Origin of the sequence: Nocardia jiangsuensis (assembly GCF_042650385.1) — a bacterium.
Taxonomy (GTDB): domain Bacteria; phylum Actinomycetota; class Actinomycetes; order Mycobacteriales; family Mycobacteriaceae; genus Nocardia; species Nocardia jiangsuensis.
This window is the reverse complement of record NZ_JBHSAX010000002.1, coordinates 112,034-225,739: the sequence shown is the minus strand read 5'-3', so window position 1 is coordinate 225,739 and position 113,706 is coordinate 112,034. Positions and strand designations below refer to the sequence as shown.

The following is a 113,706-nucleotide window of genomic DNA, read 5'->3' as shown; positions in this document are numbered from 1 at the left end:
AGGACCGGGACGGCGGTGGCGCCGGGGCGTCTGCCGTCGCCGGACGGTTTCGGGGTGTCGGGGTGCATCTGTCCGCTCCTCGCTCGAGTGGCTCGTACCCCGTTGTAGGCACGCCGGACTCGCCGCCCCCCGCACCCCCGTACGAGCCCCTAGGATCGGAGGGCATGAGGAAGCTCACCATCGCCCGCGCAGCCACCGTCCTGGCCGGGGCGGCCGTGGCGACGACGCTCGGGGCCGGGGCGCAGGCCGCCGCGGCCACCGTCGAATTCCCGCAGGTGCCGACGCTGGCGCGCGGCGGGCTGTGCTGGACCAGCGTGCGCACCTGGGCCGATACCGGCCCGCAGTATCCGGGCCGGGCGATCCTGAACATGCGGGCCGAGCCGGTCGCCGGCGTCGGGCCAGGCATCTACCCGTTCGCCCCGCTCTGCGAGGTCCGCACCACGATCGCGTGGCGCAACCTGAACACCGGCGCGACGGGGGTCTACGAGAACCTGGTGGTCACCGGGATCTACGGCAGCATCCAGTACGCGCTGTTCCAGGACACCGGGCCGGGGCGGATCGAGGTCACCGTGACCACCGACAACGCGAGCGTCCCCGCCCGCGGCACCTTCGACGTCGCGGGCTGACCGTCCCACGGAACGGCATCGGCGCCGCCGCTCGGGCCGCCCGGTTTGTAGAATGCGCAAACGTGGGTGTTCCTCGCATGGGTTGGCGTGCCGCCGCCGCGGCGGGAGCGGGCGCGGTGCTCGCCGGTTCCGGCGCGGGCACGGCCTGGTGGTTCGGGTACCGCAAGCTCATGGAGCAGGCGGGCGCGGCGCGCGGCGTGATCGGCAGGGACAGCTCCAAGCCGCCCGAGGCCGACGGCATCTACGCCCCCGGCGGCGAGCCGCCGCAGCGCTGGCGCGCCGGCCGCGAGTTCGACCTGCACCTGATGATCTTCGGCGACTCCACCGCGGCCGGGCTCGGCGCGCTGAGCGCCGAGGAGGTGCCCGGCGTCCGGCTGGCCCGCGGCCTGGCCGAGGCCACCGGCAACCGCATCCGGCTGAGCACGAAGGCCATCTCCGGCGCCACCTCCAAGGGGCTGGCCGGCCAGGTGGACGCCATGTTCGTGGCCGGCCCCCCGCCGGACGCCGCCGTCATCCTGGTCGGCGCGAACGACGTCACCAAGAAGCACTCGATCCGCCTGTCGGCCGCCCGGCTCGGCACCGCGGTGACCCGGCTGCGCGCCGCGGACAGCGTCGTCGTGGTCGGCACCTGCCCGGACCTCGGCATCGTCACCGCCATCGCGCAGCCGCTGCGCGCGGTGGTGGAGAACTGGAGCGTCCGCCTGGCCAGGGCGCAGACCGCGGCCACCCGCGCCGCGGGCGGCCACCCGGTCCCGATGGGCAACCTGCTGGCGCCGCGGTTCCGCGAGGCCCCCGAGCTGCTCTTCGCCGCCGACGGCTTCCACCCGTCCGCCGCCGGCTACGCGCTGGCCGCCGAGCACCTGCTGCCCGCGCTGCTGGCGGCGCTCGGCGTCGAGGCCGGGCTGCTGCACCAGGCCGAGGCACCGGACGCGCCGGCGCCCGGCGCGCGACGCCTTTCGGACCGAGCCCGCGCCACGTAGATTTCTACTGGCGAGTAACCGAATTCGCACCACGACAAAGGAGTCCTCATGCCAGAGGCCGTCATCGTTTCGACCGCGCGCTCCCCGATCGGCCGGGCCCGCAAGGGCTCGCTGGCGGAGCTGCGGCCGGACGACCTCACGACCCAGGTCGTGCGCGCCGCGCTCGACAAGGTGCCCGCCCTCGACCCGGCCACGATCGACGACCTGATCGTCGGCTGCGGCTCCCCCGGCGGCGAGCAGGGCTTCAACATCGGCCGCGTGGTCGCGGTCCAGCTGGGCTACGACACCCTGCCCGGCACCACCGTGCACCGCTACTGCGCCTCCTCGCTGCAGTCCACCCGGATGGCGTTCCACGCCATCAAGGCCGGCGAGGGCGACGTGTTCATCTCCGCCGGGGTGGAGACCGTCTCCCGGTATGTGAACGGCTCGGCCGATTCCTGGCCGAACACCCAGAACGGGGTCTTCGCCGAGGCTCAGGCCCGCACGGCAAAGACCGCCGAGGGCGGCTCCGGCATCTGGCACGACCCGCGCGAGGACGGGCTGATCCCCGACGTCTACATCGCCATGGGCCAGACCGCGGAGAACGTCGCCACCTCCACCGGGATCACCCGCGAGGAGCAGGACCGCTGGGGCGTGCGCTCGCAGAACCGCGCCGAGGCCGCCATCGCGTCGGGGTTCTTCGAGCGCGAGATCACCCCGGTCACCCTGCCCGACGGCACCGTCGTCACCAAGGACGACGGCCCGCGCGCCGGGGTCACCTACGAAGCGGTCTCCGGGCTCAAGCCGGTCTTCCGCCCCGACGGCACCGTCACCGCGGGCAACTGCTGCCCGCTCAACGACGGCGCCGCGGCCCTGGTGATCATGAGCGACACCAAGGCCAAGGAGCTCGGGCTGACCCCGCTGGCCCGGATCGTCTCCACCGGCGTCTCCGGGCTCTCCCCGGAGATCATGGGGCTGGGCCCGATCGAGGCGGTCAAGCGCGCGCTGGCACTGGCGGGCAAGACCATCGACGACATCGACCTGGTCGAGATCAACGAGGCCTTCGCCGTCCAGGTCCTCGGCTCCGCCCGCGAGCTGAAGATCGACGAGGACCGGCTGAACGTCTCCGGCGGCGCCATCGCGCTCGGCCACCCCTTCGGCTCGACCGGCGCCCGGATCACCACCACGCTGATCAACAACCTGCAGACCCACGACAAGCAGTTCGGTCTGGAGACCATGTGCGTCGGCGGCGGCCAGGGCATGGCACTCATCATCGAGCGGCTCAGCTGAGCTAGCACGCGAAGCGGGGCGGTCACCGATCGGTGACCGCCCCGCTTCGCGTCGGTGACTAGTCGTTCTGGAAGTAGCTCAGCAGCCGCAGGATCTCGACGTAGAGCCAGACCAGGGTGATGGTCAGGCCGAAGGCCACGCCCCAGGCCGCCTTCTCCGGCGCCTGCGCGCGGATCAGCTGATCCGCGGCGTCGAAGTCGAGCAGGAAGCTGAACGCGGCGATCGCGATGCAGACCAGGCTGAAGATGATGGCGATCGGGCCGCCGTCCCGCAGGCCGAGGCCGCCGTCGATGAAGAAGCTCGCGACCAGGTTGCCCAGCGCCAGCACCACGACGCCGATCAGGGCGCCGACGATCATGCGGGTGAAGCGCGGCGTGACGCGGATGGCGCCGGTCTTGTAGACCACCAGCATGCCGGCGAAGACGCCGAAGGTGCCGAGTACCGCCTGCCCGATCAGCGCACTGCCGCCCGCGCCGCCGAACTCGATATTGGTGAACATGAAGGACAGCGCGCCGAGGAAGAAGCCCTCCGCCACGGCGTAGGACAGCACGATGGCCGGGTTGTCCATCTTGTTGCCGAAGGTCGCCACCAGCACCAGGACCAGCCCGATGAGACCGCCACCGATCACGAAGGCGGGCGCCAGCGAGGTGTTGGCGTTGGTCAGCGCGTAGGAGATGACGGCGGAGACGGCGAGCACCGCGAGGGTGATGCCGGTCTTGGTCACCACGTCGTCGATCGTCATCGACCTGGTGGCCGGCGGCGCCTGGTACTGCGGCGCCTCACCGTACTGCTGCGGCGGGTACTGGCCGTGCGGCTGCTGCTGGCCGAACTGGCCGGCACCGGCTACGCCGGAACCGAAGTTCGCGTAACCGCCCACTCCCTCCTGCCGAGGCAGGCGCCGGAAGACTGGATTGGAGGAGGTACGCAAGGGATCCCTTTCTCGAGTCCGGATCGCGTCTACTGCTGGTCCGTACAACGCCCGCCCCCCGGAAACAGTTCCCGGTCAGCGGACAATTCGGACTCTACCGTTCTACGTCCCGTAAACCACGTACCGATCTTGTCACCGTGAATTTCTGGTTGCGGGCGATGACCTCGGTGTGGCCGACCAGCCGCGCCGTCACGCCGCGGTGGTTCAGGTGGCTGTTGTAGACGGTCCACAGCTCACCGCCGGGCCGGAGCACCCGGCCCGCCGCGGTGAACATCTTGATCGCGGAGCCGGTGTGCACGGCCGCGCCGATGTGGAAGGGCGGGTTGCAGAGCACCAGATCGGCGCTCTGCGGCGGCAGCGAGGCCATGGCGTCGTCACGGACGACGCGCACCCGCTCGGCCACCCCGTTCGCCGCCGCCGTCGCCACGGCCGAGGCCACCGCGGCGGCGGACTGGTCGGTGCCGGTGACGGTGATCCGCGGCCGCGAGCGGGCCAGCGCGACCGCCAGGATGCCGGTGCCGCAGCCCAGGTCGATCGCGTTGCGGGCGTCCGGCTTCATCCGGTCCAGGTGCCGCAGCAGGAAGCGGGTGCCGATATCGAGCTTGGGGCCGGAGAAGGCGGCGCCGTGCGCGACCACGTCCAGCCCGAGTTCGGCCAGGTGCTCGCGCACCGGGAAGCGCGGCTCGCCCACCGGCCTCGGCCCCGACACCAGCAGCGCGCGGGATTTCTGCCGCCCCCGGCTGGCGCGCACCTCGGTGAAGCTCTCGCCGAGCACCTCGTTCATGGCGGGGGTGAGGTACTTGTCCCGGCCCGCGGCGAAGACGAGGACACCGGGGTCGGCGTACCTGGCGACGGCGTCGGCGATCTCGGCGAGCCCGGCCAGCCCGCGCGGCAGCCGGAGCAGCACGACGGTGGCGCCGGTGAGCAGCGAGGCGCCGAGCGGGTGGCCCCGGTAGCGCCCGGAGAGCTCGAGCGCGCGGGCGTTGGCGGCGAGCGCGAGCTCCCCGGTGAGCACGTCCTGGTGCACCCGGATGCCGTGCAGGTCGTGCGAGACGGCGGCGCCGAGGGTGAGCGCGCCGTAGCCGTCGTCGATCACCGCGACCCGGCCCGCGCCCGCCCCGGCGAGCGCATCCGCCGCCACGTCGAGCAGCAGGCGGTCGGCGGCGTCGACGGCATAGAGGTTCGCCGCCTCCACATCCGGATACCGGCGCAACCGGCCCAGCACGTCGTCCACATCGCCCACGGCTCTCAAGTGTGCTGGATCGTTGCCCCCGCGTCGCACCGACCCCGCCCCCGCGAACCGCGGCGCGCGCCCACATCCCGGAAATGGCCCGCTCGCGGGCCTATCATCGGCCGATGCGGACCCCGATGCTGCTGACGGTTCTCGCCGTGGCCGCCGTGCTCACCGGTTGTGACGACAGCGGCTCGGCGGAGCTCGCCCCCTCGCCCGGTTCGGTCAGCACCGCGCTCGACGCCCCCGCGCCCACCGCGGCCCCCGAGCCGGTCCCCGCCGACGCGCAGCCGAAGCGGGGCGACAAGAGCCGCGGCGCGATGCTCACCGTCACCGGTGTCCGGATCGGCCACCACCCCGGGTTCGAGCGGGTGGTCTACGACCTCGGCGGCACCGGAACGCCCGGCTGGGTGGTGGAGTACACCGACCGGGCGGTGCAGGACGGCAGCGGAACGGTCCTCGACCTGGACGCGGATTCGGTCCTCGAGGTGCGAATCCTGGGCTCCGCCTACCCCTTCGACACCGGCGTGATTCCGTTCGACAACTCCGAGCCGGTGCGCGACCCGCAGGCACCGGGGGTGACCGGGGTGTACCGGACCATCGTGTTCGAGGGTGAGACCCAGTCCTTCATCGGGGTGCGCGGTGACCGGCCGCCCTTCGAGGTGCGCACGGCGAACAATCCGACGCGGCTGATCGTGGATATCGCGACCCCCTGACCGGCATTGATCTTCACCGCCGGAGCCGCGCCGATCCGTTCCCCCCTGCCGGGGGAGGCAGCACAGTACCCCGGGTGAAGATCATCGTCCGCCTGCTCTCGGCCGCGCTCGTCGCGGCGGCCGCGCTGCTCGCCACCGGCTGCGGTGGCGGCGACTCCGGCCCTCCCCCCGCCCCGACCACCGTGCGGAACGGCCTGGAGCGCGGGGATGTCGAGTTCCTGCACGGCATGGCCGCGCAGCAGGAGCAGTCGGCGGAGATCGCCGGGCTGGCCGCGGAGCGGGCGACGGATCAGCGGGTTCGCGAACTCGCCGTCGCCCTGCGCGCGGACCGCGGTCCGGAGACGGATCGGATCACCGCGCTGCTCGACCGGTTCGGCGAGCGGGCGGATACGACGGTCGCGGGGTCGGGGCAGCTCGCGCTGCTCGGTCCGGGACGGATCGCCGGGGTGGCCTCGGCGGCAGGTCCGGAATTCGACGGACAGTGGCTGGATCTGGTGATCGAGCACCACGGCCGCGCGGTCGCCCTCGCGCAATCCGAGCTGGCCGCGGGGATCGACGCGGAGACCCAGGCGCTGGCGAGGGACATCGTCGCCGCGCGGCAGGCCGGGATCACCGCCGCGCAGGCGCTGCGGGGCTGAGGATCAGACCCGCGGCGGCACCGTCTGCCGCCACACCTCACCGTTGAGCTCCCGGCTCCGCTCGCGCTGCTGCTGCTTCCTGCGCTGCTCGAAAACCAGGGCGGCGCCGGTCAGCACCGCGACCACCGCGATCACGACGAGGAACAGCGCGCCCTCCGACCAGCCGCCGAGCGAGGTGATCGCGGCGATCACGGCGGCGAGGCCGCCGATGCCGAGCAGCCCGAAGCCCGCCCAGTTCCTGGAGTCCGCGAGCGTCGAACCGGCGCCGCGGCCACGGCTGCGGGCGATGTCGGCGGCGCCGTCGAGCGGCGGGATCTCCCATTGCGCTTCGCGCATTACACACACCTTCGTTCGTCGAGCCGTATTCGGCGGATGCCCGCGCCCGGCACCGCGAAACAGCGGCCCACCCTTCGACGAATGCGCCCGAACAGTGCCCGGCGCATCCATTCGGAAGGGCTCGATTGTCGCCGCGAATTCATGGCTACATACCGAATGGCTATGAAATGCGTTCTTGCCTCGGCAAACTATCGGCACCGCGGAAATCTTCGCACCGGGAAGCGCGCGGTAGCGGGCTCGAGTCGACGGCCGTAGTATTCGGCCCGTTTAGGCCTCGCTCGACAGGACGTTCATCGTGACCAGCAGTACCCGGCACACGCCACCGTCCTCGCGCCGCGCCCGCAACAGGCGGGCGCCCGCCGCTCGCGCGGCCACGCTCGCCGCCCTGCTCGCCGCTGCCGCCGAGCGCAATCCGGACGGTACCGCGGTGGTCTGCGGGGACGATTCGCTCACCTACCGCGCCCTCGACGACCGCTCCACCCGGCTGGGCCGGGTGCTGCTGGCCGAGGGCGCGGCCCCGGAGGCCGCCGTCGCGGTGGCACTGCCGCGCTCGATCGATGCCGTCGTCACGCTCTGGGCGGTGGCGAAGACCGGCGCCGCCTACGTCCCGATCGACCCGGCGCTGCCCGCCGCGCGCCTCGACTACCAGGTGCGGGACTGCGGCGCGCTGCTCGGCGTCACCGACCGGGCACACGCGGGGGCCCTGCCGGATCGGCTCCCCTGGCTCACCGTCGACACCGCGGAGACGGCGGCCCTGATCGCCGCCGCGCCCGCCGACCCGATCTCCTACCTGGACCGCCCGACCGTGCTCCGGGCCTCCGATACCGCCTATGTGATCTACACCTCCGGATCCACCGGGCAGCCCAAGGGCGTCGCCGTCACGCACGCCGGGCTCGCCGGGCTCTGTGTGGAACAGGTCACTCGTTTCGGCCTCACCCCGGAGGCCCGCACGCTGCACTTCGCCTCGCCGAGCTTCGACGCCTCGATCCTGGAGCTGCTGCTCGCCGTCGGCGCCGCCGCGACCATGGTGATCGCGCCGCCCACCGTGCTCGGCGGCGGCGACCTGGCCGCCCTGCTGGCCGGGCACGAGGTCACGCACGCCTTCCTCACCCCGTCCACGCTGGCCACCCTCGACCCCGCGGGCGTGCCCGCGCTGCGGGTGCTCGTGGTCGGCGGCGAGCCGTGCCCGCCGGTGCTCGCCGACCGCTGGGCGGCGCACACCGCCCTGTTCAATGCCTACGGCCCGACCGAGGCCACCGTCGCCGCGACGCTCGCAGGCCCGATGACGCCGGGCTCCCCGGTGACCATCGGCGCCGCGCTGCCCGGCGTGCACTGCCGGGTGCTCGACACCAAGCTGCGCCCGGTCGGCGTCGGCGTGGCGGGCGAGCTCTACCTCGGCGGCCCCGGGTTGGCCCGCGGCTACCGCGGGCGGCCCGCGCTCACCGCGCAGCGCTTCGTCGCCGACTCGAACGGCGCGCTGCTCTACCGGACCGGAGATCTGGTGCGGCGCAACGGGACCGGGGATTTCGAGTACCTGGGGCGGCTGGACCGGCAGGTCCAGGTGCGCGGGTTCCGGATCGAGCTCGGCGAGATCGAGTCCGCGCTCGGCGCGCAGCCCGGCGTGCGCGCGGCGGTCGTCGTCGACCGGCGCTCGCCCGGCGGCGACACCGCGCTGGTCGCGTACCTCGAGCCGGAGCCGGGCAGCGCCCCCGACCCGGCGGCGCTGGCCGACGCGGTGGCAAGGGTGCTGCCGCGCTACATGGTGCCGAACGCGATCACGCTGCTCGACCGCATCCCGCTGACCACCTCCGGCAAGGCGGACCGCACCGCGCTGCGCGCCCGCCCGGTGGACGAATCGCCCTACCGCCCGCCATCAGGGGCAGGCGAGGAGCTGGTCGCGCAGGCCTTCCGCACGGTGCTCGACCGGCCGCGGGTCGGCGCCGACGACGACTTCTTCGTGGTCGGCGGCAATTCGCTGCTCGCCACCCAGGTCGCGGCCCGGCTCGGCGACGCGCTGAACGCGCAGGTGCCGCCGCGGCTGGTCTTCGACCACCCGACCGTCTCCGGGCTCGCGGTCGCGGTGCGCACCGAACTCTTCGACCCGGCCCGCCCGCCGCTGCTGGCACGGGCGCGGCCGGACCGGATCCCGCTCTCCCCCGCGCAGCTGCGGTTCTGGCTGCGCAACCAGTTCGACACCGCCTCCGCGGTGGACAACCTCGGCTTCGCGCTCACCCTGACCGGCGCGCTCGACGTCCCCGCGCTGCACGCCGCCTTCGCCGACGCGGTGATCCGGCACGAATCGCTGCGCACCAGGTACCCGGCCGACGCCGACGGCCCGCACCAGGTGGTGCTCGACCCCGACGCGGCGCTCTCCGCGCTCCGGGTGCACGAGGCCACCGCCGAGCCGGACTCCCCCGCCGTTGCCGCCTGGGTCGACGAAATCCTCTGGCGTGGTTTCGATGTCGCGCGCGAGGTGCCGCTGCGGGTCGGGTTGCTCCGCACCGGCGACCGGCACGTGCTGGTCTGTGCCATGCACCACATCTGCGCCGACGGGTCGTCGCTGGCGCCGCTCGCCCGCGACATCGCGGCGGCCTACGCGGCGCGCAGCGCGGGCACCCCGCCGGCCTGGAAGCCGCCCGCCGTGCAGTACGCCGACTACGCGCTGTGGCAGCGCGACGTGCTCGGCTCCCGCGACGACCCGGAGTCCCCGCTCGCCCGCCAGCTCGCCTACTGGAAGCGGGAGCTCGCAGGCATCCCGGACGATCTCGAGCTGCCCGCCGACCGCCCGCGTCCCCCCGTGGCCTCACTGCGCGGCGCCGCGGTGCAGCGCGAGGCATCGGCCGCGCTGCACGGCGCGCTGCGCACGGTGGCGCGGCACCACGGCGCGACCGTCTTCATGGTCATGCGCACGGCGCTCGCGGTGCTGATGGCCCGGCTCTCCGGCGTCACCGACGTGACCATCGGGGTGCCGATGACCAATCGGGCCGAGGCGGCGCTCGACGACGTGGTGGGCATGTTCGTCAACACCACCGTCTCGCGCACCAGGGTCGATCCCGGCGAGAGCTTCGGCGCGCTGCTCGGCCGCACCAGGGCGCGCGACCTGGTCAACTTCGCGCACTCCGAGGTGCCGTTCGAGCACGTGGTCGATGCCGTCGACCCGCTCCGCTCACCCGGCAGGCACCCGCTCTATCAGGTCGGCTTCGCCTTCCAGAACTTCTCCGAGGCGCGCATGGCGATGGCGGGGGTGACGTTCTCCGGGTTCGACCTGGAGACCAAGACCGCCAAGACCGACCTGCACATCGCCGTGGTCGAATCGCGCACCGACGACGGCTCGCCGGGGCCGATCGTGGTCCGCTTCACCTACGCCACCGATCTCTTCGACGCCGCCACGGTCGAGCGTTTCCTCGGCGGCTACCTGCGGCTGCTGGAGCAGATCGCCGCCGAGCCGGGCCGGGTGGTCGGCGAGCTCGACGTCATCGAGCCGGGCGAGCTGCGGCTGCTGCGCGCCTGGTCGACCGGGCCGGTGCGGCCGGTGCCCGCGGAGTCGCTGCTCGCGCCGCTGCACCGGTTCGCCGCGAGCAGCCCGGCCGCCGTCGCGGTGACGGGTGCCGGCGGGTCGCTCACCTACGCGGAGCTCTCCGGCGCGGTGAGCAGGCTGGCGCGCTGGCTGATCGGGCGCGGGGTCGGGCCGGAGACGGTGGTGGCGGTGGCCATGCGGCGCTCGCTCGCCCAGTACATCGCGCTCTGCGCGGTGGTCGAGGCCGGTGCGGCGTGGGTGCCGATCGACCCCGGCCATCCGGCCGAGCGGATCGGCTACGTGCTGGACTCCGCGCAGCCGGTCTGCATCCTCTCCACCGGCTCCGACGCCTTCACCGCGGCGCCGGCCGAGCTGATCGACACCCTCGATCTCGCCGGCTTCGCCGGAAGCCCGGTCACCGACGCCGAGCGCACCGCCCCGCTGCACCCGGACAACCCCGCCTACCTCATCTACACCTCGGGCTCGACCGGCAAGCCCAAGGGCGTGGTGATCACGCACCGCGCCATCGTCAACCAGATCGAGTGGATGCGGCACGAGTACCGGGTAACCGCCGCCGACGTGTACCTGCAGAAGACGCCGGGCACCTTCGACGTCTCGCTCTGGGGGCACTTCCTGCCGCTGCGCTCCGGCGCGACGCTGGTGCTCGCCGGGCCGGACGAGCATCGCGACCCCGGCGCGCTCTCCCGCCTGATCGCCGAATACCGCTGCACGCTCACCGATTTCGTCCCGTCCATGCTGGCCGCCTTCGCCGCGCACTGCGAGCCGGCCGAGCTGAGCACGCTGCGCGACATCTTCGTCATCGGCGAGGCGCTGCCCCCGGAGACCGCCCGCGCCTTCGCGCAGCGCTGCGCCGCCCGGATCCACAATGTCTACGGCCCGACCGAGGCCGCGGTGAGCATCACCGAGCACCGGGTCGGCCCGGCCGACGATGCCGCGCCGCGGGTGCCGATCGGCGTCCCGGAGTGGAATTCCCGGGTGCTCGTGCTCGATTCGCGGCTCTGCCCGGTGCCGGTCGGTGCCGTCGGCGAGCTGTATCTGGCAGGCGTGCAGCTGGCCCGCGGCTACCACGGCAGGGCGGCGCTCAGCGCGGACCGCTTCGTCGCGAACCCGTACGACCACGCCGGGACCAGGATGTACCGCACCGGCGACCTGGTGCGCTGGAGCCCGCAGGGCACGCTCGACTACCTCGGCCGCACCGACTTCCAGGTCAAGCTGCGCGGGCACCGCATCGAGCTGGGCGAGATCGAGGCCGCGCTGCTCGCGCAGGCCGGGGTCGGCCAGGCCGCGGTGGTGGTGAAGACCGGCGACACCGGCGACCACCTGGTCGGCTACGTCGTCCCGGCGCCGGGCGCCGCGCTCGACCCGGACGCGCTGCGCAGCGCCGTCGGCGCCGCGCTGCCCTCGTACATGGTGCCTGCGGCGGTGGTCGTGCTGGCCGAGCTGCCGGTGAACACCAGCGGCAAGCTGGACCGCGCGGCGCTGCCGAGCCCGGTCTTCGCCTCCCGCGCCCTCGTCGCCCCGCGCACCCCGCTGGAGGCCACCGTCGCCGCCGCCTTCGCCGACGTGCTCGGGCTGCCCGAGGTCGGGGTGACCGACGACTTCTACGACCTCGGCGGCTCCTCGCTGCTCGCCTTCTCCCTGCACCAACGGCTGACCAGGGATCTCGGGCGGCGGGTGCCGATGGCGGCGCTGCTCGGCGACCCGACCGCGGCGGGCGTGGCCGGCTACATCACCGGCGCCGAGACCGCGGCCGCCGCGAACCCCGCCGACGACGCCGTGCTCGACGACGACATCTCACCGTTCACCATGACCCCGCGCGCGGTGCTGCTCACCGGCGCCACCGGCTTCCTCGGCGCGCACCTGCTGCGCGCGCTGCTCGACCGCACCCCCGCCACGGTGTACTGCCTGGTCCGAGCCGGTTCCGAGGCGCAGGCCGTGGAGCGGGTGCTGGCCGCGCTGCGTCGGTACCGGCTGCGCGAGGACGGCTTCGAGCGGGTCCGGCCGGTGCCGGGCGACCTCGCCGCGCCGCGGCTCGGCCTCGCCCCCGCCGACTACGAGCGGCTCGCCGCCGAGATCGACGTGGTGCACCACAACGGCGCTCGGGTGAACCACATCGAGCCGTACGCGCGGCTGCGCGCGGCGAACGTCGACGGCACCCGCGAGGTGCTGCGCTTCGCCCGGACCGGCCGGATCAAGCCGCTGCACTTCGTCTCCACCATCAACACCGCCGTCCGCGCCGCCGACCGGCCGATCACCGAGGACACCAGGCTCACCGCCGACGAGCTGCCCGCGAGCGGATACATCGCGTCCAAGTGGACCGCGGAGGAGCTGGTCCGCAAGGCCGCCGAGCGCGGGCTGCCCGCCCGTATCTACCGGCCGGGCACCATCAGCGGCACCGCATCGGCCGGGGTCAACAGCACCTCCGACGCGCTGTGGAACCTGTTGCGCGCCACCGCCGTCCTCGGCATGGCTCCCGACCTCGGGGACGCCGCCGTCTCGCTGGTGCCGGTGGACTACGTCGCCGACGCCGTCGTCACCATGGCGGGCCGAGCGGGCACCGAGACCGTCTACCACTTGGTGAACCCGGAACCCGTTGCGGTGTCGGCGATCTACGACATTCTGCGGGAGCAGGGAGTCCCGGTCGAGATCGTCTCCCTGGAGCGCGTGCGGGACGCCCTGGAGCGGGAATCGCGGCTCCGCGAGGCCGCGGGTGACGACACCCTCACCCGCGCCGCCCTGCTCACCACCGATTTCGCCGGGCTGCCGGTGCATCTCGACTGGCGCGACGAGCACACACGGGCGATGCTGTCAGGCACCGGCGTGCGCCGCCGACCGGTCGACCGGGAAGTTCTGGCCGCGTATGTCCGGGAATTCCTGGCGTCGGGGTTCATTCCGGCCCCGGCAGGGATACCCTCGTAGTCCGTACCGACCAGGTTTCTTACCTGACCGCGACGGATATTCCGTCGGTGTCACCGACCGCGAACCGCCGAATTGAAACGGAGTCCCACTCGATGTCCACCGGCAGGAACGCGCCCCGCGGGGTGACCAAGCGCGCTATCGCGGCCTTGATGTTCTGGAAGAAGGATTCTTCGGCGGATGGTGTCGCCGATTCCGCTGATATCGCATCCGCTACGTCGGCGAGCTCGGGGCAGGCCGAGGCCGCCGCGGTGACCGCCGCGCCCGCTGATACCGCGGCTGCCGCCGACGCACCGGTGACCGAACCGACGAGTTCCGCGGCCGAGAGCGCTCCCGCGGACGAGCCGACCGCGCTCGCGGACAAGCCGACCACTTCCGCGGACGAGCCAGTCGCTCCAGTGGCCGAGCAGGCCAGTCCCGCCGCCGCCGAAGCGCCCGAGACCACGGCCGAGCACGCTGATGCTGCGGCTGCCGCTCCGTCCTCGGCGCCGATTGCCGCCACTGGCGCCGAAGCGACTCACGCCGCGCCTGCCGACGGCGCGCGGACCGAGGTCGCGCCGACGAATTCCGACGAGAACGCCACGGCGGACGGGGTCGCGTCGACCAACGGCTCTGTCGGGGTTGCCGAGCGCACGGGTGAGGCCCCCGACGCGGATGCGCCGAGCACTCCGGCGGCTACGGCGACCGAAGCCGGCACCGCGCCTTCGGACACAACCGCCCCGGCCACTGCCGCGACACCTCCGGCAGAGCAGGTCGACCCGACCCAGCCCTCCGCGGTCGAATCCGCCGCGCCCGCTCCGGCCAAGAAGACCGCTCCGCGCAAGAAGGCGGCGGCGAAGACGGTTGACCCGAGCACCCCGGCCAAGAAAACCGCAGCCAGGAAGACCACGGCAGCGAAGGCGGCGGCGGTGCAGGACGTGGTGACCGCACCCGAGGCGACCGATCCGGCTGCGGCGCCGAGCGAACCCGTCCCGGCGAAGTCGGCGAGCAAGGCACCGGCGAAGAAGACCGCGGCAGCGAAGTCGACCACCCCGCGTAAGACAGCGCGCAAGGCCGCCGCCCCCCAGGTCGAGGAGCGCCCCCTCACCCCCCGCCGCCTGGCGGACAGCACCTACCGCGACGAACAGTTCGCCGCCCGCTACGAAGGCTCCATCGCCCCCTTCAACCACCTCGTCGACCGTCTCACCGAGGAGAGTGGCGAACCCCTCCCCTACCTCGCCCCGGTCTACGGCGGCACCGAAGCCCGCGTCCTCTCCCTCTTCCGCGACCCCGGCCCGAGAACCCGCTCCGGCCAGCAGAGCAGCGGACTCCTCTCCCTGGAGAACGACGACCAGGCCGCCGAGCGCTACCTGGAGTTCTTCCAGACCTCCGGCCTCCGCATCGGCGACCTGATCACCTGGAACGCCTACCCCTGGTACACCACCCGCAAGCCCTCCACCGCCGACATCGACCGCGGCATCGCCCCCCTCGAACAGGTCATCGCCCTGCTCCCGAAGCTGAAGGTCGTCCTGGCCCACGGCCTCGACGCCCAAGCCGCCTGGCGCCGCTTCGAGCGCCAGCACCCCGAGGTCGCGAGCAAACTCATCGTCATCCCGACCTACCACACCAGCAAGCAGGCGCTCTTCACCCAGGACGAAGCGGTCCGCGCCCAGCGCGAGGACAAACTGCGCAGCGACTTCGCCAAAGCCGCGGAGCACCTCGTCGAGTGACTCTCTCCCCTGGCAACAACTCTCGATCCATGTACCTGGCTCCACGAATGAGAGTGTGCAGTGGACAACGACAGCTTTGACTGGAGTAAGGAAGAGGGCACGCAGTCGAAAGAACTCGCCCTCGTCGATCGCGCTCTGATGAAGGCCAACGACGTTCTGCGAACGCGAGTGCAGCGGTTGCGCGAGCGGCATCCGGACGCCACCCCTGAGCAGCTCGTGAAGAAGCTGGAGACCATGCTGCTTTCTTCCGTTGCTGCAACGGGCGCTGCGACAGGAGGAGCCGCTGCGGTCCCTGGAGCAGGTACAGCCGCTGCTGTAGCTATGACAGCTGGCGATGCGTCCTGGTTTCTCAGCGCCTCCGCTGCCCACGTGCTGGCCGTGCTCCATGTGCATGGGGTTCGGATTGATGATCTGGAGCACCAGAAGGCCGTGGTTCTCACCGTGCTCGCCGGTGGAAGCGGTTCATCCTTGACCGGCAAGGCCGCCGCACGAACCGGCTCTCACCTGGGCAAACTCCTGGCCGAATCGGTGCCGATGACCACCATCCGCTCGGTTAACAAAGTGCTGGGTCGCAACTTTGTGACCAAGTACGGCACGAAGCAGGGAATTCTGGTGATCGGGAAGGCTGCCCCCTTCGGAATCGGTGCTGCAATCGGGGCGGGCGGAAACGTTCTCTTCGCGCGAAGCGTGATCACGGCGACTCGCAAAGCCGTCGAAACCGCCAAGTCGGTGGAATGAGCAGGCCAGTCGATACCCAGGACTGGGCTGACGAATTGATCGGTACCTGGAGTTCCGACTACGGGTACCACTCCTCGTTGCAGGACGAAGAGCTCGTGTTCCGCCCGGACGGTGAGGGTTCGGTAGCGTACGCGAGGCCCGGCTCTTCCGACTGCGTCCTGTTCCGCTGGACACCGAGCGGCCCGGATTCCGTGCTGCTCACCCCGCACCGCTCGTACCGCGACGAGAACGGCGAGATCACCGAGCACGACGTCCCCGCCGCGGCAGCGTTCCACTACCGCCTGGAGCAGGGCATCCGCCCGCTCCTCGACCATCCCCTCCCGGTCCTGGTCGTGATGGAGCACACCGGCTTCCTGGTCGCCGACTCCTACGCGCAGGTCACCGGCGGCCGCTGATCACCGGTGCCTGCGCGGCCGGTCGCAGACGTGCCGCGCAGGCTCCGCCGCGGCCCCCGCGTAGGCCCGCAGTGCCTCCCCGATCCGACCGGCCGCGCGCTCGAGCTGCTCGGGCGAGAGCTGCTTGCCGAAGGCTGCCGCGTCGAGCAACTGCCGCTGCGTCTGCCGCAGGGTCTCGGTGGCCCGATCGAGTGGGGATAGCTCAGGCATGGCACGACGCTACACCCTGGCGAACATATGTTCGAGTCGATCAGTCGATCAGTTCGGCGAGCCGCGCCATCGAGCCGGTGATCATCGCGCACAGCCTCGGCGCCCGCACCGCCCTCCGCGCTCGCCGGGGCACGCGCCACCCGATTACTCCTGACCGCGGGCTTGCTCGACCCGCTCCCTGCGTTCCCGAATCTCGACACCTACAATCGAAACGCGGCGATCGGCATGGTTGCCCGCTGAAGACGACCAGCGGAATCAGTCCGCCGCGATACAGCTCCGCAGCATGGCTCGCGACGCTCGCATCGTGGCTACCGAGCCCGGTCCCCCCAATCGGTCACTCGCCGCTCGTGCCGCAGCCGGTTGTACTCCCACAGCGTCTCGACCGCCCGTCCGATCGACGCCGGCATCATGCCGGCCGATGAAGCGATTCCGGAAATCTCCGCACGCGTCACAATTTACGGATCACTCCGACCAGCGACCAATTGATGACCACCTGCTGACCGGTGAGCAGATCCGTCTTGACAGATACTTCTTTCAACAACGCATTGGCGACGTAATACGGGCTGACTTCAGCCTCGGTCATCTCGACTCGGTACGTTCTCCCTGCGATATCGAACTCGACCGGCACCTGCACGTCGGTCCGGCCCTTGTTACCCCACGCCACCGCTTTACCCCTCTCGTTTCGAAAGAAAGTAGCACGGCACCCCCTGGCGCTCTGTCGATCGTTCGAATGAACTTCGAACTCCGGGCCGGAGGGGCGAGCCGGCCGCTACTCGATGTCGTATATTCTGCGGCATCATTCTCGAAGGGGGGGTAGAAATATGACCGAAAGCAGCACCGACGAACACCGCCGGCAGTCGATCGACGACGACCTCGAGTCGCGCTCGACCGACACCGACACCGACACCGACACGCACGATCCCTGCAGATTCGCCGGGCCGGCACGGCTGCTCCACGGCTTCTTGTTCAAAATCATCCGCAGCGACTACGTGCGCTTGAGAAAACCCGATAGAGAGAACGAGAAGCTACTACTGGCGATGCTGAACGAGGTGGAGCCGGAGGCGATCTCCAGGGCGATCGCGCGAAACTACGGCCGCGGCAGCATAAAGCAGTGCCGGCGCTGGACACTTTCTTCGCTGTACTTCTTCGCCATAATTTTGCCGATAACATTCTTCATCGCTTTCGCCCATGCAGGCGCCCCCCTTGCGATATTGATATTGTCCGGAACATATCCGAGCGGTAGCGCGGCGATCAACACGTGGTGGGCCGCGCTCGTCGCCGTCGGTCTGTGCATCGCACATCCACTGACCTACACGCTGAGCTTCTTCGCGAGTTCCCGCCGACCGGCTCTCATCAGATCCAGGTCCGCCAAATTTCTCGCTCTGGCCACCGTGATCATATTTCTGATCCTGCCGATACGCTCGTTCGATTACTCCGTCTCGAAGACCGCCAAAGCTTCTCTCCGCGGCATCGAGGGACTCACCGAAAACACAAGACACATTCCACTCGTCTTCATGACTGCCATCGGAACAGCGGCATTGGCGGGTATCTTTACAGCAATGTTCGTGTCGCTCGGCCGCTGGCTGCTGCTGGACCGGGTCGCCACCGATGAGGCTCTCTACTCCGTAAATCGGCATCTGCTGCACGCCTACTCACTCCTCCGAAAAGAGGGCGCACTCGCAACAGACGCTATCAAATTGGAGGCCATCGGGACCCTGCGCCAAGCCGCCGAAAGCCTCTACCGCAGCACTCCGCGCCAGTATCGCCGCCTCGCCACGTTCGACCGATCGGTGATCTCCGGAAGGTGCTATCAGGCCGCGGAGGTCTTCAAATCCTACACGCTGTGGGTGGCACTCCCCGGGCGAAGCACACAGGAGGATCTGTGTCAGCTTCTGCAGGAGTCGATTGTCGCCATTGCTCTAGGCCACTATCATGATCTCCCCACAGTAGATAAGGTCAAGAGACCGTCGCTCTCACTGAAGTTCCGAGCCGCATTTGCACTGATACGCAGCCTGCTCGGCGGACTCATACCGATTTCCCTCATAATCTGCGTCAAATTTCTCGGCATCGATGTCGGCGGCAGCACTATTGCGAACGGAATGGTAGTTTTCGCTTTGGCCTGGATTTCCATTGTCCTGATCTCCGCCCTGGACAGCAATTTACCAACCCGGCTCATCCTGGTGCGAGACTTCATAGCGGCCATCAAGGAGGGAGCATCGAAGTAGCCTGCGCGCAGCGCGACCCGACAGCGCGACAGCCTGGTCGGGAGGTGGTGCCCCCAGTCGGACTCGAACCGACACTTGGCGGATTTTAAGTCCGCTGCCTCTGCCAATTGGGCTATGGGGGCGCCCCGGAGAAGAGTACCGGACCCGTACGCCTGTACCGGAATTCGACCGCTGGGTCCGATACCGAACTCACACCGCCGGGTCGGCGCGGATGAAGAAGCAGGAGTCGACGATGACGGAGGCGGCGGGGAGTCCGTGCACGTCGGCGATCTCGCGGAGGTCGGGGCCGAGCCGCGGGTCGGTGGTCAGAGCGCACAGAGCGATCTGGAGTGCTTCGCCGAGGCCGGTGAGGTGCTCGGCGATGGTCACCGCGTCGGCGGGGCCGAGTTCGTCCCAGCCGAGCGGGGTGCGGGTCTGCACGCGGTGCCTGCGCAGGGTGTCCTCGCCGAGCACCTTCATGAACTCGATGGCGCCGGTGAGGCAGCGCTGGTGCACCGCGCGGTACTCGGGGCACGGCTTGCCGCGCTCGACCATGACGGCGGCGACGGTGGCGGCGGTGAAGAGCGCGTCGCAGGCGCGGGCGGCCGCGGCCTCCGGCTCCCGGCGGTGGTCGCAGAGGCCGGTGGCGACGGCGTCGATCCAGTCGTTGACCTGCGTGACCCCGGGGAGGCGGCGCGGAACGGGCTGCGGTTCGCGAGAGCGCCGTCTCCACAGGTTTCGCATGATGCCTCTATTCCGAAGCGGGACTCGATGTCGCCGTGCGATTGAGCAGGGAATGCCGTCGTCCGTAGGCAAAATACACCAGCAGGCCGATCACCATCCAGAGCAGGAAGCGCACCCAGGTCTCCACCGAGAGGTTGACCATCAGCCACAGGCAGGCGAGCACGCCGAGGATCGGGACGAACGGCACCAGCGGCACCCGGAAACCGCGCTCCAGCTCCGGCCGGGTGCGGCGCAGCACCAGCACCCCGATGGCGACCAGCACGAACGCGAAGAGCGTTCCGATGTTCACCATCTCCTCCAGCGTGCCGAACTGCACGAAACCGGCGAGCACCATGCACACCACGCCGACCAGCACGGTGAGCCGCGCGGGGGTGCCGAAGCGGCCGGTCTTGGCGAGCCCGCGCGGCATGAGGCCGTCGCGGGACATGGCGAAGAGCACCCGGGTCTGGCCGAGGAACAGCACCATGACCACGGTGGTGAGCCCGGCGAGCGCGCCGATGGAGATCACCTTCTGCGCCCAGTCCGCGCCGTTCAGCGCGAAGGCGGTGGCGAGCGTGGAGTCGTCGCCGGCCAGCTCGGTGTAGGGCACCATGCCGGTGAGCACCAGCGAGACCGCCACGTACAGCACGGTCACGATGGCCAGCGAGCCGAGGATGCCGCGCGGGACGGCGCGCTGCGGGTCCTTGGTCTCCTCGGCGGTGGTGGCGACGACGTCGAAGCCGATGAAGGCGAAGAACACCAGGCTGGCCGCGGCGAGCAGCCCGTACCAGCCGAAGTTGCTGCTCCCGGCGCCGGTGACCCAGGAGAAGAGCGACTGGTGCAAGCCGCCCTCGCCCTCGCCCGGCTGCGACGGCGGAATGTAGGGCGAGAGGTTGTCCTTGTCGAAGTAGGTCAGCCCGACCACGACCACCAGCGCGATCACGCCGAGCTTGATGGCCACCGCGATGGCCGAGACCCGGGACGAGACCTTGGTGCCGATCACCAGCAGCACGGTCAGCACGGCGAGCAGAACCACCGCGCCCCAGTCGAATTCGACCGAGCCGAGGTGGATCACCGGCTCGACCCCGGTGAACACCTCGCCCAGGTACTGCGACCACCCCTTGGCGACGACGGCGGCGGCGAGCGCGAACTCCAGGATCAGGTCCCAGCCGATGATCCAGGCGACCAGCTCGCCGAAGGTGGCGTAGGAGTAGGTGTAGGCGCTGCCCGCGACCGGGACGGTGGAGGCGAACTCGGCGTAGCAGAGCGCGGTCAGCCCGCACGCGACGGCGGCGAAGACGAAGGCCAGCGAGACCGAGGGTCCGGCGACATTGCCCGCGGTGCGCGCGGTCAGCGTGAAGATGCCGGCGCCGACAACGACGGCGACGCCGAAGACGGTGAGATCCCACGCGGTCAGATCCTTGCGGAGTTTGGCGTCGGGATCGTCGGTGTCGCGGATGGACTGCTCGACCGATTTGGTCCGGAACAATCCGCCGGTGCGGGTCGTGCTCATGGTGACTCCGTTCCTCGAATCAATGCACGCCCTCCATGTGCCTGCGCACCCACGGTGCGAGGGCGGCCATGATCAGGCCCGCGACGACGGCGACCGCGCCGATCAGCCCGAAGTACGCGAATTCGCGGTCGGTCTCGTAGTACCCGGCCAGCACGCCCGCCATCGAGGTGCCGAAGCCGACCGAGAAGAAGTAGAGCGCCATCATCTGCGCGCGGAACGCCTCCGGCGCCAGCTGGGTGGTGACGGCCAGCCCGATCGGCGAGATCAGCAGCTCGGAGACGGCGAAGCCGGCCATGATGAGCAGCACGAACACCGCCGGGGTGCTGCGCCCCTCGCCCCCGGCGAAGGGAAGGAACAGCCAGAACGAGAGCCCCATGCCGAGCACGCCGAGCGCGAACTTGCGCGGGGTGCTCGGCGCGCGGCTGCCGAGCCGGGTCCAGAGCGCGGCGAAGAGCGGGGAGAGCGCGATGATCCACACCGGCTCCACCGAGCCGATCCAGCTGGAGGGGGCGGTCCAGCCGAAGATGGACCAGTTCATCCGCTCGTCCGAGTACACCGCGAGCACCGTGAAGATCTGCTGGAACAGCGACCAGAACACCGCGTTGGCGATGAACAGCGGGATGAAGGCGCGCACCCGGGTGCGCTCCACCGGGGTCACCTCAGGGCTGCGCAGGATGATCGCGAAGTAGAGCACCGAGGCGACGGCGATCACGCCGGTGGTGACGTCGGCCAGGTTGCTCAGCCGCACCCAGCCGAGCACCCAGACCACCGCGACCAGCGCGGCAACCCCGAGCAGCACCCCGGCGATCCGCCCGATCTGTCCGCGCGGCAGCGGGTTCGGTACCTCGCGCCCCGCGGTGCCGAGGTTGCGCCGGAAGATCACGTACTGGGTGAGGCCGAGCGCCATGCCGATCGCGGCCGCACCGAAGCCGTAGTGGAAGCCCCACTCGCGCTGCAGCAGCCCGGTGAGCAGTGGACCGGCGAAGGCGCCGAGGTTGATGCCCAGGTAGAAGAGGGTGAAGCCGCCGTCCACCCTGGCATCGCCCTTGGGGTAGAGCGTGCCGAGCAGCGAGGAGGCATTCGCCTTGAGCGCGCCGCTGCCGAGCGCGACCAGCACCAGCCCGACGCCGACCCCGGCCAACCCCGGCAGCACGGCGAGGGCGATGTGCCCGGCCATCACGACGACGCCGCCGTAGAAGACCGTCCGCTCCATTCCCAGCAACCGGTCGGCGATCCAGCCACCGAGCACCGTGGACAGGTAGACGAGGCCGCCGTAGGCCCCGACGATGCCGACGCCGGTGTCTTGCGAGAGCCCGAGCCCGCCGTCGGTCACCGAGTAGTACAGGTAGTAGCCGAGAATGGTGAGCATGCCGTAGAAGGAGAAGCGCTCCCACAGCTCGACGCCGAAGAGGTTCGTCAGGCCGATCGGATGCCCGAAGAAGGTGCGCTCTGGAACGTCCGCTTGCTCGATGTTCGCTGTCTCGGCCATGTGCCACACCTTCCCATACCGCCCGACTCGGTCCGGTAGGCCACTCCGGCCGGTTTCGCCCGGTCGGGCGGGGGCATTCGTCCCCCGTGATCGAGATCGGTATCACCGTGGAAGTACCCATCGACGAGGCGTTCGCCACATTGACCGATGGTTGGCTGTACTCGTCGTGGGTCGTCGGCGCCTCGCACATCCGCGCGGTCGATCCGGAGTGGCCCGCGGTGGGGTCGCGGATTCACCACAGCGTGGGGCCGTGGCCGCTCACCATGCAGGACTACACCACCGTCCGCGCTGTCGAGCAGCCCTATTCGCTGGAGCTGGAGGCCCGGCTGTGGCCGTTGGGCTCCGCCTACATCCGGTTGCGGCTGCACGAGGAGGGGCAGGACCGCACGCGCATCGAGATGGCGGAGAAGGCGGTCAAGGGCCCCGGCGTCGCTATGCCGGACCGCCTCCAGGCGCTGCTGCTCACGCCGCGGAACAAGGAGTCGCTGCAGCGCCTCGCCGACCTGATGAACGGTCGGGCGGACAAGGGCTCGGGGATGCGGTAGAGCCGTGGTATCGGGGTAATCGTCCACCATGACGACCAGCGTTCGCACCCGTCTCGCCCTGCCGCGCGCCCGGGGTGCGCTCTCCGATGCCGTGCTCACCGCGCTGCGCTCGGAGCCGGGCACCCCCGTTTCACTCGCCGCGGCCGATGCCGATCCGTACGGGGACGATCTGCACCTCGCGCTCTACACCCTGTACGAGCTGCACTACCAGGGCTTCGACGGGGTGGCCCCGGGGTGGGAGTGGGATCCCGGGCTGCTCGCGGCCCGCGCGGAGCTGGAGCAGCGCTTCCTGGCCGCCATGCGCGCCGACGTGCCCGGCGGTGCCGATCTGGATGCCGAGCTGAACGCGCTGCTGGTGCAGCCGGGTGAGCCCGCCGGGGTCGGCGCCTTCCTGCTGGAGCGGGCCGAGTGGTGGCATGTGCGCGAGTACTTCACGCACCGGTCGATCTACCACCACAAGGAGGCGGACCCGTACGCCTGGGCTATTCCGCGGCTGCGGGGTCAGTCGAAGGCTTCACTGGTGGCGGTCGAGTTCGACGAGTACGGGGGCGGGCACGCCGACCGCGTACACGCCAAGCTCTACGCGGATCTGATGGCCGCTGCCGGGCTCGATGACGGGTACCTGCACTACCTGGACGTGGTGCCCGCGCCGATGCTGGCGCTGGTGAACATGATGTCGCTGTTCGGGCTGCACCGGGAGTTGCGCGGGGCGCTCGTCGGGCACTTCGCGACGGTGGAGATCACGTCGTCGCCCGGGTCGCGGCGGATGGTGTCCGTGCTCGAGCGGCTGGAAGCCGCGCCGGAGTGCGTGCGGTTCTATGCGGAGCATGTCGAGGCGGATGCGGTGCACGAGCAGGTCATGCGGCATCAGGTGATCGCGCCGCTGGTGGCCGAGGAGCCGGAGCTCACCGAGTCGGTGGTGTTCGGCATTCAGGTGACGAACCTGCTCGAGGAGCATGTGGATCGGGTGTTGCTAAAGGCATGGAAGGCAGGGAAGAGTTCCCTGCTCGATCAGCTGGAGTGGCCGTAGATCAGGGCGACCTGCATTCGCTCGACGTCGAAGGCCGTCGTCTGCGGCGTCACAGAGCCCAGCTCGGTGAGGGTGATCGCCGCTTCGCCGGCGAAGGACACGCGCTGCGGGCACTCTTTCTCGTCCCACACAGGGGCCTGTCTGCTGAACAGCCCGCCGCGCTCGCGAAGCAAGACGCGGCAGCCGGGAGGGTTATTGTAGATCTTGTACGTCTCCGTGACGATTTCGTGGTCCCCGTCAGGACTCACCTCGATCGCCACGACTCTGCTGTCCTCGGCGAAAAGCGAGGCCACGAACATCGAAATCAGCCAGACCTGCACCATCACCACTCCCAGGGCGAGCGCAAGCCGAAACCACCCGCGTGTTCTGCGCCGACCCAGCCACGGCAGCACAAGGAGGACCGAGGCGGCCGTCCAGCACGCGGCCAGAGCCCACCCGGGGATCCAGTCGAATCGATAGAAGCGGTCCGACATGAACCACGCGGGCCCCGCCGCAATTCCTGCCACGAAAAACGCGAGGACAGCCACTATCCAGGTGATCCGCTGTCGGCGAAGCATCCGATCCGTACCGCTGCCCGCCTCGGACAACCGGTCTTCGGTCGTCGAATCGGTCATTAGCCTGCCCCTCTGCAATTCACGGGCGGCGCGACACCGGCCCGGGAATCCCGGGGGAACCGAAGTCTCCATTCGCCCTTCGGCGAGACTCGTCGCCCAGGCCTGTGCGTCACGCGGCTGCGTAACTCTACTGCGGGGCCTGCTGCTGCGCACCATCCGGCAGCGAGCGCACTCAGTCCTCGGTAGGGCGCGCGCGCCGGCGGTGGCTGGTGTCGCAGAGGGGGTAGATGTCGCTGCGTTTGCAACGGCAGAGGGCGACGAGGAAGCGGTCGGAGGTCACGATCGATCCGTCTTCCCCCACAATCTCCACCGGCCCCTCGATCAGCGCCGGACCCCCTTGTTCCAGGGTGACCCGCCGCCGCTCCGGTTCACTGCTCGATGCGGTCGGCACGGATCACCACCAGCTCCTCCACCCGCTGCCCGGGCGCGATGAGCCCGGCCTCCTCCAGCCACTCCGCGCGGCCGCGCATGACCGGGCCGAAGGGGGTGAGCGAGCGGGCGACGGTGGAGGCCTTGAGCCCGGATTCCCGAAGCATGCGCAAAGTGCGCTGCTCGTCGCACAACTCGGAGTGCACCAGGAGCGCGACGCCGTTGGGGGCGAGCAGGGTGGACAGCGTCGTGCAGAGGTCGTCCAGCACCGAGCGGCCGTCGAAGCCGGCGTCCCAGGCGCGGTCGCGGCCGCGGGCCGGGTCGGGGTCGGCGCAGGGGACGTAGGGCGGGTTGGAGAGGACGACGTCGAAGGTGCGGTCGCGCAGGACCTCGCGGAAGTCGCCGCGGAGCAGCTCGATCGGGAGGCCGCGCGCCCGGCTGTTGAGCCAGACGGTGGAGACGGCTCGGCGGGAGATGTCGACGGCGGTCACCTCGGCGGCGCCGGCGCGGGCGGCCGTCATGGCCAGCGCGCCGGTTCCGGTACAGATGTCGACCACCCGGGGGTTCCGGGGCAGGGCGGTATCGGCGAGGGCCCGTGCCAGCAACCAGGTATCGGCCTGCGGGCGGTAGACGCCCGGGAGTCGGAGGAGGCGCACGAAGCGCGGATACCTCGCAAGATCAGCTCGAAACCAGGCGGGTTTCAGCTGGTCAGATGGGTGCGTACGTCGTAGGCGAGCAGCCGGAGGTTCCCGTCGGGGTCCCGCTGCCAGGAGGTGATCGAGCCGTTGCCCGCGAGTCCGCGCTCGGCCAGCGCGAGGATTTCCGCGTCCGGGAGATGTTCCAGTACCTGACGGAGCATGAGCACGACGGCGTCGTGGGCGACGATCAGCACGCGCGCCGGACCGGGGTCGAGCAGTTCGGTGACGACGGCGCCGACCCGGTCGGCCACGTCACGAAAAGACTCGCCATCGGGCGGGCGGTAGCCGAGTGGGTCGCGGTCCTCCGCGGCGGCCTCGTCGGGGTGCAGGAGCCGGGCTCGCGCCTGCGACATCACGCGGAACTGCCCGCGGTCGCGGTCGTGCAGGCGGTCGTCGACGCGGAACTCCGGAGGTGAGCGAAGCTCCGCGACGGCGATCTCCCAGGTGCGGCGGGCGCGGGGGTACGGGGAGCAGAGCACCAGGTCCGGGAGCTCGTCGGCGGGGAGCGCGGCGAAGCGGCGTCCGACGTCGATGGCCTGCCGCTCGCCGAGCTCGGTCAGGAAGACCTCCGAGTCGGGCAGATAGGGCCGTGCCCCAGCGGGACCGGCGGCGTTGATCGGCGTCTGGCCGTGCCGGACGGCTTCCAGGTAGCGCAGCACGGTCAGGCGATGGAGAGGGCGATCCCGTCGAGGATGTCGTGCTCACTGACCACGAGCTCGGAGATCCCCGCCCGGCGGGACAGCTCATCGGCCAGCACCCGGACGATGAGCGCACCCCCGCCGATCACATCCACCCGCCCCGGATGCACCGGCCCGAGCGCGGCCCGCTGATCGTGGTCGAGCGCGGTGAGCCGATCCGACACCGCGTGCACCTGCTCCAGCGAAAGCCTGCTCAGATGCACCTTGGAGGCGTCGTACTCGGGAAGTTCCAACGCGACCGCCGCGATGGTGGTCATGGTCCCCGCCACCCCGACCCAGGTCCGCGCCTGCTCCACCGGCACCGCGGCGAAGGCGGCGGCGAGCCGCTCGGCGGCGAACTCACGGGCAGCGGCGAGCTGGTCGGGAGTAGGCGGATTCCCCGGCATGCTCCGCTCGGTGATCCGCACGCACCCGATGTCGGCGGAGAAGGCGGCGCGCACCCCGTCGGCGTCGCCGAAGACCAGCTCGGTGGAGCCGCCGCCCAGGTCGACCACGACGTACGGCGCCTCGTCGGCGGCGAGCTCGCCGATGGCACCGGAGAACGACAGCCTGGCCTCCTCGTCGCCGGTGATGACCTCGGCCTCGGCGCCGGGCACGACGGTGCCGAGCAGCTCGCGGGCCATACCGAAGAAGTCCTCGCGGTTCGAGGCATCGCGGGTGGCGGAGGTGGCGACCATGCGCACCTTGTCGACCTTCGCCTCGCGCATGGCGGCGGCGTAATCGGCCAGCGCGACCCGGGTGCGCTCGATGGCCTCGGGCGCGAAGGCCCCGGTGGCGTCGACGCCCTGGCCGAGCCGGACGATCCGCATCTCCCGGTGCACGTCGGCGAGGGTGCCGTCCGGCTGCACGTCGGCGATCAGCAGGCGAATGGAGTTGGTGCCGCAGTCCACGGCCGCTACCCGGTTGCTCATGCCTCGTTCTCCTCTCGCAGGACCCGGTACTCGGGCCAGTCGGCGGGGACCGCGGTGCCGCGCAGCCCGTGCTCGGCGGCGAGCGCCACCGACTCGTCGCCCAGCGGGTTCACACCGGGCCCCTTGGCCAGCGCGTGCGCGATCAGCACGTGCAGGCACTTGACCCGGTCCGGCATGCCGCCACCGGTGAAATCGGTGCCGAGCGGCTCGATCTCGTCACGCTCGGCGAGGTAGCTCTCGTGCGCGGCGCGGTAGGCGGCGGCCAGCGCGGGGTCGGCGGTGAGCCGCTCGGTCATCTCGCGCATGACGCCCGCCGATTCCTGCCTGCTCGCCTCCGCGGTGAGCCGGGGGTCGGTCAGGTAGTAGAGCGTCGGGAAGGGAGTGCCGTCCGGGAGCTTGGGGGCGGTGCGCACGACCGCGGGCAGCCCGTCCGGGGTGCGGTAGGCGATGCCGAGCACCCCGCGGGGCTCCCGGCCCAGCTGCCGGGCGACGATCTCCAGGTCGTGCTGGGTGGGGGCGGTCACCGAGGTCCTTCCGGGGTGGGGGCGGGCTGGTCGAGGGTGCGCCAGAGGTCGGTGTACCAGGGGTCGGGTTCGCGTGAGCGGGTCGGCGCGGCGGCGACCGGCGGCGCCTCGATGCCCGGCACCTGCACGATGTAGGGGGTCTCGCCGGGCAGCACGAGCCGCAGCCGGTCCCTGGCCTCGGCGCGGATGTAGGCCGGATCCTGCTGCTGCACCCGGCGATCGCGCAGCTCCGCGACGTCGGCCTCCAGCAGCTTCCGGTCCTCGGCCAGCTGCACGGCCTCGGCGCGCTGGGAGAAATAGGTGCGCATCGGCACCGCGAGGGTGAGCCCGAGCCCGAAGACCACCATCGCCAGGATCACCGCCCGGCCGGTGGAGAGGCCGAGGAAGGTGCGCTCCGGCCGGTCGGCGCGGCGGGAGCGGCGGCCTCCCCCGCCGAGCTTCCGCTCGCGCTTCTTCTCCGATCCCGCGCCCCTGCGCGGCGCCCGGCTCGCGGCGGCGTGATCGGCGGCGGGGCGGGAGCGGGCGGACCGCGACGTGCGGCGATCGCCCCGGCCACCGGGGCCGGCGCCACGCGCCCGCCGCTCCGTCATCCCCTACCGCCGATCACCGGATGTCAGCCCTCGAAGGCGAACCGCGGGAACGCGACGTCGCCCGCGTACCTGGCGGAATCGCCCAGCGCGTCTTCGATCCGCAGCAGCTGGTTGTACTTGGCGACCCGCTCGCTGCGCGCCGGGGCACCGGTCTTGATCTGGCCGCTGCCCACCGCCACCGCGAGATCGGCGATGGTGGTGTCCTCGGTCTCGCCCGAGCGGTGGCTCATCATGGTCTTGTAGCCGTTGCGGTGCGCCAGCTCGACCGCGTCCAGGGTCTCGGTCAGGGTGCCGATCTGGTTCACCTTCACCAGCAGCGCGTTGGCGGCGCCCTTGACGATGCCCTCCTCCAGCCGCTCCGGGTTGGTGACGAAGAGGTCGTCGCCGACGATCTGCACCTTCTCGCCGATCAGGTCGGTGAGCGCGACCCAGCCGTCCCAGTCGTCCTCGGAGAGCGGGTCCTCGATGGAGACCAGCGGGTAGGCGGTGAGCAGCTCGGCGTAGAACTGCGCCATCTCCTCCGCGGTGCGCGGGGTGCCCTCGAAGGTGTAGCCGGTGCCGGAGTTGTAGAACTCGGTGGCGGCGACGTCGAGCGCGAGCGCGACGTCACGACCGAGGGTGAGCCCGGTCTTGCCGATCGCGGTGGCGATCAGGTCGAGCGCCTCCCGGGTGCCCGCGACGTCCGGTGCGAAGCCGCCCTCGTCGCCGAGACCGGTGGCCAGCCCCTTGCTCTTCAGCACCGACTTCAGCGCGTGGTACACCTCGGTGCCCCAGCGCAGCGCCTCCTTGAAGGTCGGCGCGCCGAGCGGGGCGACCATGAACTCCTGGACGTCGACACCGGTGTCGGCGTGCGCGCCGCCGTTCAGGATGTTCATCATCGGCACCGGGAGCACGTGCGCGTTCGGGCCGCCCAGGTAGCGGAAGAGCTCCAGCCCGGAGGACTCCGCGGCCGCCCGCGCCACCGCCAGCGAGACGCCGAGCAGGGCGTTCGCGCCGAGCCGCGACTTGTCCGGGGTGCCGTCCAGATCCAGCAGCACCTGGTCGACGGTGCGCTGCTCGACCGCGTCCAGGCCGATCACGGCCGGGGCGATCTCGTCCAGCACGCCCTCGACGGCCTTCTGGACGCCCTTGCCGAGGTAGCGCTCGCCGCCGTCACGCAGCTCCACCGCCTCGTGCTCGCCGGTGGAGGCGCCGGACGGCACGGCCGCCCTGGTCAGGGTGCCGTCGTCGAGGGCGATCTCGACCTCGACGGTGGGGTTACCGCGAGAATCCAGGATCTCGCGTGCTCCGACCTGTTCGATGATGGCCACGAAAACGAACTCCTTCGGCAGCTGACAGGCATGATCACACGAGACGGACCCGTGCGCTGCGAGCCTATCGTTCCTGCGGCCCGGCCGATAACCGGCACTCCGACGCGATTACACCCGGCGGCCGATGCTGTAGGCGGCGGCGCGGTCGCGGACCGTGAGCAGGTAGCTGTTGGACTGGTTGTAGGTCATGAGCGCGCGCTGCCAGCCCAGCTCGGAGGTGAGGTCACCGCCGCTGGCGCAGAGGTACCGGGCCGCGGTGAGCGCGGCGTCGTCGATGTTCTGCGGGTCGACCACATCGTCGCCGTTGGCGTCGACGCCCCAGCGCTTCCAGGTCTCCGGGATGAACTGCAGCGGGCCGACCGCGCGGTCGAACTCGCGGTCGCCGTCGAGGGCGCCGCGGTCGGTGTCGGCGATCCTGGCGACGCCCGGCGCGCCGTCCAGCGGGATACCGATGATCGGCGGGCGGATCACGCCGTCCTCCCCCACCTGCGACCCGCGGTAGGTGCCGTGCTTGCTCTCCACGCTCGCGATCCCGGCCAGCGTGGTCCAGGCGATTCCGCAGTCCGGGCGCGAGTTCGTCAGCACCGCCGCGGCGTACCCGTACGCCTCCAGCGCCTGCACCGGGATCGCCATCCGCTCCGCCTGCTCCTCCGCCCAGCCCCTGAGCTGGAGCGCCGCCCGCCCCGGGGCGTGCACGTCGATCACCGGCAGCGGGGTCCCCGGGCCCGGTGGAATCCCCTCCGGCAGCGGCTCCCGCTCCGGCCCGAACCCGCACCCGGCCAGCACCAGGGTCGCCACGATGGCCGTCGCCGCGCCCGCTCTTCTCCACACCACGCGGTCCATTGTGCCGGGTATGGGGGAATCTCCAGGTCAGCCGATGGTCTGGGCGACGGTGCGGCGCTGAGAACGATGTCGCGGGAATGAGACTTCGGCGATCGATGGAATCGGAAATGGCTGTCCGAAGGGCAGTTCGCCCCTTGGTCGGCCATGCTGCGAACAGTCGAACCCGAAGGTGCCGCGAGGGCCGTCGACCGGACCGGAGGCGGCTGTTCGGCTCCGGCACGGCACACAGCCTCCGGACAACCGGTGTCGCGTAATCCGGTGCGTCACAAACGTCCTCGCCGCGTGCGCCGTCGACGAACCGGCAAGGCCAGGCTAGCCTAAGGGTCGCGCGATCTCGGCGTGCCCGGCCGCCCGGCGGGTGCGCGACTCGCCGCAGCCGGAATTCGCCCGAAAGTTGCCGAAAGGGTATCGTCGGCGCCCGTTCCGGTCATGTCATACCGCTATGTGTGCCCTTGCGAATTAGGCAAGCCTTGCTTAATTAATGCCCCAACCACTACCTTCGGACCCGAACCGTCTCATCCGCCTCCGGCTCGATCCGAAGAAGGGACCCCAATCGGTGAAAAGCGTTCTCTCCGAACGTCGGACGTTTCACCCACAGGCCGTCGAACGACGCGAGATCCCACCCGCCGCCGGTGCCGCGATCCGTGCCGCCGCGGATGCGATTTGCATCACACTCGGACTGGATGGCGATCGAGTCGCCGCCGAGACGCTGACCGACCCGAGGCTGGTCGCGGCGGTGCGGCGCTACGCCCCCGGGCTGCCCGGCTCGATCGCGGCCGCGGTGCGCCCGCCGAGCACCTCCGCGGGCGCCGCCATCGTCGGCGGGCTGCCGGTCCGCGACACGGAAATCGGCCGCACCCCGGCGAATTGGCGCGCCGCCGCCGGGCGGGACGGCGCCGCCGCGCCGACCGCGGCCTCGTTGCGCCTCGATATCTCCATGCTGCTGCTCGCCGCCGTGGCGGGCGAGCCGTTCGGCTGGCGGGGCCAGCAGGGCGGGCGGCTGGTGAACAACATCGTCCCGGCGGCCGGGCACGAGCACGAGCAGTCCGGCGCGAGCAGCAGCACGCTGCTCGCCCCGCACACCGAGGACGCCTTCCACCCCGAGCGCGCGCACCTGCTCATGCTCGGCTGCCTGCGCAACCACGACATGGTCGGCACCACCGTCTCCTCGGTGCGGCAGGTCGAGCTCACCGCCGCCGAACGCCGCGTGCTCGCGGAACCGGTGCTGCCGATCCTGCCCGACGTCTCCTACGGCGACGCGCACGACCGCGCGACCGCACCGGCGCTGCCGACGCTCTGGTCCGAGGTCGATATCGAATCCGACACCGCCGCAACCGGACTCACCACCCGCTACGACCCCGCCTACACCCCGCTGGACGACGCCGACGCCGAGTTCCGCCGCGCCTACGCCCGGCTGAGCGCGGAGCTGGAGCGGGTCTGCCGGGTGGCCGCGCTCGCCCCGGGCGAGCTGCTGCTGGTGGACAACGACGTGGCGGTGCACGGCCGGGTGCCGTTCACCGCGCGCTACGACGGCACCGACCGGTGGCTGAAACGCGTCAATATTCGTCTTCCCGAGCGGCGCAGGCGCGCCGGCGAGAACCGTGAGAATGGTTACGGGCAGCAGATCGTTGCCCCGTTTCGCACGGTGACAGAACGGGACACCTCCGATGATCGAGGAAGCGATGAGCAACCGTGACCGGAGCACGCCCCTGCGTGTGCTGAGCCGTAGCGATCTGGCCGATGTGCCGATCAGCCCCGCCGACGTGGTGCGCGCGGTGGAGGAGGCGTATCTCGCGCTGGCCGCGGGCGAATCGGACAATCCGCGCAAGCTGAGCGTCGCCAACCCGGACGGCTGGTCGGTCGCCTACGCCATGCTCGGCCGGGACGGCAGGCGCCGGGTGGTCGCCATGAAGACCTCGTACAAGTTCGATCCCGGGCACGACCGCAGCACCAAGCGGTACTACACCACCATCACGCTCTACGACGACACCACCGGCGCGCCGATCGCCATGATGGACTGCGCCAGGGTGGGCGCGCTGCGCACGCCTGCGGTCTCGGCGCTGCTGGTCCGCGAGACCATCCGCCGCGGCGCGGAGAGCGTGCTGCTGATCGGCACCGGCACCCAGGGCCGCAACGCGCTGCCGCACCTGCTCGCGGCGAATCCGCAGCTGCGCAAGCTCATGGTCTACGGCACGCACCCCGACGGGCTCGCCGCGGTCAAGGAGAACCTGGCGGTGCACCAGCCGCACGCGCTGCTCGAGGTGGTCGAGGATCCGGTGGCGGCCGCGAGCGGTGCGGACGTGGTGCTCGCGACCGCGGGGCCCGGTACCGAGGTCGCGCTGGAGGCATCCGATCTGGCGCCGGGCTGCACCGCCGTGCTGGTCGGGTACGGGCTCGCGCCGTCGGCGCTGGTGCAGGCGGACCGGGTGATCGCCACCAGCGCCGAGCAGATGGCGCTCACCGGCATCGACATGGCCGGCCCCGACGGCGTGCTGCGCGCGGTGGACGCGGAGCTGCCGCGCATCCTGACCAGGCGCGCGGTGGCCAGGCGCAGCGACGAGGAGAAGGTCTTCGTCTACAACAGCGGGCTGGTCCTCACCGATGTCGCGGTGGCGCACGCGCTGGCCGAGCGCGCGATCGCGGACGGCCGCGGCGTCGAGGTGCCGCTGTGGGACTGACCGGGATCGCCGCCGCGCCGCTGCCCGCCCACCGCGACCGGTGGGAGCAGCGGCTGCTGGTTGATCCCGTGCTGCTCGGCGAGCTCGCGAGCATCGTCGGCGGCCCCTTCCACGTGCTCTTCCCGGAGCGGGTGGAGCGCGCGGTGCACGAGTTCAGGGCGGCTTTCGAGGCCGCGGGCGTCACCGGCGCGATCTACTACGGCAAGAAGGCGAACAAGGCGGCCTGCGTGGCGCGGGCCTGCGCGCGGGCGGGCGCCGGGATCGACGTGGCCAGCACCGGCGAGTTGGTCGGTGCGCTGGCCCAGGGCGTGCGCGGCGGTGAGCTCGTCGTCACCGGCCCGGCCAAGCCGGACGAGCTGCTCTGGCTGGCCGCCAGGCACGGCGCGCTGATCGCGGTCGACGCGCTGGACGAGCTGGACCGGCTGCCGGCCGCCACCGACGGCGCACCGCCGCCGCGCATCCTGCTCCGCGCCCTGCCGACCGGCTCGACCAGCCGGTTCGGGCTCACCGATGCCGAGCTGGACGAGGCGCACGCCCGGCTGGACGGGCTCGCGGGCCGGGTCCGCTGGGAGGGGCTGAGCTTCCACCTCTCCGGTTACGACGCCGAGCAACGCGCGGAGTTCGCGCACGAGTTGCTGGATCGGCTGGCGAGCGCGGCGGCGAGCGGGCACCCGGCCCGCACGCTCTCCATCGGCGGCGGCTTCGGGGTCGATTACGTCCCCGCCGAGGCGTGGGCCGAGTTCACCGCCGCGGCCGGGCCGCAGTGGTTCCACGGCGACACCGAGCCCGGCTCCTACTACCCGTACCACTTCCCGGTGCCCGGCGCGGCCATGCTCACCGCGATCCTGCGGCACCGCGGGCTGGCCGAGCGGCTCGTCGCCGCCGACACCGTGCTCGCCATCGAGCCGGGCCGCGCCCTGCTCGACCGCGCCGGCTGTACCGTGTTCCGGGTACAGGGCCGGAAGACGCGGCGGGCCGGCGGCGAGCCCTACGACCTGCTCACCGTCGACGGCACCAGCCTGAGCCTCTCCGAGCAGTGGTTCGACAGCGAATACCTGCCCGACCCGGTGCTGTGGCCGCCGCGACCCGGCGTCCGCACCCCGACCAGCGTCGGCGCGGCCACCTGCCTCGACTCCGACATGCTCAGCCGCCGCCGGGTGCCGCTGCCCCGCCGGGCCGAGCCCGGCGACCTGCTGATCTACCCGAACACCGCCGGGTACCAGATGGATTCGAACGAGTCCGCCTTCCACGACCTTCCCGTGCCGCCGAAGATCGTGCTCACCGAGCACGGGGAGGCGCTGCGCTGGCGCCTCGACGCGGCCCCCGCCTGAGATCGAAGAGGAGAAATTCCCATGCCGCTCGTCACGCGCGTGACGGACCTGATCGGCCGTACCCCGCTGTTCGAGCTCGCCCGCACCGCGACCGGCACCAGGCTGCTGCTCAAGCTGGAGACTTTCAACCCGACCGGAACAGCCAAGATCCGGATGGCGCGGGAGATGGTGCTCGACGCCGAGCGGCGTGGTTTGCTGGAAGTTGGCGGGCATATCATCGAGTCCACGTCCGGCAATACCGGGCTCGGCCTCGCGGTAGTCGCCGCCGAACGTGGGTACCGCTTCACCGCGGTCGTCGACCACCACGCCTGTAAGGACAAACTGCGCGCGATGCGAGCCATGGGAGCGGAACTGGTGTACGTCGCCGACGCCGGCGACGACAGCCTCGCCACCTCGGCGCGAGAGGATCTCGCCGAGGCGATGGCGGCCGCCGAGGGCGGCGCCTACTTCACCGAGCAGCACAACAACGACGCCAACGCCGTCGGCTACCACCCGGTCGCCGACGAGCTGCTCGCCGACGTCGAGCGGGTGGACATCCTGCTCTCCGCGGTCGGCACCGGCGGGTCGCTCTTCGGCACCGCGACCCGGCTGCGGCAGCTCGGCCACGTGCCGTACGTGGTGGGGGTGGAGCCGGAGGGCTCGATCGCCTTCGGCGGCGAGGGCGGGCCGTACTGGCAGTCCGGCACCGGCACCCCGCCCGGCGCCAGCATCGGCACCGCGGTCGACTACGCGCTGCTCGACGAGGGTGTGAAGGTCACCGACACCGACGCCTTCGCCACGGCGCGCGCCGTCGCCGCGAAGCTGGGGCTGCTGATCGGCGGCTCGGCGGGCGGCTCGGTGCACGCCGCGCTGGTCCGGCTGGAGCAGTTCCCGCCCGGCTCGACGGTGGTGACGCTGGTCTGCGACGGCGGCGAGAAGTACCTGGACACGGTCTTCGACGACACCTGGATGGCCGAGCGCGACCTGCTCGACCCCGCCGCCGAGCGCGCGGTCGGCGCCATGCTCGACCGCTGGTCGCCCGCGCTCGCGGGCGCCAATCTCGTGGCGGCGCGGTGATCGACCGGATGCGCAACTCGGACGCGGGGCAGTTGGCCGCGCTCGCGACGCCGATCGCCACCACCCAGCTGGCCCAGATCGCGGTCTCCACGACGAATATCGCGGTCATGGGCTCGCTCGGGGTCGGCGCGGTGGCGGCGGGCGGGCTGGCGCTGGTGCTCTTCAACCAGATCCGCACCATGTGCGTCGGGCTGATCACCGCGAGCGGCAACCGGATCGCGGGTGCGGTCGGCGCGGCGGGCAAGCGCGGCGTCTCCGCCGACGCCGAGGTGCGCGACATCGTGCGCGGCAGCTTCCTGATCGCCACCGTCGCCGGGCTGCTCGGCGGCGCGGTGCTGGTCGGGCTCGGCTACTCGCTGCAGTGGCTGGGGCAGGACGCCGATGTGCTCGCGGCGGCGCGGCCGTTCATGGTGGCGCTGGCGCCGGGGCTGCTGCCCTGCCTGTGGTTCCAGGTGCTGCGGCAGTACACCGTCGGTATGCGGCGGCCGCAGGCGCTGCTGCTGGTGACGCTCGGCTCGGTGGCGCTGAACCTCGGGCTCGCGCTTCCGCTCGCGCACGGCTGGCTCGGGCTGCCCGCGCTCGGGCTGACCGGGATCGGCATCGCCACCTCGCTGGTCTTCCTCGCCATGTTCCTGGCCTTCGGCGTGCTGGTGCGGCGGGATCGGAGACTGGCGGGCGCGCTACCGCGCAGGCCGTGGCCGGTGCGGGCGGGCACGGTGCGCGCCGAGCTGAAGCTCGGCTTCCCGATCGCGCTCACCTACGGCTCCGAGGCGGGCATGTTCTCGGTGCTCGCGCTGGCCATGGGCACCATCGGGCCCGCCGCGCTGGCCGCGCACAATGTCGTCTACCAGATCATCTACATCGTGTTCCAGGTCGCCATCGGCATCTCGCACGGCGCCTCCATCCTGGTCAGCCACGCGGCGGCCAGGGACGAGTTCGACCGGGCGCGCACCCAGGCGCGGCTGGCGCTGCAGGGCGCCGCGCTGGTCGCGGTGGTGACCGGGCTCGGCTACGTCTTCGCCCCCGACCTGGTGCTCGCCCCGTTCATCGACACCGGTGACGAGTCGACCGTCGCACTGGCTCACACGCTGCTGCTGATCGGCATCGTGCTGCAGTTCTTCGACGCCGCGCAGAACATCGGCACCGGGCTGCTGCGCGGGCTCAAGGAGACCTCGGCCGGGTTCCGGCTCTCGCTGGTCGGCTACTGGTGCGTCGGGCTCCCCGCCGCGCTCCTGCTCGCCTTCCCGCTCGGCCTCGGCGCGGCGGGCATCTGGTGGGGCCTCACCGCCGGGCTCGCGGCCACCGCCGGGCTCATGCTGCACCGCTACCTGGCCCTGCTCGACCAGCGCGAGCGCGACACGGTCTCCCTGCACGCACACACCCCGCCGCTCGGGCTGGCGGCGGGGAACAGCTGAGCGGGTTCGCACCAGGGAACGAACCCGCTCGCTGCTAGATCTTTACGCCGTAGTCGCGGGCGATCCCCGCCAGACCTGAGGCGTACCCCTGGCCGATGGCGCGGAACTTCCACTCCGCGTTGTTCCGGTACAGCTCGCCGAAGACCATGGCGGTCTCGGTGGAGGCGTCCTCGGAGAGGTCGTAGCGGGCCAGCTCGGCACCGGTCACGGCGTCGGTGACGCGGATGTAGGCGTTGCGGATCTGGCCGAAGGACTGCCCGCGCGCGTCGGCGTCGTGGATCGAGACCGGGAAGAAGATATTGGTGATGCTGGGCGGCGTCGCCGCGAGGTCGATATTGATCGTCTCGTCGTCGCCGTCGCCCTCGCCGGTGAGGTTGTCACCGGTGTGCTCGATGGTCCCCTCGGGCGAGCGCAGGTTGTTGTAGAAGACGAAGTGCAGGTCCGAGAGCACCTTCAGGTTCGGTCCGGTCGCGAGCGCGCTCGCGTCCAGGTCGTAGTCGGCTCCGGTGGTGGTCCGGGTGTCCCAGCCGAGGCCGACCGAGACCTTGGTCAGGTTCGGTGCCTGCTTGGACAGCGAGACGTTGCCGCCTTTGGCCAGCGTGACGCTCATGTCATCCTTCCGTGTTCGGGTTCTGCTCCGCCCATTCGCGCAGCGTGGCCACCCGGCCGCGCAGCGCGTCGAGTTCGGCCTCGTCGAGCACCGTGCGCTGAATGCCCTGCGCGACGGTGAACGCCGACTGCCGATGGTCGTCGATGGTGTCGACGTCGATCTGTACCGGAACATAGTCGCTCGCGCCCGGCATCCCGTCGGCGAGCACCGTCGCCGTGCCGCGCGCACAGAGCGCGACATCGCCGCCGCCGAGGATGAGCAGCGCGACCTGCGGCTGCTCGCGGAGCCGCGCCAGCGAACCCCGGTCGAATTTCAGGCTGATCAGAATGCGCCGGTCGCCCGCGCGCACCGGCCAGGAGACCGGGATGGCGTGCGGGGACGGGTCGGTCGTCACCAGCACCGCGATGGTCTCGGTCGGCCACACGGGCAGGGCTTCGAGCTCCGGATGCTCGTCGGCGGTGTGGTCGTGCTCGGTCAGGCTCGCTCCTGCTGCCATTTTCGTCACCTCATGGGGATCGCTGCGGCGCGGTGGGCTGTTCCCGCGCTTCCCCAGCAGTTTAAATCCACGGCCGACATCGCCGCTGGCGCCCGGTGCGATCCAGCCCGGCAGATGCGTTCAGGCCGTGGCGAGTTCGAAGCTCGGCAGCGCGCGCAGCTCCCGAGCCCACGCCGCGGCCAGCTCCCTGACCTTCACCTCGGTGGAGGCGTCGTGCCGCGCGTGCTCGCCGAGCTGGATCGCGCCGCGCGCGCTCAGCTTCTCGGCGATGATCTCGCCGCCGCGGTTGAAGGTCGGGCCGTAGACGCTGTCGCCCAGACCGAAGACGGCGAAGCGCAGCCCGTCCAGCGCGCGGCGCCCGCTGTCCAGCGCATCCGCGAAAGGCTCGGCGTTGGTAGGCAGTTCGCCGTCGCCGTAGGTGGAGCAGACCATGATGTGCAGCGCGCCGGGGTCCAGATCGTCGACGGCGAACTCGCTCATGTCGTGGAGCGAGACGTCGTGGGCGGTGAGCTCGCCCGCGATCACCTCGGCCGCCGACTCGGCCGTCCCCATCTCCGACCCGAACAGGATCACGATCCGCACGAGCTGCACTCCTTCTCACCTGGAAATATGGTGAGGCTATCCTAACAGGATTGCCGGTTCGATTGACGGATCACCGAAACGCCTGCATCATCGTGAACAGTTCCCTGCTCAGCGGGGGCTTCTTGGTTACCGGCCGATGACCGTCCGGCAACGGTCGCCTGATTCGACGCGCCACTCACGGGTAGAACCCCGGAGGCTCGGCTGCGCGAATATCAGCGGCCACGTCACGCAAGCCGACGCCGCTGGGCGTCCCGTCCCGAGTGAGGTGAGTGCGCCATGGTCTTCTCGTCCGACCTGCCCCGCGAGGTGTCCCCCGACATCACGCCGATTCCGATCGCCGCGCACCGCACCGCGGGCAACCTCGCCGTCTCCGACGCGACGCTGACCGATCTGATCCACCTGCGCACCGAGCTGGCCGCCGCCGAGGTGCCGTTCGTGCTGGTCCGGGATCGCGGCCACCGGCTGATCCTGGCCGCCGACGCGGCGCACGGCGCCATGGTCGCGCGGGTGGTGAGCTCGGCGAGCGCCTCCGGCTTCCGGGTCGAGCCGCTGGACACCGCGGTGTTCCGGCTCGGCCGGGACGCCGACCCGGCGCACCACGTCGACCTGGAGCTGTGGGGCTACCACGGCGACACCGTCACCTGCCCGCGGCCGAACGCGCTCACCCGCACCGTCTTCGACCTCGCCGACGTCGAGTTCGGCCAGGTGCTGCTCTTCGACCGGGTCTGGCCGACACTCACCGGGATGTTCGCGCCGCAGACCACCGACGTGGAGTTCGACATCGACCTGGTCTTCTCCTGGGTGGACGGCTCCGACCCGGAGTTCCGCGCCCGCCGCGCCGGGCTGCTCGCGCAGGTCGTGGTGGGCGAGGGCGACGACGCGGACGCCCGCATCCGGCAGATCGATGAACTGCGCTACGCGCTGCGCGCGGTGGCGAAGAACGCGCCCTGGATCCGCCGGATCTTCCTCTGCACCGACTCCACCCCGCCGTCCTGGCTGGCCGAGCACCCGAAGGTCACCGTCGTCCCCGCGCTCGCGCACTTCGCCGACACCGCCGGGCTGCCGACCTTCAACTCGCACGCCGTGGAGAGCCAGCTGCAGCACATCGACGGGCTGGCCGAGCACTTCCTGTACTCCAACGACGACATGTTCTTCGCCCGCCCGGTGCGGCCGTCCATGTTCTTCACCCCGGCCGGGGTGAGCCGGTTCATCGAGGCCGACACCCGGATCGGCCCCGGCCGCAACAGCGAGCGGCGCAGCGGGTTCGAGAACGCGGCAAGGGTGAACCGGGCGCTGCTCGCGGAGCGGTTCGGCACCGTCATCACCCGGCACCTGGAGCACACCCCGGTGCCGCTGCGGCGCAGCGTGCTGCACGAGATGGAGCGCGAGTTCGCCGCCGATTTCGCGCGCACCGCGGCGAGCCGGTTCCGTTCCGCCACCGACATCTCGGTGACGAACTCGCTGTACCACTACTACGCCTTGCTCAGCGGGCGGGCGGTGCCGCAGGAGGCGGCTCGGGTGCGCTATGTCGACACCACAGCGGAGTCGGGGCTCGCGCTGCTGGACGAGCTCGGCGCGACCAGGGACGTCGACTTCTTCTGCCTGAACGACGGCAGCTTCCCCGAGGTCGCCGAGGCCGAGCGGGTGCGCCGGGTCTCGGCCTTCCTGGACGGCTGGTTCCCCGAGCCCGCGCCGTGGGAGCGGGTCAGCGCACCGCCTCGCCACCCGATTCCGGAGTCCGCGCCGGGCGCCGCATGACGTGCGGGATGCCGGCCGCGGGCGGGATCACGATGCCCGCCGCGGCCAGCCGCGCCGCCGCCTGAGCCGGGGTGGCGGGCTCGCCCACCGTCGGGCCGGTGTCGATCGGCACCACCGAGTGCACCACGGTGTCCGGGTAGACGTGCACGTAGTTGAAGGCCTGCGCGCCGTCCCGGCCGCGCAGCCCGCCCTGCTCGACCGCGAGGTCCTGGGTGTAGCAGGTGGCCGAGGCCACCGACACCGGGATGCCCGCGAAGGTGGCGCTGGTGGAGAAGTGCAGGTGGCCGGCGAGGATCGCGCGCACGTCGGTGCCGTCCAGCACCGCGGCCAGGCGGCGCTGGTCGCGCAGCTCGACGGTGACGGCGAGGTCGAGCACACAGGGCACCGGCGGGTGGTGCATGGTCAGGATGGTGCCGAAGGGGGCCGGTTCGGCGAGGACGTCGCGCAGCCAGGTCAGTTGCTCGGCGGTGAGCTCGCCGTGGTGCTTGCCGGGGACGGTGGTGTCCAGGGCGATGACGCGCAGGCCGTCGATCAGGTGCACCTCGTCCAGCGGCTCGGCGGAGCCGGGGCGGTCCAGCAGGCCGCGGCGGAGTGCGCCGCGGTCGTCGTGGTTACCCGCCACCCAGATCACCGGGGCGCCGATCCGCGCGGCGAACGGCTCGACCAGGGCGCGCAGCCGGGCGTAGGCGCTCGCTTCGCCGCGGTCGGTGAGGTCGCCGGTGAAGACGATGGCGGTGGGGACGATGCCCGTGCTCTCGGCGTGCGCGAGCAACGCGCGCAGCGGCCGCTCCGCGTCGACGTCGCCGTAGAGGTCGCCCTCGGCGACCAGATGGATATCGCTGAAGTGGAACAACACGTGATCCGGTCGCGGATACTCCGCGACCCTGTCGATGCGCACCGGCTCGAACGTCCCTCCCGGCGGACTCCGCCCGCCCTCGCTTCGAGGTTGACGCCAGGATAGCGAAGGAGCCTGAACGCGGCCCGCTCCGGCGACCGAGGTCACGCGCCGGGCGGTCGGGAGGGGCGCGCCGGGTCGTGCGGGTGCCGGCTCGTGTTCACACCGGCCAGTGGGCGCGCCAGTCGTCGGCGGTGAGCGACAGCCGGGCGCCGCGGGCGCGCTCGGCGGCGTCCTCGGTGGCGCGAATGACGTCCGCGAAGCGGAGCGTGGCCTTGCGCAGCCGCTCCTCGGCGCTCTCGTCCCCGCCGAGCCGGACCACCCGCAGCTCCTCGGGGATCAGCTCGTCCGGGAGCCCGGCCCGCCCGGCCCGGGCGATCACCTTCTCGGCGAGCGCGAGCGCGGGCTGCGCGAGCGCGATCCCGTCCAGGCAGGAGCGCCGCGCCTTCTCCGCGGACTTCCGCTCCTCCCACGCCAGCTCCTGCGCGGCGATCCGCTCGGCGACGCCGGCGAACGCCTCGGGCGCGGCCAGGTGCGGGCTGCGGTGCTCCAGCTTGGTGATCAGCACCGCGGCCACGTCGGCGACGGTGAACTCCCCCGCCGCCTCGGCGATCCTGGCGTGGAAGAGCACCTGCAGCAGCAGGTCGCCGAGCTCCTCCCGGATCGTCTCGGTATCGCCCTGCCCGATGGCGTCGAGCAGCTCGTAGGTCTCCTCCAGCAGGTACGGCCGCAGCGAATCGTGCGTCTGGGTGCTCTCCCACCCACCGAACCGCCACAGCCGATCCATGAGTTCGACCGCGCCGCTGAGATCGGCGGTCACCGCGCGGTGGCCTCGGCGCGCACCCGCAGGTCGACCGCGCCCGCCGCCTTGCCGTCCAGCGCGAGCAGCAGGTCGGCGATCAGCTGGAGCAGCTGCACGTCGCGCATGCGGTCGGCGCCGACGCTGTCCTCGACCCGGGGGATGGGCAGCTGCACGACGCCGGAGGCGGCGCGGTAACTCGCGCTCGGGTGCAGCCGCTTGAGCCGCAGCTGCTTGGAGTCGGGCAGGGTCAGCGGCGCGATCTTGATCGTGGTGCCGGTGACCGCGATCTCGCTCACCCCGTACTCGCGCGCGAGCAGCCGCAGCCGCGCCACCGAGACCAGCCGCCCGACCTCCTCCGGCAGCGGCCCGTACCGGTCGACCAGCTCCTCCATCACCCCGGCCAGCGTCGCGTCGTCCTGCGCGGCGGCGAGTTTCCGGTAGGCCTCGAGGCGGAGGCGGTCACTGGCGACGTAGTCCGGCGGGATGTGCGCGTCCACCGGCAGGTCGACCCGGACCTCCCTGACCTCCTCGGTGGTGATCGGCTTGCCGTCGGCGGCGGCCCGGTACGCCTCCACCGCCTCGCCGACCAGCCGCACGTACAGGTCGAAGCCGACCCCGGCGACGTGCCCGGACTGCTCGGCACCGAGCACATTGCCCGCGCCGCGGATCTCCAGATCCTTCATCGCCACCGCCATGCCCGCGCCCAGGTCGGAGTTCTGCGCGATGGTGGCGAGCCGGTCGTAGGCGGTCTCGGTGAGCGGCTTCTCCGGCGGGTACAGGAAGTAGGCGTAGCCGCGGTCCCTGCTGCGCCCGACCCGGCCGCGCAGCTGGTGCAGCTGGGAGAGGCCGAGGGCGTCGGCGCGCTCCACGATCAGGGTGTTGGCGTTCGAGATGTCCAGCCCGGTCTCGATGATCGTGGTGCAGACCAGCACGTCGAACTCGCGCTCCCAGAAACCCTGCACGGTGCGCTCCAGGGTGTCCTCGTTCATCTGGCCGTGCGCGATGGCGATCCGCGCCTCCGGGACGAGGTCGCGCAGGTGCTTGGCGGCCTTGTCGATCGAGGAGACCCGGTTGTGCACGTAGAACACCTGGCCGTCGCGGAGCAGCTCGCGCCGGATCGCGGCGGTGACCTGCTTGTCGTTGTAGCTGCCGACGTAGGTGAGCACCGGGTGGCGCTCCTCCGGCGGGGTCAGGATGGTCGACATCTCGCGGATGCCGGCCAGGCTCATCTCCAGCGTGCGCGGAATCGGCGTCGCCGACATGGTGAGCACGTCGACGTGCGTGCGCAGCGCCTTGATGTGCTCCTTGTGCTCGACGCCGAAGCGCTGCTCCTCGTCGACCACCACCAGGCCGAGGTCCTTCCAGCGGACGCCGGTCTGCAGCAGCCGGTGCGTGCCGACCACGATGTCGACCTCGCCGTCGGCCATGCCCCGCAGCACCTCCTTGGCGTCGGCCGCGTCGGTGAAGCGGGAGAGCCCCTTGACGTTCACCGGGAACCCGGCGACCCGCTCGGTGAAGGTCTGCAGGTGCTGCTGGGCCAGCAGCGTGGTCGGGACCAGCACCACCACCTGCTTGCCGTCCTGCACCGCCTTGAAGGCGGCGCGCACCGCGATCTCGGTCTTGCCGTAGCCGACGTCGCCGCAGACCACGCGGTCCATCGGGACCGCCTTCTCCATGTCCGACTTGACGTCGGCGATGGCGGTCATCTGGTCGACGGTCTCGGTGAAGGCGAAGGCGTCCTCCATCTCCTGCTGCCACGGGGTGTCCGGGCCGAAGGCGTGGCCGGGCGCGGCCTGGCGGGCCGCGTAGAGCTGCACCAGCTCACCGGCGATCTCGCGAACGGCCTTGCGCGCCTTGCGCTTGGTGTTCGCCCAGTCCGAGCCGCCGAGCTTGGAGAGGCTCGGCAGCTCGCCGCCGACGTAGCGGGAGAGCTGGTCCAGCGATTCCATCGGCACGAAGAGCCGGTCGCCGGGCTGGCCGCGCTTGCCCGGCGCGTACTCGATCACCAGGTACTCGCGCCTGGCGCCGCCGACGGTGCGCTCGATCATCTCCACGAAGCGGCCGATGCCGTGCTGGTCGTGCACCACCATGTCGCCCGCGCTGAGCGCCAGCGGGTCGACCTGGTTGCGGCGCTTGGCGGGCAGCCGCCTGCCCTCACCGGCGGCGGCCACCCGGTTGCCGGTCAGGTCGGACTCGGCGACGACGACCAGCCCGGCGCCGGCGAAGACGACGCCGTCGTGCAGCGAGCCGCAGAGCACGCCGACCACGTCGGGTGCCGGCTCGGCGCCCGGATCCAGTGCGGCGGCGGGCACCTCGGCGTCGGCGAGCCGCTCCAGCACGCGCTGGGCGGTGCCGTGCCCGGCCACGACGACGACGGCACGGCCGCCGGTGGCGAGGTGCGCGCGCAGCGCGGCGAAGAGCGTGGCGACCAGTTCGTCCGAGCCGCGCGCGGTCGCGCCCGCGGTGATCGGCAGCTCGACCTCGGCCGGGTCGCCGGAGGCCAGCGGGCTCAGCGTCCACCAGGGCAGGCCGTTGCGGTCCGCGCTCTCCCGGACGGCCGGCAGCGGGCGGTAGGCCGATGCGGCGAGGTCGAGGCCGTGGCCGCCGAGCGGCGCGGTGCCGCCGAACGAGGCCGCGGTCCAGGACGCCTCCAGGAACTCCTCGCCGGTGCGCACCAGGTCGGCGGCGCGGGTGCGCACCTTCTCCGGGTCGCAGAGCAGGACGTGGCTACCTTCCGGCAGCACCTCGGTGAGCAGCCGCAGCGCCCCCGGCTGCAGGATCGGGAGCAGCGCCTCCATGCCCTCCACCGGGATGCCGTCGGAGAGCTTGGCCAGCATCTCGGAGAGCGCCGCGTCGGCGGCGTTGTCGATCGCGACCTCGGCCGCGCGGAGCCGCACCGCCTCGGTGAGCAGCAGCTCCCGGCAGGGCGGAGCGACCACGGTGTCCACCGTGATCTCCGGCAGCGAGCGCTGATCGGCCACCGAGAAGGCGCGCAGCTCGCTCACCTCGTCGCCCCAGAACTCGACGCGCACCGGGTGGTCGGCGGTCGGCGGGAAGAGATCGAGGATGCCGCCGCGCACCGCGAACTCGCCGCGCTTGCCGACCATGTCCACCCGGGAGTAGGCGAATTCGACCAGCCGGGTGAGCAATTCGTCGAAATCGAACTCGGCGCCGATGCGCAGCACCACCGGCTCGATATCGCCGAGCCCGGCCGCCATCGGCTGCATGAGCGAACGCACCGTCGTGACGACGACGCGCAGCGGCGGGCCGGAGACGGCGTCCTCCGGGTGCGCCAGCCTGCGCAGCACCGAGAGCCTGCGGCCCACCGTGTCCGCGCCCGGCGAGAGCCGCTCGTGCGGCAGCGTCTCCCAGGACGGGAACTGCGCGACGCTCGGACCGAGCATCTCGGTGAGCTCGACCGTGAGGTCGTCGGCCTCGCGCCCGGTCGCCGTCACCACCACCAGCGGCCGGCTCTCCCCGTTCGCCAGCGCGGCGGCGACGAACGGGCGCGCCGGGCCGGGGGCGACCAGCGCGACCGAGGACTTCCCGACCAGATCGGCGACGGTGCGCAGCGCCTGATCGGCACCGGCCGCCGCGGCCAGCCCCGCCAGGGGTGGGGGTTGGGCAGACATGGAAAAAGTCTATCGGTGCTGGGTGACAGCCCCCCGGCGCGGGGTACCTACCCCCTACGGCACATATCTCCGCAGCCTACGGGCGGCGAACTCGCGGAAGTAGGAGAGCTTTTCGGCGGGCACGATGGCGGGGAGCAGGAAGTACCAGGCGCGCTCCATGCGGACCGCCATCTGGTCGATCGACTCGGTGCCGACGGCGGTGATGTGCACGCCCGCCGTCATCTCCTGCAGCAGCAGGCCGATCACCTCGGCGTCCAGGCCTGGCTCGAGGTCGCCCTGGGCGATGGCGCGCTCGGAGAGAACCCGGTAGGTCTCGCCCCAGGTCTTGGCGATGTTGTCGCCCTGGGCGCCGCGGTAGTCGCCGATCTGGTGGGTCAGCTTGAGCATGGCCCCGACCATCGGATCGTTCATCGATAGGTCGGCGACGACGTAGGTGATCCCGATGCACGCCTCCAGCGCGGGCACACGGGAATCGAAGAACCCCTGGCAGGAACTGATCAGCCGCTCGTTGCCCTGATCGACGACGGCACGGGCCAGTTCTTCCTTGGAGCCGAAATGAAAGTACAGTGCGCCCTTGGTGACGTTCGACTGCGCGATGATCTCGCTCAGGCTCGCGTTCGCATATCCCAAGCGCAGAAAGACATCGGCAGCGCCTGCCAGAACGGAATCGCGGGTGATCTCCGCGCGCGCTTGCCTAGCCATCAGATCCGCCTGTCATCCAAAAACCAGCCATCCTGAAGTAGACCGACATCCCGAAGTAGACCGACTTACCACCCGAACAGCACTGAGAGGATGCGTGAACCGTACCACCCGGCCGCACCGCCCCCGGCAATTCGCGCATTCGCCCGGGCGCACCGCGCAATTCGCGAGCTAACACTCGACCGCGCCCCCCGCTTCGGCCCGGCGCTGCGAGGTCAGCCGTGGCTCCGCCTCCAGGTGGCTCAGACCGTTCCAGCACAGGTTCACCAGATGCGCGGCCACCACTTCCTTCGACGGTTCGCGCACGTCCAGCCACCAGGTCGCGGCGGTGGAGACCATCCCGACCAGCGCCTGAGCGTAGAGGGTGGCGAGGCTGGTGTCGAAACCGCGCCGCCCGAAGTCGTTGCCGAGGATGTGCGCGACCTGGTTCACCGCCTCGTTGAGCAGGCTGGAGTAGCGCCCGTCGGCGGTTGCCGCGGGCTGGTCGCGGACCAGGATGCGGAACCCGTCGGTGCGCTCCTCGATGTAGGTCAGCAGTGCCAGCGCGACCTGCTCCAGCCGCTCCTGCGAGCGGTTGCGGGTGAGCGAGGAGGTGATCATGTCGAGCAGCATCGACATCTCCCGGTCGACGACGACCGCGTAGAGCCCCTCCTTGCCGCCGAAGTGCTCGTACACCACGGGTTTCGAGACCTGGGCGCGGAGCGCGATCTCCTCGATCGAGGTGCCGTCGTACCCCCGTTCGGCGAACAGCGCGCGGCCGATCTCGATCAGCTGCTGGCGCCGCTGGGTACCCGTCATGCGCGGCCGTTGCGGCCGCTGGGTCTCACCCGATGGCATCGCTTCGCCTCCTGCGATGTCGTGGTACCGCGGTCACGGGTCCGGGCCCTCCGAGGTTTCAACTGTTCCAGACAGCGTGCCTGACGTGACAGCGGGGCACATCCTCGCGGCCGCGCGGGTTCGACGGAAGCGAGGTCGGCATGCGAGGATTCATGCCGTGCCGTGGGCACAGCGGCGGGTCGTGCCGAAACGGCACAGCCGGCCGGTGTGACGATCCGCCGTAGTGTAATGGCAGCACCTCTGATTTTGGTTCAGATAGTTCAGGTTCGAGTCCTGGCGGCGGAGCACGCACATGTGACTATCGTGGGCCCCGCGTTTGGCCCAGCACGATGACAGGCAGCCGAGGGAGATCCATGCCACAGCAGACCGCCGTCGTCGTTCTCGCCGCTGGCGCCGGAACGCGAATGCGGTCGAAGACCCCCAAGGTGCTGCATTCGCTGGCCGGCCGGAGCATGCTCGCGCACGCGCTGCATGCGGCGAACGAGATCGACCCCGCATACCTCATCACCGTGGTCGGGCACGACCGCGAACAGGTCGGCGCCGCGGTCGCGGCGGTCGCCGCCGAGCAGGGGCGGGAGATCCTGCCCGCGCTGCAGGAGGAGCAGCTCGGCACCGGGCACGCGGTGCAGTGCGCGCTGCGCGCGGTGCCGGAGGACTTCGACGGCGACCTGCTCGTCACCTCCGCCGACGTCCCGCTGCTCGACGGCCACACCCTGGCCGCGCTGCTCGACGAGCACCGCAGCTACGCCGAGCGCCCCGCCGTGACGGTGCTCACCTTCGTCCCGGACGACGCCAACGGCTACGGCCGGATCGTGCGCGACGCCGACGGCCAGGTGCTGGAGATCGTCGAGCACGCCGACGCCACCCCCGCGCAGGCCACGATCACCGAGGTCAACTCCGGCGTCTACGCCTTCGACGCCCAGGTGCTGCGCAGCACGATCACCCGGCTCTCCACCGCGAACGCCCAGCACGAGCTGTACCTCACCGACGTGCTCCGGCTCGCCCGCGAGGACGGCCACACCGTGCAGGGCGCCCGGCTGGTGGACGAGGCCAAGGTCACCGGGGTCAACGACCGGGTGCAGCTGGCCGCCGCCACCCGCACCCTGAACCGCTACCTGCTGGAGCGGCACATGCGCGCCGGGGTCACCGTGATCGACCCGGCCACCACCTGGGTGGACGCGGGCGTCCGGATCGGCAGGGACGCGGTGCTGCGGCCCGGGACCCAGCTCTTCGGTGCCACCGTGATCGGCGAGGATGCCGAGATCGGGCCGGACAGCACGCTCACCGATGTGCTGGTCGGCGACGGGGCGTCGGTGGTGCGCACGCACGGCACCGGCGCCACCATCGGGGCGGGCGCGACGGTCGGGCCGTTCGCCTACCTGCGGCCGGGCACGGTACTGGGCGAATCGGGCAAACTCGGCGCATTCGTGGAGACCAAGAACGCCACCATCGGCGATCACTCCAAGGTCCCGCACCTCACCTACGTCGGCGACGCCACCATCGGCGAGCACAGCAACATCGGCGCGTCGAGTGTTTTCGTCAACTACGACGGGGTGCGCAAGCACCACACCGTTGTCGGCTCGCACGTGCGCACCGGCAGCGACACGATGTTCGTCGCGCCGATCACCGTGGGTGACGGCGCCTATACGGCAGCGGGTACCGTACTGCGCAGAAGCGTGCCACCCGGCGCCCTCGCGGTGTCGGGCGGAGCGCAGCGCAATCTGGACAACTGGGTGCCGCGCAACCGGCCGGGAACCGCGGCGGCGCATGCGGCGACGGAGGCCATCGCGGCCAGCGACACAGCGAGTCAGGCAACAGAGCAAAAGGATGGCGAACAGCAGTGACCGCGTTCTCGACCGACAACCAGAAGAATCTCATGCTCTTCGCGGGGCGCAGCCATCCTGAGCTGGCCGAACAGGTCGCGAAGGAGCTGGACGTCCACGTCACCCCGCAGACCGCGCGGGAATTCGCGAACGGCGAGATCTTCGTCCGCTTCGAGGAGTCGGTGCGCGGCTCGGACGCCTTCGTCATGCAGAGCTTCCCCGCGCCGCTGAACCAGTGGCTCATGGAGCAGCTCATCATGATCGACGCGCTCAAGCGCGGCTCGGCCGAGCGGATCACCGCGGTGCTGCCCTTCTACCCGTACGCCCGGCAGGACAAGAAGCACCGCGGCCGCGAGCCCATCTCCGCCCGCCTGGTCGCCGACCTGCTGAAGACCGCCGGTGCGCACCGGATCATCACCGTCGACCTGCACACCGACCAGATCCAGGGCTTCTTCGACGGCCCGGTGGACCACATGCACGCGCTCTTCCAGCTCTCCGAGCACGTGCGGGCCAACTACAGCCTGGAGGACGTCACCGTCGTCTCGCCGGACGCGGGCCGCGTGAAGGTCGCCGAGAAGTGGGCCGACGCGCTCGGCGGCGCGCCCGTCGCCTTCATCCACAAGACCCGCGACCCGCTGGTGCCGAACCAGGTCAAGTCGCACCGCCCGGTCGGTGACGTCGACGGCCGCACCTGCATCCTGATCGACGACATGATCGACACCGGCGGCACCATCGCCGAGGCCGTGCGCGTGCTGCGCGAAGCGGGCGCCGTCGACGTCGTGATCGCCGCCACGCACGGCGTCCTCTCCGCACCCGCCGCCGAGCGGCTCGCCGCCTGCGGTGCCCGCGAGGTGGTGGTGACCAACACCCTGCCGATCACCGAGGACAAGAAGTTCCCGCAGCTCACGGTGCTCTCCATCGCGCCGCTGCTGGCCAGGACCATTCGTGAGGTGTTCGAGAACGGCTCGGTGACGGGGTTGTTCAACGGCAACGCCTGAGTTTTTCTCTTCGACGGGCCCGGGGTTGCGTACCCCGGGTCCGTTCCCGTTTTTCGCCCCAGGTCGCTCTCAGCTACCGCACGTACAGTGGCGGCCCGAGTGGGTACCCCGCCGGTAGCTCGACCGAACGGAGGCGTTGATGAGTACACCGCAGGAGCGGCGACCGCACGAGCCGGAGCCGGGGTCGCCCGGGGCCGGTGCGGGGGGCTCTGGTGGTGGAGGAAGCGCCGAGGAATCGGCCGGCGGTGCGGTTGTCGCCGGAGGTGTGGCGAAGGTCATCGGCGAAGATTCCGGTCTGGGGGCCGTGGAGTCCGACGACGCCGACGAGTCGAGCGGCAAGTCCGCGCCTGCGAAGTCGGCTGATATCCCGGCGGTCGCGCAAGCCCCGGCCGGAGATGCGCCCAGTGAGGGCGCCGAGGACGAATCCCCGGAGGCGAGCGCCGCGCAGCCCGCCGACGCCGAGGCGCCGGTCGACGGCACCGCAGCACCCGCGGCTGGTAAGGCTCCCGCCGACGGACCCGCGGAGCCCGTCGACGACGAGGCACCGCGAGCGGGCGACGCGCCGCCGACCGACGACCGACCCCCGGAGACGGGTGACGCGCAGCCGACCGATGACCAAGCCCCGGAAGCAGGCTCCACGCAGCCGACGGGCGGTGCAGCACCGACGCCGGTAGAGGAGGTCTCGGAATCGGCCGAGGCAGTACCAAGTGCCGGGGCTGCGACGGCGGCCGATGATCAGGCGCCGGTCGAGGAGGTCTCGGGAGCTGAACCGGCTCCGGAGGAGCTCGCTGCGGGCGAGGCACCGGGCCACGAACCCTCGAAAACCGTCGAGGACCGGCCCCCTGTCGAAGGGGCCGCGCAGCCCACCGCGCCACCGGATGCGGATTCCACAGCCATCGCCGCAGCTTTGGTGCCGAATACGAGCGCTGCCGATTCCGGCGACAGTGCGGCCGGGGAAACGTCGGAGGACGCGCCCGTTTCCGGTGAAGCCGGGAGTGCCGCGGCGGAGGTCGGGACGCCGACCGAATCGGCCGAAGCTGCGGGCACCGTCGAACTCTCCGCGGGGGAAGTGGCCGAAGCGCCGACTGTCGCCCAGGGGGCCGTCGATGACGACCTCCCGCTGGGTAGGGCCGAGCAGGCGCAGTCCACTGCGGCCGCCGAGCCGACCGTCTTCCTCCCGAGCACGGTCTTCGGCGGCCCGATCGGCCACGACACCACGGCCCGTCCACCCCGCGCGGTCCCCCCACCCGCGGCTCCGCCGAGCGGTCCGCCTGCACCCGCGGGCGGCCCACCCACGCCTGCGATTCGCCCGGCGCCCGGCAGACCGAGTACCCCGGCGGCATCGGTCGCCCCGCCGATCGGCCCACCGGCACCGGGGCCGGGCCCGGTACCGGCGGGGCCACCGACCGGCTTCCCGGCGATAACCCCGCCCGCCCTTGACCCCCGGACCGCGTTCCGCCCCCACCCCCCTTCTCCACCGCCGGCCCCGGCGAGCGGCTGGAAACTGGGCAGCCCGAGCGCCCCGGCTCCACGCGGCAACGCCCAGCCCGCGCCGCGGAACTGGCTCGAGCAGGGCGCGGGCGAGACCGTGCGCATCCCGCGCGGCGCCCTGACCCCCGACGCGGGCGCGACCGTCCGCATCCCCGCCGACTGGCAGCAGAACGACCCCGACTACCTGCCCGGCAAACCCCTGGAACGGCAGAAGACGGAGATCCAGCTTTTCGCGATCCTCGGTTTCGTCTGCGCCTTCGCCGCACTGTTCCTGGTCCCCGTCGTTTTCGGCCCCGCGGGAATCGCACTGGGAATCAACGGCCATACCCGCAGGGAGGAACGCGGGAAATGGGCGGCGGTCACGGCGGGGTGCGCGATGATTGTCGGGCTCGCGGTGCAGCTGGCCTTCGGCCGCAACGTGATCCCCGGCGTGAATTGGCCGTGAGCGCGGCGTAGTTTGCGAGTATGAGCGGTTTCTCGGGTTTCCCGCTGGCCGGCCTGGATTTCTACGAAGATCTCGAGGCGGACAATTCCAAAGCGTTCTGGACGGCGCACCGGGACGTGTACGAAAGCGCCGTGCGCGAACCGATGCTCGCGCTGACCGCATTGCTGGAGCCCGATTTCGGCGCGGCCAAGCTGTTCCGGCCGTACCGGGACGTGCGATTCTCGAAGGACAAGACGCCGTACAAGACGGCGCAGGGCGCGGTGGTGCACACCGCGCCCGGCGTCGGCTGGTACGTGCAGGTCGGGGCGCCGGGGCTGTTCGTCGGCGGCGGCTTCTACCACGGCTCGCCCGGGCAGCTGGCGCAGCTGCGGAGCACCGTCGACGACGAGGTGCGCGGCACCGAGCTGCGCACGATCCTGGAGGCCACCGCCGCCGCGGGCTTCACCATCGGTGGCGAGAAGCTCGCGACCAAGCCGAAGGGGTTCGCCGCCGACCACCCGCGGATCGACCTGCTCCGGCACAAGTCGATCACCGCGGGCAGGCAGTTCGGCGCCCCCGACTGGCTGGAGACGCCGCGCACCGCCGACGAGATCAGGGCCGCGTGGGAGGGCGTGCGCCCCCTGGTCGAGTGGCTCTCCGCCGTCGTCGGCGGCGCGGGCGACTGAGCTACCGACGGCCGGCGAGCACCAGGACAAAGCGGTTTTTCGGGTCGGTCCAGGTGTGTTCGGTGTCGAATCCGGCGGCGTCCAGCTCGGCGCGCAGGCCGTCGACGCGGAACTTGGCCGAGATCTCGGTGCGCATCTGCTCGCCGCGGGCGAAGTGCACCTCGAGGTCGAGTTCGCGGACCCGGACGGTCATGTCCTCGGTGGCCGCCAGCCGCATCTCGATCCACTCGCGCTCGGCGTCCCAGAGCGCGACGTGCGCGAACTTCTCCGGCTCGAAATCGGCGGCGAGGCGGTTGTTCAGCACGTGCAGGACATTGCGGTTGAACTCCGCGGTCACCCCGGCGGCGTCGTCGTAGGCGGGGACGAGGATCGCGGGGTCGATGACGAGCCCGGCGCCGAGCAGCAGCCGCTCCCCCGGCTCGAGCACGTCGTGGATGCTCGCCAGGAACTCGGCGCGCTCGGCCGGGACCAGGTTGCCGATGGTGCCGCCGAGGAAGACCACCATGCGCCTGCCACCGCCGGGCAGGTTGTGCAGCGTGTCGGTGAAGTCGCTGACCACGCCGTGCACCGCGAGGTCGGGGAACTCGGCGGCGATCTCCCGGGTCGACTCCCGGAGCGCCGCGGCGGAGACATCCTGCGGGACATACGTTTTCAGTGGTCCGGCGGCGCGGGCGGCGGTGAGCAGCAGCCGGGTCTTGGCGGCGGAGCCCGCGCCGAGTTCGACGAGCACCTCGGCCTCGGCGGCGGCGGCGATCTCGTCGACCACGCGCTCCAGCAGGGCGCGCTCGGTGCGGGTCGGGTAGTACTCGGGCAACGCGGTGATCCGCTCGAAGAGCTCGCTGCCGCGGGCGTCGTAGAACCACTTGGGGGGCAGCGTCTTCGGCGTCGAGGTCAGGCCGGTGGTCGCGTCGGAGCGGAGCGCGGCGGTGAGGTCGGCGTCGGACAGGTGGATCTCCAGCGTCGGTGCGGTCATCGCGGGGCGCCTTCCTTGGAGTGCAGCAGGGGCTGGACGGTGAGGTCGCCGGGGGCGGCGGTCACCAGCATGTGGTCGGCGACGGCCTGCCAGCCGGGGTCGTCGTCGTAGGGCTCCGAGGCGAGCACCGCGGAATCGGCGGTGACCAGCGCGGACATCCCGTGGTGGACGGTGGTGGCCCAGAGCCGCTCGCCATTGCCGAGCAGCAGGGTGAGCCGGGAATCCGGCGCGTGCCCGAGCACCGCCGCCGCCAGGTCGCGCAGCGCCGTGGCCGGACCGTCGGGGTCGCCGGGTTCGACGGCGCCGAGCAGGCCGCGCAGCAACACCCAGAGCGCGGCGGCGTCGGTCGGCGCCTCGGCGTGGAGCAGATCGATGGTCTGGAAGCGGCGGGTGGCGCCCGCGGTGGTGGCCGCGATATCCAGGTCCGAGAGGGCGGCGGAGAGCGCGAGCCGCCAGTCCGGGACGACGCCGTTGTGGCTGAAGGCCCAGCGACCGCCGGTGAACGGCGCGCAGGCGGTGCGCTCGATCGGGGTGCCGACCGTCGCCGAGCGCACCGCCGCGAGGACCGCGGTGGAGCCGAGTTGCGGGAGCACCTCGTCGACCGCGGGGTCGGTCCAGATCGGCGCGGAGTTGCGGTAGCGGGTGACGACGGGCGCGTCGGCCCCCCGCTCCGCCGACCCGGCGGGCACGGAATCCGGCCCCCGCCACCACGCCACGCCGAACCCGTCGGCGTTGATCGTCCCTCCGCCGCGCATGTCCCGCGGCGCCCACGCCTGGGTCCGCAGCGAGTGCGGGCCCCTGGTCAGCACAGTGCCGACGGGCACGGCGGGGCCCACGTAGCCCAGGTGACGGCACATCAGCGCCGCCCCCCGGAGTGCGCGGGCCGCCCGGTCCCGGTCACCGGCCCTCGCCGGCGCGCAGGTCGCGCGCCAGCCGGAAGCCGGAGAAGATCTGCCTGCGGATGGGGTGGTCCCAGTTCCGGAAGGTGCCGCGGCAGGCGACCGGGTCGGTGCCGAAGGAGCCGCCGCGCAGCATCCGGTAGTCGCCGCCGAAGAAGACGTCGGAGTACTCGGCGTACGGGAAGGCGCGGAACCCCGGGTACGGCTCGAACCCGGACGAGGTCCACTCCCAGACGTCGCCGATGAGCTGGTGCACCCCGGCGGGCGATGCCCCGGCCGGGTAGGCGCCGACATCGGCCGGCTCCAGGTGCCGCTGGCCCAGGTTGGCCTGCGCCACGCCGGGGTCGGCGTCGCCCCACGGGTAGCGGCGGGTCACCCCGGTCGCCGGGTCGAAGCGCGCGGCCTTCTCCCATTCGGCCTCGGTCGGCAGCCGTCTGCCCGCCCAGTTCGCGTATGCCTCGGCCTCGTACCAGCAGACGTGCACGACGGGCTGATGCGGCCGCAGCGGGGTCAGCGCGCCGAAGGCACGGCGCCACCAGGTGCCGGAGCCGTCGCGCTCCCAGAACTGCGGCGCCACCAGCCCGGCCTCGACCCGGTGCCGCCATCCCCGCTCGGACCACAGCTCCGGCCGCTCGTACCCGCCGTCGGCGAGGAAGGCCAGGTACTCCCAATTGGTGACCGGCGCCGCGCCGATGGCGAAGCCGGGGACGTGCACCGGATGCGCCGGACGTTCGTTGTCCAGCGCCCAGGGATCGGTGGAGGTGCCCATGGTGAACTCGCCCGCGGGCACGATCACCTCGCCGCGCACCGGGACCCGCGCGGCGGGCGGTGGCGGCGCGGTGAGCACGGCGGGGCCGGTGCGCAGCTGGTGCGTGGCGAGCATGGTCTCGTCGTGCTGCTGCTCGTGCTGGGCGACCATTCCGAAGGCGAAGCCGCCCTGGACCAGCGGATTCCCGTGCAGCGGTGCGCCGGAGAGCACGTCGAGCACCTCCTCGCGCACCGAGCCGACGTAGCCGCGGGCCTGGGCCGGGTCGAGCAGCGGCAGCTCGGGGCGATCGGCCCTGGCGTGCTTGAAGGCGTCGTAGAGCTCGTCGATGTCGCCGCGCACGGCGGCCCGGCCGCCGACGTCGCGCACCAGCCAGAGCTCCTCCTGGTTGCCGATGTGCGCGAGATCCCACACCAGCGGGCTCATCAGCCGGGAGTGCTGCGCGGCCAGCTCGGCATCGTCCAGGCAGTCGGTGAGCGCGAGGGTGCGGGCGCGGGCCCTGGTGAGCACCTCGGCGATCTCGCCGCGCAGCCGATCGGTCGTCGCGTTGTCGGAGAACTGGATGGTCATGCCTTCACTCCCGGGTCGTCGTCGTGCGGGGTGCGCCCGGCGCGACATCGCTCGGCGGCGGACTCGATCTCGGCCGCCTGCCCGGAGTGCGCGGCGGCCAGCCGCAGCAGCGCCTCGGCGCCCGCGCGCAGCTCGGGGTCGGCGAGCCCGGCGTGCGCGGCCTCCTGCCAGCGGCCCGCGGTCGGCGCGGCGAGCGCGGTGGCCTCCGCGACCACCGCGGGGGCGCTGAGCAGTGCCTCGACGACGTGCACCGGGGTGCTCCAGGTGTCGCCGGGCTGCGCGTCCAGGTAGCGGATCTCCAGGTAGCCGGAGGCGCGCACCGGTGGGAAGAGCGTGGTCAGGTGGTAGTCGAGGTCGGCGGTGGCCGGGCGGCGGCCGATCTCGTCGTCGAGCGCGCCGGAGAGCCAGTCGGCGAAGGTGGCGCCGGGCGGGGCGGTCCACTTCGGGGCGGCCGGGGCCTGGCCGCAGGGCCGGACGCAGAGCAGCGGGACGTCCAGCGCCCAGCTCGCGTAGCCGGCGACGGGGTCGGCCCACTGCTCGGCGGGCGGGCGGGTGCGGCTGTGGTCGAGCCGCAGCCAGGTGCGCATGCGCTGCGAGGCCCAGACCCCGCCCGGTGCGCCCTTCAACCGCGGCGAGCAGGCGAAGGCGGCGACCAGCGCGGGGCCCGCGACGTGCAGCAGGTGCCAGCGCGCGGCGACCTCGGCGGGATCGGCGCCCGCGTCGACGCTGACCTGGCCGGCCGCGGTGTTGCACATCATGAGCTTGCCGAACGGGCCGATCCCGGCGAAGTGCCGTTCCATGGCCCGGTAGCGCGGGAGTTCGAGGAGCCGCCGCGGCGGACGGGAGGCGTCGGCGGCGAGCGAGACGGTGCGGATGCCCCGGGTGGCGAGCAGGTCGCGGAGCACGGCGGCATCGGCGCGCAGTGCGGCGGAGAGCGCCTGCGCATCGGGGTAGGGGGAGCTGGAGAGTTCGATCTGACCACCGGGTTCGACGGTGACCCGGCTGCCACCGGGCAGGGCCAGCTCGGGCGAGCCGGGGGCGAGCGAGCGCGGGACGTGCGGCCCGAGCGCGGCCGCGAGATCGTCCAGGGCGGGGCGGGGTGCCTGCGTCGAGTACGCCGAAGACCCACCCTGGACGGTGAGCCACTCCAGTTCGGCGCCGATCAGTGCTGGTGGACCGAGCTTGAAGCAGACCCCGCCGACGTAGGCCTCCGCCGCCACGCGGGACGACATGACCTCCTGATCGACCGTTTGACCGGGCGGTTCCGGGTGCTCGAGCGTGACCGACATGCCAACCTCCACCGTGGTGCGTCGTTCGTATCCGTACTGCTGCTGTGCAAGGGGGTTCGATCCGGCGGGGCACTGCGATGGGCCGGGGTCGGCGGGTTGTCGTTCGAGCTCGAGGAAGCAGGTCGAGTGTTCGCGGACGGAGGCCGGATCGCGTCGTACCGTCAAGGGTAGCGGCGTCCGCCGACAAGAAAAGGGCCGAAACTCCGTCGGCCGCTACCGATAGGGTCGCGACATGGACGACGCCAGGCTCCGCGCCGACACCCCGGGCCTCGGCTCCGGACCCGACCCCACCGACCCGGCCTCCGGTCACGTATTCCTGGACAGCGCGGGCTCCTCGCTGCCGCCCGGCGTCGTCACCGAGACCGTGATCGCGCACCTGCGGCGCGAGGCGGAGGTCGGTGGCTACCGGGCGGCGAACGAGCGGATCGACGAGCTCGACGGGGTGCGGGGCTCGATCGCGGAGCTGCTCGGGACGGTGCCGGGGGCCATCGCGCTGAGCGACTCCGCGACCAGGGCCTGGACCGACTTCTTCTACTCGGTGCCACTGGGCCCCGGCGACCGGGTGCTGATCTGCGGCATCGACTACGCGGCCAATGCCATCGCCACGCTGCAGCGTGCGCGGGCGGCGGGGGCGAGCGTGGAGCGAATTCCCAGCGACGAGTCGGGGCTACTCGACCTGGCGGCGCTGGCCCGGATGCTGGACGAGCGGGTCAAGCTGGTCTCGCTGGTGTACGTGCCGACCAACGGCGGGGTGGTGAACCCGGTGGCCGAGGCGGCACGGCTGGCCCGCGCGAGCGGCGCGCTCGTCCTGCTCGATGCCTGCCAGGCCGCCGGGCAGCTCCCCCTCGATGTGACCGAGCTCGACGTGGACGCGGTCTCCGCCACCGGCCGCAAGTGGCTGCGCGGCCCGCGCGGCACCGGCTTCCTGTACCTTCGGCCGGAGCTGGCCGCGACCATGGAGCCGCAGCGGCTCGACCTGCACAGCGCGACCTGGACCGGGCCTGAGAGCTACGAGCTCGCCCCGGACGCGCGGCGCTTCGAGTTCTGGGAGCACGATGTCGCGGCCCGGCTCGGGCTCGGTGCGGCCGTGCGCTACCTGCTCGACCTCGGCCCCGAGGCCGTCTACGCGGCCGTCGCGGACCGCTCTTCGCACCTGCGCGCCGCGCTCGGCGCGCTGGCCGGGGTGACGGTGCGCGATCTCGGCGGTGCGGCGGGCGCGCGCGGCGGCATCGTCTCGTTCACCAAGGACGGCATCGCGCCCGAGGCGATCCGGGACCGGCTGGCCGAGCGGAACATCACCGTGACGGTGAGCCGCGCCAGCTCGACGCTGCTGGACATGACCGAGCGCGGGCTGGCCGCGGTGGTGCGCGCCTCGCCGCACTGCTTCGTCTCCTACGCCGAGCTGGACCGGTTCGTCGCCGCCGTGGCCGCGCTGTAGATGTCGGCCCGCGAACTCGTCGTGCTCGGCACCGCCAGCCAGGTGCCGACCAGGCAGCGCAACCACAATGGCTACCTGCTGCGCTGGGACGGCGAGGGGCTGCTCTTCGACCCGGGCGACGGCACCCAGCGCCAGCTCACGCACGCCGGGGTCGCGGCGTCGGCGATCACCCGGATCGCGCTCACGCACTTCCACGGCGACCACTGCCTCGGGCTGCCCGGCATCGTGCAGCGGATCAGCCTGGACGCGGTGGCGCACCCGGTGCACGCCTACTACCCGGCCTCCGGCGCGCACTGGTTCCGCAACCTCTGCGACGCCAGCGCCTTCCGCCGGACCGTCGAGCTCACCGAGCACCCGATCACGGCGGCGGGCCCGCTGGCCGCGCCGGGGGCGCCGTTCGCCCTGACGACGGCGGCGCTCTCCCACCCGTTGGAGGCCTTCGGCTACCGGCTCACCGAGCCGGACGGCCGCAGGCTGCTGCCGGAGCGGCTGGCCGCGCTCGGGGTGCGCGGGCCCGCGGTCGGCGAGCTCCAGCGCGCCGGCGCGCTGCGAGTCGGCGACCGGGAGGTCACGCTGGCCGAGGTGAGCGAGGCGCGGCCGGGGCAGAGCTTCGCCTTCGTCATGGACACCCGGCTCTGCCCCGGCGTATTCGAGCTGGCGGCGGGGGTGGACATGCTGGTCATCGAGGCGACCTTCCTGGCGGCCGACGCGCACCTGGCCGCCGAGTACGGGCACCTCACCGCGGCCCAGGCGGGCCGGGTCGCCACCGAGTCCGGGGTCCGGACGCTGGTTCTGACCCATTTCTCGCAGCGCTACCGCACCCTGGAGGAGCATCGGAGGGAGGCCGCGCGGCACTTCGACGGGGAACTCGTGGTTGCGCACGATCTGCAGCGGGTACCGCTGCCACCGCGGCGCTGACTCGTCCGCTCGCTACCTCCGGGCGAATCACCACCGGGAGTTAACGTCCGCCCGCTCCGGCGGGATAGCAGGGCAGGGCCGAGGCGAGGGAGTGGAACGTGAGCAGGTTCACCGAGGAGATGTACGCGACGGCCGCGGGCAGTCCGCGCGGCCTGGTCACCGGCGAGCCGAACGAGCCGCGCAGGCAGACCTGGGGGGAGATCCACGGGCAGGCGCGGCGGATGGCGGGCGGGCTCGCCGCGGCCGGGATCGGGCACGGCGACGCGGTCGGGGTGCTGGCCGGGATGCCGGTCGACATCGCACCGGCCTGCCAGGCGGTCTGGATGCGCGGCGCCTCCATCACCATGCTGCACCAGCCGACGCCGCGCACCGACCTGATGGTCTGGGCGCAGGACACCGAGACCGTGCTGCGCATGATCGAGGCGAAGGCGGTCGTGCTCGGCGCGCCCTTCGAGGCGGCCGAGCCGCTGCTGCTGGAGCGCGGCATCGCGGTGGTGCGGATCGACCGGCTGCACGACGGCCCCGACACCGACCCGCTGCCCACCGACGAGGACGACATCGCGCTGCAGCAGTTGACCTCCGGCTCGACCGGGTCGCCGAAGGCGGTGCGGATCACGCACGGCAACTTCTTCGTCAATGCCTACGCCATGTTCGACCGGGTCAAGTTCCAGCTGGACCAGGACGTCATGGTGAGCTGGCTGCCGCTCTTCCACGACATGGGCATGGTCGGCTTCCTCAGCGTGCCCATGCAGCTCGGCGCCGAGGTGGTCTGCGTGACCCCGCTCGACTTCCTGGCCAAGCCGCTGCTCTGGGCCGAGCTGATCGGCAAGTACCGCGGCACCGTGACCGCCGCTCCCAACTTCGCCTACTCGCTGCTGGCCCGGCGGCTCTCCCGCGCGGAGGACGGCGCCTACGACCTGAGCAGCGTGCGCTACATGTGGAACGGCGCGGAGCCGGTCGACCCGGACACCATGGCCGCGCTCGCGGTGGCGGGCGAGCGCTTCGGGCTCGACCCGGCCGCGCTCACCCCCGTCTACGGCATGGCCGAGACCACGCTCGCCGTCTCCATCCCCGACCCCGGGCTGGGCCAGGTGGTCGACGTGGTCGACGCCGACCTGCTGGAGGCCATCGGCAAGGCGATCCCGATCCGCGATCAGCGCGGCCACCACGGCTCGGTGCGCACCCTGCCCACCCTCGGCTACCTGGTCGACCAGCTGGAGGGGCGGATAGTCGACGCCGAGCGGCAGCCGCTGCCGACCCGCTCGGTCGGCGTCATCGAACTGCGTGGCCCGGCCGTGACCGCGGGCTACGTCACGGTCGACGGCTTCCGCCCCGCGCAGGACGCCGACGGCTGGCTGGACACCGGCGACATCGGCTACTTCACCGAGCGCGGCCTGATCGTGGTCTGCGGGCGGATCAAGGACGTCATCATCATGGGCGGCCGCAATATCTACCCCACCGACATCGAGCGCGCCGCCGGCCGGGTGCCGGGGGTGCGGCCGGGCAACGCCGTCGCCGTCCGGCTGGACGCCGGGCAGAAGCGGGAGAGCTTCGCGGTGGTCGTGGAGAGCAACGACCACGAGGACCAGGAGCAGGTCAAGCGGCTCGAGCGCGAGGTGGTGCACGCGGTCTTCTCCGAGGTCGGGGTGCGGCCGCGCTCGGTCACCGTGCTCGGGCCGGGCGCGCTGCCGAAGACCTCCTCCGGGAAGCTGCGCCGCGCCGCCACCGCGGCACACCTGGACTGAGCGTCAGGCGCGGCGGGCCAGCAGCCGGTCGACGGTGCGCGGGGAGACCACGTTGACGGCCCTGAGCAGGGCGGCGTAGCGGGGGACCAGGCGCACCGGGCGGGTGTGGAGCGCGGTGAGGATCCAGTCGGCGGCCTGCTCGGGGGTGAGCCCGGGGAGCCGGCGGTACCGCTCGGTCGGCGAGCTCATGGCGGTGTGCACCAGCGGGTAGCCGATGGTGGTGAAGGCGATTCCGGCGTCGGCGAATTCAGCTCCGGCGCTGCGGTTGAAGCCGGCCAGCGCGGCCTTGGAGGCGTGGTAGGCGGCGAAGCGCGGGGAGCTGTCGGCGGCGACGGTCCAGGTGCAGACGTCGAGCACGTGCCCGCCGCCCCGGGCCAGCATGCCGGGGAGGACGCCGAGGGTGAGCTGCACCGCGCCGAAGTAGTTGACCGCCATCGTGCGCTGGAAGTCGTGCAGCCGGTCGAAGGATTCGGTGAGCGGGCGGCGGATCGAGCGCGCGGCATTGTTGATCAGCACGTCGACCGGGCCGTCCAGGCTCTCGACCAGCTCGGCGACCTGCGCCTGGTCGGCCATGTCGCAGGCCCGGTACTCGGCCTTGCCGCCGTCGGCGGCGATCTCCGCGGTGAGCCGCTCCAGCTCGTCGGCGCGGCGGGCGACGAGCAGCAGCTCGGCGCCGCGGGCGGCGGTGCGCAGCGCGGCGGCCCGGCCGATTCCGGAGGAGGCGCCGGTCAGCAGGATTCGAGTGCCGTCGAGGCGGACCGCGTCCGCCCGGCGGGTGCCGCCGACGGGGCCGAGGACGAAGGGCGCGATGCGGTGCGCGGCGGCACGCTGTGCGTTCGAAGCCATGACCCCTCAGTGCAGCTGGTTCTGCGCGGCTTCGAGGCCGACCCGGAGCAGCAGCTCGACGGCGTCGGCGGCCTGCTCGACGATGACCGGGACCTCCTTGCGCTCCGGCGCGGCGAAGGGCTTCAGCACGAAGTCGGCCGGATCCTGCCTGCCCGGCGGGCGGCCGATGCCGATCCGCACCCGCAGGTACTCCTTGGTGGTGAGCGCGGAGGAGACGCTGCGCAGGCCGTTGTGGCCGCCCTCGCCGCCGCCGCGCTTGATCCGGATGGCGCCGAAGGGCAGATCGAGCTCATCGTGCACCACGACGACCTCGGTTGGCGGAACGGAGAAGAAGCGGGCGAGCGCGGCGACCGGCCGCCCGGAGACGTTCATGAACGAGCGCGGCTTGGCGACCAGCACCTGCCGCCCGTCCAGCCGGGCCTGCAGCAGATCGGCGCCGGACTTCTTGTGCACGGCGAACCGGCCGCCGACGCGCTCGGCGAGCACGTCGGCGACCAGGAAGCCCACATTGTGCCGGGTCCGCTCGTACTCGGGCCCGGGGTTGCCGAGGCCGGCGACGAGCGCAGGCCCGGCGGCGGGTTCGGACACGACCCGGTGTTACTCGGCGCTCTCGGCGGCGGCCTCGTCGGCCTCGTCGCCCTCGGCGGCCTCGGCGGACTCACCGGCGTCGGTCTCCGCCTCCAGGTCCTGGGCCACCGGCGCGGTGATGACGTTGACGATCAGGGTCTCCGGATCGACGGCCAGCGTGACGCCCTTGGGCAGCGACAGGTCGGAAGCGTTGATCTGGGTGCCCTCTTCGGCGCCGTCGACCGAGACCTCGATGGACTCGGGAATGTTCAGCGCGTCGGACTCGATGGCGACGGTGGTGGCGTCCTGGGTGACCAGGGTGCCTGCCGCGGCCTCACCGGTGACGACGATGTTGACGTCGGCGGTGACCTTCTCGCCGCGCTTCACGATGAGCAGGTCGGCATGCTCGATGTAGCGGCGGATCGGGTGCACGACAACGGACTTGGTGAGCGCGAGCTGCGGCGTGCCGTCGATCACCAGATTCAGCACGGCGTTGGTGCCGTGCTGCCGCAGGATCGCGGCGAAATCCCGGGCGTTCACGGCCAGGTGCTGGGGATCCGACTGGTGGCCGTACAGCACGGCGGGGACATTGCCCGCGCGGCGGGTGCGACGGGCGGCACCTTTACCGAACTCGGTGCGTACGACGGCCTCGAGGACGTTGACGTCGGACATGACTGGAATACTCCTACGGCTCTTCCGGGCTGGACACGGGCTACGCGCTGGACGTCCTGCGCGATGGTCTGCTCGTCGGGCGAATGGAAACGACCGGACGGCCGGAAGGCCGAGCCGCGTCGATCACGGTGCACGCTGGGCGGTCACCCTCGCCGAGACAACCCGACCACCATACCCCAGCTGCACAGCACCATTGGAATCGGGAGGTCACGCGCGAATCGCGTAGGCTGGACAGGTTGCAGATCCGCTCCCGAAAGGCCGAATCACCGTGACCGCCTCCCCCGACGGCGCCGTCGTCTCCGTCCCGCGTGGGCTGCCCGCGGAGGTCGCGCGCCGCCGCACCTTCGCGGTGATCTCGCACCCGGACGCGGGCAAGTCGACCCTGACCGAGGCGCTGGCGCTGCACGCGCGGGTGATCTCCGAGGCGGGCGCGATCCACGGCAAGGCCGGGCGCAAGTCGACCGTCTCGGACTGGATGGAGATGGAGAAGGCCCGCGGCATCTCGGTCAGCTCCACCGCGCTGCAGTTCAACTACCGCACCGCGGGCTCCGACATCGACAACGTGATCAACCTGGTCGACACCCCCGGCCACTCCGACTTCTCCGAGGACACCTACCGCGTGCTCACCGCTGTGGACGCGGCGGTCATGCTGATCGACGCCGCCAAGGGGCTGGAGCCGCAGACGCTCAAGCTCTTCCAGGTCTGCAGGCATCGCGGGATCCCGGTGATCACCGTCATCAACAAGTGGGACCGCCCCGGCCGCGCCCCGCTGGAGCTGCTGGACGAGATCGAGGAGCGGATCGGGCTCACCCCCACCCCGCTCTTCCTCCCGGTCGGCATCGCGGGCGACTTCCGCGGGCTGCTGCGCCGCGGCCCCGACGGCGCCGCCGCCGAGTACATCCACTTCACCCGCACCGCGGGCGGCGCCACCATCGCGCCGGAGGAGTCGATCGCCCCGGAGAACGCCGCCGAGCGCGAGGGCGAGTCCTGGAGCACCGCCGCCGAGGAGAGCGAGCTGCTCTCCGCCACCGGGCAGGACCACGACCAGGAGCTCTTCCTCGCTGGGCAGACCTCGCCGGTGATCTACGCCTCCGCCATGCTCAACTTCGGCGTCCGGCAGCTGCTGGAGACGCTGATCGAGCTGGCCCCTCCCCCGCGCGGGCGGACCGACATCGCGGGCACGCCGCGGGAGACCACCGACCCGTTCAGCGCGGTGGTCTTCAAGGTGCAGGCCGGGATGGACACCGCGCACCGCGACCGGCTCGCCTTCATGCGCATCGTCTCCGGAGAGTTCGAGCGCGGCATGGTGGTGACGCACGCGCAGACCGGGCGGCCGTTCGCCACCAAGTACGCGCTCACCGTCTTCGGCCGGGAGCGCACCACCGTCGACACCGCCTACCCGGGCGATGTGGTCGGCCTGGTGAACGCCACCGCGCTGGCACCGGGGCACACGCTCTTCGTCGACCGGAAGGTGGAGTTCCCGCCGATCCCGTCGTTCGCGCCGGAGCACTTCGCGGTGCTGCGCGCGGAGAGCGCGGGCAAGTACAAGCAGTTCCGCAAGGCCATGGACCAGCTCGATTCCGAGGGCGTGGTGCAGGTGCTGCGCAACGACGCCCGCGGTGACGCCGCGCCGGTGCTCGCCGCGGTCGGGCCGATGCAGTTCGAGGTGGTCACCGCGCGGATGCTCGGCGAGTACAACGTGGAGACCAAGCTCGACTTCCTCGGCTACTCGATCGCGCGGCGCACCGACGCCGCCTCCGCGGCGGAGCTGGATCGGCAGCGCGGGGTCGAGGTCTTCACCCGCAGCGACGGCGCGATCCTCGCGCTCTTCAGCGACAAGTGGCGGCTGCAGTACATCGAGAAGGAACACCCGGGGCTCACGCTGGAGCCGCTGGTGGCGGCCGCGGACTAGGCGGTGCCGCCGGGGTCGCGCTGGAGCGGGGCGATGCCGTCCTCGTTGGCGAGCAGTCCCCAGCGGCTGGAGGTCAGCCGCAGGCTGGGCAGGTCGCTGAGCGAGAGCACCACCTCGTAGGTGCGCTCGTAGCCGGTGTGCGCGATGCGCCAGCGGCCGTCGTCACAGCGCTGGTATCGGTCGGTGTAGAAGGCGGCGCCGCGCAGCAGCATGTTGTGCGCCGGGATCAGCACGGTGTCGGCGAGGTACCAGGTGCCGGTGGCGGTGTCGCCGTCCACGTCGATCTCCGGGTGGTCGCAGCGGTGCTCGGTGATGACGTGCGGGCCGAGCGTGTTGCGCAGGAAGGCGAGGAAGGCCTCGCGCGATTCGAACTGCAGGTACTCGCTGTAGGTGGCGGTGGCCTCCGGGATCATGGTGTCGGCGAAGTCGTCCCAGTCCTTGGTGTCGAGGGTGCGCAGGTAGCGGAACTTGAGCCGCTCGATCGCGGCGATGTCGTCGGTCGCGCGGTGGCCGGCGGCGCCGTCGGCCCGCGGGGGTCCGGCCGGTCCGCCGAGCCCGACCAGCGAGAGGTCGGAATCCGCGCTGATCCGGCCGCCCGCGGCCTGGCCTGCCAGGCGCTCGCCCATCGAGATCCGCGCTTCCGGCGGTACCCCGTCGGCGTCGGGCGGCCGTTCGGACACCGCGGCCGGGCGCGAGCGGGCACCACCCGGGGCGGCTGCCCCGCGTGGCTCGGCCGCGCCACCGGCCGTTTCGCTGCGCTCCTGGTCCATGACTCCACGATCCCATCCGCTCGGGCATGCTCGACCGAATCGCGAAGATTTGTATCAGATCGCTATCACCGCAGCGGGCGACGCACCGCGACGGTCAGGTCGCGATCGTGAAACAGGTGCGGCAGAAGTCCTCGCCGAACTCGGTGAGGCGCAGACTCTTGCGCACGATCTTCGGCGCCCGCCCCGCCTTCTTCAGCGCCGCCTCCACCGACGGCTGCACCTCGAGCACCATGTAGCGGCTCAGCACCACCGGGTCGTCCGAGGTCCGGGTGAGGCCGAGCCGGTTCAGGTTGATCAGGTACGCGCGGGACCGGTCCGGGTAGCGCACGCCCGCCTGCTCCGGCACCGAGGTGAGGTCGCCCTGGACCAGCTCGGAGCCGATGCCGAGCGGGCGGTTGGTGCGCACGTCGACCGCCGGCTGCGCGCCGTTGAGCGCCATGAAGCGCAGGATGCGGGCCTCGTCGGGGGCGAGCTCGTCGAGGATCCGGTCGTAGGCCGGGTGCACGTCCTCGGTGAAGTAGACGTCGGCCGAGCGGGCCAGCAGCGCGTCGCCGCGGCGGCGCAGCTCCTGGGAGCTGGCCGAGCGCAGATTCTGCCCGATCACCAGCGCCTGCTGCTGCTGGCTGCTCCCGCTGCCGTTCGTCGTCGGCACGTAGCTGACGATCTCGCGCACCGACCCCTCGGTGACGCCGAGCGCGCTGCGCGCGATGGAGCGCAGCGCATTGCTGGTGCGCTCGGCGATATCGGCGGAGGACTCGCCGTCCAGCGCCGCCTGCGCGATCTCGCGGGTCACCTCGTAGCCGGTGCCGACGGCCCACTGCCCGCCGCGCACCACCGAGCCCGCCGCCACCCCCGCGGCCCGGAAGACGCCGCGGATCAACCGCGCCTCGTTGCTGATCTGCCGCTGCTCGACGTCCGCGCTGCGCTCCACCGCCCGGGGGCCGGGCCTGGCCAGATTCTGTCCTTGGCCGGACTGCCCGGTCGCGGTCCGTCCGGTTCTGTCGTCTGCCACGTCCTACTCCGAACTTCTCGACCCGCGGATGGAAACCGTCCCCAGAATATTGCCCTGCCGCCGCGGCCGGTGTGCCGGACCCGCACATTCGGGCGCACAGTGCCGTTCCGCCACCGCCCTGGTGCTAGTTTGAGGGCCGGTGCGGCGGCGGTCACCGGTGTGTCGGCAGGAGGAAGTCGTGTTGGAGAGTGCTTTCGGGGTCCATCCGACCATTCTCCTCGAGTTGTTGACCATCCCGCTTTTCACCGGCGTCATCGGCTATATCACCAACTGGACCGGCATCCTCATGCTGTTTCGGCCGATCGCGTTCCACGGCTTCCGTTTGCCCGGCCTCAAGGCTTTGTTTCCCTACCTGCCGAAGCGAATTCAGATCCTGCCGCTGCTCAGCTACGACGGCAGGCTCGGCTGGCAGGGCATCGTGCCGTCGCGCGCGGACAAGATGGCCAGTATCGCGGTGGACAAGGGGCTCTCCAAACTGGGCAGCGTCTCCGACTTCTATCGCGAGCTGGACCCGGAAAAGCTCGCCGAACATCTCACCAGGGTGGCCGACGCGCAGATCCGCGACATCGTCGAGGAAATTCTGCGCCGCGAGCATCCGCAGCTCTGGTTCAACCTGCCCGCGCAGGTGCGCGAGAAGGTGCACGAGCGGGTCAAGCAGCAGTTGCCGGATATCCTGCACGAGCTCACCCTGGAATTGGGCGAGAACATCGATCAGCTGCTCGATGTGAAGCAGATGGTCATCCGCTATTTCCAGGCCAGGCCGCAACTGCTGAACCAGCTCTTCCAGGTACTCGGTGCCAAGGAACTGCGCTTCATGCAGAATTTCGGCTTCTATTTCGGCGCCCCGATGGGCGTGGTGCTGGTCGGGATTCTGCATCTGACCGGCTGGTCCAGCCTCGTGGTGCTTCCGATCGGCGGAATCGTGATCGGCTGGGTGGTGAACTGGGTCGGGCTGAACATGATCTTCGCCCCCGCCTACCCCAAGTGGTGGTGCCCGTGGCGGCAGGGGCTGCTGATCAAGCGGCAGAACGAGATCACCGACGGCTACGCCGAGCTGGTCTCCACCCAGGTGATCACGCTCGCCAATATCGGCGACGAGCTGCTGAACGGCCCGCGCTCGGACCGCACCATGCAGATGCTGGAGGACACGCTGCGCCCGGCCGCCGACCGCGCGCTCGGCCCGGCGCGGCCCGCGGTCAAGTTCATGCTCGGCAGCCGGGACTACGACACCCTGCAGAACACCTTCACCAGCGAGGCGATGGCGATCGCGCCGATCGCCTTCGCCGACCCGGACTTCAACCAGCAGCAGGGCAAGCAGGTCAACGAGTACATCGCCAAACAGATGTCGGCGCTCTCGCCACCCGACTTCGTCGACATGCTGCGCGCCGCGATCAAACAGGACGAATGGTTGCTTTTCGTCCATGGCGGCGTGCTCGGGCTGATTGCCGGATACGCTCATATTCTGGTCTTCGGAACGGGAGTGGCAACCACATGGCTGTGAGCGATCCGGGCGGCGAGGCGCCCGAGACCGGCGGAGTTCCCACCCGGAACGACGCCGAACCCGAGGTGCTCGGGGCCCCGCCGCGCCGCGAGATCGCGGTGCGCGGGCAGGCGCGGCGCATCGTGCCGGTGACGCCGCGGGAGACCGTGCGCGCCGCCACCGGGGTGGCGAGGGTGGCCTGGACCGCCGCCTCCGAGGTGACCTCCTGGACCGTCGACACCGCGCTCGGTGTCACCTCGACCGTTGTCAGGGGCAGCATGGCGGGAACGCCGCCGCGGGAGGTGCTGGCCGAGGCCGAGTCGGAGGTGCGCGAGCGGCTGCGCCGGGCGCTCGGGGTCGACGCCGAGCACGCGGGCCGCGACGGCGGGGTGCCGACGCTGCGCGAGCAGGGCGCCGCGCTGCTCCGGCTCTCCGCGAGCACCAACGCCGAGAGCGCCGAGATGCACCCGGCCTTCGCGCGCATCCTGGCCGAGCTCACCCCGGACGAGGCCCGCGTCCTGCGCTTCCTGCACCTGGACGGCCCGCAGCCCGCCATCGACATCCGGCTCGGGCGCCCGCGCACGCTCGGCTCGGACCGTAAGATCACCGGGATCACCGTGCTGGGCGAGCACGCCGGCCTCCGCTTCCCGAACCGGATCCAGCAGTACCAGACCAACCTGCGCAGACTCGGGCTGATCGAGTTCGACCGGGAGCCGGTGGGCAACCCGAACCGGTACCAGATCATCGAGGCCAAGGCCGTGGTGCGGGACCTGCTCAAGCGCTCCGGGCGCGGGGCCAAGCTGCAGTACCGCAGCGTGCTGCTCAGCGGCTTCGGCGCCGACTTCGTGCGCACCTGCCTGCCGGTCGTCGTCGACGGGCGCACCGCGGAGTCGAGCTGACGGCTCGGCCGAGCGGCCTCCGGCCGCCGGCGTCCGGCTAGAACTCCTCGGCCAGCTCCATCCAGCGCTCCTCGGTGGTCTCCTTCTCGGCGGTCACCCGGAGCAGCTCGGCGTTCAGGTCTGCCAGCCGGGCAGGCTCGGTGGCGGCGTCGAGCAGCGCGCCGTGCAGCGTCCGCTCCCGCTCGGTGAGCTTGTCCATGGCCCGCTCCAGCTTGGACAGCTCCTTGCGCGCGGCCCGGTAGGCGGCCGGGTCGACGGCGGACTTCGGCTCGTCGGTCGCGGTGGCGGCGGCCGCGCGGAGGCCGGGGGCGGCACCGGCCGCGGCGCGCTTGCGCAGGTACTCCTCGATGCCGCCGGGCAGGTTGGTGAGCCCGCCGTCGCCGAAGAGCGCCCAGGTGGAGTCGCAGATCCGCTCGATCAGGTAGCGGTCGTGGCTGATCACCACCAGGGTGCCGGCCCAGTTGTCGAGCAGGTCCTCGAGCTGCTGCAGGGTGTCGATGTCCAGGTCGTTGGTGGGCTCGTCGAGGAGCAGCACGTTCGGCTCGGCCATCAGGATGCGGGTGAGCTGCAGCCTGCGCCGCTCGCCGCCGGAGAGGTCGCGCACCGGGGTGCGCTGCCTGGCCGGGCTGAAGCCGAGCCGCTCGGCGAGCTGCCCGGCGGAGAGCTCGTAGCCGTCGCCCAGGTCGATCCGCTGCGCCACCTGCTGCACCGCCTCCAGAACCCGCAGCTCGACCGGCAGGTCGTCGAGCTCCTGGCGCAGCCAGCCGATCCGGACCGTCTGGCCCTGGATGCGCTTGCCCGCCACCAGCTCGGCGTCGCCGGCGAGCGCGCGCAGCAGCGTGGTCTTGCCGCTGCCGTTCACCCCGACCAGCCCGACCCGCTCGCCGGGGGCGAGCCGCCAGGTGAGGTCGCGGAGCAGCTCGCGGCCGTCCGGGGTGGCCAGCGCGGCCTCCTCCAGCTCGACCACCACCCGGCCGAGCCGCTTGCGCGCGAAGCTGGCCAGCGAGACGCTGTCCCTCGGCTCCGGCACATCCGCGATCAGCGCCTCGGCGGCCTCCACCCGGTAGCGCGGCTTGGAGGTGCGGGCCTGCGGGCCGCGGCGCAGCCAGGCCAGCTCCTTGCGGGCCAGGTTGCGCCGGCGGGACTCGGTGGAGTCGGCCTGCCGCGCGCGCTCCGCGCGGGCGAAGATCCAGTCGCCGTAGCCTCCCTCGTAGCTCTCCACCTTGCCGCCGACGACCTCCCAGGTCCGGGTGGCGACGGTGTCGAGGAACCAGCGATCGTGGGTGACCACGACGAGCGCGCTGCGCCGGGACAGCAGGTGCTCGGCCAGCCACTGCACGCCCTCGACGTCGAGGTGGTTGGTCGGCTCGTCGAGGACCAGCAGGTCGAGCTCGCGCACCAGCGCGGCGGCCAGCGCGACCCGGCGGCGTTCGCCGCCGGAGAGCGAGTCGACCGAGGTCTCCAGGCCGAGCCCGGCGATGCCGATGCCCTCCAGCACGCCGCGGATCCGCGGGTTGGCGGCGTACTCGTGCTCGGCCAGCTCGCCCGCGTGCGCGAAGCCCGCCTCGTCGGCGATCCCGGCGAGCACCACCGACCCGACCGTCGCGCCGGGGGGAAGCACGCCGCGCTGGGTCACCACCGCGATCCGCAGCCCGCCCACCCTGCTCACCCGGCCCGCGTCCGGCGGCTCCAGCCCGGTCAGCACCTCGAGCAGGGTGGTCTTGCCGCCGCCGTTCAGGCCGACGACGCCGATCCGCTCCCCGGCGTGCACACCGAGCGAGACGCCGTCGAGCAGCGGCGTGATCCCGAAGCTCTTCGAGACCTGCTCCAGGTTGATCAGGTTGGACATGGATCCTTCCGGGGAATGCGGGAGACCGACGGTCCAGATTACCGAGCGGCCGCTCGGCGCCGGTGGGCGCGGGGTTGCCGCGGGCCGCGGCGAGTCCGGAGCGGGCGGGATCGCGGGTGCCTGGTGCGGTCGCGGCGCGGATCACGGGCGGCGGCCGCCTCAGTGCTGCTTCGCATCCTCGCCGGGGACGATGCGGGCACCGGGGACGGGGCCGGTGGCGGTGCGCACGCTGCGGCAGACGCCCGCGCCGGCGAGTTCGGCGGCGACGTTGACCGCGGCGTCCGCGCTCTCGCAGAGGAAGGCGCAGGTCGGGCCGGAGCCGGAGACGATGCCTGCCAGCGCCCCCGCGGTGACCCCGGCGCGCAGCGTGCGGCGCAGCTCCGGCTTCAGCGAGAGCGCCGCCGCCTGCATGTCGTTGCCGAGCAGCGGGGCGAGCGCGGCGGCGTCTCCGCCGGCGAGCGCCTGGATGAGCTGCTGCGGCTCGCCGAGCCGGGGCGGCTGGCCCTGCGCGCGCAGCCGGTCCAGCTCGGCGAAGACCGCGGGCGTCGAGAGCCCGCCCTTGGCCAGCGCGAGCACCCAGTGGAAGGCATTCCTGGCCAGCACCGGGAGCAGCCGCTCACCGCGGCCGGTGCCGAGCGCGGTGCCGCCGTGCAGCGCGAACGGCACGTCGCTGCCGAGCTCGGCGGCGATGGTCGCGAGTTCGTCGCGGCCGAGCCCGAGCTCCCAGAGCGCGTCCAGCCCGACCAGTGCGGCCGCCGCGTCGGCGCTGCCGCCCGCCATGCCGCCCGCCACCGGGATGCCCTTGCCGATGGCGATCTCCACCAGCGGCGCCCGCCCGGCCAGGTGCGCCAGCCGGACCGCGGCCTTCCAGACCAGGTTGGTGCGGTCGGTCGGCACGTCGGCGGCGCCCTCGCCGGTGACCTTGACGGTGAGCGAGCCCGCCGGGGCGATCCGGACGTCGTCGGTGAGCGAGAGCGCCTGGAAGACGGTGGTGAGATCGTGGTAGCCGTCCGGGCGTAGGTCGCCGATGCCGAGGTGCAGGTTCACCTTGGACGGCGCGCGCACGGTGAGGGGGCTCGGCACAACAGACAGCACGGTAGCCGAGCCTAACGGGTGCCACGGCCGCACGCCCGGCCCGCGCGCATTGCGGTCTATACCGGGCGGGGGTATGGTCGAATTCGAGATACCCCCCGGCAGTATGGCCGGGAGACCGACGAGCACAGGAGCCGAGATGTCGAGCACCACCTATACCGTCACCGGGATGACCTGCGGCCACTGCGCGGCCTCGGTGAAGTCCGAGATCGGCAAGATCGACGGCGTCACCGGGGTGGAGGTCGACCTGGATTCCGGCGCGGTGCGGGTGGAGAGCGCCGCCGCGCTGAGCGACGACGCCGTGCTCGCCGCCGTGGACGAGGCCGGGTACGAGGTAGCGCGCTGATGTCCGACCGGCTGAAGCTCGCCGGATTCGGGGTCGCGCTGGTCGTGGTCTTCGCGGCGGCGCTCGGGATCGGCAAGCTGGCGGCGCCGGATTCGGCGCCGGACGAGCCCACCCCCGCCGGTCTCGCGGACAGTGCGGGCGGGTACACGCTCACCCCGATCGAGGCGCCCGGCACACCGGACACCTCCGGCACGCTCCGCTTCCGCATCACCGGCCCCGACGGCGCGGCGGTCACCCGCTTCGCGACCAGGCACGACGAGAAGCTGCATCTGATCGTGGTGCGCAGCGACGGCACCGGGTACCGGCACGTGCATCCGGTCATGGACACGGCCGGGCTGTGGTCCATCGACTGGAGCTGGGCGGAGCCGGGCAGCTACCGGGTCTTCGCCGACTTCGCCCCGGAGGGGGCGGAGGAGCTGGTGCTCAGCCGCGCGGTCGAGGTCGCGGGGGCGGTCGCGCTCCAGCCGCTGCCACCGCCCGCCACGGTCGCGCGGGTGGACGGGTACGAGGTCACGCTGACCGGCGATCTGAGCACCGCGGGCAGCGAGCTGCGCTTCGCGGTCCGGCGCGACGGGGTTCCGGTCACCGACCTGGAGCCGTACCTCGGCGCCTACGCCCACCTGGTCGCGCTGCGCGCCGCGGACCTGGCCTACCTGCACGTCCATCCGGAGGGCGAGGTCGGGCGCACGCCGCCCGGTCCCGAGGTGGCGTTCCACGCCGAGGCGCCGAGCGCCGGGGACTACCGGCTGTACCTGGATTTCAAGCACGGAGGCCGGGTGCACACCGCGGAGTTCACCGCGTCGGTGGTGGAGCAGGCGTCCGGTGACGGGCACGGCCACGACCACGGCACCGATTCCGGTTCCGATTCCGGCGAGCACGGCCACGGTTGAGCACCCCCGGGCGGGCCGCCGCGGCGGCCGACTGATTCAGCCCTGCTCCGCCAGCCGGACGTAGGCGGCGGTGTCCAGCGTCTCCCCGCGCGCGGCGGGGTCGATCCCCGCCGCGCGCAACCGGCGCTCCGCCTCGGCGGCGGAGCCGGCCCAGCCGGCGAGCGCGGCACGCAGGGTCTTGCGGCGCTGGGCGAAGGCGGCGTCGATCACCGGGAAGACCCGCGCGCGGTGCGCGGCGTCGGTGGCCCACGGCGGCTCGGCGTAGCGGTCGACCCGCACCAGCCCGGACTCCACCCGCGGCACCGGCCAGAACACCTGGGTGCCGACCGCACCCGCCCGGCGCACGGTGCCGAAGAACCCGGCCTTCACCGACGGCACCCCGTACACCCGGTTCCCCGGCGGCGCCGCCAGCCGATCCGCCACCTCGGCCTGCACCATCACCAGCGCCGTCGTCAGCCCGGGCAGCTCGGCGAGCAGATGCAGCAGCACCGGCACCGCGACGTTGTACGGCAGGTTCGCCACCAGCGCGGTCGGCGCGGCGGGCAGTTCGCCCGCGCTCACCCGCAGCGCGTCCGCCCGCACCACGTGCAACCGCTCGGCCAGCCCCGGCGCGCGGTCCGCGACAGTGCCGGGCAACGCGTCGGCGAGCACCGGATCGATCTCCACCGCGACCACGCTGCGCACCACGTCGAGCAGCGCCAGCGTCAGCGACCCGAGCCCGGGGCCCACCTCGAGCACGGTGTCACCCGGTCCGACGCCCGCCGCGGTGACGATCCGCCGGACGGTGTTGGCGTCGTGCACGAAGTTCTGCCCGAGCTGCTTGGTCGGCCGGATGCCGAACCGCTCGGCGAGCACCCGCACCTCGGCGGGGCCGAGCAGCGCGGCCACACCGCGCGCAGTGGGGGCGGATGCGGTCGATTCGGGTTCGGGCACCCGGGGAACCTATCAATCGCCGATGCCGAGCCGGGCGGTGCAGGCGGGCCAGGCTCCCCAGCCCTGCCGCGCCCGCGTCACCTCGGCGATGGCGATCTGCTCCTCGCGAGTGGCCAGATCGGCGCGCGGCGCGTACTTGGTGCCGCCCTGGCGCTCCCAGGTGCTCTGGTCGAACTGGATGCCGCCGTAGTAGCCGTTGCCGGTGTTGATCGACCAGTTGCCGTTGGCCTCGCACTTGGCGAGCGCGTCCCAGACCGCGCCGTCGCGCACCGTCGGCACCTCGGTGCCCGGCTTGGCGCCCTTGCGCACCGTCTTCGGCTGGGCGGGCACGCTGACCGTGCTCCCCACCTGCTCGCGGCCGATCTCGACGCCGTTCACGGTGGTCACGGCGAAGGTCACATCCTGCAGGCCCGGCTCGCCCCTGCTCTCCACCACCGTGCGGCTCTGGTTCAGCTCCGGATCCTCGATGACGTTCTCCGGCGGCGGCAGCGGCAGCGTCTCGATCTTCTGCTCGGTCCTGGTGCGGGTCACCGTCACCCGCATGCCGTCGACCAGCGGGGTCTCCGCGGCGGGCTCGACCGTGTCCCGCTGCTGCAGCGGGACGCCCGCGACCCGGAGCAGCTCGCCGACGGTCGGCGCGGCCAGCCGCAGATCGACGGCGGGCACGCCGCCGTCGGCCAGCGACACCGCGCGCGGGCTCGCGATCTGCAGCGAGCCGCCTGCCAGCGGGAGACGGTCGCCGCGAGCGGGCCAGACGTACATGTCGCCGGGCAAGTTCAGCTGGGCCAGCGCGTCGCCCGCGGTGAGCCCGGTTGTCCACACCTTCTCCGGCTTACCGTCGATGGAGAGCTCCACCTGGCGGGCCCGGTTCACGGTGATGGTGGCGCCGTCCGAGAGCCCGTTGCCGACGCCGGGGCGCACCAGGTCGCGGTCGCTCAGCTCGAACCCGGCCGCGCGCAGCACGCCACCGACATCGGTGGACATGGTGGTGAAGATGGTCTGCTCACCGTCGACGACGATGGTCACCGTCTTCCGGTTCACGATCGCGAGCGCCGAGCCGACGATCAACGTGAGCAACAGGGCGGCCACCGCGCTGTACAGCAGCGGCGAACGCGACCGGTTGATCCGCGTGAAGGGCGACATGGTCACAAGACGGTAACGAAGCGAGCCGCTCTGGGCAACCGTGCGGATGTGAACAGCATCCTTCCAGGTCACGGCGCGATATCGCAGCCGCAGGTAGATAACGCCCTGATCGCAATGAAAGTGACGAGGGACACAGTTCTGTTTTCGATCATGAACCGCCGGAAACCCGAACGATCGGCAGTTACCGCAGCCGGTACACCCGACGTGCGTTGGCGGTGCTGATCTCGGCCAGCTCCGCCGGGTCGTCGCCGCGCACCTCGGCCAGCGCCCGCACGGTGTACGGCAGGCAGTAGGACTCGTTCGGCGCACCCCGGAACGGGTGCGGCGTCAGGTAGGGCGCGTCGGTCTCCACCAGGAGCTGCGAGGCGGGCACCACCGTGGCCGCCTCGCGCAGCTCGTGCGCGTTCTTGAAGCTCACCGTGCCGGAGAAGCTCAGCACGTACCCCTCCGCCACGCAGGCCTGCGCCATGGTCGTGTCGCCGGAGAAGCAGTGGAAGATCACGGTGTCCGGGGCGCCCTCGTCCAGCAGGACGGCGAGCAGGTCGTGGTCGGCCTCCCGGTTGTGGATCATCAGCGGCTTGCCGAGCCGTTTGGCCAGGTCGATGTGCCAGCGGAAGCCGTCGACCTGGGTCTCCACGTCCGCACAGCCCTCCAGCTTGCCCGGCCAGTAGTAGTCGAGCCCGGTCTCCCCCACCGCGACCACCCGCGGGTCGGCGGCCAGCTGTTCCAGCTCCGCCTTCGCGGCGTCGTCGAGCGCGTTCGCCCGCGTCGGGTGCAGCGCGACCGCGGCGTAGATCCGGTCGTCCCAGTGCGCGGCCTCGACCGCGAAGCGCGCGGCGGCCAGATCGTCGGCGACGGTGACGATCGTTCCCACCCCGACCGCGGCCGCCCGGTCGGCGAGCGCGGCCACGCCCGCGGGATCCGTCGCTCCGCACGCGTCGATGTGGGTGTGCGCGTCCACCAGCGGCGCGAGCGGCTCCGGCGGCTCCGGCGCGGGGCGCGTGCGGCTCATCGGAGGCTCCGGGCGATATCGAGGGGAAGCGGGGCTGGCACGCGCATTAGAGTAGACACACCATGAGCGAAGCCTTCTACCTCACCACGGCCATCGCCTATCCGAACGGCGCACCGCACATCGGGCACGCGTACGAGTACATCTCGTCCGACGCGCTCGCCCGGTTCAAGCGGCTCGACGGATACGACGTCTTCTTCATGACCGGCACCGACGAGCACGGTCAGAAGATGCAGCAGACCGCGCAGGCCGAGGGCGTCCCGGTGCAGGAGCTCGCCGCGCGGAACTCCGACGTCTTCGAGGCCATGGACAAGGCGCTCGACATCTCCTACGACCGCTTCATCCGCACCACCGACCCCGACCACCTCGCCGCCAGCGTCGCCATCTGGGAGCGGATGCTCGCCAACGGCGACATCTACCTCGGCAACTACTCGGGCTGGTACTCGGTGCGCGACGAAGCGTTCTACACCGAGGAGGAGACCACGCTGCGGGAGGACGGCACCCGCCACTCCACCGAGACCAACACCCCGGTCACCTGGACCGAGGAGTCCAACTTCTTCTTCCGGCTCTCCGCCTACCAGGACCGGCTGCTCGCGCTCTACGCGGAGCACCCCGAGTTCATCGCCCCCGCGACCAGGCGCAACGAGATCGTCAGCTACGTCAAGGCCGGGCTGAAGGATCTCTCCATCTCGCGCACCACCTTCGACTGGGGCGTCCCCGTTCCCGGCCACCCGGACCACGTCATGTACGTCTGGGTGGACGCGCTCACCAACTACCTCACCGGCGTCGGCTTCCCGGACACGGAATCCGACTCCTATCGGCGCTTCTGGCCCGCCGACGTGCACATCATCGGCAAGGACATCACCCGCTTCCACACCGTCTACTGGCCGGCCTTCCTGCTCTCCGCCGGGCTGGAGCTGCCGAAACGCGTTTTCGTGCACGGGTTCCTGTACAACAGGGGCGAGAAGATGTCGAAGTCGGTCGGCAACGTGGTCGACCCGCTCGCCCTGGTCGACGCCTACGGCCTGGACGCCGTGCGCTTCTTCCTGCTCCGCGAGATCTCCTACGGGCAGGACGGGAACTACAGCCACGAGGCCATCGTCGGCCGGATCAACACCGACCTCGCCAACGAGTTCGGCAACCTCGTGCAGCGCAGCCTCAAGATGGTCGCCCGCGACTTCGCCTCCGTCGTCCCGACTCCCGGTGAGTTCACCGCGGAGGATCAGGCGCTGCTCGATCGCGCCAACGGGCTGTTGGATCAGGTCCGGGCCGAATTCGACCAGCAGCAGCCGCATCTCGCGCTGGAGGCGCTCTGGCTCGCGCTCGGCGAGGCGAACAAGTACTTCTCGGCTCAGCAGCCGTGGGCCCTGGCCAAGGCCGGCGACAGTGCTCGCGAGGGCACGGTTCTCTACGTCACGCTGGAGGTCGTGCGGATCGTCGCCATCCTGGTGCAGCCGGTGATCCCGGGTTCGGCCGGGCGAATCCTCGATCTCCTCGCCCAGCCGGACCGGACCTTCGCCGACATCGCGGATCCGCTCGCCGCAGGGGTGCAGTTGCCCGAGCCGGAAGCGGTCTTCCCGCGCTACATCGAGCCCAAGTAGCGCTGTTCGATTCTCGTCATATTTTCTCACCGGCGATCAGCAAGAACAGCGGGCGGCGGAAGTTGTCGCCCCACCAATCGTCACTCTCGAGGAGTTCCCTGGGTGGATGGGGCTCGGAAAGGCCGGTCAGCCTGAAGCCCGCGGCGAACAGCATCTTCATATAGGATTCCAATGGGCGAAGCCAGATCTTCACCTCACTCGGCGAAGAGATTCCTGCCACCCGAAATGGATGACTCATCGGGCGAGTCGAGAAGTACTGAGTGACGTCGAGCTCACCGCGCTTCGGTGCGACGGATTCGGCGCGCGGTCCGTAGAAGCACGGGTGCAGCATGAGGATGATGATCCTGCCGCCGACTCGAAGAATTCTCGAGAATTCGTTGAATGATCTGTCGGGAAACTCCAGGTCGTTCACCAAGTGGTTGCAAACCACCACATCGTATGACGAGTCGTCGTCCGGCACCGATTCGACGCTCCCGTGCAGGTACTGCACTCGCGGTTCGGAGATGCCGCGTGCCGCTTCGATCAGTTCGAGGCAGGAGTCGATGCCGGTCACCTCGGCTCCCTGTTCGGCGAGCAACCGGGACAGGTACCCCTCGCCGCACCCGGCATCTATTATCCTGGCGTTCTCACATGCGCCCACTTCTCGAATAACAGCCTGATTGGTCAATTGCGTGCGGTAGCGATCCAGTTCGCTGCGCATTATTGTGATCCAGAATGTCGAGTTGTCCGAGTACGAGGACATGGTCCCGTTCCTCGCTGTACCCAGTCCGGTCAAGGCGCACTCCTACTTGAAGTTTTAATACAGATCTTTCAACAGCTTTGCGGCGGCTGCTCTCGTCCGTCCGTCCTCGCATCTTTCGATTCTCGCGGCCAGTGCCGCCGCGAGTTCGTCACGTTTCAGGCCGAAGGTATTGTCTCGACTCAAAGCAGACGGAATGGCAACCGCGCTCAGGTACGATAAATAGGCGTCGTTGTACTCCTCCAGTTCGCGGATGATTTCGATTGCGGTTCGCTTCAGCAGAATCGAGCGCGGGAGGGAAAAGTCCGGCGTCGTACGGGAGTCGCTCGAGTAGGTGGGTAGCGCCCAGCTCTCAACCGTGGCCAGCAGGCTGTTGGACTCGATTCTGGCGGCGTACTGCTCCGCGACCTCGCGGTCGTTCGTCTGGATGATCAGACCCATGACCCCACTGCGATACGACAGCGCGGACTTCTTGTTGAAATTGGTGCCCTCGGAATCCAGCAGAGTGGCACCCGTCGCCTTCGCCACGTGATGAACAAGCGTGCAGTGCGCCAGAATCGCATGAAAGGAGCTCGCCCTGCTTCCGAGCAGCTCCGCCATCTCGACAGATGTCTCCAGCAGGAGCTGACCGTCTTCGAACAAGCCGTCACGAACCAGGAACATGTGCCCCAGAGCGGCGTCCTGTTCACGGCCCCAGAACCTCGCCAGGTGCGCAGCAGACTGCCTCTCGTCGCCTTTCACGATACGCAGAGCAGCATCCAGGGCGTTCGCCAGATATTGCTCGGGTATTCCGTTCGAGACGAGTTGGCGGTAGCGGTCCAACCTGACGGCCAACCCTTCCCGGGAGAGATTGTCGAAAAGCCCGAGCCGCCGGGTACCGAGGGTGTAATCGCTGACGTACTCCGCCACCCCGGGCAGCACGGTGATCAGGGACTGCAAAGTCGTACCACGAACCCTGTTCAACCAGCTCGGGTCGTCCCAGAGCCGGCAGACAGTACTCTCCTGAACTTTGGCGAGAAACGCGAGATCCGTTGCGGTGAATCCGGATATTTCCGCTATATCGGCAAGCGAGCGCTTTCCTGCCACATTCATCGTCGTGCTCCCCGAACGAGGGTTCACTCAATAGGCTACCTACTTCGACGGAACCCCACTATCAGCTGACCGAATGACTTGCGCGTACGCAAGGACCCCCACTTGACACCGACTCGCTGGCGCGCGCGCATCACTCGGTGACAACTCGACAGCCGGGCGCTGTGCTGGAGCCATCAGAGAAATCGCGACCAGGGGTGGTATGAATGTCGGAAACGACGAGTGGCCGGGGTCGACCGACAGACTGCATATCACATCCGCGTGTGAGCACTCTGGACGACCCTGTATGCGCTGCAGCGTTGCGCAGGGAGCTTGCGAACGAAGCTGCCCCTTCTGAATGGCAGCGAATTCGGCGACAGATCAGGAAGATATGGCGGGTGTTCGTCGTGATCAGCGGAGCATTGGGGAGCGTCATTGGCGGGATTGATCTGGTGAGATGGCTGCTGGGCGGATAGGCCTTTCGTCGGCGATCAGGCGGATGGTCGTCCTGGCCCCTGCGACATGGAACGGGCGTGCCGATCAGTTGCTGCTCGGCACGCCCGCGATGGCCCTACTTCCAGGCGCCGAAGAGGCGGTCGGCTTCCTTGGCCAGGGCGGCTTGGAGGAACGGACCGAAGCTGACGCGGGCGACTCCGGCGTCGGCCAGCTCCTTCAGGTTCGGGGCGTCCGGGATGCCGATGGCGTTCACCGGCTTGGACAGCTCGGAGGTGAGGCGACGCAGGTCGGCATCGCTGTGCCGCCCGACCGGGTAGAGCACGTCGGCACCGGCCTCGACAGCGAGATTCAGCCGGGCGATGGCGCGGTCGACGCGATCGCTGTCGTCACCGTCCTGCCGCAGGAACAGATCGGTGCGGGCGTTCACGACGACGTGCACGCCGGCGGCATCGGCGAACTGGCGCAGCCCGCGGACCAGCTCGGCGTGCTCCTCGGCGCCGCGCAGCCGCTTGCCCTCGCTGTGCACGGTGTCCTCGATATTGAGCCCGATCGCCCCCGCCTCCAGCAGCCCGTCGATGAGCTGTGCGGGCTCCAGCCCGTACCCGGACTCGATGTCGACCGAGACCGGCACCTCCACGGATTCGGTGATCTGCTTGGCTCGGGTGAGCAGCTCGGTGTAGCTCATCCCCTCACCGTCCGGGCGGCCGATGGAGTCGGCGACCGGGTGGCTCCCGACGGTGAGCGCGGAAAAACCGGCGGCGACGGCGAGATTCGCGGACCATGCGTCCCACACGGTGGGCAGGACGGCGGGGGTGCCGGGGCGGTGCAGTTCCAGGAACGTCTTGGCCTTGCTCTCCAGAGAGGTCATGTGCCGATCATGCGCGGTCCGGGCGAATACCGCATACCCGCCGGTCAGGCGGGCGCGTCGGCGCGGCGGGCGGCGAGCACGGCATCGTAGAGCGCGCGGCGGGGGGCACCGGTCTCGGCGGCGAGATCGGCGCAGGCGTCCTTGAGCCGGATGCCTGCGGCGACCCTGGCCTCGACCTCGGCGACCAGGTCGGCGGGGTCGGCGGCGACCGGGGTCGCGCCCGCGAGGACCACGGTGATCTCGCCGCGGACGCCGTCGGCGGCCCAGGCGGCGAGTTCGGCGAGGGAGCCGCGGACCACCTCCTCGTAGGTCTTGGTGAGTTCGCGGCAGACGGCGGCGCGGCGGTCGGGGCCGAGCACGGCGACGGCATCGGCGAGGCAGTCGGCGAGGCGGTGCGGGGCCTCGAAGAAGACGCAGGCACGGGATTCGGCGCGCAGGGTCCCGAACCACTCCCGCCGGGCGCCCTGCTTGCGCGGCGCGAAGCCGTCGAAGCAGAAGCGCTCGACGGGCAGCGCGGAGAGCGCGAGCGCCGTGGTCACGGCGGAGGGGCCGGGCAGGCAGGTGACCGGGAGGTCGCGCTCGGCGCAGGCGACGACGAGGCGGTAGCCGGGGTCGCTGACCGACGGCATGCCCGCGTCGGTCACGAGCAGCACGGTCCTGCCGTCGGCGATCTCGCTCAGCAGCGCGGGGATGCGGGCCGCCTCGACGTGGTCGTAGAAGCTCACCACCCGGCCGGTGATCTCGACGCCGAGCGCCTTGGCCAGCGAGCGGGTGCGCCTGGTGTCCTCGGCGGCGATCACCTCGGCCGTGCCGAGTGCATCGCGGAGCCGCTGCGAGGCGTCGCCGATCTCGCCCATCGGCGTTGCCGCCAGTACCAGCCTGCCCGGTTCGGTCACGGTGCTCCATTCTCCACCGCCTACGATCGGAGCGTGACCCAGGTGACCGGCCAGCGCGCGACGGCGCCCTCCGTGCCCCCGCCCGCGCGGTCGAGCCCGGCGCCGCAGCGCCCGGTCCCCGACTTCGGCCCGGTCGACACCGCGCGCGGCTGGATCGTCACCGGCGTGCTCACGCTGATCGCGGCGCTCACCCGGTTCATCTACCTCGGCTACCCCACCGACGCGGGCACCCCGGTCTTCGACGAGAAGCACTACGCGCCGCAGGCCTGGCAGATGCTCACCGGCAACGGGGTCGAGGACAACCCGGGGTACGGGCTGGTGGTGCATCCGCCGGTCGGCAAGCAGCTGATCGCGATCGGCGAGGCGATCTTCGGCTACAACGCCTGGGGCTGGCGCTTCTCCGCCGCGGTCGCCGGGGTGCTGCTGGTGCTGCTGGTGATCCGGATCGTGCGCCGGATGGCGCGCTCGACGCTGGTCGGCGCGATCGCCGGGCTGCTGCTGATCGCGGACGGGCTGACCTTCGTCTCGTCCCGGATCGGCATGCTCGACATCTTCATGGCGCTCTTCGTCGTCGCCGCCTTCGGCTGCCTGATCGTGGACCGGGACGAGGTCAGGCAGCGGCTGGCGCTCGCGGACTTCGAGGGCCGCGCCGCGTTCACCGCGTGGGGACCGCGGGTCGGGGTGCGCTGGTGGCGGTTCGGGGCGGGTGTGCTGCTCGGGCTCGCCTGCGGCACCAAGTGGTCGTCGATCTACTTCGTGGTGGTGTTCGGGCTGCTCAGCGTGGCCTTCGACGTGGCGGCGCGGCACACCTACGGCGTGCGGCGGCCGTGGCTCGGCACGCTCGTGCGGGACGTCGGGCCCGCACTGTATGCGCTGGTGCTGATTCCGCTGCTGGTGTATCTGGGCAGCTACGCGGCGTGGTTCGCGAGCGAGGTCGGGGTGTACCGCTGGGCGGTCGGCAACCAGGTGGGCACCGGCGGGCCGTTCGCCTTCGTGCCGGACGCGCTGCGCTCGCTCTGGTACTACAGCGGCGAGAGCCTGCGCTTCCACTCCGAGCTCACCAACTCGGCGGGCAACCACCATCCGTGGGAGTCCAAGCCGTGGACCTGGCCGATGGGGCTGCGGCCGATGCTCTACTACTACGCCGACGGCGGCGTCACCGGCTGCGGCCAGACGCAGTGCGTCAAGGCGGTCATGCTGGTCGGCACCCCGGCGCTGTGGTGGATCGCCTTCCCGGCGCTGGCCTGGATGATCTGGCGCGGCGTCGTCCGCAGGGACTGGCGCTACGCCGCCGTGCTGGCCGGCTACGGCGCCGCCTGGCTGCCCTGGTTCCTGACGCTGGACCGGCAGATGTACTACTTCTACGCCGTCGCGCTCGCGCCCTTCCTGGTGATGGGGGTGGCGCTGGTGCTCGGCGACGTGCTCGGCCCGGCCCGGCGGCTCCCGCTGCCGCGCGGGGTGCCCGGACCCGCCCGCGCGGTACCCAGCGAGCGGCACAGCCTCGGGTTGCTCGCCGTCTGCCTCTACCTGGGGCTGGTGATCGCGAACTTCGCCTGGCTGTGGCCGATCCTGACCGCCCTGCCGATCACCCCTGGCAACTGGCACGACCACCTCTGGCTGCCGAGCTGGCGCTGATCAGCCGGTCGGCGGGTTGGTCTCCAGCGCGGAGCGGATGTAGCGAAGGGCGGTGCGGTCGTCGAGGCCGAGCCGCCGGATCGCGGCGACGTACTGGGTAGCGGCCCGGCCCGCGAGGTCGCGGGTGGGGTCGCCGGAGGAGGCGATGAAGGTACCCTGCCTGCCCCTGGTCTCCAGTACCCCGTCGGCCTCCAGCTCGCGGTAGGCGCGGGCGACGGTGTTCGGGGCGAGCCCGAGCTGCTCGGCCAGCGCCCGCACGGTCGGGATCTTGGTGCCCGCGGTGAGCGCGCCGGAGCGCACCTGGGCGACGACGCCGATCCGCAGCTGCTCGTACGGCGGCACCGAGGAATCGTGGGTGATCTCCAGCTCGAGCACGTTCTCACACCTCGTCGCGGGCGATCGGACAGGAGAGGCAGCGCGGCCCGCCGCGCCCGGAGCCGATCTCCGAGCCGGGGATCGGCAGCACCTCGATCCCGGCATCGCGCAGCCGGGCGTTCGTCATCTCGTTGCGCTCGTAGGCCACGACGACGCCGGGGGCGAGCGCGAGCGTGTTGTTGCCGTCGTCCCACTGCTCGCGCTCGGCGGTGACGCCGTCCAGCCCGGTGTCGATCACCCGGAGCTTGCCGATGCCCATGGCCTCGGCCGCGGCGGGCAGGAACGGGTCGGGCCCGGCCATGCTCACCCCGCCGTCGCCGGTGCGGCCGCCGTAGCCCTCCTCGCGGCGGATGGTGAAGGCGGTCAGCGAATCCCGCACCGCGGGGTACATCACCACCGCGTCGGTGTCGACCATGGTGCAGACGGTGTCCAGGTGCATGGTGGCCCGGTTCTGCGCGATCGGCACCACCAGCACGGTGTGCGCCAGGTCGTCGTCGAAGAGGCTGCGCGCCAGCGCCTCCGCCCCGGCGGGGGTGGTGCGCTCGCCGACCCCGACCGCGACGACGCCGGGCGCGAGCAGCAGCACGTCGCCGCCCTCGATCGGCGCGGTGTGGGATTCGTAGGCCCGCCGCACCCCGAGGAAGCGCGGGTGGAAGGCGTAGATCAGGTCGGTGAGCGAGGTCTCGCGGGCGCGCGCGGGCAGCGCCAGCGCGGTGATCGCCACCCGCGGCCCGACCCAGAACGAGGAGTCCCTGGTGAACATGAGGTTGGGCAGCGGGTCGATGACGAAGTCGCCGCCGTGGTGCATGCGGCGGACCAGCGAGGCGGTGTCCGGGCCGAACGGCAGCTCGTCGAAGGTCATTCCGGCGATCAGCACGTTCGCCAACTCCGGGCCGGGCACCCCGCGCAGGTGGGCGGCGAGCTGCTCGGCGAGCGGGTGGCCGAGCCTGCGCGCGTCCACCGCGCCGGCGATGCCCTGGACCCGCGCGGCGCCGCTGACCCCGAGCGTCTCGGCGAGCAGCGCACCGAGCAGCAGCACCTCGACGCCGCGGTCGCGCAGCGTGCCGGCGAAGGTGTCGTGCTCCTGCTGCGCCCGCTCGACCCACGGGATGGCGTCGAAGAGCAGCTGATCGTTGTTGCGCGGGGTGAGCCTGCGCAGCTCGTCGCCGGGGCGGTGCAGCAGCACCGCGCGCAACCGGCCGACCTCGGAGGTCACCGAGAGCCTGACCCCCGCCGTGCGCCCTTCCCCTTCGTCCATGCACCGACCGTAGTCGCACCGGCGGCGTACGGCACGGCGATTCGGTCCCGGACGGAAGCAACCTGAAGTATTGTTGAGGTGAATGGAGGAGTCCGATGACGACTGCCGATTGGCGTACGAAGGAGCTGACCCCCGGGCAGCTTTCCGAGCGTAGCGGAGTAGCGGTGTCCGCCCTGCACTTCTACGAACGCGAAGGTCTCATCTCGAGCCGCCGCACCAGCGGGAACCAGCGACGCTACACCAGGGAGACGCTGCGCCGGGTGGCCTTCATCCGGATCTCGCAGCGGGTCGGCATCCCGCTCAGCGAGATCAGGGACGCGCTCGATCGGCTGCCCGCCGGCCGCACCCCGACCCGCCGCGACTGGGAAACGCTCTCCACCGCCTGGCGCACCGACCTGGACGAACGCATCACCCAGCTGGTCCGGCTGCGCGACAACCTCACCGGCTGCATCGGCTGCGGCTGCCTCTCGCTCGGCAGCTGCAAGCTGGCCAACGAGGGCGACCGGCTCGGCGACCAGGGCCCGGGCGCCCGGGTGCTCGACGTGCACCTGAACTGCCAGGAGACCGCCGACGCCGCCCCGGCCGCCGGGGAGTGCGAGCCCTGCGAGCCGATGGAGAGCGTCGGCTAACGCCGCGGCTCGCGCAGCAGCCGGGCGAACTGCTTCGACGCCTGCCCGATCACGAACTCGTAGGGCAGCGCGAACTTCCGCTTCCACCAGTAGGCGAAGCGGATGTCGAACGAGGTGAAGACGAGGAAGCGGTCCTTCTCGACGCCCTTCACGATGGCCTCGGCCACCTGCTCCGGTTCGACGGCGTGCCCGGTGAAGCGGTCGTGCAACCGCCGCACCCGCGGATCCTCCTTGTCGACGCCGACCAGGTCGAAGGAGTGCACCAGCGGGGTGTTCACCGCGCCGGGGGCCACCACGTGCACCGAGATGCCGTGCGGTGCCAGGTCGAAGCGGAGTACCTCGGAGACGCCGCGGATGCCGAACTTGCTGGCGCTGTAGGCGGCGTGCCACGGCAGCGCGATCAGCCCGGCCGCCGAGGAGACGTTCACCAGCGCGCCGCCGCGCCCGGCCCTGACCATGGGCGGCACGAAGGTCTCGATGACGTGGATCGGCCCCATGAGGTTGACCTCGACCATGCGCCGCCAGTGCCGGTGCTCCAGGTTCTCCACCGTGCCCCAGGCCGAGGTGCCTGCGATGTTCAGCACGATGTCGAGCGCGACGTGCTCGGCGTGCACCGCATCGGCGAACTCGCGGACCGCGTCGTAGTCGGTGATGTCGAGCGCGCGGGCGGCGAGCACCGTCCCGCCCGCGGCGCGGACCAGATCGGCGGTCGCGGTCAGCCCAGGGGAGTCGATATCGGTGAGCACCAGCTGCCCGCCCTGCTTCGCCAGCGCGACGGCGGTGGCCCGCCCGATCCCGCTCGCGGCCCCGGTCACCAGCGCTTTCGCCTTCCGCACGGTCACCTTGCGGCGCCGTCGGATACCCACCACAGTCACAGCACGTTCCTCTCGTCAGCGCGCGTCCCGTTGTCGCAGGGTACTTCGACGTGCCAGGTGCTCCGGTGCTGCCGTACTCAGCGCGCGAGCACCGCGAGCATCCCGGCAACCGCGCGCGGCCAGGTGAACTGCTCGGCCCTGCTGCGCGCGGCCAGCCTGCGGCCCGCGGTCGGCATGGCGAGCACGCCGTCCACCGCGCGGGCGAAGGCGGCCGGATGGTCGGCGGCGACGGCGCCGCACTCCGCGGTGACGATGTCGGCGAGCGCGGAGGAGCGGCTCGCCACCACCGGCGTCCCCGCGGCCAGCGCCTCCAGCGCGGCCAGCCCGAAGGTCTCGTGCGGGCCGGGCGCCAGCGAGACGTCGGCGGTGGCGAGCAGCGCGGCGACCCGGTCGCGGTCGCTGATGAAGCCGGTGAAGTGCACCGCGGGGGCGCCGCCGGGCAGCTTCGGCAGCAGCCGGGCGCGCCGCTCCAGCGCCTCCCGGCGCGGGCCGTCCCCGGCCACGACGAGCCGCGCGCCGATCCCGGCCTCGGCCAGCTCGCCGATCGCCTCGATGCTCCGGTCCACCCGCTTCTCCACCGAGAGCCTGCCGCAGTGCACCAGCAGCGGGTGCCCGGCGACGCCGAGCTCGGCGCGCAGCCGCTCGTCCACCCGGTGCGGGCTGAAGAGCTCCAGGTCGACGCCGAGCGGAACCAGCTCCACGTTCGGGGCGTCGATCCGGCGGAACTCGGCGCGGGCGAACTCGGTGGTGCAGACCACCACGTCGTACTGCTCGGCGGTGCGCCGGTTGGCGAAGTCGGCGAAGCGCCGCGCGGCCGGACCGGGCAGCACCTGACCGACGAATCGGTCGAGCCGCTCGTGCGAGATCATCACGCCGGCCACGTCGCGGCGCCGCGCCCAGCGGCCGAAGCCGCGCAGCGTGAGCCGGTCGGAGACCTCGAGCACGTCCGGCCGCAGCCCGGTCAGCACGTCGGCCACCCGGCGCGGGTCGGCGGCACGGTACCCGCCGGTGCCGGGGATCGGCAGCGCGGGCAGCGTGATCCGCACGGCGCCGGTCGGCAGCACCTCCTCGGTGCGCCGCGGGCCTGGCACGATCAGTACCACCTCGTGCCCGGCGGCGACGTAGCCGTCACCCAGGTGGTGCAGCGCGGTGCGCAGCCCCCCGGAGCGCGGGCCGTAGAAATTGGCGAGCTGCACGATGCGCACCCGCCGATCGTGGAGGCGGCGGAGTGCCCGGTGACCAACGCCGTGTGAACGCCGTACGAAGAGGCGACGAATCGCGCGGTTCAGCGCGCGGGCGCGCCGCGATCCGGCCGCGGTAGATCCAGGTCGAGCGGGATCCGCCCCTCGGCCAGGTGCACCTCGGCCTGCTCGGCGGGCATCGGCCGCGCGATCAGGAACCCCTGCGCCCGGTAGCAGCCGAGCCCGACCAGGGTGCGCGCCGCGACCGGCGTCTCCACTCCCTCGCCGACGACGCCGAGCCCGAACGACCCGGCCAGCCCGATGATCGACTTCACGATGGCGAGGTCGTCGGCGCTGGCGCCGAGCCGCTGCACGAAGCCGCGGTCGATCTTCACCGCGTCCACCGGCAGCGCCTTGAGGTGCGAGAGCGAGCTGTAGCCGGTGCCGAAGTCGTCGATGGCGATCTGCACGCCCATCCGCTTGAGCCCGCGCAGCGTCACCTGGGTGCGTGAGAGATCCTGCACCACGACGTGTTCGGTGATCTCCAGGCAGATCGAGCTGCCGTCGATGCCGAACAGCCGGAGCATGTCCTCGATCCGCTCCACGAAGTCCAGGCTGACCAGCTGCACCGGCGAGACGTTGATCCGCATGACGACGTCAGCGGCCAGCCCCCGCCTGCGCCACTCGGCGAACTGCGCGCAGGCCGAGCGGATCACCCAGCGGCCCAGCTCGCCCGCCAGGTTGGTGGCCTCGGCCACGCTGACGAAGGCGCCCGGCGGCAACAGCCCCCGGGTCGGGTGCAGCCAGCGCACCAGCGCCTCCAGCGCGACGATCCGGCCGGTGCGCAGATCCACCTCGGGCTGGTAGTGCAGGATCAGCGAGCCGTCGGCGACGGCGCCGCGCAGGTTCAGCTCCACGTCGTCCTGCAGCTCGAACTGGGCGCGCATGGCGTCGGTGAAGACCGCGACCCCGTTGCCGCCGCCGGACTTGGCCGAGAGCAGCGCGTGGTCGGCCCGGCGCAGCACGTCGGCGACGGTGGTCTCGCCCGGGATGCCGAGCGCCACCCCGACGCTGGCGCCGCGGCTCACCGACTCCCCGCCGACGGTGACCCGGCGCCCGATCAGCTGCTGGATCCGGGTGGCCTCGTTCTCCGCGGCCACCGCGTCCATCGGCTTGGCCGGGACGATCACGAACTCGTCGCCGCCGAGCCGGGCGATCATGTCGGTCGGGTCCAGGTTCTCCCGGAGCCGGGCGGAGAGCGAACGGATGAAATTGTCGCCCGCGGTGTGTCCCAGAAAGTCGTTGAGCGCCTTCAGCCGGTCCAGGTCGAGGAAGAAGGTCGCGACCGGACCCGGGCTACCGGCCCGCAAACGTTCCTCCATGTGCTCGAGCAGCGCCCTGCGGTTCGCCAGCCCGGTCAGATCGTCGTGCAGCGCGATGTAGCGCAGCCGCTCCTCGGCCACCACCCTCGCCTGCAACTGGGCGAAGAGCGCGGCGATCGCCTTGAGCACATTGAGCTCGCGGGTGGTCCAGTCGCGGTCGCCGACCTTGATGAAGCCGAGCAGCCCGGTGGACTCGCCGCGGGAGAGCAGCGGCACTGCCGCCGAGGTCACGTAGGGCAGGCCGGAGGCGCGGCGGATGGTCTCCTGGTAATCCGCGTCGTCCCTGGTGACCAGGAACGGCTCGGTCGCGTTCTCCAGCGCCTTGAAGACCGAGTCGGCCTTGTCGAAGTAGACGACCCGGAGCGGATCGGGGTCGGGCACGTCCTCGCGCGGCGGCCACTCGGCGACCAGGACGGTCGCGCGGAGTTCGCGGTCGGTGTGCCGGACGTAGCTGAAGTCGACGTCGAAGTACTCCACCAGGGCCGCCAGTACCCGTTCGGTGGCCGCCTTCATCGTGGTCGCGTCGACACCCATCAGCTCGGAGGCGACTTCGGTCACCAGTGAGTCGAGTGTCCGCCGAGGCACCTTGTCTCCGATCGCACTAGCTGCTGGTGTCCACGCCCGGCATCGGACGTCGCCTGCTCCGGACCGTCGCGTCGGCGGCCCGGCTCACGCGCAGCGCCAATGCCATGGTCTCACGTTCGGGAACGCCGACGAGGTGTAGGAATCGTCCCTGAAGTGACGTCAGTGTATCCACGAAGCCGGGGGAAATCGCGGCCAGTTCGCTGACGTCGCGCGCATAGAGGAAGACCGGGGAGATCGGCTGGACGGCAAGACCTGCTCGTTGCGCCGCGATCCACACCCGCTCGGCGGCGGCGCCGCCACGGGCGTAACCGGTCAATCCCGGCGCGCCGACCGTCTCGGCCGGTACCGTCACGACCAGGATCGCGGCGGCCGTGAGCACCCGGTCGCGGGTGCTGTCGCCGAGCGCCGACCCGCCGGACCAGTCCCGCAGATTCGCCATGATGTCGGGGCGGCGCGCCACCTCGAACGCCACCCGCTCGTCCGGCGCGAGCTCGAGGCTGCGCACGTCGATCCCGGCCGTCAGGTCGTCATCGACAGCCCTGACCTCGTCGAACAGCTCGCGGTGCAGCTCGGGCTCCAGGTAGCGCACCCGATCCGAGGCGGCCAGGATCGCGGCCGCCTCGGCGAGCGCGTCCGGATCGTCGACGATCCGCAACATCGCCCCCTCCGCCGTCGCGGCGGCGCGCAGCTCGGCGGTGAGTGTCCCGTCCAGTGCACCGCCCGCGCCGAGCCTGCGATTGGTCTCGCGCCGCAGCGCCAGCGGATAGTCGGCGGCGAGCGCCGGATCCGAGCCGTGTCCCAGACGCAACGTCGCAAGCAGGCCATCGCCGTCCGGTTCACGGAGTTCCACAGCGCCGAGGATGCCGAGTGCCGCGGCGGCCGCCCGCGCGTTGTAGAGCGCGGCGCCGAGCGCGACGGCGCTGCCCCGGAAGCGATGGTCGAGCCCGGTGCGGTAGTCCGTGCGCAGTTCGATCCGGATCTCCGCCGCGTCGGCGGTCAGCGTCCACGGCTGCGCGTTCCCGCCCGAGGGGGCGCGCTGCGCGCAGTGCAGCACCTTGCGCACATCCGAGGCGTCCGGCGGCGGCACCCGCGGGTCCGGCTCGTCCGGCGCCGCGGTCGCGGCGGCCGGAACCTCGGGCGCGGCCACCCGGTCGAGCTCGGCCTCCAGGTCGATCCGGACCCGGCCGGACGGCAGCGCGCCGCCGAGCCCGATCCGGCGCACCGCGGCGGCCACCAGCGCGCCACCGAGCATGACCTCGCTGCCCAGCTGCGGCCAGGCCGCGAGGGTCTCGTCGATCTCGACCATGCTGGCACCCATCCGGGCGGAGATCTGGTCCGCGCCGAGGATGCCCATGACGTAGGGCGCCTTGTCCCGGGAGGCCAGTCCGCGCAGATCCGCGGCCCGCACCCCGCCGAGCATGCCGTGGAAGGGCGCACGCTCCGGCTCCAGGTCGTAGCGCTCGACATCGAGCAGCCCGCGGTCGCTGGTCTCCATCACCACCGGCAGCCCGGCGGCGCGCGCGTGCTCGCGGACCAGCAGCTTGACGTCGAGCGAGTCGCACTCCTCGACCACGAGCGAGAGCCCGGCCAGGTACTCCGGCATGGACTCCCCGTCCACGCCGCCGGGGTGGATGTCGACCGGGAGGTAGGGGTCGAGCTCGGCGATCCGGCGCGCGGTCACCACCGCCTTGTTCACCCCGATGTCGAAGAGCGTGGCAGGCACCCGGTTCAGGTTGGAGAGCGCGATCGCGTCGAAGTCGGCCAGCCGCAGGTAGCCGCAGATGCCCTCCTGCGCCAGCGCGTAGGCGACGGCGTGGCCGACGCTCTGCCCGACCACCCCGATCCGCAGCGCGCCGAGCACCGCCTGCTCGGCGGCGGTGAGCTTGTTCCGGTTGCGGTTCAGCCGGACCGCGCGGAACTCCGGCTCGGCGGGCAGCCCGAGCAGCCGGTTGCGCCACGGGTAGTAGACCCAGCGGTCCCCGGCCTGCGGCGCGGGCTCCGGGATCTCGGCCAGTTCGGCGCGCAGCGGCGCGCGCAGGTCGGTGATCTCGATCCCGGGGCGTTCCCGCAGCTCGGCGATGGCGGCCGCGGCGCCGGGGGCGGCGGGGTCGAGGATGAGCGGCCGGTGCGCCGCGCCCGGCTCAGCAGCCATGGAACGGCCGCGGGTCGGGCTCGGGTAGGCCGAGCTCGGCCCACTCGGCCCGCATGGCCGCGTACTGGTCGGGCGCCGCGGTGCTGCGGTAGCGCCTGGTGTCCCACCAGATCGGCACCGTGCGGTAGCGGTCGTCCGGGTACGGCACCGGGGCGATGTCGGTGGCCGTCATGCCGCCGCTGGCCGCGTGTCTGCTCGCGGCGAAGGAGGCGACGGTGGCGAAGCAGAAGCGCGCGTCGAGCAGCCGCGGCGCGTGCGCGAGGCAGCGCGAGATCGCGGCGCCGAGCTCGTTGCGGTACGGCGTCTCCCTGGAGACCCAGGCGCCACGCCCCTCGACGACGCCGAACGGCAGCCTGCCCGCCATCATCATGCGCAGCGCGCTCTCGCCGGGACGGCCCTCCCAGGCCAGCAGCGAGGTGGCGTCGGTGACCCGCCGATACCTGCCCTGCACCCGGACCCCGGCCACCATCCGGCCGTCGGGGTCGATGGCGGTGCAGAAGAGCGCGGTGGTGTCGCCGCCGGCGGTGGCGGAGAGCTCCAGCGCCGACTCGACCCCGAAGTGCCGGTAGGTGCGCAGCGCGCCGTCCAGGTAGCGGGCCCAGAGCCCGGGCTCCGCGGCGGGGGTCGCCAGCCGGATGCGGCAGCCGGAGGCCAGGTCGAGGAAGTGGCCGCCGACGGTGGTGATCGTGCGCCGGGCACGGTCCTCGGGTGCGCCGGCAGGGCCGACCGCGATCGTTTCGACAGTCATGGGTCAACTCCTGCTACCGCCGCCGGGCGGCCCTCGAACCGATGCGGCAGCCTGCCCGAACGTACTGTTCGGTCGACCCGCCAGTGGAAGTATCCGTCATTCGACAGAAATTGACCACTTATCCGGTTAATCTCCCGTGACCATGTCACATTTCTATTAATTCGCCCCGAGGCCGGAGCGGGACGCAATAAGGGGTGATACCGGATAGACCGGTTGGTCCCCTCATGGCAACCAGGCGGCAACCCAGCGGGACCGCTGCTGGTCAGACCAGTATCGAGATGAACAATTCGACCGAGTCGGGCTTGCGCCACACCTCGATCTCCTCCCGGTAGGCCCGGGTGATCTCGGCCGAGGCGGTGGCGTCGTCGACCTGCGCCCAGACATCCTCGACCGGGTCGTGGTAGTCGCCGTTCGGCTCGAAGCGGGCGAACACGCCCTTCGGCACCCGGACGAGCACGTCGCCCACCGGCACCTCGGCCGGCTGCGGGTAGTCGAGGCAGACGACCGCGTTGTAATTGCCGGCGGGGTCGGGCACGTAGAGCGTGTAGAGCATGCGCTCGGCGATGTCCCGGTCGCGCAGCCGATCCTTCAGGAATTCGATCAGGTCGCTGTTGCTGACCTTGAAGCTGGGCCGTACGCGGGGAACGACGAGCCCGCCGTAGATCGCCTCGGGGCGCACCGCGATCGTGTAGGTCATCGCGGCTCTACCGCCAGGTAGAGCTCGATCTTGTAGGCGTGCGGATACCACTCGAAATCACCCGAGTAGGTGCGCTTCAGCTGATTGTGCTCCTCGGCGTACGATATTTGCGTCCACAAATCCGTCATAATCTGCGGGAAATTACCCATCGATGAGAATTTCGCATACTTTCCGCGCGGCAACCTTGCCACGATATGACCCCTGGTGACTTCCTCGAACGACGAACACCGATATCCGACGATCTGGGTGTTGTACGTCCCGAGCTCACCGGAGTAATCGGTGTAGGCGCTGGCGAGCGGACCACCGAGGTCCTGGTGCAGCACCGCTGCCCAGGCCGCCTCCAGCGCCTGGTCCCGCAGCTCTCCGAGCGCGCGCTTCGGGCTGCGCACCGGCAGCCCGGCAACCCACGTCTCGTCCCGCTCGACGATTTCGAACTGCATGGATCGACTCTTTCGGGTGAAACCGGGGTAGCTCCCTCCACAGGGGCTCTTCGGAGGTGCCATGCTATCAACCCGTGGATCCGATGATCGTTCGCCCGGCCGTGGCGCCGGTCATTCCCGCGGCATTGATCGACGTCCGGTATCGGATTCCTGCGCCGACGAAGGGAAAGTGAACCATCGGTAATCCGGAAGTTCCCGCCGACCGAATCGGAGCGCGACCGGCGACCGGCCGGAAATCACGGAGCGGGCGCATCACGGATCCCGCCGGGAGCACCGCCGTGCACTCGATCGCGGAGCTCGACGCCGCCGTCGCGGATTGTTTCGGCTGCCCCCGGCTGGTGGCCTGGCGGGAACGGGTGGCGCGGGAGAAACGCGCCGCCTTCCGCGAGCAGACGTACTGGGGCCGGGCCGTCCCCGCCTTCGGTCCCGCGGACGCCGCGCTGCTCATCGTCGGGCTCGCACCGGCCGCGCACGGCGCCAACCGCACCGGCCGGATGTTCACCGGCGACCGCAGCGGCGACGTCCTCTACGCCGCCCTGCACGCCGTCGGGCTGGCCAACCAGCCCACCGCGGTCGCCGCCGACGACGGGCTGCGGCTGCGCGGCGTCCGGATCACCGCGCCGGTGCACTGCGCGCCGCCGGAGAACAAGCCGTCGGTCGACGAGCGCGACCGGTGCAGGCACTGGCTGGAGCTGGAACTCGGCTTGCTGGCGCCGACGCTGCGCGCGGTCGTCGTGCTCGGCGGGTTCGGCTGGCAGGCGCTGCTCCCCGTCCTCGGCGCCAACGGCTGGCAGGTGCCGCGGCCGCGGCCGCGCTTCGGGCACGGCGCGCGGGTGACGCTGGCCCCGGGCGGCGCGGAGCGGGGGCCGCTGCAGGTCTTCGGCAGCTACCACGTCAGCCAGCAGAACACCTTCACCGGCAGGCTCACCCCGGCCATGCTGGAGCAGGTGCTCGCCGCGGCGGGCCGCGCGGCCGGGCTCCCGGTCAGGACGGACGGGCGATAGCGGCGATCACCACCCGGCCCTCCCACACCGTGACGGTGACGAACTGACGGTACGTGCGCACGGCGCCGTCCGGGCGGGCCTCGGTGATCACCACGTCGAACCGGCCGTCCGCCATCTGCGTGATCAGCACGCAGTGCTGCGTGTTCGGCGGCACCGACGCGATGCCCGCGTCGATCACCTCCACCGTGGAGACCGCCGCGTCCGGAGCGGTCACCGCGCGGGCCGCGATGCCGGAGCGGGTCACGTAGTAGGCGTGCTGGAACGCGAGGACCGCCTCGGGACCGGTATCGGTCGAGCCGAGGCCGTTGCCGCGGACCAGGCCGTTCTCCCTGGTCGGCTCGCAGCCGGGGCCGCCGCCGAGGATGGGGTCGGTGATCGCCGCGACCGGCTGGCGCGGGTTCGTCGCCGCCGCGGTGTAGGTGAGCACCACCGCCGCGGTGGCCAGCGAGCCCGCCACCGCGACCAGGCCGACCAGCAGCGAGCGGCGCACCCGCGGTTTCGCTGGCACCGGTTGCTGCGCGGCGGAGAGACCGGGGGTGAGCATGCCCGGCCAGAGCGGGGCCGATGCCCTCCCCTTCTTCGGCTGCGGGGGGATGCGCTGCGGGGGCAGGGGGCCGCCGCGGTCGCGGCGCACGGCGTCGCGGAGCGAGCCCGGGGGTGGGGGGCCTTCGCCGCGCCGTCTGCCCTGCGGGGTCCGGGGAAGTTCGCCGGAGCGCGGGATCCGCGGTAGTGCCCCCGAGTCGGGCGCGTCCGGGCGTTGAGGTCCACCGGAGCGCGCGGAGCCGGCGCGTCCGGAGGCCGCGTCAGAGCGCACCCTCGGCATCTCACCCGAGCGCGAGGCGTCAGCGCGCACCCGCGGCATCTCACCCGAGCGCGGGGCGTCAGGGCGGAGACGGGGTAGCGCACCCGAGCCGGGAGCATCGGGGCGCCGGCGTGCGGTCTCGCCCGTGTCGGCGCGTCTCGGCAGCGCGGCCGAACCGGATTCATCCGGGCGCACCTGCGGCATCTCACCCGAGCGCGGCGGCCCCGGGCGGAGGCGCGGGAATTCGCCGGTGCGGTAGGCGTCCGGCGGCACCCGGGGAATCTCCCCGGACCGGTGCGCACCCCCGGATCGCCGCCCCACCTGCGGGAACTCTCCGGACGGCGGGCAGCCCCCCTGCTCGCCCGATGGTGTGGCGCCGGCCATCTCACCGCCTCCACGTCGCGGGGCGTCGCCCGCAGGCCCCACCCCGAAAGTCCCTCCGCTGCGCCGCGGCTCGCCGTTGGGCATGCCGCCCCGGCGACCCGGCGGGTCGTACGGACCGGGCTGCCGAGGGCGCCCCGCTCCGTCGCCGTAGGGCATCATCTCACCGCGACGCCCCACCGCGCGCCCGAACGGCCCCTGGTCGGGAACACCCCGCGGCGGCGCTCCCGCGTCCCGCACCGGCCACGGCTCGGGCGCGGCCCCGCGAGACGGAACTCCGCCACTCGCCGACCACGGCTCAGGAGGCGGGACTCCCCCACTCTGCGACCATGGCTCAGGCGCAACCCCACGCGGCGGGACGCTCCCGCCCTGCGGCCAGGGAGCGAGGGCTCCCCCACGCGGCGGGATGCCCCCATCCTGCGGCCAGGGAGCGAGGGCTCCCCCACGCGGCGGGACGCCCCCACCCTGGGGCCACGGCTCGGGCACGACCGCGTCCGCCGACGCCTCCGGGGGCGGCAACCGAACCTGCCCCCACTCGTCGCTGCGCACCCGCCGAACCATCCCGCGGGGAGACCCGGGGACCTCGGCCCCGCGCTCCGGCGCCGGCCCCTCCCGCTCCGCGTCCGCCCGCCGCGAGGAGCCGCGGCGCCCGCTCTCCCGGCGCGCGGCATCGCGAAGCGTCTCACCCCGGGGAGCCGCCCGTCCCGCGGCGCCCCTCTCCCTCGGCTCGGACGCGTTCCACGACATCATGATCTCGCCACACTCCCTCTGCCGGAGCCCCGCACCACCGAGCCCCGTGGGTCCCTCTCAATGCCGTTGTGCAATAACAAGATTGCATATATCCGCTGTTCACGCTGCTCGAATGGCGCGGACCGGCCGGAGCGGACAGTCACCTCGCCCACTCCGCAAACCCACAGTGAACGACAAAGTCTTCCGGGTGCACCCCGAATTACGCTGAGCCCGGCGTCTTTCGAGTAACCCCTTCACGAACTGTGATCCAGATCTCCCAGTCCGGCGATCCGTCGAGGGAGGTTGCCATTCGGAAGTACCGTTCGGAAGTACGGCACGAACTGCACAGATGTAATTCCGAAGGTTCGCTCAGCGGTCCCCACCCGCGCGCCGCGGCGTGTCGAACGCGGTGACAACGGCCGCCACCAGGATCAGGATCGCGGAGACCAGCAGCGCCACCTCGAGCCCGTGGTGAAACGCCTCCTTGCCGGTGTTCAGCACGTCGTTGAGCTTCGAGAGGTACGGCAGGTACGGGGTGATGTTCGTACCCTCCGGGATTCCGCCCCGCTGCACCGCGTCCACCACGAAGGGCTGCAGCTCCGGCGGCAGCCCGTGCTCCGCCATCCGCGCCTTCAGGTCTGCGGTGAGCAGCGAGTTCACCAGCGCACCGAGCACCGCGACGCCGACCGCCGAGCCGACCTGCCGCATCGTGTTGGTCGCCGCCGCCGCCATCCCCGAGTGCTCGGCGGGCAGCCCGGAGAGCACCGCCGAGGTCAGCGGCACCACCGCGACGCCGAAGCCGAGACCGGCCAGCGCCATCGCAGCGGCGAGCGGCCCGTCCTCGATCGCTCCCTCCAGCGTGTACCGGGTGAGCAGAATGCCCGCGGCCCCCACCAGGCACCCGGCGATCATCGGCGTCCGCGCCCCGCGCCGCGCCACCCAGAACCCCGCCGCGAGCGACCCGGCCACGATCGCGACGGCCATCGGCGCGAACACCGTCGCCGTCCGCGCCCCCGAGTACGCCTGCATCACCTGCAGGTACAGCGCCGTGCAGAAGAAGATGGAGAAGATGCCGAAGTAGACGGCGAACGCCACCACCAGCGCACTCCGTACCGCCGGCGGCCACAGATAGCGCAGCTGCAGCACGGGTGCGCGAGCGCGCAGCTCGACGACCACGAAGGCGACGAGGGCGACCGCTCCCGCGCCGAAGAGCGCGAGCACCGGCCCCGAGGTGTACCCCTCGTGCTCACCGGCGATGGCAGCGTAGATCACCGCGCCGAGAAAACCGGCGCCGAGCACGAATCCGGCCCAGTCGATCGGCCCGTCCGGCGGATCCGAGCTCTCCGGCACCGCCCACAGCGCCGCGAGCAGCACCGCCGCCCCGAGCAGCAGGTTGAACCAGAAGATCGAGCGCCAGCCGTAGGCGTGCACCAGGACGCCACCGAGCACCGGCCCCGCGGCCAGCGCCAGCCCGGCCGCCGCCGCCCACACGCCGAGCGCGCGGGCCCTGGCACGCTCGGCCGGGAAGATATGGCGCAGTAGCGAGAGCGTGCCCGGCTCCGAGGCCGCCGCGCCGACGCCCATGATCGCGCGGCCGAGGACGAGCAGCGGCACGGTGGCCGCGAGCGCCGCCACCACCGACCCCGCGCAGAAGACCACCAGCCCGGCGATCATCACCCGCTTGCGCCCCCACCGGTCGCCGAGCGAGCCGCCGGCCAGCATGAACCCGGCGAAGACCACCGTGTAGGCGTTGACCACCCACTGCAGCGTGCTCACATCGGTGCGCAGCTCGTTCCGGATCGCTCCGAGCGCCACGCTCACGATGGTGGTGTCGAGAAACGTCACGAACACGACGGCGGTGACCGCCGCGAGTGCCGTGACCGGTCGCGCCGCCGCGCTCGGCGCTGTGCCCGTCGGCCCCACGCGCACAGGGTACGGTGCCGCCGAACCAGCCGGCCCGAATGGCCGATGAACAGCTGGCGACGGTGCGGCGCGCGGGCCGACGACAGTTGCTCACGGCGACACCGCGGGAGACGAAAAGAGGCCTCCGCAATCGCGGAGGCCCCTGATCTGGCCGGATGGTGGAGCTAAGGGGAATCGAACCCCTGACCTTCTCGATGCGAACGAGACGCGCTACCAACTGCGCTATAGCCCCGTGCGGCTCCTGGGAACCGCGCTGTGACACTGTAACAGGGCGGAACCACAGACTCCGAATCGGGACCGTGAGCTGGGGCGATACTCTCACGACGGCGGCCAGGCCGGGCTACTCGCCCGCAGCGCGGCGCATGTCATCGGTGCGGTTGCGCAGGGCGCGGGCGGCGGCCGGGTCAAAGGTCTCCAACTGCTCGAAGTCGGGGGCTTCGTCGTCCGGTTCGAGCAGGACGGAGCGGCGGCGCAGGGTGCGGGCGGTGTCCCGATCCATGCCGACGGCGGCGCGGGCCTGGCGGCGCGGGGCGGCGGGCTCGGCGTCTTCGCCCGCGCTCGGCGTACGGCCGCGGGCCAGCCGGGCGGAGCGGCGGCGCCGGATCTCCTCCTCCATCCGCACCTGCTTGCGCAGGTACGCGAGGTAGCCGACGAGCACGACGAGGCTCAGAGCGGTGCCCCACCACAGGGCGGGGGCGACGGCGAGGCCGAGGCCGCCGCAGAGCAGGCCGGTGAGCATGAGGCCGAGCACGGCGCGCTGCCGGAAGGTGTAGCGCGCGGCGCGGGCGATGGCGTCGGCTTCCGGGTCGTAGCCGCCGCGGCCGCGGCGAGTCGGCACGAAGTCGTCGTCGGTGTGCTCGGCGGCCTCCTTTTCGGCAGTCCGCTCCTCGGCGGAGTCGGTCTCCTCGTCGGCGTAGAGGTCGTCGTCATCGAGGCGGGCGGGAGCCTTGGCGGGGGCGGGCGGGATGCGCGCGCTCACCCGGGCGGCGGTGTCCTCGGCGGTTTCGGGTTCGGGGGCGTCGTCGTCCTCGTACTCGTCGTCGTCCTCGTACGGCTCGTCCACGTACTCGGCGTCCTCGGCGCCGGGATCCGTGTCCCGGTCATCCGCGTCGTCGACGTCCTCGTCGGTCCGGTCGTCGGCGTCGGTCCGGTCGTCGGCGTCCGCCACGTCGTCGTACTCGTCGTCCGTGTCGTAGTCGGCGTCCGCGTCGGCGGCGGACTCCCCCTCGAGCTCGGGCAGGTCGGTGTCCGCGAGCCGATCCTCCCGGGCGCGGGGATCGGTGACGGTGTGTTCGTCGTCGGTGACGGGCTCGTCAGCCGAAGTCGTCATCCGATCCTCCGCATCATCGCTCTGGGGAAGCCTTCTCGTGCGTCGGGGCGGCCGGTAGTCGGGGTCGCTGTCGTGCGGGCCGTTCTTGCGGCGGCGTTTCGAGCCGCCCCGGTACAGCACGCGGGTCGCCAGCGCGGCGTCGGTGGTGCGCCGGATGCGGGGGTGGCGGTTGGCGAGCATGGGGAAGAGAACGAAGACCCACAGCACGACGAGCCCGATCCACAGGATCGAATTCGGCATGTCGTCAACACCTCCGTCCCCGCCGGGATTGGTCCACTCGGCCCGCGGCCGGGCCGCACCCCGCCGAGCGACCGCGCAGGCCCTCGTCCGGGGCGGCGGTTCGGCCGCCGCGGAGGTACTTCGGCCGGCCCCCTCATCGGCCGGCCGAGCACCCCACAGGCTCCGTGCCGGCGGCGCGGGACGCACCACCGACGTCCGTAGGTTAATTCCGGGTAGAGATCACAACGAGCAGGCGCGCCGTGCACTTGCGCCACAGCAGTCACATTTCCACCACTTCCGCGGCACGTGCAGCCACCGTATTCCTTTCCCCCGGACGATCGATCCCCTTCGGCGGTGCGACACCGCAGCTCAGAGCGGTGTCGCGCGTCCCTCCCGCACGATCCGATCGACCACGGTGCCGAGCACCTCTTCGACGGTGATACCCACCAGGAGGTGATCACGCCAGGCGCCGTCGACATCGAGGTAGCGGCGCAGCAGCCCCTCCTCGCGGAATCCCGCGTGCCGCAGCACCGCCTGGCTCGCCAGGTTCTCCGGCCGCACGGTGGCCTCCACCCGGTGCAGCCCGACCGGGCCGAAGCAGTGGTCGAGGCCGAGCGCGAGCGCCGCGGTCGCCACGCCCTTCCCGCTCAGGTCGCGCGCCACCCAGTAGCCGATCCAGGCCGAGCGCAGCGCGCCGCGCACGATATTGCCCACCGTGATCTGCCCGGCGAAGTCGCCGTCCACCTCGATCGCGAGCGGGATCATGGCGCCCCGCCGCGCCTCGGCCTTCAGCCCCGACCAGAGCGACGGCCAGTTCGACGCGTGGTTGCGCGCCTCCCAGGTACCGCGGCCGGTCGGCTCCCACGGCTCCAGGTGGTCGCGGTCGCGCAGGCGGATCCGGCTCCAGGCGGCGGCGTCCCGCAGCCGTACCGGCCGCAGCCGCACCTCGCCGGCGGCGACCATGACCGGACCGATCTTGGCCGGCCATCCCGGGTGCTGCGCACTCCGGAGAACGCTCATACTCTGCACGCCTCAGCCGCGCTGCGAGAGGAACGCGACGCGCACCTCGTCACCGGTGCGGATCTCGGTGTCGTCCGGCTCGACGACGATCAGACTGTTGGCCTCCGCGAGCGTGGCGAGCAGGTGCGAGGAGCCGTTGGTGCCGTTGCCGAGCGGCTGCACCAGGTAGTCGCCGGTGGTCTCGTCGCGCATGAGCTGTGCGCGCAGGTACCCCTTCCGGCCGGCCATGGAGGTGACCGGCATGATCGTCCGCGCCCGGATGACCCGGCGCATGGGATGCCTGCGGCCGAGCGCGATCCGGATCAGCGGGCGCACCATCACCTCGAAGACCACAAGTGCGCTCACCGGATTGGCAGGCAGCAGGAAGGTCGGCACCTCGTCCCGACCCAGCCGGCCGAAACCCTGCACCGAGCCGGGATGCATGGCCACCCTGGCGATCTCCAGCTCGCCGAGCCCGTCCAGCGCCTCGCGCACCTGTTCCGAGGCCCAGCCGCCGACGGCGCCCGCGATCACCACCACCTCGGAGCGCATCAGCTGCCCCTCGACCACGTCGCGCAGCCTGCGCGGATCGGAGCTGACGATGCCGACCCGGTTCACATCGGCGCCCGCATCGCGCGCCGCTGCGGCCAGCGCGTAGGAGTTCACGTCGTAGACCTGCCCCGGCCCCGGCGTGCGATCGATGTCGATCAACTCGCCGCCGATGGAGATCACCGAGAGCCGCGGCCGCGGATGGACGAGCACCTTGTCCTGCCCGACCGCGGCGAGCAGCCCCACCTGCGCGGGGCCGATGATGGTCCCCGCGCGCACCGCGACGTCGCCGGGCTGCACGTCGTCGCCGATGCGGCGCACGTAGTCGCCGGAGCGCACCGGCTCGTAGACCTTGATCCGGGCGCGACCGCCGTCGGTGAAGTCCAGCGGGAGCACGGCGTCCGCGAGCGTCGGCAGCGGCGCGCCGGTATCCACCCGGACGCTCTGCCGCGGCTGCAGCCGGATCGGCTGCCTGGAACCGGCAACCACCTCGCCGACCACGGGGAGGGTGAGGTCGACGAGCTCGCCGGTCTCGTCCCTGATGTCGGAGCCGGCCGCCGAGACGTCGACGCTGCGCACCGCGTAGCCGTCGATGGCGGCCTGGTCGAAGCCGGGCAGCGGCCGTTCGGTGACGACATCCTCGGCGCACAGCAGACCCTGGGCCTCCGAGATCGCGACCCGGACCGGCCTCGGCGCGACCGCGGCAGCGGTCACCTTGATCTGCTGATCCTCAACCGAGCGCATCCAGCCCTTCCCTGCTCCTCTCGCACGCCGCCGCTGCCGCATCGGCACCGGCGTGCGTACAGCCGGGCGGCGAACACATTCGTACCCGACGTGTCCACCGCCCGTGAAATTCGACCGCGCCCGTCAGTCGTAGGTCGTCAGCTGGGGATCCCAGTCCGGGCCGAGCCGGTGCTGCAGCCACTCCCGAAGGGCCGGGCCGTACTCCTCCCGTTCCAGGGCGAAATCGACCGCTGCTCGAAGATAACCGCCCGGGTTGCCCAAATCGTGGCGCGACCCACGGTGCACGACCACATGAACCGGATGTCCCTCCGCGATCAGCAGCGCGATGGCGTCGGTGAGCTGGAGTTCGCCACCCGCGCCCGGCTCGATCCGGCGCAGCGCGTCGAAGATCGCCCGGTCCAGCAGATACCGCCCGGCAGCGGCGTACGTGGACGGCGCGTCGGCGAGCGCGGGCTTCTCCACCATCCCATTGACCCGGAGCACATTCGGGTTCACCGCGTCCGGCAGCACCTCGACGTCGAAGACGCCGTAGGCGCTGACCTGCTCCTTCGGCACATCGATGGCGCACAGCACGGAGCCGCCGCGCTTGCGCCGCACCCGGCTCATCACGTCGAGCACACCGGACGGGAGCACCAGGTCGTCCGGGAGCAGCACGGCGATGGCGTCCTCGTCGTCGTCGAGCACCGCCTCCGCCTGGGCGACCGCGTGGCCGAGGCCGAGCGGCTCCTCCTGGATCACCGCGCTGACGTCGAGCAGCCCCGGCGCCCGGCGCACCTTCTCCAGCGCCTCCATCTTGCCGCGCGCGGCAAGCGTGCCCTCCAACACCAGGTCTTCGACGAAGTGCGCGACGACGCCGTCTTTACCCGGCGAGGTGACGATCACCAGCCGCTCGGCCCCCGAGTCCGCGGCCTCCGTGGCGACCAGTTCGATCCCCGGCGTGTCGACCACCGGCAGCAATTCCTTCGGCACCGTCTTCGTCACGGGCAGGAAGCGCGTCCCCAGACCCGCTGCCGGCACCACAGCCGTGCGGAAAACCCCTACCCCGCCATTCGCCGACCGTCCGGCCTTCGCTGTCATACGCCTACCCTATCCATCCATTACATCGCGGGTCCGCCGCTGCGGCGACCAGCCATTCCGCTGAGCCTATGGTGACGTTCATGGAGATGCCCGGTGAGCGCGGAAAACATGCATGGCGCGACGACATCCTGACCCACCGGAACCAGCTCTCCACTGCCGACCACGATGCCGAGGCGCTGGCACTCGCCGAGACGATAACCACAGTTCTGTCCGCGCCGGTCGGTCCCGGCCCCGCCACGGTGGCGGCCTACGTTCCGGTGCGCGGCGAGCCGGGCGACCTCCGCATGCTCGACGCGCTGGCCGGCACCGGCGCGACCGTTCTGCTGCCCGTCACCGGCGAGCCGGGGCCGCTGAGCTGGGCCGTCTACACCGGGGCCGAGCACCTGGTACGCCGCCGCTTCGGGCTGCGCGAGCCGGACGGCCCGGTGCTGCCGCCCGCGGTGCTCGCCGGGGCCGGTGTGATCCTCGTCCCCGCCCTCGCCGTCGACCGCCGCGGCGTCCGGCTCGGCCGTGGCGCGGGCTACTACGACCGCTCCCTCGATCTGGCGGACCCCGCTGCACGGCTCATCGCGGTGGTTCGGGACGAAGAACTCGTGCCCGTACTACCCGAGGAGCCGCACGACCGCCGGATGGGATGGGCCTTGACACCGAACGCCGGTTTCACACCGCTCGGCGCCACTGGAGGCCCTTCCTGACCCGGGAATGCCGAGTCGATTGGCAACGTTGGCAGTGTCGGCGGTAGAGTGCTAGATCGACACAGCCCCGGAGGATCTCGATGCCTACTTACTCGTACGCGTGCACCCAGTGTGACAATCGGTTCGACATCGTCCAGTCCTTCAGCGACGACTCGCTGACCGAATGCCCCGAGTGCACCGGCAGGCTGCGCAAGCTCTTCAACTCCGTCGGCATCGTCTTCAAGGGCAGCGGCTTCTACCGCACCGACAGCCGGGGTGGCTCGACCACCGCGAGCGACCCCGCGAAGGCTGATTCGAGCTCGTCGGGCTCCGATTCGTCGTCGAGCACGAGCACTGCTCCGGCGGCCTCTTCTCCGTCGACATCGGGTTCCTCCTCGGGTTCGTCGAGCACGAGTACTGCTGTCGCGAGCTGATCGTAGGTCTCGGGCCGGTGCCGAAAGCGCCGGCCCGAGCCGAGTTGTCCACAGCTTCATCGCTATCCACAGGGGCCGGTTCGAGCCGGTTCCCGGCCGGTGCCCGGCTCCTAGGCTTCAGCCATGTCTCGCACCGATTCCGCACTCCGCCGCTCCACGCTCGGCTCCGAGAGCCGGGTGCTCGACGCGTTCCGCAACCGCCCACCCTGGCTCGACGGCATCCTCGCCCGGCGGTTGCTCGCGGGCTTGCTGGCACTGCTCGCGGGGGCACTCTTCCTCCGGGGTGACCCGGGAGCCGCCCGCACCGAGATCCTGGTCGCGAGCCGCGACCTCGCCCCGGGCAGCCTGCTGACCGACACCGATCTGCGCGCCGCCGCGCATCCGTCGGGCACGCTGCCGGACGGTGTGGTGCGCGAATCCGCCGTCCTGCTCGGCGCCACCCTCACCGGGGCCATGCGGGCCGGCGAGGTCTTCACCGACGTGCGCACCGTGAATCCCCGGCTGGCCGGGGTCGCGACCGGCTCCCCGGACGCCAGGATCGTGCCGCTGCGGCTCGCCGATTCGGCGGTCGCCGAAATCCTCCGCGCGGGTGATCGAGTGGATGTCATCGGTGCGGCGAGTGCCGGTGCGGGCCGCGAATCCGACCGGCCGCCGAGAACCCTCGCCACCGACGCGGCCGTGGTGCTGGTGTCGGCGGCCGGGGAGGGCAGGGGCGCCGAGCGGGTGGTGCTGGTCGCCATGGACACCGGTCACGCCACCGCGGTGGCCGCGGCTTCGCTGAGCAGCGCGCTCACGGTGGTATTCCATTGAGCGCCGGGGGCGGGGAAGGCGAAAGCGGGCCCGTCGCCGAAGCGACGGACCCGCCGGTGATCACGAGGATCGGAGTGCGATCAGCCGATGCTGAAGGGCTGGCCCCACAGGGTGACGACGGACATCACGTTCTCGGTCTCGACCTTGACCCGCACGAAGGCGCGCGCCTGGGCGTAGCCGGCGCAGCCGCTCAGCCCGATGGTGGAGTCGGCCCAGGTCACCGAGCCGTCGTTGCCCTTGAACGTGTTGTTGGTCGCGTGGTCCTCGTCGCCGTAGTCGTCCGGCTTCTCGATGTCGAGGACGTAGAACGACGCCGCCTGGCCGGGGCCGAGCGACAGGTTGCCGCCGGAGCTGGCGCCGACACCGCCGGTCACGCTCTCGCCATCGCTCCAGTCGAGGCTGCCCTCGACACCGCCTTCGACACCGCCGCCGGCGATGTTGACCTGGCAGCCGACGACGTAGCCCGGGTAGATCTTGCCGCCGACGTCCTCGCCACCGGCGATCGACACCTGCGCGGAGCCGGAGACCCACGTGTTGCGGTGCACCGGGGTGGAGCCGAGCGACGGGCTGATGTTGGCCGACTCGCCGACCAGGCTGACCGTCACCACGGTGCCGTCGGAGAGCGTCTTGGTGATGGTGCCGCCCGGCAGGGCGACGAAGGTGTCGGCATTGGCGGCGCCGGTGGAGAACAGGCCCATGGCGACCGTGGCGGCGGCACCTACGCCTGCCACCCGCGCCAAGTTCTTACGGTTGATCATGTGTGTTGCCCCTCGAGGGTCGTATTCGCGTCAGCGAGAAGAAGATTCTGGAAGAGGTCGAGATCAGCCGATGCTGAACGGCAGGCCGTACAGGCTGGTCTTCGAGTAGTTGTCGCCGATGATCTCGACGACGCTGTAGGCGCGGGCCTGCGCGTAGCCGGCGCAGCCCTGGATCTCGATCTCCACATCCTGGTACTCGACCGAGTACACACCCGGCTTCAGGATGTCCTTCGCTTCGATCTGCACGAACTTGACCTCACCGGGGCCGAGGTTGAGCCCGATCGAGCCCCCGATCGCGCCGTCGGTCAGCGTCAGACCACCGGAGAGGCCCGCCGAGATGGCGTCGTCCGCGATGGAGACCTGGCAGCCGACGATGTAGCCGGTGTTCACCTGCGACGCGCCGTGCGTCGAGGAGTTGTTGCTGCCCGGATCGCCGGCGGGGCCGTTGAACGGGCCCACCTCGCCCTCGGGGGTGACGGTGACATCGGCGGTGGTGGTGCCCGACACCCAGACCACACGGCCGGCGCCGTTGGCCGCCAGCGACGGCGACACGATCGCGGTCTCGGCGGTGCGCGTCAGGGTGACGCCCGGGCCCAGCTTCTGGCCGTCCGGCAACGGCACGAAGGTGTCGGCGTTGGCGGCGCCGGTCGAAAGCAGGCCCATGGCAACGGCCGCGGCAGCGCCGACGCCTGCTACGCGGGCACCGCGGCGCAGACCGTTGATGCGGTTCTCGCTCATACTTCCCCTCATCAGGTTCGAACAGGCAGCTCGACCATCGAGACTGCACGTGGTCCTCTCAGGCCCAGCTCAGTTTGTCGCCCCTTTGTTGCCGTCATGTAACCGACTGTTATTTCGGCGCAACGCCCCGGTCCGGGTGATCGGAACAGGGATACGCCTCCGACGAGGTGTCCAGTGCCGTCCGGCAGTGAGTGAACGACACCCGAAACAGACGCATCCCGCGAGAGAGAGTAAACGGGGAGAAATCCAACCGCGCGGAAAGTTTTCGTAAAGATCAGATGACTCATGTCACAACGCACCCACGCCCGCCGGGGGGTCGACGTGCACGAACGTGGGGAGTGACCCGCAGGACCTCGGGTGGCAGCGGTGCGAATCCCTACTACCCAGGGGCATCGCTGAGGTGCGGAAAGGGCCGGCTCAGTCGCAGCACGCCATTAACTTCGCGGCCGTCGAACTTCCGACCGGAGGGGCTGCGGGCGGCGCGGGGCAGCCGATCGAGGCGCGAAGGCGCTCCACCTCATGTCAAGGCGGAGTTACCAGAAACAGGGAGGGAGCTCAACCGTGGTGTGGTGGCACCTGGGAGCGCAGCCAGTGCTCGCCGGAGTCGTCTCGGCGTTCGTCGTCGCCGCGTTCGTCGCGGGTGGTCTCCGGCAGCGCGTCGCCGAAGATGCGGGCCAGACGCTCCGCGTCCCCCGCCCGGCGCGGGCGGGGGACGTCGGTGGCGTCGCCGGTGGAAATTACTCCGCCAAACCGGAGAGTTCGTCGACCACCCGGCTGGCGAGCGGGCTGAGCGTCGCCATGCCGTCGCGGACCGCGGCGCGGGTGCCGGCCAGATTCACCACCAGGGTGCTACCCGAGACGCCGGCCAGGCCGCGGGAGAGCACCGCGTCGAGCGAGCCGGCCACCCGGCCGGAGGAGCGCAGCGCCTCGCTGATGCCGGGCAGCTCCCGATCGAGCACCTGCGAGGTGGCCTCGGGGGTGACGTCGCGCGGCGACATGCCGGTGCCGCCGACCGAGATCACCAGGTCGACGCCGCCGATGACCGCGGTGTTCAGCGCGTTGCGGATCTCCACCTCGTCGGCCTGCACCGAGACCGAGGCGTCGACGAGGAACCCCGCCTCGGTGAGCAGTTCGGTGACCAGGGGGCCGATCGAATCCTCGGCGCCGTGCGCCGTCCTGTCGTCGACGACAACCACCAGTGCCCGCCCCGCCACAGGAGCATCGATTTCCATGGTGCTCACCGTAGCGCCAACCGGCGACAGCCCCACCGATCCCCCGGGCAGCACGCGGATCATCGGCCTGCCTCCGCCGGTGCGGCGTCCAGCGTCACCTGGACGGTCTTCGGGTTGTTGCCCTGTTCGTCGGTGTAGGTCACCGTCACCTTGTCTCCTGGTTGGTGGGAGCGGACCGCCGCGATCAGTGCGTCACCGGAATCGATGACTCGATCGTCGACCTTCGTGACGACCGCGCCGGCCGGGATCCCCGCCTTGGCGGCGGGCCCGTCCTGGGTCGCTTCGAGCACCTGTGCCCTGGTGTCCTGCGGGCGCAGCTTGATGCCGATCTGGGCGTAGGTGGCCCGGCCGGTCTTGGTCAGCTGATCGGCGACCCGGCGGGCCTGGTCGACCGGGATGGCGAAGCCGAGGCCGATCGAGCCGCTCTGCTGGCCACCGGTCTCGCCGCCGAGGGTCGCGATGGCGGTATTGATGCCGATGAGCTTGCCCTCGCCGTCCACCAGCGCGCCGCCGGAGTTGCCCGGGTTGATCGCGGCGTCGGTCTGCACCGCGTCGATCACCGGGTTGACGCCGGGGGCGGTGCCGGAGCCGCTGGTCGAGACGGGGCGGTTGAGCGAGGAGACGATACCGGTGGTGACGGTGCCCGCGAGGCCGAGCGGGGAGCCGATCGCGATCACCGGCTGGCCGACCTGGAGCTCCGCCGAGCTGCCCAGCTCGATCGGGGTGAGGCCGGTCTTGCCGTCGGCCTTGATGACCGCGAGGTCGGAGACCGGGTCGGTGCCGACGATGGTCGCGGGGGCGGTGGAGCCGTCGCTGAAGACGACCTCCATCCTGGCGCCGGTGCCGCCGCCGGTGGCGACGTGGTTGTTGGTCAGGATCAGGCCGTCCGAGGAGAGCACGACGCCGGAGCCCTCGCCCTCGGCGCGGTTGCTCGCCACCTTGATCATCACGACGCTGGGCAGCACCTTCTGGGCCACCGCCTGGATGGAGCCGGAGGGGGCGTTGGCGACCGTGTTCACGTTCGGCTTCGGGGCGTCGAGCGCGTTGGCGACCGTCGACGTGCTGTCGCGGTCGACCGCGACGGCGCCGACGACGCCGCCGATGCCGCCGCTCACCAGGGCGAGGGCGAGCGCGCCCGCGACCAGCGCGGTGCGCCGCGGGCGCTTGGCCGGGCCCGGGTCCGACGGGCCGCCACCGTAAGCGGGCGGGATGCTGCCCGGCGGGACCGGGCCGCCCGGCTGGGTGTAGCCGGGGCCGGGGGCGTAGGGGGCCGGGATCGACCCGGAGGCCGCGCCGGAGCCGGGCTCGTACCGCCCCTGCGTCTCGTGCCCGCCCGAGCCGAATCCCTGGTGCGCGCCGAACACGCTGGTCGCGTGCTGCGGCCCATCACCTCCGTAGCCACCCGGACCGAAGCCACCGGCTCCTGTCTCGGATCCACGCCCGCCGTCCGACCCGCCGGGAACGTTCGTCGTACGGTCCGAACCGAAGCCCCCGTGCTGCGCGCCGAAAGCGCCGGTCCCCTGCTCGGAGCCGGGCGCGCCGAGAGCGCCGACACCGTCGACCCCCGAACCGAACCCACCCGACCCCGGCGGGTTGTACCCGCCCTGTGGCCCGTACGGCCCCGGCGCCCACGGCGAACCCGGCCCGGGTGGCGGCGGGGTGGGGTGCGTGGCACCCGCGGGCTGCTCTCCCGCGCGGCGCTGGTTTTCCTCGGTCACGGCGAATCCTCGTTGCTCGGCTGTGGGTCCTGCTCGTAGTACCCCCCAGCCTGCTGAACACGACTGAGAACGGACTGAGACGGCGCTATCAGTTCCCCGAGAGCTGCTCGGGCCTGCCCCCTTCGCCGGGGAGCACGATGCGGATGAGCGCGCCGCCGCGCTCGGAGGCGTCGACGGTGATGGTGCCGCCGTGCTTGGTCACCACCTGCTTGACGATGGCGAGGCCGAGCCCGGAGCCGGGCATGGAGCGGGAGGCGGTGGTCCGGTAGAAGCGCTCGAACACCAGCTCGTGCTCGGCGGGCGGGATGCCGGGGCCCGCGTCGTCGACGGCGAGTTCGAGCAGGTTCCGGCTCACCTCGCGCATGGTGACCAGGATCCGGGCCCCGCCGGGGCTCCACTTGGCGGCGTTGTCGAGCACGTTGAGGACGGCGCGCTCCAGCCCCGCCTCGTGGCCGTAGACGAACCAGGGCCGCAGCTCGGCGACGAACTCGATGGCGCCGCGCCTGCGCCGGGCGCGCTCCAGCGCCCGCTCGGTGACCTCGCCCATGTCGACCCGCTCGTAGACGGTCTCCGGCGCGTCCTCGCGGGCGAGGTCGACCAGGTCTCCGACCAGGGTGGAGAGCTCCTCGATCTGCCCCATGACGTCGGCGCGCAGCTCGGCCATGTCCTCCTCGGGCAGCCGGGGCGCGCCCGGCCTGCTCGAGGCGATGAGCAGCTCCATATTGGTGCGCAGCGAGGTGAGCGGGGTGCGCAGCTCGTGCCCGGCGTCGGCGACCAGCCTGCGCTGCCGGTCCCTGGACTCGGTGAGCGCGCGCAGCATGGTGTTGAAGCTCTCGGTGAGCCGGGCCAGCTCGTCGTCGCCGGTGACCTGGATCGGAGTGAGGTCATCGGTGCGGGCGACCCGCTCGGTGGCGGCGGTGAGCCTGGCGATCGGGCGCAGCCCGGTGCGGCCGACGGCGGTGCCCGCCGCAGCGGCGAGCACCACGCCGCAGCCGCCGACGACGAACATGAGCCAGGCGAGCCGGTCGAGCACCTCCCTGGTCGGCTCCAGCCGCTGCGAGACCACGAGCGTCGCCCCGGAATTGGTGCGCCGCGCGAGCACCCGCTGGTTGTCGACGGTGCGCAGGGAGAACTCGCGCTGCCCGGCGGCCACCGCCATCTCGTCGGCGCCGACCGGCGGGTTGGTCGGCTGCGGGGGGACGTACTGCTTGTCGTCGGCGAAGATCAGCGCGACGCCGACGTCGTTGGAGTAGAGCCCGGCCAGGATGATCGAGTAGAAGCCGAGGCTGTCGAAGTTGTTGTCGATGAGCGTGGCGGCGCGGGCGCGCAGCTGCGAGTCGACGTCGGCGTAGAGCGAGCGGGCCACCATGGCGTAGGCGGCGATCGAGGCGAGCGCGACCGCGATGGCGACCACCGAGGCGGCGAGCAGGGTGACCCGCCAGCGCAGCGAGACCGAGCGGGTCAGCGGGGTCGGCGGGCGCATCTCCGGCGGCAGCGGCTCCGGCGTGCGAGGCTCGGGACGGGGCGGATTGCCGAGGGTGGCGATCACCGGCCGCCTGGTGCTGCCGCGGGTCACGGCGGCGTCTCGCGGAGCACGTACCCGACGCCGCGCACGGTGTGGATGAGCCGCAGCTCGCCCTCGGCCTCGGTCTTGCGGCGCAGGTAGCCGATGTAGACCTCGAGCGCGTTGCCCGAGGTCGGGAAGTCGTAGCCCCAGACCTCCTCGAGGATCCGGCTGCGGGTGAGCACCCGGCGCGGGTTGGCCATCAGCATCTCCAGCAGCGAGAACTCGGTGCGGGTGAGGCTGATCGCCCTGGTGTCCCTCGTCACCTCCCTGGTCACCGGATCCAGCGACAGGTCCGCGAACCGCAGGGTCTCGGAGGCCTCGCCGGGAGCGGTCCCGGTCCGGCGCAAGAGGGCGCGCAGCCGGGCGAGCAATTCCTCGAGCGCGAACGGCTTCGGCAAATAGTCGTCGGCGCCCGCGTCAAGTCCCGCGACACGTTCGGAAACGGAATCCCGCGCCGTCAAAACCAGAATCGGAAGGTCGTCTCCGGTACTGCGCAGCCGGCGACATACCTCCAGACCGTCCAGCCGTGGCATCATCACATCCAGCACCAGCGCATCGGGGCGCTGGACGGTCGCCTTCTCGAGTGCGTCGACCCCGTCGACCGCCAGATCCACCGTGTAGCCGTTGAAGGTCAGCGACCGGCGCAACGATTCGCGAACGGCGCGGTCGTCGTCGACTACCAGAATCCGCATGTGACCAGTGTGGCCCTGCCGACTGAGAGCCGACTGAGAGGGTGTGTCCGACACGCCGTGACGCGACTCGCCGGAGATCTCGGCGGATCCATCTCGGAACGATCACAGTCCGGTTACCGACGGTGACCAGCACCTTTTATCCGAAGTCGCCGAAGTGCTTCCGGGCGGACGGGCCGAAAGCCCCGAAAGGCGTTCTGTGACGCCATATTCGAGAAAAACATACTGAGTACCCCAGATTGCTCACACTCACGCAGCGCGGTATGTTCACCGCGGTAAAAAGAAGACCCTTCGTTGGTTCTGTGATGCGGGTTGATCCACATCCGACGAGCAGCCACGCGCCGCCGGGGGTCACTCGTGAAGCGGAGGCGACGGAAGCGGATGGAAGCTGCACCGCGATCCTGGCAATTCAGCCTGTCGAACTGGTCCGTCACCCGCAAGGTGGGGATCGTTCTGGTGCTGCCGGTACTGCTGGCGACCGTGTTCGCGGTTCTGCGTATCAACAACGAGTTGCGCACCATGGAGCAACTCCACGCAGCGACCGAACAAGCGATCATCATCCGGCCGGTCGTCCGGTACGGCACGGCCACCGAGCAACTCGCCATCGCGGCGTCCTCCTCCTGGGGGAACATCGCGGATCCGGCGACCGCGTCCGCGCTGACCCGGTTCGACCAGGCGCTCGCCGAACTCGAGGTCGCGATGCAGACCACCGAGGTCAGCGGGAAGGTGACCGCGGAGCTCGCCTCCGCGGTGGCCACCGGGTCGACCATGCGCAACAGCCTGCGCAACGGCTCGCCCGCCATGGTCGGTGAGCAGGCCGACGAGATCGCGGCGCGGATCGGCAATGCGCTGGCCCGCTCGCCCTCGGTCGACGACCTGGTGATCCAGCGCTACTTCCTGCAGCTCGGCGCGATCCAGTCGGCGCGCCGCACGCTCACCCAGCAGCAGCTGCTGATCGGCATGCCGGATGCCGCGCGCAACAACCCCGGCGTGCAGGCCAAGGTGCTCATCTCGGCGGGCGCCGAGATGACCATGATCGCGACCTACTCGCTGATCCTGCCGGAGAACGCGGGGAACCTGCGGCCGCTGATGGACGCGGTGCAGACCCGGCTCGCCGCCTTCAGCCAGAGCGTCGGCGACCCGGCGGCCAACCCGGTCGTCGCGGATTCGCTGCGCGCCAGCACCGACACCTACGCCGTCACCACCGACGAGCTGATGGAGA

At 71.5% G+C, this 113,706-nt stretch carries 103 protein-coding genes and 3 tRNA genes (2 of these 106 only partly in view); 39 read left to right on the top strand and 67 right to left on the bottom strand.

What is annotated here, in order from left to right; translation table 11 throughout:
• Positions 1-68, bottom strand: partial view of a hypothetical protein gene (locus ACFO0B_RS01075; protein WP_378610344.1) — the beginning only. 139 nt of this gene lie to the left of the window's left edge; the window shows 68 of its 207 coding nt (coding positions 1-68); the start codon lies at positions 66-68; its stop codon lies beyond the left edge, outside the window.
• Between the two features lie 96 nt (positions 69-164).
• Here ACFO0B_RS01075 and ACFO0B_RS01070 point away from each other — a divergent pair, with 96 nt between their 5' ends.
• The 3 genes from ACFO0B_RS01070 to ACFO0B_RS01060 all read left to right on the top strand — a co-directional run bounded on the left by ACFO0B_RS01070 (position 165) and on the right by ACFO0B_RS01060 (position 2,875).
• On the top strand, positions 165-626 hold the full coding sequence (locus ACFO0B_RS01070) for a hypothetical protein (protein WP_378610343.1): 462 nt from the start codon (positions 165-167) through the stop codon (positions 624-626).
• Positions 627-703: 77 nt separating this feature from the next.
• Positions 704-1,606, top strand: coding sequence for an SGNH/GDSL hydrolase family protein (locus ACFO0B_RS01065; RefSeq protein WP_378610342.1), 903 nt, complete (start codon positions 704-706; stop codon positions 1,604-1,606).
• A 48-nt stretch (positions 1,607-1,654) separates the two neighbouring features.
• Positions 1,655-2,875, top strand: coding sequence for an acetyl-CoA C-acetyltransferase (locus ACFO0B_RS01060; protein WP_378610341.1), 1,221 nt, complete (start codon positions 1,655-1,657; stop codon positions 2,873-2,875).
• 58 nt (positions 2,876-2,933) lie between these two features.
• On the opposite strand, the gene ACFO0B_RS01055 is transcribed toward ACFO0B_RS01060, so the two are convergent.
• Positions 2,934-3,803, bottom strand: a complete 870-nt coding sequence (locus tag ACFO0B_RS01055) for a Bax inhibitor-1/YccA family protein (protein WP_378610340.1) — start codon at positions 3,801-3,803, stop codon at positions 2,934-2,936.
• 94 nt (positions 3,804-3,897) lie between these two features.
• The gene (locus ACFO0B_RS01050) at positions 3,898-5,046 is read right to left on the bottom strand and encodes a class I SAM-dependent methyltransferase (RefSeq protein WP_378610339.1); all 1,149 of its coding nucleotides are present in this window, start codon (positions 5,044-5,046) and stop codon (positions 3,898-3,900) included.
• Positions 5,047-5,159: 113 nt separating this feature from the next.
• Here ACFO0B_RS01050 and ACFO0B_RS01045 point away from each other — a divergent pair, with 113 nt between their 5' ends.
• Both ACFO0B_RS01045 and ACFO0B_RS01040 read left to right on the top strand, forming a co-directional pair.
• Positions 5,160-5,750 carry an AMIN-like domain-containing (lipo)protein gene (locus tag ACFO0B_RS01045; RefSeq protein ID WP_378610338.1) on the top strand — a complete coding sequence of 197 codons (591 nt, stop codon included), beginning with the start codon at positions 5,160-5,162 and terminating at the stop codon, positions 5,748-5,750.
• A gap of 74 nt (positions 5,751-5,824) precedes the next feature.
• On the top strand, positions 5,825-6,388 hold the full coding sequence (locus ACFO0B_RS01040) for a DUF305 domain-containing protein (RefSeq protein ID WP_378610337.1): 564 nt from the start codon (positions 5,825-5,827) through the stop codon (positions 6,386-6,388).
• 3 nt (positions 6,389-6,391) lie between these two features.
• Here the strand turns inward: ACFO0B_RS01040 and ACFO0B_RS01035 are convergent, their stop codons facing one another.
• Positions 6,392-6,724, bottom strand: coding sequence for a hypothetical protein (locus ACFO0B_RS01035; RefSeq protein ID WP_378610336.1), 333 nt, complete (start codon positions 6,722-6,724; stop codon positions 6,392-6,394).
• A gap of 295 nt (positions 6,725-7,019) precedes the next feature.
• Here ACFO0B_RS01035 and ACFO0B_RS01030 point away from each other — a divergent pair, with 295 nt between their 5' ends.
• From ACFO0B_RS01030 to ACFO0B_RS01015, 4 genes are all read left to right on the top strand, one after another.
• Positions 7,020-13,181, top strand: coding sequence for a non-ribosomal peptide synthetase (locus ACFO0B_RS01030; protein ID WP_378610335.1), 6,162 nt, complete (start codon positions 7,020-7,022; stop codon positions 13,179-13,181).
• 92 nt (positions 13,182-13,273) lie between these two features.
• Positions 13,274-14,887, top strand: a complete 1,614-nt coding sequence (locus ACFO0B_RS01025; RefSeq protein ID WP_378610334.1) for a uracil-DNA glycosylase — start codon at positions 13,274-13,276, stop codon at positions 14,885-14,887.
• Positions 14,888-14,947: 60 nt separating this feature from the next.
• On the top strand, positions 14,948-15,625 hold the full coding sequence (locus tag ACFO0B_RS01020; protein WP_378610333.1) for a hypothetical protein: 678 nt from the start codon (positions 14,948-14,950) through the stop codon (positions 15,623-15,625).
• Complete coding sequence (locus ACFO0B_RS01015; RefSeq protein WP_378610332.1) at positions 15,622-16,020, top strand: hypothetical protein; 399 nt, start codon at positions 15,622-15,624, stop codon at positions 16,018-16,020. Before ACFO0B_RS01020 ends, ACFO0B_RS01015 begins: the two co-directional genes overlap by 4 nt.
• Here the strand turns inward: ACFO0B_RS01015 and ACFO0B_RS01010 are convergent, their stop codons facing one another.
• The gene (locus tag ACFO0B_RS01010; RefSeq protein WP_378610331.1) at positions 16,021-16,230 is read right to left on the bottom strand and encodes a DUF6374 family protein; all 210 of its coding nucleotides are present in this window, start codon (positions 16,228-16,230) and stop codon (positions 16,021-16,023) included.
• Positions 16,231-16,678: 448 nt separating this feature from the next.
• Positions 16,679-16,894, bottom strand: a complete 216-nt coding sequence (locus tag ACFO0B_RS01005; RefSeq protein WP_378610330.1) for a hypothetical protein — start codon at positions 16,892-16,894, stop codon at positions 16,679-16,681.
• A gap of 157 nt (positions 16,895-17,051) precedes the next feature.
• On the opposite strand from ACFO0B_RS01005, the gene ACFO0B_RS01000 reads away from it, so the two are divergent.
• Entirely contained in the window at positions 17,052-18,455 is a 1,404-nt protein-coding gene (locus ACFO0B_RS01000) for a hypothetical protein (RefSeq protein WP_378610329.1), read from the top strand.
• 45 nt (positions 18,456-18,500) lie between these two features.
• On the opposite strand, the gene ACFO0B_RS00995 is transcribed toward ACFO0B_RS01000, so the two are convergent.
• The 4 genes from ACFO0B_RS00995 to ACFO0B_RS00980 form a co-directional block, all read right to left on the bottom strand.
• Positions 18,501-18,577: transfer RNA gene (locus ACFO0B_RS00995), tRNA-Leu, on the bottom strand.
• 67 nt (positions 18,578-18,644) lie between these two features.
• Complete coding sequence (locus ACFO0B_RS00990) at positions 18,645-19,178, bottom strand: hypothetical protein (RefSeq protein WP_378610328.1); 534 nt, start codon at positions 19,176-19,178, stop codon at positions 18,645-18,647.
• Between the two features lie 7 nt (positions 19,179-19,185).
• Positions 19,186-20,670 carry an amino acid permease gene (locus tag ACFO0B_RS00985; RefSeq protein WP_378610327.1) on the bottom strand — a complete coding sequence of 495 codons (1,485 nt, stop codon included), beginning with the start codon at positions 20,668-20,670 and terminating at the stop codon, positions 19,186-19,188.
• Positions 20,671-20,689: 19 nt separating this feature from the next.
• Positions 20,690-22,159, bottom strand: coding sequence for a peptide MFS transporter (locus ACFO0B_RS00980; RefSeq protein WP_378610326.1), 1,470 nt, complete (start codon positions 22,157-22,159; stop codon positions 20,690-20,692).
• Positions 22,160-22,245: 86 nt separating this feature from the next.
• Here ACFO0B_RS00980 and ACFO0B_RS00975 point away from each other — a divergent pair, with 86 nt between their 5' ends.
• Together ACFO0B_RS00975 and ACFO0B_RS00970 are read left to right on the top strand one after the other, a co-directional pair.
• Entirely contained in the window at positions 22,246-22,704 is a 459-nt protein-coding gene (locus ACFO0B_RS00975; RefSeq protein WP_378610325.1) for an SRPBCC family protein, read from the top strand.
• Between the two features lie 28 nt (positions 22,705-22,732).
• A complete protein-coding gene (locus ACFO0B_RS00970) occupies positions 22,733-23,734 on the top strand; it encodes an iron-containing redox enzyme family protein (protein WP_378610324.1) in 1,002 nt (333 codons plus the stop codon).
• Here ACFO0B_RS00970 and ACFO0B_RS00965 read toward each other — a convergent pair.
• The 9 genes from ACFO0B_RS00965 to ACFO0B_RS00925 form a co-directional block, all read right to left on the bottom strand.
• The gene (locus ACFO0B_RS00965; RefSeq protein ID WP_378610323.1) at positions 23,716-24,348 is read right to left on the bottom strand and encodes a hypothetical protein; all 633 of its coding nucleotides are present in this window, start codon (positions 24,346-24,348) and stop codon (positions 23,716-23,718) included. The two genes, ACFO0B_RS00970 and ACFO0B_RS00965, sit on opposite strands and share 19 nt — an antisense overlap.
• A gap of 172 nt (positions 24,349-24,520) precedes the next feature.
• The gene (locus tag ACFO0B_RS00960) at positions 24,521-24,739 is read right to left on the bottom strand and encodes a CDGSH iron-sulfur domain-containing protein (protein WP_378610322.1); all 219 of its coding nucleotides are present in this window, start codon (positions 24,737-24,739) and stop codon (positions 24,521-24,523) included.
• Positions 24,717-25,373, bottom strand: a complete 657-nt coding sequence (locus ACFO0B_RS00955; RefSeq protein WP_378610321.1) for a HemK2/MTQ2 family protein methyltransferase — start codon at positions 25,371-25,373, stop codon at positions 24,717-24,719. Before ACFO0B_RS00955 ends, ACFO0B_RS00960 begins: the two co-directional genes overlap by 23 nt.
• Before the next feature lie 44 nt (positions 25,374-25,417).
• On the bottom strand, positions 25,418-26,074 hold the full coding sequence (locus ACFO0B_RS00950; protein ID WP_378610320.1) for a histidine phosphatase family protein: 657 nt from the start codon (positions 26,072-26,074) through the stop codon (positions 25,418-25,420).
• A gap of 2 nt (positions 26,075-26,076) precedes the next feature.
• The gene (locus ACFO0B_RS00945; protein ID WP_378610319.1) at positions 26,077-27,024 is read right to left on the bottom strand and encodes a Ppx/GppA phosphatase family protein; all 948 of its coding nucleotides are present in this window, start codon (positions 27,022-27,024) and stop codon (positions 26,077-26,079) included.
• Entirely contained in the window at positions 27,021-27,548 is a 528-nt protein-coding gene (locus tag ACFO0B_RS00940) for a DUF501 domain-containing protein (RefSeq protein WP_378610318.1), read from the bottom strand. The genes ACFO0B_RS00945 and ACFO0B_RS00940 overlap by 4 nt, the downstream gene beginning before the upstream one ends.
• Positions 27,545-28,138 carry an FtsB family cell division protein gene (locus ACFO0B_RS00935; protein ID WP_378610317.1) on the bottom strand — a complete coding sequence of 198 codons (594 nt, stop codon included), beginning with the start codon at positions 28,136-28,138 and terminating at the stop codon, positions 27,545-27,547. The genes ACFO0B_RS00940 and ACFO0B_RS00935 overlap by 4 nt, the downstream gene beginning before the upstream one ends.
• A 23-nt stretch (positions 28,139-28,161) precedes the next feature.
• Complete coding sequence (gene eno / locus ACFO0B_RS00930) at positions 28,162-29,448, bottom strand: phosphopyruvate hydratase (RefSeq protein ID WP_378610316.1); 1,287 nt, start codon at positions 29,446-29,448, stop codon at positions 28,162-28,164.
• A 108-nt stretch (positions 29,449-29,556) separates the two neighbouring features.
• Entirely contained in the window at positions 29,557-30,291 is a 735-nt protein-coding gene (locus ACFO0B_RS00925; protein WP_378610315.1) for a lytic transglycosylase domain-containing protein, read from the bottom strand.
• A gap of 736 nt (positions 30,292-31,027) precedes the next feature.
• Here ACFO0B_RS00925 and ACFO0B_RS00920 point away from each other — a divergent pair.
• The 5 genes from ACFO0B_RS00920 to ACFO0B_RS00900 are packed head-to-tail and all read left to right on the top strand — an operon-like array spanning position 31,028 to position 36,771.
• On the top strand, positions 31,028-31,987 hold the full coding sequence (locus ACFO0B_RS00920) for a TauD/TfdA family dioxygenase (RefSeq protein ID WP_378610314.1): 960 nt from the start codon (positions 31,028-31,030) through the stop codon (positions 31,985-31,987).
• Positions 31,974-32,969, top strand: a complete 996-nt coding sequence (locus ACFO0B_RS00915; RefSeq protein ID WP_378610313.1) for an ornithine cyclodeaminase family protein — start codon at positions 31,974-31,976, stop codon at positions 32,967-32,969. The genes ACFO0B_RS00920 and ACFO0B_RS00915 overlap by 14 nt, the downstream gene beginning before the upstream one ends.
• Positions 32,960-34,300, top strand: a complete 1,341-nt coding sequence (locus ACFO0B_RS00910; RefSeq protein ID WP_378610312.1) for a Y4yA family PLP-dependent enzyme — start codon at positions 32,960-32,962, stop codon at positions 34,298-34,300. The genes ACFO0B_RS00915 and ACFO0B_RS00910 overlap by 10 nt, the downstream gene beginning before the upstream one ends.
• Positions 34,301-34,321: 21 nt before the next feature.
• A complete protein-coding gene (locus tag ACFO0B_RS00905) occupies positions 34,322-35,356 on the top strand; it encodes a PLP-dependent cysteine synthase family protein (RefSeq protein ID WP_378610311.1) in 1,035 nt (344 codons plus the stop codon).
• Between the two features lie 8 nt (positions 35,357-35,364).
• Positions 35,365-36,771, top strand: a complete 1,407-nt coding sequence (locus ACFO0B_RS00900) for an MATE family efflux transporter (protein ID WP_378610310.1) — start codon at positions 35,365-35,367, stop codon at positions 36,769-36,771.
• 34 nt (positions 36,772-36,805) lie between these two features.
• Here the strand turns inward: ACFO0B_RS00900 and ACFO0B_RS00895 are convergent, their stop codons facing one another.
• The 3 genes from ACFO0B_RS00895 to ACFO0B_RS00885 all read right to left on the bottom strand — a co-directional run bounded on the left by ACFO0B_RS00895 (position 36,806) and on the right by ACFO0B_RS00885 (position 38,459).
• Positions 36,806-37,381: a TerD family protein gene (locus ACFO0B_RS00895; protein WP_378610309.1), complete on the bottom strand. Its 576-nt coding sequence runs from the start codon at positions 37,379-37,381 to the stop codon at positions 36,806-36,808.
• 1 nt (position 37,382) lies between these two features.
• Complete coding sequence (locus tag ACFO0B_RS00890; RefSeq protein WP_233020428.1) at positions 37,383-37,877, bottom strand: pyridoxamine 5'-phosphate oxidase family protein; 495 nt, start codon at positions 37,875-37,877, stop codon at positions 37,383-37,385.
• A gap of 120 nt (positions 37,878-37,997) precedes the next feature.
• Positions 37,998-38,459: a flavodoxin domain-containing protein gene (locus ACFO0B_RS00885; RefSeq protein WP_378610308.1), complete on the bottom strand. Its 462-nt coding sequence runs from the start codon at positions 38,457-38,459 to the stop codon at positions 37,998-38,000.
• 276 nt (positions 38,460-38,735) lie between these two features.
• Between ACFO0B_RS00885 and ACFO0B_RS00880 the strand changes: the two genes are divergently transcribed.
• A complete protein-coding gene (locus ACFO0B_RS00880; RefSeq protein WP_378610307.1) occupies positions 38,736-40,217 on the top strand; it encodes a stealth family protein in 1,482 nt (493 codons plus the stop codon).
• Here ACFO0B_RS00880 and ACFO0B_RS00875 read toward each other — a convergent pair.
• The 5 genes from ACFO0B_RS00875 to ACFO0B_RS00855 form a co-directional block, all read right to left on the bottom strand.
• The gene (locus tag ACFO0B_RS00875; protein WP_378610306.1) at positions 40,165-41,115 is read right to left on the bottom strand and encodes a phosphodiesterase; all 951 of its coding nucleotides are present in this window, start codon (positions 41,113-41,115) and stop codon (positions 40,165-40,167) included. The genes ACFO0B_RS00880 and ACFO0B_RS00875 overlap by 53 nt on opposite strands.
• A gap of 157 nt (positions 41,116-41,272) precedes the next feature.
• Positions 41,273-41,899 carry a MazG family protein gene (locus tag ACFO0B_RS00870; RefSeq protein WP_378610480.1) on the bottom strand — a complete coding sequence of 209 codons (627 nt, stop codon included), beginning with the start codon at positions 41,897-41,899 and terminating at the stop codon, positions 41,273-41,275.
• Between the two features lie 29 nt (positions 41,900-41,928).
• Positions 41,929-45,546, bottom strand: a complete 3,618-nt coding sequence (gene mfd, locus ACFO0B_RS00865; protein ID WP_378610305.1) for a transcription-repair coupling factor — start codon at positions 45,544-45,546, stop codon at positions 41,929-41,931.
• A 54-nt stretch (positions 45,547-45,600) separates the two neighbouring features.
• On the bottom strand, positions 45,601-46,248 hold the full coding sequence (locus ACFO0B_RS00860) for a TetR family transcriptional regulator (RefSeq protein WP_378610304.1): 648 nt from the start codon (positions 46,246-46,248) through the stop codon (positions 45,601-45,603).
• Between the two features lie 168 nt (positions 46,249-46,416).
• Positions 46,417-47,082 carry a TetR/AcrR family transcriptional regulator gene (locus ACFO0B_RS00855; protein WP_378610303.1) on the bottom strand — a complete coding sequence of 222 codons (666 nt, stop codon included), beginning with the start codon at positions 47,080-47,082 and terminating at the stop codon, positions 46,417-46,419.
• Positions 47,083-47,296: 214 nt separating this feature from the next.
• Between ACFO0B_RS00855 and ACFO0B_RS00850 the strand changes: the two genes are divergently transcribed.
• From ACFO0B_RS00850 to ACFO0B_RS00830, 5 genes are all read left to right on the top strand, one after another.
• Positions 47,297-47,367, top strand: a tRNA-Gln gene (locus ACFO0B_RS00850).
• A 68-nt stretch (positions 47,368-47,435) separates the two neighbouring features.
• The gene (gene glmU, locus ACFO0B_RS00845) at positions 47,436-48,926 is read left to right on the top strand and encodes a bifunctional UDP-N-acetylglucosamine diphosphorylase/glucosamine-1-phosphate N-acetyltransferase GlmU (protein WP_378610302.1); all 1,491 of its coding nucleotides are present in this window, start codon (positions 47,436-47,438) and stop codon (positions 48,924-48,926) included.
• Entirely contained in the window at positions 48,923-49,903 is a 981-nt protein-coding gene (locus tag ACFO0B_RS00840; RefSeq protein WP_378610301.1) for a ribose-phosphate diphosphokinase, read from the top strand. Before glmU ends, ACFO0B_RS00840 begins: the two co-directional genes overlap by 4 nt.
• A 265-nt stretch (positions 49,904-50,168) precedes the next feature.
• A complete protein-coding gene (locus ACFO0B_RS00835) occupies positions 50,169-51,839 on the top strand; it encodes a hypothetical protein (RefSeq protein ID WP_378610300.1) in 1,671 nt (556 codons plus the stop codon).
• Between the two features lie 20 nt (positions 51,840-51,859).
• Positions 51,860-52,504, top strand: a complete 645-nt coding sequence (locus tag ACFO0B_RS00830) for a DUF2461 domain-containing protein (protein WP_378610299.1) — start codon at positions 51,860-51,862, stop codon at positions 52,502-52,504.
• Position 52,505: 1 nt separating this feature from the next.
• Here the strand turns inward: ACFO0B_RS00830 and egtD are convergent, their stop codons facing one another.
• The 4 genes from egtD to egtA are packed head-to-tail and all read right to left on the bottom strand — an operon-like array spanning position 52,506 to position 57,001.
• Positions 52,506-53,477, bottom strand: coding sequence for an L-histidine N(alpha)-methyltransferase (egtD, locus tag ACFO0B_RS00825; RefSeq protein ID WP_378610298.1), 972 nt, complete (start codon positions 53,475-53,477; stop codon positions 52,506-52,508).
• Positions 53,474-54,334 (bottom strand): ergothioneine biosynthesis protein EgtC, encoded by an 861-nt coding sequence (gene egtC, locus ACFO0B_RS00820; protein WP_378610297.1) that lies wholly within the window; start codon positions 54,332-54,334, stop codon positions 53,474-53,476. The genes egtD and egtC overlap by 4 nt, the downstream gene beginning before the upstream one ends.
• A 40-nt stretch (positions 54,335-54,374) precedes the next feature.
• Positions 54,375-55,712, bottom strand: a complete 1,338-nt coding sequence (egtB, locus tag ACFO0B_RS00815) for an ergothioneine biosynthesis protein EgtB (protein WP_378610296.1) — start codon at positions 55,710-55,712, stop codon at positions 54,375-54,377.
• Positions 55,709-57,001, bottom strand: a complete 1,293-nt coding sequence (gene egtA / locus ACFO0B_RS00810) for an ergothioneine biosynthesis glutamate--cysteine ligase EgtA (protein WP_378610295.1) — start codon at positions 56,999-57,001, stop codon at positions 55,709-55,711. The genes egtB and egtA overlap by 4 nt, the downstream gene beginning before the upstream one ends.
• 232 nt (positions 57,002-57,233) lie before the next feature.
• On the opposite strand from egtA, the gene ACFO0B_RS00805 reads away from it, so the two are divergent.
• The 3 genes from ACFO0B_RS00805 (at position 57,234) to ACFO0B_RS00795 (ending at position 61,102) form a co-directional block, all read left to right on the top strand.
• Positions 57,234-58,439: an aminotransferase class V-fold PLP-dependent enzyme gene (locus ACFO0B_RS00805; protein WP_378610294.1), complete on the top strand. Its 1,206-nt coding sequence runs from the start codon at positions 57,234-57,236 to the stop codon at positions 58,437-58,439.
• Complete coding sequence (locus tag ACFO0B_RS00800) at positions 58,440-59,357, top strand: ribonuclease Z (RefSeq protein WP_378610293.1); 918 nt, start codon at positions 58,440-58,442, stop codon at positions 59,355-59,357.
• A gap of 98 nt (positions 59,358-59,455) precedes the next feature.
• Entirely contained in the window at positions 59,456-61,102 is a 1,647-nt protein-coding gene (locus ACFO0B_RS00795) for a fatty acyl-AMP ligase (RefSeq protein ID WP_378610292.1), read from the top strand.
• A 3-nt stretch (positions 61,103-61,105) separates the two neighbouring features.
• Here the strand turns inward: ACFO0B_RS00795 and ACFO0B_RS00790 are convergent, their stop codons facing one another.
• From ACFO0B_RS00790 to ACFO0B_RS00780, 3 genes are read right to left on the bottom strand one after another with little or no spacing between them, the layout of a single operon-like run.
• Positions 61,106-61,948 (bottom strand): SDR family NAD(P)-dependent oxidoreductase, encoded by an 843-nt coding sequence (locus tag ACFO0B_RS00790; RefSeq protein WP_378610291.1) that lies wholly within the window; start codon positions 61,946-61,948, stop codon positions 61,106-61,108.
• Positions 61,949-61,954: 6 nt separating this feature from the next.
• Entirely contained in the window at positions 61,955-62,536 is a 582-nt protein-coding gene (gene pth, locus ACFO0B_RS00785) for an aminoacyl-tRNA hydrolase (RefSeq protein ID WP_233020447.1), read from the bottom strand.
• Positions 62,537-62,545: 9 nt separating this feature from the next.
• The gene (locus ACFO0B_RS00780) at positions 62,546-63,187 is read right to left on the bottom strand and encodes a 50S ribosomal protein L25/general stress protein Ctc (RefSeq protein ID WP_378610290.1); all 642 of its coding nucleotides are present in this window, start codon (positions 63,185-63,187) and stop codon (positions 62,546-62,548) included.
• A 268-nt stretch (positions 63,188-63,455) separates the two neighbouring features.
• Here ACFO0B_RS00780 and ACFO0B_RS00775 point away from each other — a divergent pair, with 268 nt between their 5' ends.
• Positions 63,456-65,099, top strand: coding sequence for a peptide chain release factor 3 (locus ACFO0B_RS00775; RefSeq protein WP_378610289.1), 1,644 nt, complete (start codon positions 63,456-63,458; stop codon positions 65,097-65,099).
• Here the strand turns inward: ACFO0B_RS00775 and ACFO0B_RS00770 are convergent.
• Positions 65,096-65,590, bottom strand: coding sequence for a nuclear transport factor 2 family protein (locus ACFO0B_RS00770; protein WP_378610479.1), 495 nt, complete (start codon positions 65,588-65,590; stop codon positions 65,096-65,098). The genes ACFO0B_RS00775 and ACFO0B_RS00770 overlap by 4 nt on opposite strands.
• Before the next feature lie 373 nt (positions 65,591-65,963).
• Complete coding sequence (locus ACFO0B_RS00765; RefSeq protein ID WP_378610288.1) at positions 65,964-66,881, bottom strand: Abi-alpha family protein; 918 nt, start codon at positions 66,879-66,881, stop codon at positions 65,964-65,966.
• A 178-nt stretch (positions 66,882-67,059) separates the two neighbouring features.
• Between ACFO0B_RS00765 and ACFO0B_RS00760 the strand changes: the two genes are divergently transcribed.
• Positions 67,060-68,382 (top strand): hypothetical protein, encoded by a 1,323-nt coding sequence (locus tag ACFO0B_RS00760; RefSeq protein ID WP_378610287.1) that lies wholly within the window; start codon positions 67,060-67,062, stop codon positions 68,380-68,382.
• Entirely contained in the window at positions 68,373-69,260 is an 888-nt protein-coding gene (locus tag ACFO0B_RS00755) for an Abi-alpha family protein (protein WP_378610286.1), read from the top strand. Before ACFO0B_RS00760 ends, ACFO0B_RS00755 begins: the two co-directional genes overlap by 10 nt.
• A gap of 37 nt (positions 69,261-69,297) precedes the next feature.
• On the opposite strand, the gene ACFO0B_RS00750 is transcribed toward ACFO0B_RS00755, so the two are convergent.
• Positions 69,298-71,109, bottom strand: coding sequence for an ABC-F family ATP-binding cassette domain-containing protein (locus tag ACFO0B_RS00750; RefSeq protein WP_378610285.1), 1,812 nt, complete (start codon positions 71,107-71,109; stop codon positions 69,298-69,300).
• A 159-nt stretch (positions 71,110-71,268) separates the two neighbouring features.
• Positions 71,269-72,204, bottom strand: a complete 936-nt coding sequence (locus ACFO0B_RS00745; protein WP_378610284.1) for a 4-(cytidine 5'-diphospho)-2-C-methyl-D-erythritol kinase — start codon at positions 72,202-72,204, stop codon at positions 71,269-71,271.
• Between the two features lie 136 nt (positions 72,205-72,340).
• On the opposite strand from ACFO0B_RS00745, the gene ACFO0B_RS00740 reads away from it, so the two are divergent.
• Positions 72,341-72,547 carry a heavy-metal-associated domain-containing protein gene (locus ACFO0B_RS00740; protein WP_378610283.1) on the top strand — a complete coding sequence of 69 codons (207 nt, stop codon included), beginning with the start codon at positions 72,341-72,343 and terminating at the stop codon, positions 72,545-72,547.
• A complete protein-coding gene (locus ACFO0B_RS00735; protein WP_378610282.1) occupies positions 72,547-73,437 on the top strand; it encodes a hypothetical protein in 891 nt (296 codons plus the stop codon). Before ACFO0B_RS00740 ends, ACFO0B_RS00735 begins: the two co-directional genes overlap by 1 nt.
• A gap of 36 nt (positions 73,438-73,473) precedes the next feature.
• Here ACFO0B_RS00735 and rsmA read toward each other — a convergent pair whose 3' ends face one another.
• The 3 genes from rsmA to ACFO0B_RS00720 all read right to left on the bottom strand — a co-directional run bounded on the left by rsmA (position 73,474) and on the right by ACFO0B_RS00720 (position 76,525).
• Positions 73,474-74,370, bottom strand: a complete 897-nt coding sequence (gene rsmA, locus ACFO0B_RS00730) for a 16S rRNA (adenine(1518)-N(6)/adenine(1519)-N(6))-dimethyltransferase RsmA (protein WP_378610281.1) — start codon at positions 74,368-74,370, stop codon at positions 73,474-73,476.
• A gap of 12 nt (positions 74,371-74,382) precedes the next feature.
• Positions 74,383-75,513 (bottom strand): transglycosylase family protein, encoded by a 1,131-nt coding sequence (locus ACFO0B_RS00725; RefSeq protein ID WP_378610280.1) that lies wholly within the window; start codon positions 75,511-75,513, stop codon positions 74,383-74,385.
• 181 nt (positions 75,514-75,694) lie between these two features.
• Positions 75,695-76,525 (bottom strand): TatD family hydrolase, encoded by an 831-nt coding sequence (locus tag ACFO0B_RS00720; protein ID WP_378610279.1) that lies wholly within the window; start codon positions 76,523-76,525, stop codon positions 75,695-75,697.
• A gap of 62 nt (positions 76,526-76,587) precedes the next feature.
• Here ACFO0B_RS00720 and metG point away from each other — a divergent pair, with 62 nt between their 5' ends.
• On the top strand, positions 76,588-78,123 hold the full coding sequence (metG, locus tag ACFO0B_RS00715) for a methionine--tRNA ligase (protein WP_378610278.1): 1,536 nt from the start codon (positions 76,588-76,590) through the stop codon (positions 78,121-78,123).
• Between the two features lie 16 nt (positions 78,124-78,139).
• On the opposite strand, the gene ACFO0B_RS00710 is transcribed toward metG, so the two are convergent.
• From ACFO0B_RS00710 to rsmI, 4 genes are all read right to left on the bottom strand, one after another.
• On the bottom strand, positions 78,140-78,823 hold the full coding sequence (locus ACFO0B_RS00710) for a class I SAM-dependent methyltransferase (protein ID WP_378610277.1): 684 nt from the start codon (positions 78,821-78,823) through the stop codon (positions 78,140-78,142).
• 96 nt (positions 78,824-78,919) lie between these two features.
• Positions 78,920-79,954 carry a hypothetical protein gene (locus tag ACFO0B_RS00705; RefSeq protein ID WP_378610276.1) on the bottom strand — a complete coding sequence of 345 codons (1,035 nt, stop codon included), beginning with the start codon at positions 79,952-79,954 and terminating at the stop codon, positions 78,920-78,922.
• A gap of 547 nt (positions 79,955-80,501) precedes the next feature.
• Positions 80,502-81,254 (bottom strand): isocitrate lyase/PEP mutase family protein, encoded by a 753-nt coding sequence (locus ACFO0B_RS00700; protein ID WP_378610275.1) that lies wholly within the window; start codon positions 81,252-81,254, stop codon positions 80,502-80,504.
• A gap of 44 nt (positions 81,255-81,298) precedes the next feature.
• Positions 81,299-82,150, bottom strand: coding sequence for a 16S rRNA (cytidine(1402)-2'-O)-methyltransferase (rsmI, locus tag ACFO0B_RS00695; protein ID WP_378610274.1), 852 nt, complete (start codon positions 82,148-82,150; stop codon positions 81,299-81,301).
• A 33-nt stretch (positions 82,151-82,183) separates the two neighbouring features.
• Here rsmI and ACFO0B_RS00690 point away from each other — a divergent pair, with 33 nt between their 5' ends.
• Positions 82,184-83,785: a dolichyl-phosphate-mannose--protein mannosyltransferase gene (locus ACFO0B_RS00690; protein ID WP_378610273.1), complete on the top strand. Its 1,602-nt coding sequence runs from the start codon at positions 82,184-82,186 to the stop codon at positions 83,783-83,785.
• Here the strand turns inward: ACFO0B_RS00690 and ACFO0B_RS00685 are convergent, their stop codons facing one another.
• Complete coding sequence (locus ACFO0B_RS00685) at positions 83,786-84,160, bottom strand: GntR family transcriptional regulator (RefSeq protein WP_378610272.1); 375 nt, start codon at positions 84,158-84,160, stop codon at positions 83,786-83,788.
• Between the two features lie 4 nt (positions 84,161-84,164).
• Positions 84,165-85,418 carry an arginine deiminase gene (locus ACFO0B_RS00680; RefSeq protein WP_378610271.1) on the bottom strand — a complete coding sequence of 418 codons (1,254 nt, stop codon included), beginning with the start codon at positions 85,416-85,418 and terminating at the stop codon, positions 84,165-84,167.
• A 95-nt stretch (positions 85,419-85,513) separates the two neighbouring features.
• Between ACFO0B_RS00680 and soxR the strand changes: the two genes are divergently transcribed.
• Entirely contained in the window at positions 85,514-86,047 is a 534-nt protein-coding gene (gene soxR, locus ACFO0B_RS00675) for a redox-sensitive transcriptional activator SoxR (RefSeq protein ID WP_378610270.1), read from the top strand.
• Here soxR and ACFO0B_RS00670 read toward each other — a convergent pair.
• The 7 genes from ACFO0B_RS00670 to ACFO0B_RS00640 all read right to left on the bottom strand — a co-directional run bounded on the left by ACFO0B_RS00670 (position 86,044) and on the right by ACFO0B_RS00640 (position 94,107).
• Positions 86,044-86,889, bottom strand: a complete 846-nt coding sequence (locus ACFO0B_RS00670) for an SDR family oxidoreductase (RefSeq protein ID WP_378610478.1) — start codon at positions 86,887-86,889, stop codon at positions 86,044-86,046. The genes soxR and ACFO0B_RS00670 overlap by 4 nt on opposite strands.
• A 110-nt stretch (positions 86,890-86,999) precedes the next feature.
• Entirely contained in the window at positions 87,000-88,127 is a 1,128-nt protein-coding gene (locus ACFO0B_RS00665; protein ID WP_378610269.1) for a glycosyltransferase, read from the bottom strand.
• 80 nt (positions 88,128-88,207) lie between these two features.
• Positions 88,208-90,043, bottom strand: coding sequence for a putative bifunctional diguanylate cyclase/phosphodiesterase (locus ACFO0B_RS00660; RefSeq protein ID WP_378610268.1), 1,836 nt, complete (start codon positions 90,041-90,043; stop codon positions 88,208-88,210).
• 43 nt (positions 90,044-90,086) lie between these two features.
• The gene (locus ACFO0B_RS00655) at positions 90,087-92,222 is read right to left on the bottom strand and encodes an Rv1355c family protein (protein WP_378610267.1); all 2,136 of its coding nucleotides are present in this window, start codon (positions 92,220-92,222) and stop codon (positions 90,087-90,089) included.
• Positions 92,212-92,970 carry a hypothetical protein gene (locus ACFO0B_RS00650; RefSeq protein WP_378610266.1) on the bottom strand — a complete coding sequence of 253 codons (759 nt, stop codon included), beginning with the start codon at positions 92,968-92,970 and terminating at the stop codon, positions 92,212-92,214. The genes ACFO0B_RS00655 and ACFO0B_RS00650 overlap by 11 nt, the downstream gene beginning before the upstream one ends.
• Before the next feature lie 262 nt (positions 92,971-93,232).
• Entirely contained in the window at positions 93,233-93,667 is a 435-nt protein-coding gene (locus tag ACFO0B_RS00645; RefSeq protein ID WP_378610265.1) for an effector binding domain-containing protein, read from the bottom strand.
• The gene (locus ACFO0B_RS00640; RefSeq protein ID WP_233020470.1) at positions 93,664-94,107 is read right to left on the bottom strand and encodes a GyrI-like domain-containing protein; all 444 of its coding nucleotides are present in this window, start codon (positions 94,105-94,107) and stop codon (positions 93,664-93,666) included. The genes ACFO0B_RS00645 and ACFO0B_RS00640 overlap by 4 nt, the downstream gene beginning before the upstream one ends.
• Positions 94,108-94,385: 278 nt before the next feature.
• On the opposite strand from ACFO0B_RS00640, the gene ACFO0B_RS00635 reads away from it, so the two are divergent.
• The gene (locus ACFO0B_RS00635; RefSeq protein WP_378610264.1) at positions 94,386-95,111 is read left to right on the top strand and encodes a uracil-DNA glycosylase; all 726 of its coding nucleotides are present in this window, start codon (positions 94,386-94,388) and stop codon (positions 95,109-95,111) included.
• Here ACFO0B_RS00635 and ACFO0B_RS00630 read toward each other — a convergent pair.
• The 7 genes from ACFO0B_RS00630 to ACFO0B_RS00600 form a co-directional block, all read right to left on the bottom strand.
• Entirely contained in the window at positions 95,092-95,745 is a 654-nt protein-coding gene (locus tag ACFO0B_RS00630) for a hypothetical protein (protein WP_378610263.1), read from the bottom strand. The two genes, ACFO0B_RS00635 and ACFO0B_RS00630, sit on opposite strands and share 20 nt — an antisense overlap.
• A gap of 1,647 nt (positions 95,746-97,392) precedes the next feature.
• Positions 97,393-98,946: an MFS transporter gene (locus ACFO0B_RS00625; protein ID WP_378610262.1), complete on the bottom strand. Its 1,554-nt coding sequence runs from the start codon at positions 98,944-98,946 to the stop codon at positions 97,393-97,395.
• A 156-nt stretch (positions 98,947-99,102) separates the two neighbouring features.
• Positions 99,103-99,178: transfer RNA gene (locus ACFO0B_RS00620), tRNA-Ala, on the bottom strand.
• Positions 99,179-99,286: 108 nt separating this feature from the next.
• Positions 99,287-100,516: a divisome protein SepX/GlpR gene (gene sepX / locus ACFO0B_RS00615; protein WP_378610261.1), complete on the bottom strand. Its 1,230-nt coding sequence runs from the start codon at positions 100,514-100,516 to the stop codon at positions 99,287-99,289.
• Positions 100,517-100,864: 348 nt separating this feature from the next.
• A complete protein-coding gene (locus tag ACFO0B_RS00610) occupies positions 100,865-101,515 on the bottom strand; it encodes a GNAT family N-acetyltransferase (protein ID WP_378610260.1) in 651 nt (216 codons plus the stop codon).
• Positions 101,516-101,527: 12 nt separating this feature from the next.
• Entirely contained in the window at positions 101,528-102,787 is a 1,260-nt protein-coding gene (glp, locus tag ACFO0B_RS00605; RefSeq protein WP_378610259.1) for a molybdotransferase-like divisome protein Glp, read from the bottom strand.
• 123 nt (positions 102,788-102,910) lie between these two features.
• Entirely contained in the window at positions 102,911-103,864 is a 954-nt protein-coding gene (locus ACFO0B_RS00600; RefSeq protein ID WP_378610258.1) for a UTP--glucose-1-phosphate uridylyltransferase, read from the bottom strand.
• An 80-nt stretch (positions 103,865-103,944) separates the two neighbouring features.
• Between ACFO0B_RS00600 and ACFO0B_RS00595 the strand changes: the two genes are divergently transcribed.
• From ACFO0B_RS00595 to ACFO0B_RS00585, 3 genes are all read left to right on the top strand, one after another.
• Entirely contained in the window at positions 103,945-104,559 is a 615-nt protein-coding gene (locus tag ACFO0B_RS00595; RefSeq protein WP_378610257.1) for a 5-formyltetrahydrofolate cyclo-ligase, read from the top strand.
• A gap of 80 nt (positions 104,560-104,639) precedes the next feature.
• Positions 104,640-104,972, top strand: a complete 333-nt coding sequence (locus tag ACFO0B_RS00590) for an FmdB family zinc ribbon protein (protein ID WP_378610256.1) — start codon at positions 104,640-104,642, stop codon at positions 104,970-104,972.
• Between the two features lie 123 nt (positions 104,973-105,095).
• Positions 105,096-105,782: an SAF domain-containing protein gene (locus ACFO0B_RS00585; RefSeq protein WP_378610255.1), complete on the top strand. Its 687-nt coding sequence runs from the start codon at positions 105,096-105,098 to the stop codon at positions 105,780-105,782.
• An 80-nt stretch (positions 105,783-105,862) separates the two neighbouring features.
• Here the strand turns inward: ACFO0B_RS00585 and ACFO0B_RS00580 are convergent, their stop codons facing one another.
• The 6 genes from ACFO0B_RS00580 to ACFO0B_RS00555 all read right to left on the bottom strand — a co-directional run bounded on the left by ACFO0B_RS00580 (position 105,863) and on the right by ACFO0B_RS00555 (position 112,487).
• Positions 105,863-106,540 carry an MspA family porin gene (locus ACFO0B_RS00580; protein WP_378610254.1) on the bottom strand — a complete coding sequence of 226 codons (678 nt, stop codon included), beginning with the start codon at positions 106,538-106,540 and terminating at the stop codon, positions 105,863-105,865.
• A gap of 63 nt (positions 106,541-106,603) precedes the next feature.
• Positions 106,604-107,278 (bottom strand): MspA family porin, encoded by a 675-nt coding sequence (locus ACFO0B_RS00575; protein ID WP_378610253.1) that lies wholly within the window; start codon positions 107,276-107,278, stop codon positions 106,604-106,606.
• Positions 107,279-108,015: 737 nt separating this feature from the next.
• Positions 108,016-108,510, bottom strand: coding sequence for a MogA/MoaB family molybdenum cofactor biosynthesis protein (locus ACFO0B_RS00570; protein ID WP_378610252.1), 495 nt, complete (start codon positions 108,508-108,510; stop codon positions 108,016-108,018).
• 59 nt (positions 108,511-108,569) lie between these two features.
• Positions 108,570-109,874, bottom strand: coding sequence for a S1C family serine protease (locus ACFO0B_RS00565; RefSeq protein WP_378610251.1), 1,305 nt, complete (start codon positions 109,872-109,874; stop codon positions 108,570-108,572).
• 442 nt (positions 109,875-110,316) lie between these two features.
• A complete protein-coding gene (locus tag ACFO0B_RS00560; protein WP_378610477.1) occupies positions 110,317-111,711 on the bottom strand; it encodes a HAMP domain-containing sensor histidine kinase in 1,395 nt (464 codons plus the stop codon).
• An 89-nt stretch (positions 111,712-111,800) separates the two neighbouring features.
• On the bottom strand, positions 111,801-112,487 hold the full coding sequence (locus ACFO0B_RS00555) for a response regulator transcription factor (RefSeq protein WP_378610250.1): 687 nt from the start codon (positions 112,485-112,487) through the stop codon (positions 111,801-111,803).
• Positions 112,488-112,865: 378 nt separating this feature from the next.
• Here ACFO0B_RS00555 and ACFO0B_RS00550 point away from each other — a divergent pair, with 378 nt between their 5' ends.
• Positions 112,866-113,706: the 5' end (the start) of an ATP-binding protein gene (locus ACFO0B_RS00550; protein ID WP_378610249.1), read on the top strand. Its footprint extends 2,060 nt past the window's final position; only the first 841 of its 2,901 coding nucleotides appear in the window; it begins with the start codon at positions 112,866-112,868; its stop codon lies off the right edge, out of view.

Coding starts and splice junctions, on each gene's coding strand:
- ACFO0B_RS01070 (WP_378610343.1), top strand. CDS start 165: ATGAGGAAGCTCACCATCGCCCGCGCAGCCACCGTCCTGGCCGGGGCG.
- ACFO0B_RS01065 (WP_378610342.1), top strand. CDS start 704: ATGGGTTGGCGTGCCGCCGCCGCGGCGGGAGCGGGCGCGGTGCTCGCC.
- ACFO0B_RS01060 (WP_378610341.1), top strand. CDS start 1,655: ATGCCAGAGGCCGTCATCGTTTCGACCGCGCGCTCCCCGATCGGCCGG.
- ACFO0B_RS01045 (WP_378610338.1), top strand. CDS start 5,160: ATGCGGACCCCGATGCTGCTGACGGTTCTCGCCGTGGCCGCCGTGCTC.
- ACFO0B_RS01035 (WP_378610336.1), bottom strand. CDS start 6,724: ATGCGCGAAGCGCAATGGGAGATCCCGCCGCTCGACGGCGCCGCCGAC.
- ACFO0B_RS01025 (WP_378610334.1), top strand. CDS start 13,274: ATGTCCACCGGCAGGAACGCGCCCCGCGGGGTGACCAAGCGCGCTATC.
- ACFO0B_RS01015 (WP_378610332.1), top strand. CDS start 15,622: ATGAGCAGGCCAGTCGATACCCAGGACTGGGCTGACGAATTGATCGGT.
- ACFO0B_RS01010 (WP_378610331.1), bottom strand. CDS start 16,230: ATGCCTGAGCTATCCCCACTCGATCGGGCCACCGAGACCCTGCGGCAG.
- ACFO0B_RS01000 (WP_378610329.1), top strand. CDS start 17,052: ATGACCGAAAGCAGCACCGACGAACACCGCCGGCAGTCGATCGACGAC.
- ACFO0B_RS00990 (WP_378610328.1), bottom strand. CDS start 19,178: ATGCGAAACCTGTGGAGACGGCGCTCTCGCGAACCGCAGCCCGTTCCG.
- ACFO0B_RS00985 (WP_378610327.1), bottom strand. CDS start 20,670: ATGAGCACGACCCGCACCGGCGGATTGTTCCGGACCAAATCGGTCGAG.
- ACFO0B_RS00980 (WP_378610326.1), bottom strand. CDS start 22,159: ATGGCCGAGACAGCGAACATCGAGCAAGCGGACGTTCCAGAGCGCACC.
- ACFO0B_RS00970 (WP_378610324.1), top strand. CDS start 22,733: ATGACGACCAGCGTTCGCACCCGTCTCGCCCTGCCGCGCGCCCGGGGT.
- ACFO0B_RS00965 (WP_378610323.1), bottom strand. CDS start 24,348: ATGACCGATTCGACGACCGAAGACCGGTTGTCCGAGGCGGGCAGCGGT.
- ACFO0B_RS00945 (WP_378610319.1), bottom strand. CDS start 27,024: ATGAGCAACCGGGTAGCGGCCGTGGACTGCGGCACCAACTCCATTCGC.
- ACFO0B_RS00935 (WP_378610317.1), bottom strand. CDS start 28,138: ATGACGGAGCGGCGGGCGCGTGGCGCCGGCCCCGGTGGCCGGGGCGAT.
- ACFO0B_RS00925 (WP_378610315.1), bottom strand. CDS start 30,291: ATGGACCGCGTGGTGTGGAGAAGAGCGGGCGCGGCGACGGCCATCGTG.
- ACFO0B_RS00915 (WP_378610313.1), top strand. CDS start 31,974: ATGAGCAACCGTGACCGGAGCACGCCCCTGCGTGTGCTGAGCCGTAGC.
- ACFO0B_RS00905 (WP_378610311.1), top strand. CDS start 34,322: ATGCCGCTCGTCACGCGCGTGACGGACCTGATCGGCCGTACCCCGCTG.
- ACFO0B_RS00900 (WP_378610310.1), top strand. CDS start 35,365: ATGCGCAACTCGGACGCGGGGCAGTTGGCCGCGCTCGCGACGCCGATC.
- ACFO0B_RS00895 (WP_378610309.1), bottom strand. CDS start 37,381: ATGAGCGTCACGCTGGCCAAAGGCGGCAACGTCTCGCTGTCCAAGCAG.
- ACFO0B_RS00890 (WP_233020428.1), bottom strand. CDS start 37,877: ATGGCAGCAGGAGCGAGCCTGACCGAGCACGACCACACCGCCGACGAG.
- ACFO0B_RS00880 (WP_378610307.1), top strand. CDS start 38,736: ATGGTCTTCTCGTCCGACCTGCCCCGCGAGGTGTCCCCCGACATCACG.
- ACFO0B_RS00870 (WP_378610480.1), bottom strand. CDS start 41,899: ATGGATCGGCTGTGGCGGTTCGGTGGGTGGGAGAGCACCCAGACGCAC.
- mfd (WP_378610305.1), bottom strand. CDS start 45,546: ATGTCTGCCCAACCCCCACCCCTGGCGGGGCTGGCCGCGGCGGCCGGT.
- ACFO0B_RS00860 (WP_378610304.1), bottom strand. CDS start 46,248: ATGGCTAGGCAAGCGCGCGCGGAGATCACCCGCGATTCCGTTCTGGCA.
- ACFO0B_RS00855 (WP_378610303.1), bottom strand. CDS start 47,082: ATGCCATCGGGTGAGACCCAGCGGCCGCAACGGCCGCGCATGACGGGT.
- glmU (WP_378610302.1), top strand. CDS start 47,436: ATGCCACAGCAGACCGCCGTCGTCGTTCTCGCCGCTGGCGCCGGAACG.
- ACFO0B_RS00830 (WP_378610299.1), top strand. CDS start 51,860: ATGAGCGGTTTCTCGGGTTTCCCGCTGGCCGGCCTGGATTTCTACGAA.
- egtD (WP_378610298.1), bottom strand. CDS start 53,477: ATGACCGCACCGACGCTGGAGATCCACCTGTCCGACGCCGACCTCACC.
- egtC (WP_378610297.1), bottom strand. CDS start 54,334: ATGTGCCGTCACCTGGGCTACGTGGGCCCCGCCGTGCCCGTCGGCACT.
- egtB (WP_378610296.1), bottom strand. CDS start 55,712: ATGACCATCCAGTTCTCCGACAACGCGACGACCGATCGGCTGCGCGGC.
- egtA (WP_378610295.1), bottom strand. CDS start 57,001: ATGTCGGTCACGCTCGAGCACCCGGAACCGCCCGGTCAAACGGTCGAT.
- ACFO0B_RS00805 (WP_378610294.1), top strand. CDS start 57,234: ATGGACGACGCCAGGCTCCGCGCCGACACCCCGGGCCTCGGCTCCGGA.
- ACFO0B_RS00800 (WP_378610293.1), top strand. CDS start 58,440: ATGTCGGCCCGCGAACTCGTCGTGCTCGGCACCGCCAGCCAGGTGCCG.
- ACFO0B_RS00790 (WP_378610291.1), bottom strand. CDS start 61,948: ATGGCTTCGAACGCACAGCGTGCCGCCGCGCACCGCATCGCGCCCTTC.
- ACFO0B_RS00780 (WP_378610290.1), bottom strand. CDS start 63,187: ATGTCCGACGTCAACGTCCTCGAGGCCGTCGTACGCACCGAGTTCGGT.
- ACFO0B_RS00755 (WP_378610286.1), top strand. CDS start 68,373: ATGGCTGTGAGCGATCCGGGCGGCGAGGCGCCCGAGACCGGCGGAGTT.
- ACFO0B_RS00750 (WP_378610285.1), bottom strand. CDS start 71,109: ATGTCCAACCTGATCAACCTGGAGCAGGTCTCGAAGAGCTTCGGGATC.
- ACFO0B_RS00740 (WP_378610283.1), top strand. CDS start 72,341: ATGTCGAGCACCACCTATACCGTCACCGGGATGACCTGCGGCCACTGC.
- ACFO0B_RS00735 (WP_378610282.1), top strand. CDS start 72,547: ATGTCCGACCGGCTGAAGCTCGCCGGATTCGGGGTCGCGCTGGTCGTG.
- ACFO0B_RS00725 (WP_378610280.1), bottom strand. CDS start 75,513: ATGTCGCCCTTCACGCGGATCAACCGGTCGCGTTCGCCGCTGCTGTAC.
- ACFO0B_RS00720 (WP_378610279.1), bottom strand. CDS start 76,525: ATGAGCCGCACGCGCCCCGCGCCGGAGCCGCCGGAGCCGCTCGCGCCG.
- metG (WP_378610278.1), top strand. CDS start 76,588: ATGAGCGAAGCCTTCTACCTCACCACGGCCATCGCCTATCCGAACGGC.
- ACFO0B_RS00710 (WP_378610277.1), bottom strand. CDS start 78,823: ATGCGCAGCGAACTGGATCGCTACCGCACGCAATTGACCAATCAGGCT.
- ACFO0B_RS00705 (WP_378610276.1), bottom strand. CDS start 79,954: ATGAATGTGGCAGGAAAGCGCTCGCTTGCCGATATAGCGGAAATATCC.
- ACFO0B_RS00700 (WP_378610275.1), bottom strand. CDS start 81,254: ATGACCTCTCTGGAGAGCAAGGCCAAGACGTTCCTGGAACTGCACCGC.
- ACFO0B_RS00680 (WP_378610271.1), bottom strand. CDS start 85,418: ATGGACGAAGGGGAAGGGCGCACGGCGGGGGTCAGGCTCTCGGTGACC.
- soxR (WP_378610270.1), top strand. CDS start 85,514: ATGACGACTGCCGATTGGCGTACGAAGGAGCTGACCCCCGGGCAGCTT.
- ACFO0B_RS00655 (WP_378610267.1), bottom strand. CDS start 92,222: ATGGCTGCTGAGCCGGGCGCGGCGCACCGGCCGCTCATCCTCGACCCC.
- ACFO0B_RS00650 (WP_378610266.1), bottom strand. CDS start 92,970: ATGACTGTCGAAACGATCGCGGTCGGCCCTGCCGGCGCACCCGAGGAC.
- ACFO0B_RS00645 (WP_378610265.1), bottom strand. CDS start 93,667: ATGACCTACACGATCGCGGTGCGCCCCGAGGCGATCTACGGCGGGCTC.
- ACFO0B_RS00640 (WP_233020470.1), bottom strand. CDS start 94,107: ATGCAGTTCGAAATCGTCGAGCGGGACGAGACGTGGGTTGCCGGGCTG.
- sepX (WP_378610261.1), bottom strand. CDS start 100,516: ATGCCGAATTCGATCCTGTGGATCGGGCTCGTCGTGCTGTGGGTCTTC.
- ACFO0B_RS00610 (WP_378610260.1), bottom strand. CDS start 101,515: ATGAGCGTTCTCCGGAGTGCGCAGCACCCGGGATGGCCGGCCAAGATC.
- glp (WP_378610259.1), bottom strand. CDS start 102,787: ATGCGCTCGGTTGAGGATCAGCAGATCAAGGTGACCGCTGCCGCGGTC.
- ACFO0B_RS00600 (WP_378610258.1), bottom strand. CDS start 103,864: ATGACAGCGAAGGCCGGACGGTCGGCGAATGGCGGGGTAGGGGTTTTC.
- ACFO0B_RS00595 (WP_378610257.1), top strand. CDS start 103,945: ATGGAGATGCCCGGTGAGCGCGGAAAACATGCATGGCGCGACGACATC.
- ACFO0B_RS00590 (WP_378610256.1), top strand. CDS start 104,640: ATGCCTACTTACTCGTACGCGTGCACCCAGTGTGACAATCGGTTCGAC.
- ACFO0B_RS00585 (WP_378610255.1), top strand. CDS start 105,096: ATGTCTCGCACCGATTCCGCACTCCGCCGCTCCACGCTCGGCTCCGAG.
- ACFO0B_RS00580 (WP_378610254.1), bottom strand. CDS start 106,540: ATGATCAACCGTAAGAACTTGGCGCGGGTGGCAGGCGTAGGTGCCGCC.
- ACFO0B_RS00575 (WP_378610253.1), bottom strand. CDS start 107,278: ATGAGCGAGAACCGCATCAACGGTCTGCGCCGCGGTGCCCGCGTAGCA.
- ACFO0B_RS00570 (WP_378610252.1), bottom strand. CDS start 108,510: ATGGAAATCGATGCTCCTGTGGCGGGGCGGGCACTGGTGGTTGTCGTC.
- ACFO0B_RS00560 (WP_378610477.1), bottom strand. CDS start 111,711: ATGCGCCCGCCGACCCCGCTGACCCGCTCGGTCTCGCTGCGCTGGCGG.
- ACFO0B_RS00555 (WP_378610250.1), bottom strand. CDS start 112,487: ATGCGGATTCTGGTAGTCGACGACGACCGCGCCGTTCGCGAATCGTTG.